104 protein-coding genes, 1 tRNA gene, 1 other RNA gene and 1 pseudogene (2 of these 107 only partly in view) are annotated in these 112710 nt (G+C 60.7%); 43 read left to right on the top strand and 64 right to left on the bottom strand.

Going from position 1 to position 112710, the window contains the following annotated elements:
- Positions 1-527 carry the 3' portion of a murein L,D-transpeptidase family protein gene (locus tag J5J09_RS18805; protein WP_208554443.1) on the top strand. The gene continues 478 nt to the left of window position 1, outside the view, so 527 of the gene's 1005 nt are visible here — the last part of the coding sequence; the start codon falls outside the window, past its left edge; the stop codon is at positions 525-527.
- A 17-nt stretch (positions 528-544) separates the two neighbouring features.
- Positions 545-1282, top strand: coding sequence for a L,D-transpeptidase (locus J5J09_RS18810; protein ID WP_208553768.1), 738 nt, complete (start codon positions 545-547; stop codon positions 1280-1282).
- 1 nt (position 1283) lies between these two features.
- Here the strand turns inward: J5J09_RS18810 and J5J09_RS18815 are convergent, their stop codons facing one another.
- The 5 genes from J5J09_RS18815 to J5J09_RS18835 all read right to left on the bottom strand — a co-directional run bounded on the left by J5J09_RS18815 (position 1284) and on the right by J5J09_RS18835 (position 6705).
- Complete coding sequence (locus J5J09_RS18815) at positions 1284-2204, bottom strand: SMP-30/gluconolactonase/LRE family protein (RefSeq protein WP_208554444.1); 921 nt, start codon at positions 2202-2204, stop codon at positions 1284-1286.
- A 41-nt stretch (positions 2205-2245) separates the two neighbouring features.
- Positions 2246-3193, bottom strand: a complete 948-nt coding sequence (locus J5J09_RS18820; RefSeq protein WP_208553769.1) for an ABC transporter permease — start codon at positions 3191-3193, stop codon at positions 2246-2248.
- Positions 3190-4134 carry an ABC transporter permease gene (locus tag J5J09_RS18825; protein ID WP_208553770.1) on the bottom strand — a complete coding sequence of 315 codons (945 nt, stop codon included), beginning with the start codon at positions 4132-4134 and terminating at the stop codon, positions 3190-3192. The genes J5J09_RS18820 and J5J09_RS18825 overlap by 4 nt, the downstream gene beginning before the upstream one ends.
- A complete protein-coding gene (locus J5J09_RS18830; protein WP_208553771.1) occupies positions 4131-5591 on the bottom strand; it encodes a sugar ABC transporter ATP-binding protein in 1461 nt (486 codons plus the stop codon). Before J5J09_RS18830 ends, J5J09_RS18825 begins: the two co-directional genes overlap by 4 nt.
- A gap of 97 nt (positions 5592-5688) precedes the next feature.
- A complete protein-coding gene (locus tag J5J09_RS18835; RefSeq protein ID WP_208553772.1) occupies positions 5689-6705 on the bottom strand; it encodes an ABC transporter substrate-binding protein in 1017 nt (338 codons plus the stop codon).
- Positions 6706-6962: 257 nt separating this feature from the next.
- On the opposite strand from J5J09_RS18835, the gene J5J09_RS18840 reads away from it, so the two are divergent.
- The 3 genes from J5J09_RS18840 (at position 6963) to J5J09_RS18850 (ending at position 9751) form a co-directional block, all read left to right on the top strand.
- Positions 6963-8186: an ATP-binding protein gene (locus J5J09_RS18840; protein ID WP_208553773.1), complete on the top strand. Its 1224-nt coding sequence runs from the start codon at positions 6963-6965 to the stop codon at positions 8184-8186.
- Positions 8183-8902, top strand: coding sequence for a response regulator transcription factor (locus J5J09_RS18845; RefSeq protein ID WP_208553774.1), 720 nt, complete (start codon positions 8183-8185; stop codon positions 8900-8902). Before J5J09_RS18840 ends, J5J09_RS18845 begins: the two co-directional genes overlap by 4 nt.
- An 81-nt stretch (positions 8903-8983) precedes the next feature.
- On the top strand, positions 8984-9751 hold the full coding sequence (locus J5J09_RS18850) for an SDR family oxidoreductase (RefSeq protein WP_208553775.1): 768 nt from the start codon (positions 8984-8986) through the stop codon (positions 9749-9751).
- 67 nt (positions 9752-9818) lie between these two features.
- Here J5J09_RS18850 and msrA read toward each other — a convergent pair whose 3' ends face one another.
- The 4 genes from msrA to denD form a co-directional block, all read right to left on the bottom strand.
- Complete coding sequence (msrA, locus tag J5J09_RS18855) at positions 9819-10328, bottom strand: peptide-methionine (S)-S-oxide reductase MsrA (protein ID WP_208553776.1); 510 nt, start codon at positions 10326-10328, stop codon at positions 9819-9821.
- Positions 10329-10442: 114 nt separating this feature from the next.
- Positions 10443-12227 (bottom strand): dihydroxy-acid dehydratase, encoded by a 1785-nt coding sequence (locus tag J5J09_RS18860; RefSeq protein ID WP_208553777.1) that lies wholly within the window; start codon positions 12225-12227, stop codon positions 10443-10445.
- A complete protein-coding gene (locus tag J5J09_RS18865; protein ID WP_246746018.1) occupies positions 12224-13132 on the bottom strand; it encodes an NAD(P)-dependent oxidoreductase in 909 nt (302 codons plus the stop codon). The genes J5J09_RS18860 and J5J09_RS18865 overlap by 4 nt, the downstream gene beginning before the upstream one ends.
- A complete protein-coding gene (denD, locus tag J5J09_RS18870) occupies positions 13132-14115 on the bottom strand; it encodes a D-erythronate dehydrogenase (RefSeq protein ID WP_208553778.1) in 984 nt (327 codons plus the stop codon). The genes J5J09_RS18865 and denD overlap by 1 nt, the downstream gene beginning before the upstream one ends.
- Positions 14116-14331: 216 nt before the next feature.
- Between denD and J5J09_RS18875 the strand changes: the two genes are divergently transcribed.
- The 6 genes from J5J09_RS18875 (at position 14332) to J5J09_RS18900 (ending at position 20705) form a co-directional block, all read left to right on the top strand.
- The gene (locus tag J5J09_RS18875; RefSeq protein WP_348646506.1) at positions 14332-15726 is read left to right on the top strand and encodes an FAD-binding oxidoreductase; all 1395 of its coding nucleotides are present in this window, start codon (positions 14332-14334) and stop codon (positions 15724-15726) included.
- Between the two features lie 33 nt (positions 15727-15759).
- Entirely contained in the window at positions 15760-16476 is a 717-nt protein-coding gene (locus tag J5J09_RS18880) for a FadR/GntR family transcriptional regulator (protein ID WP_208553780.1), read from the top strand.
- Between the two features lie 183 nt (positions 16477-16659).
- Positions 16660-17820: a fumarylacetoacetate hydrolase family protein gene (locus tag J5J09_RS18885; RefSeq protein WP_208553781.1), complete on the top strand. Its 1161-nt coding sequence runs from the start codon at positions 16660-16662 to the stop codon at positions 17818-17820.
- Positions 17821-17840: 20 nt separating this feature from the next.
- Positions 17841-18374 (top strand): TRAP transporter small permease subunit, encoded by a 534-nt coding sequence (locus J5J09_RS18890; RefSeq protein WP_208553782.1) that lies wholly within the window; start codon positions 17841-17843, stop codon positions 18372-18374.
- Positions 18374-19651, top strand: coding sequence for a TRAP transporter large permease subunit (locus J5J09_RS18895; protein ID WP_208553783.1), 1278 nt, complete (start codon positions 18374-18376; stop codon positions 19649-19651). The genes J5J09_RS18890 and J5J09_RS18895 overlap by 1 nt, the downstream gene beginning before the upstream one ends.
- A gap of 49 nt (positions 19652-19700) precedes the next feature.
- On the top strand, positions 19701-20705 hold the full coding sequence (locus J5J09_RS18900) for a TRAP transporter substrate-binding protein (protein WP_208553784.1): 1005 nt from the start codon (positions 19701-19703) through the stop codon (positions 20703-20705).
- Positions 20706-20807: 102 nt separating this feature from the next.
- On the opposite strand, the gene J5J09_RS18905 is transcribed toward J5J09_RS18900, so the two are convergent.
- From J5J09_RS18905 to cpdR1, 5 genes are all read right to left on the bottom strand, one after another.
- Positions 20808-21734 (bottom strand): DMT family transporter, encoded by a 927-nt coding sequence (locus J5J09_RS18905; RefSeq protein WP_208553785.1) that lies wholly within the window; start codon positions 21732-21734, stop codon positions 20808-20810.
- 36 nt (positions 21735-21770) lie between these two features.
- Positions 21771-22973, bottom strand: a complete 1203-nt coding sequence (locus J5J09_RS18910; RefSeq protein ID WP_208553786.1) for a mandelate racemase/muconate lactonizing enzyme family protein — start codon at positions 22971-22973, stop codon at positions 21771-21773.
- Between the two features lie 18 nt (positions 22974-22991).
- Positions 22992-23702 (bottom strand): FadR/GntR family transcriptional regulator, encoded by a 711-nt coding sequence (locus J5J09_RS18915; protein WP_208553787.1) that lies wholly within the window; start codon positions 23700-23702, stop codon positions 22992-22994.
- A 161-nt stretch (positions 23703-23863) separates the two neighbouring features.
- A tRNA-Val gene (locus J5J09_RS18920) sits at positions 23864-23938 on the bottom strand.
- 96 nt (positions 23939-24034) lie between these two features.
- The gene (gene cpdR1 / locus J5J09_RS18925) at positions 24035-24397 is read right to left on the bottom strand and encodes a response regulator CpdR1 (RefSeq protein WP_208553788.1); all 363 of its coding nucleotides are present in this window, start codon (positions 24395-24397) and stop codon (positions 24035-24037) included.
- A gap of 187 nt (positions 24398-24584) precedes the next feature.
- Between cpdR1 and J5J09_RS18930 the strand changes: the two genes are divergently transcribed.
- Together J5J09_RS18930 and hisN are read left to right on the top strand one after the other, a co-directional pair.
- Positions 24585-25469 carry an N-formylglutamate amidohydrolase gene (locus J5J09_RS18930; protein WP_208553789.1) on the top strand — a complete coding sequence of 295 codons (885 nt, stop codon included), beginning with the start codon at positions 24585-24587 and terminating at the stop codon, positions 25467-25469.
- Positions 25470-25720: 251 nt separating this feature from the next.
- On the top strand, positions 25721-26497 hold the full coding sequence (hisN, locus tag J5J09_RS18935) for a histidinol-phosphatase (protein ID WP_208553790.1): 777 nt from the start codon (positions 25721-25723) through the stop codon (positions 26495-26497).
- Here the strand turns inward: hisN and J5J09_RS18940 are convergent.
- Positions 26486-27478 (bottom strand): alpha/beta hydrolase, encoded by a 993-nt coding sequence (locus tag J5J09_RS18940; protein WP_208553791.1) that lies wholly within the window; start codon positions 27476-27478, stop codon positions 26486-26488. The two genes, hisN and J5J09_RS18940, sit on opposite strands and share 12 nt — an antisense overlap.
- A 234-nt stretch (positions 27479-27712) precedes the next feature.
- Between J5J09_RS18940 and J5J09_RS18945 the strand changes: the two genes are divergently transcribed.
- The gene (locus tag J5J09_RS18945) at positions 27713-28183 is read left to right on the top strand and encodes an Hsp20 family protein (RefSeq protein ID WP_208553792.1); all 471 of its coding nucleotides are present in this window, start codon (positions 27713-27715) and stop codon (positions 28181-28183) included.
- 78 nt (positions 28184-28261) lie between these two features.
- Here the strand turns inward: J5J09_RS18945 and J5J09_RS18950 are convergent, their stop codons facing one another.
- Positions 28262-29314, bottom strand: coding sequence for a low specificity L-threonine aldolase (locus J5J09_RS18950; protein WP_208553793.1), 1053 nt, complete (start codon positions 29312-29314; stop codon positions 28262-28264).
- 374 nt (positions 29315-29688) lie between these two features.
- Here J5J09_RS18950 and gltB point away from each other — a divergent pair, with 374 nt between their 5' ends.
- A complete protein-coding gene (gene gltB, locus J5J09_RS18955; protein WP_208553794.1) occupies positions 29689-34404 on the top strand; it encodes a glutamate synthase large subunit in 4716 nt (1571 codons plus the stop codon).
- A gap of 175 nt (positions 34405-34579) precedes the next feature.
- A complete protein-coding gene (locus J5J09_RS18960) occupies positions 34580-36034 on the top strand; it encodes a glutamate synthase subunit beta (RefSeq protein WP_208553795.1) in 1455 nt (484 codons plus the stop codon).
- A gap of 6 nt (positions 36035-36040) precedes the next feature.
- On the opposite strand, the gene J5J09_RS18965 is transcribed toward J5J09_RS18960, so the two are convergent.
- Together J5J09_RS18965 and J5J09_RS18970 are read right to left on the bottom strand one after the other, a co-directional pair.
- Entirely contained in the window at positions 36041-37246 is a 1206-nt protein-coding gene (locus J5J09_RS18965; RefSeq protein WP_246746019.1) for a DUF459 domain-containing protein, read from the bottom strand.
- 72 nt (positions 37247-37318) lie between these two features.
- Positions 37319-38530, bottom strand: coding sequence for a lytic murein transglycosylase (locus J5J09_RS18970; protein WP_208553796.1), 1212 nt, complete (start codon positions 38528-38530; stop codon positions 37319-37321).
- Positions 38531-38728: 198 nt separating this feature from the next.
- Between J5J09_RS18970 and galU the strand changes: the two genes are divergently transcribed.
- The gene (gene galU, locus J5J09_RS18975) at positions 38729-39616 is read left to right on the top strand and encodes a UTP--glucose-1-phosphate uridylyltransferase GalU (RefSeq protein WP_208553797.1); all 888 of its coding nucleotides are present in this window, start codon (positions 38729-38731) and stop codon (positions 39614-39616) included.
- A 27-nt stretch (positions 39617-39643) separates the two neighbouring features.
- Here galU and J5J09_RS18980 read toward each other — a convergent pair whose 3' ends face one another.
- Positions 39644-41035: an outer membrane beta-barrel protein gene (locus tag J5J09_RS18980; protein ID WP_208553798.1), complete on the bottom strand. Its 1392-nt coding sequence runs from the start codon at positions 41033-41035 to the stop codon at positions 39644-39646.
- A gap of 237 nt (positions 41036-41272) precedes the next feature.
- Between J5J09_RS18980 and J5J09_RS18985 the strand changes: the two genes are divergently transcribed.
- Positions 41273-42268 (top strand): KpsF/GutQ family sugar-phosphate isomerase, encoded by a 996-nt coding sequence (locus J5J09_RS18985; RefSeq protein ID WP_208553799.1) that lies wholly within the window; start codon positions 41273-41275, stop codon positions 42266-42268.
- Here the strand turns inward: J5J09_RS18985 and J5J09_RS18990 are convergent.
- The 4 genes from J5J09_RS18990 to J5J09_RS19005 all read right to left on the bottom strand — a co-directional run bounded on the left by J5J09_RS18990 (position 42265) and on the right by J5J09_RS19005 (position 46834).
- Positions 42265-42729, bottom strand: coding sequence for an NfeD family protein (locus J5J09_RS18990; RefSeq protein WP_208553800.1), 465 nt, complete (start codon positions 42727-42729; stop codon positions 42265-42267). The genes J5J09_RS18985 and J5J09_RS18990 overlap by 4 nt on opposite strands.
- Before the next feature lie 3 nt (positions 42730-42732).
- Positions 42733-43746 (bottom strand): SPFH domain-containing protein, encoded by a 1014-nt coding sequence (locus J5J09_RS18995; protein ID WP_208553801.1) that lies wholly within the window; start codon positions 43744-43746, stop codon positions 42733-42735.
- An 83-nt stretch (positions 43747-43829) separates the two neighbouring features.
- Complete coding sequence (hemH, locus tag J5J09_RS19000; protein WP_208553802.1) at positions 43830-44864, bottom strand: ferrochelatase; 1035 nt, start codon at positions 44862-44864, stop codon at positions 43830-43832.
- Positions 44865-44995: 131 nt separating this feature from the next.
- Complete coding sequence (locus tag J5J09_RS19005) at positions 44996-46834, bottom strand: 5'-nucleotidase C-terminal domain-containing protein (RefSeq protein ID WP_208553803.1); 1839 nt, start codon at positions 46832-46834, stop codon at positions 44996-44998.
- Positions 46835-47197: 363 nt separating this feature from the next.
- Here J5J09_RS19005 and J5J09_RS19010 point away from each other — a divergent pair, with 363 nt between their 5' ends.
- Positions 47198-49120 carry a methyl-accepting chemotaxis protein gene (locus J5J09_RS19010; protein WP_348646493.1) on the top strand — a complete coding sequence of 641 codons (1923 nt, stop codon included), beginning with the start codon at positions 47198-47200 and terminating at the stop codon, positions 49118-49120.
- 60 nt (positions 49121-49180) lie between these two features.
- Here the strand turns inward: J5J09_RS19010 and omp10 are convergent, their stop codons facing one another.
- The 7 genes from omp10 to J5J09_RS19045 all read right to left on the bottom strand — a co-directional run bounded on the left by omp10 (position 49181) and on the right by J5J09_RS19045 (position 56274).
- Positions 49181-49546: an outer membrane lipoprotein Omp10 gene (omp10, locus tag J5J09_RS19015; RefSeq protein ID WP_208553804.1), complete on the bottom strand. Its 366-nt coding sequence runs from the start codon at positions 49544-49546 to the stop codon at positions 49181-49183.
- A 200-nt stretch (positions 49547-49746) separates the two neighbouring features.
- The gene (locus J5J09_RS19020; RefSeq protein ID WP_208553805.1) at positions 49747-51186 is read right to left on the bottom strand and encodes a homospermidine synthase; all 1440 of its coding nucleotides are present in this window, start codon (positions 51184-51186) and stop codon (positions 49747-49749) included.
- Between the two features lie 152 nt (positions 51187-51338).
- Positions 51339-52226: a DUF3445 domain-containing protein gene (locus tag J5J09_RS19025; protein ID WP_208553806.1), complete on the bottom strand. Its 888-nt coding sequence runs from the start codon at positions 52224-52226 to the stop codon at positions 51339-51341.
- A gap of 41 nt (positions 52227-52267) precedes the next feature.
- Complete coding sequence (locus J5J09_RS19030) at positions 52268-52552, bottom strand: YciI family protein (protein ID WP_208553807.1); 285 nt, start codon at positions 52550-52552, stop codon at positions 52268-52270.
- Positions 52552-53181, bottom strand: a complete 630-nt coding sequence (locus J5J09_RS19035; RefSeq protein ID WP_208553808.1) for an aminotransferase class IV family protein — start codon at positions 53179-53181, stop codon at positions 52552-52554. The genes J5J09_RS19030 and J5J09_RS19035 overlap by 1 nt, the downstream gene beginning before the upstream one ends.
- Positions 53166-54317 carry an aminodeoxychorismate synthase component I gene (locus J5J09_RS19040; protein WP_208553809.1) on the bottom strand — a complete coding sequence of 384 codons (1152 nt, stop codon included), beginning with the start codon at positions 54315-54317 and terminating at the stop codon, positions 53166-53168. The genes J5J09_RS19035 and J5J09_RS19040 overlap by 16 nt, the downstream gene beginning before the upstream one ends.
- Before the next feature lie 103 nt (positions 54318-54420).
- Positions 54421-56274, bottom strand: a complete 1854-nt coding sequence (locus J5J09_RS19045) for a M3 family oligoendopeptidase (RefSeq protein ID WP_208553810.1) — start codon at positions 56272-56274, stop codon at positions 54421-54423.
- A gap of 208 nt (positions 56275-56482) precedes the next feature.
- Here J5J09_RS19045 and J5J09_RS19050 point away from each other — a divergent pair, with 208 nt between their 5' ends.
- Both J5J09_RS19050 and J5J09_RS19055 read left to right on the top strand, forming a co-directional pair.
- Positions 56483-57997: a sigma 54-interacting transcriptional regulator gene (locus J5J09_RS19050; protein WP_208553811.1), complete on the top strand. Its 1515-nt coding sequence runs from the start codon at positions 56483-56485 to the stop codon at positions 57995-57997.
- 228 nt (positions 57998-58225) lie between these two features.
- Positions 58226-60046 (top strand): DUF882 domain-containing protein, encoded by a 1821-nt coding sequence (locus tag J5J09_RS19055; RefSeq protein WP_348646507.1) that lies wholly within the window; start codon positions 58226-58228, stop codon positions 60044-60046.
- A 78-nt stretch (positions 60047-60124) separates the two neighbouring features.
- On the opposite strand, the gene J5J09_RS19060 is transcribed toward J5J09_RS19055, so the two are convergent.
- The 3 genes from J5J09_RS19060 to J5J09_RS19070 all read right to left on the bottom strand — a co-directional run bounded on the left by J5J09_RS19060 (position 60125) and on the right by J5J09_RS19070 (position 61596).
- Positions 60125-60391 carry a DUF2312 domain-containing protein gene (locus J5J09_RS19060; protein ID WP_208553812.1) on the bottom strand — a complete coding sequence of 89 codons (267 nt, stop codon included), beginning with the start codon at positions 60389-60391 and terminating at the stop codon, positions 60125-60127.
- A gap of 88 nt (positions 60392-60479) precedes the next feature.
- Complete coding sequence (locus tag J5J09_RS19065) at positions 60480-60788, bottom strand: DUF1244 domain-containing protein (protein WP_208553813.1); 309 nt, start codon at positions 60786-60788, stop codon at positions 60480-60482.
- 13 nt (positions 60789-60801) lie between these two features.
- Positions 60802-61596 carry an N-formylglutamate amidohydrolase gene (locus J5J09_RS19070; RefSeq protein ID WP_208553814.1) on the bottom strand — a complete coding sequence of 265 codons (795 nt, stop codon included), beginning with the start codon at positions 61594-61596 and terminating at the stop codon, positions 60802-60804.
- A 301-nt stretch (positions 61597-61897) separates the two neighbouring features.
- Here J5J09_RS19070 and J5J09_RS19075 point away from each other — a divergent pair.
- Both J5J09_RS19075 and pyk read left to right on the top strand, forming a co-directional pair.
- Positions 61898-62272, top strand: a pseudogene (locus J5J09_RS19075) (DUF1036 domain-containing protein); the annotation flags it as partial.
- Positions 62272-63711, top strand: coding sequence for a pyruvate kinase (pyk, locus tag J5J09_RS19080; protein ID WP_208553816.1), 1440 nt, complete (start codon positions 62272-62274; stop codon positions 63709-63711). The pseudogene J5J09_RS19075 and the gene pyk, both read left to right, overlap by 1 nt.
- 37 nt (positions 63712-63748) lie before the next feature.
- Here pyk and J5J09_RS19085 read toward each other — a convergent pair whose 3' ends face one another.
- From J5J09_RS19085 to J5J09_RS19110, 6 genes are all read right to left on the bottom strand, one after another.
- Complete coding sequence (locus J5J09_RS19085) at positions 63749-64741, bottom strand: alpha/beta hydrolase (protein ID WP_208554448.1); 993 nt, start codon at positions 64739-64741, stop codon at positions 63749-63751.
- 90 nt (positions 64742-64831) lie between these two features.
- Positions 64832-65332, bottom strand: a complete 501-nt coding sequence (locus J5J09_RS19090; protein ID WP_246746049.1) for a hypothetical protein — start codon at positions 65330-65332, stop codon at positions 64832-64834.
- Positions 65333-65521: 189 nt separating this feature from the next.
- Positions 65522-65647: a type B 50S ribosomal protein L36 gene (gene ykgO / locus J5J09_RS19095; RefSeq protein ID WP_006726873.1), complete on the bottom strand. Its 126-nt coding sequence runs from the start codon at positions 65645-65647 to the stop codon at positions 65522-65524.
- A 170-nt stretch (positions 65648-65817) separates the two neighbouring features.
- On the bottom strand, positions 65818-66870 hold the full coding sequence (locus J5J09_RS19100) for a 5-(carboxyamino)imidazole ribonucleotide synthase (RefSeq protein WP_208553818.1): 1053 nt from the start codon (positions 66868-66870) through the stop codon (positions 65818-65820).
- Positions 66867-67367 carry a 5-(carboxyamino)imidazole ribonucleotide mutase gene (gene purE, locus J5J09_RS19105; protein WP_208553819.1) on the bottom strand — a complete coding sequence of 167 codons (501 nt, stop codon included), beginning with the start codon at positions 67365-67367 and terminating at the stop codon, positions 66867-66869. Before purE ends, J5J09_RS19100 begins: the two co-directional genes overlap by 4 nt.
- Positions 67368-67383: 16 nt before the next feature.
- On the bottom strand, positions 67384-67587 hold the full coding sequence (locus tag J5J09_RS19110) for a DUF465 domain-containing protein (RefSeq protein ID WP_208553820.1): 204 nt from the start codon (positions 67585-67587) through the stop codon (positions 67384-67386).
- 232 nt (positions 67588-67819) lie between these two features.
- Between J5J09_RS19110 and J5J09_RS19115 the strand changes: the two genes are divergently transcribed.
- A complete protein-coding gene (locus tag J5J09_RS19115; RefSeq protein WP_208553821.1) occupies positions 67820-67996 on the top strand; it encodes a DUF465 domain-containing protein in 177 nt (58 codons plus the stop codon).
- Between the two features lie 64 nt (positions 67997-68060).
- On the opposite strand, the gene J5J09_RS19120 is transcribed toward J5J09_RS19115, so the two are convergent.
- Positions 68061-68321, bottom strand: coding sequence for a metalloregulator ArsR/SmtB family transcription factor (locus J5J09_RS19120; RefSeq protein ID WP_208553822.1), 261 nt, complete (start codon positions 68319-68321; stop codon positions 68061-68063).
- A 68-nt stretch (positions 68322-68389) separates the two neighbouring features.
- Positions 68390-69154, bottom strand: coding sequence for a sulfite exporter TauE/SafE family protein (locus tag J5J09_RS19125; protein ID WP_208553823.1), 765 nt, complete (start codon positions 69152-69154; stop codon positions 68390-68392).
- 102 nt (positions 69155-69256) lie between these two features.
- On the opposite strand from J5J09_RS19125, the gene J5J09_RS19130 reads away from it, so the two are divergent.
- The 7 genes from J5J09_RS19130 (at position 69257) to J5J09_RS19160 (ending at position 77154) form a co-directional block, all read left to right on the top strand.
- Entirely contained in the window at positions 69257-69910 is a 654-nt protein-coding gene (locus J5J09_RS19130; RefSeq protein ID WP_208553824.1) for a thiamine phosphate synthase, read from the top strand.
- An 8-nt stretch (positions 69911-69918) separates the two neighbouring features.
- Complete coding sequence (locus tag J5J09_RS19135; protein WP_208553825.1) at positions 69919-71010, top strand: tetratricopeptide repeat protein; 1092 nt, start codon at positions 69919-69921, stop codon at positions 71008-71010.
- A 46-nt stretch (positions 71011-71056) separates the two neighbouring features.
- A complete protein-coding gene (locus J5J09_RS19140; protein ID WP_208553826.1) occupies positions 71057-72337 on the top strand; it encodes a DUF4010 domain-containing protein in 1281 nt (426 codons plus the stop codon).
- Between the two features lie 138 nt (positions 72338-72475).
- The gene (locus J5J09_RS19145; protein ID WP_208553827.1) at positions 72476-73270 is read left to right on the top strand and encodes an inositol monophosphatase family protein; all 795 of its coding nucleotides are present in this window, start codon (positions 72476-72478) and stop codon (positions 73268-73270) included.
- A 97-nt stretch (positions 73271-73367) separates the two neighbouring features.
- Positions 73368-74384 carry a flagellar motor protein MotA gene (locus J5J09_RS19150; RefSeq protein WP_208553828.1) on the top strand — a complete coding sequence of 339 codons (1017 nt, stop codon included), beginning with the start codon at positions 73368-73370 and terminating at the stop codon, positions 74382-74384.
- 2 nt (positions 74385-74386) lie between these two features.
- The gene (locus tag J5J09_RS19155) at positions 74387-75418 is read left to right on the top strand and encodes a peptidoglycan -binding protein (protein ID WP_208553829.1); all 1032 of its coding nucleotides are present in this window, start codon (positions 74387-74389) and stop codon (positions 75416-75418) included.
- Positions 75419-75501: 83 nt separating this feature from the next.
- Positions 75502-77154 carry an FAD-binding dehydrogenase gene (locus J5J09_RS19160; protein WP_208553830.1) on the top strand — a complete coding sequence of 551 codons (1653 nt, stop codon included), beginning with the start codon at positions 75502-75504 and terminating at the stop codon, positions 77152-77154.
- A gap of 12 nt (positions 77155-77166) precedes the next feature.
- Here the strand turns inward: J5J09_RS19160 and J5J09_RS19165 are convergent, their stop codons facing one another.
- Positions 77167-78975 (bottom strand): ABC transporter transmembrane domain-containing protein, encoded by a 1809-nt coding sequence (locus J5J09_RS19165; RefSeq protein WP_246746021.1) that lies wholly within the window; start codon positions 78973-78975, stop codon positions 77167-77169.
- Between the two features lie 184 nt (positions 78976-79159).
- Between J5J09_RS19165 and rpmE the strand changes: the two genes are divergently transcribed.
- A complete protein-coding gene (gene rpmE, locus J5J09_RS19170) occupies positions 79160-79381 on the top strand; it encodes a 50S ribosomal protein L31 (protein WP_208553832.1) in 222 nt (73 codons plus the stop codon).
- A 68-nt stretch (positions 79382-79449) separates the two neighbouring features.
- Here rpmE and J5J09_RS19175 read toward each other — a convergent pair whose 3' ends face one another.
- From J5J09_RS19175 to J5J09_RS19190, 4 genes are all read right to left on the bottom strand, one after another.
- Complete coding sequence (locus tag J5J09_RS19175) at positions 79450-80517, bottom strand: patatin-like phospholipase family protein (protein ID WP_208553833.1); 1068 nt, start codon at positions 80515-80517, stop codon at positions 79450-79452.
- Between the two features lie 135 nt (positions 80518-80652).
- On the bottom strand, positions 80653-81168 hold the full coding sequence (locus J5J09_RS19180) for a DUF1465 family protein (protein WP_208553834.1): 516 nt from the start codon (positions 81166-81168) through the stop codon (positions 80653-80655).
- 363 nt (positions 81169-81531) lie between these two features.
- On the bottom strand, positions 81532-81720 hold the full coding sequence (locus J5J09_RS19185) for a DUF1192 domain-containing protein (RefSeq protein WP_208553835.1): 189 nt from the start codon (positions 81718-81720) through the stop codon (positions 81532-81534).
- On the bottom strand, positions 81707-82999 hold the full coding sequence (locus J5J09_RS19190; protein ID WP_208553836.1) for an MFS transporter: 1293 nt from the start codon (positions 82997-82999) through the stop codon (positions 81707-81709). The genes J5J09_RS19185 and J5J09_RS19190 overlap by 14 nt, the downstream gene beginning before the upstream one ends.
- A 172-nt stretch (positions 83000-83171) precedes the next feature.
- Between J5J09_RS19190 and J5J09_RS19195 the strand changes: the two genes are divergently transcribed.
- On the top strand, positions 83172-83327 hold the full coding sequence (locus tag J5J09_RS19195) for a hypothetical protein (RefSeq protein ID WP_208553837.1): 156 nt from the start codon (positions 83172-83174) through the stop codon (positions 83325-83327).
- Position 83328: 1 nt separating this feature from the next.
- On the opposite strand, the gene J5J09_RS19200 is transcribed toward J5J09_RS19195, so the two are convergent.
- The 6 genes from J5J09_RS19200 to tkt all read right to left on the bottom strand — a co-directional run bounded on the left by J5J09_RS19200 (position 83329) and on the right by tkt (position 91863).
- Positions 83329-84240, bottom strand: coding sequence for a PhzF family phenazine biosynthesis protein (locus tag J5J09_RS19200; RefSeq protein WP_208553838.1), 912 nt, complete (start codon positions 84238-84240; stop codon positions 83329-83331).
- A gap of 116 nt (positions 84241-84356) precedes the next feature.
- On the bottom strand, positions 84357-85253 hold the full coding sequence (locus tag J5J09_RS19205) for a fructose bisphosphate aldolase (protein ID WP_208553839.1): 897 nt from the start codon (positions 85251-85253) through the stop codon (positions 84357-84359).
- Between the two features lie 225 nt (positions 85254-85478).
- A complete protein-coding gene (locus J5J09_RS19210) occupies positions 85479-86681 on the bottom strand; it encodes a phosphoglycerate kinase (RefSeq protein ID WP_208553840.1) in 1203 nt (400 codons plus the stop codon).
- Positions 86682-86755: 74 nt separating this feature from the next.
- Positions 86756-88600 (bottom strand): potassium/proton antiporter, encoded by a 1845-nt coding sequence (locus J5J09_RS19215; RefSeq protein WP_208553841.1) that lies wholly within the window; start codon positions 88598-88600, stop codon positions 86756-86758.
- Between the two features lie 190 nt (positions 88601-88790).
- Positions 88791-89801 (bottom strand): type I glyceraldehyde-3-phosphate dehydrogenase, encoded by a 1011-nt coding sequence (gap, locus tag J5J09_RS19220; protein WP_208553842.1) that lies wholly within the window; start codon positions 89799-89801, stop codon positions 88791-88793.
- A 79-nt stretch (positions 89802-89880) separates the two neighbouring features.
- A complete protein-coding gene (gene tkt / locus J5J09_RS19225; protein WP_208553843.1) occupies positions 89881-91863 on the bottom strand; it encodes a transketolase in 1983 nt (660 codons plus the stop codon).
- Positions 91864-92196: 333 nt separating this feature from the next.
- Between tkt and J5J09_RS19230 the strand changes: the two genes are divergently transcribed.
- The 3 genes from J5J09_RS19230 to ssrS all read left to right on the top strand — a co-directional run bounded on the left by J5J09_RS19230 (position 92197) and on the right by ssrS (position 93119).
- Positions 92197-92469 (top strand): DUF4164 domain-containing protein, encoded by a 273-nt coding sequence (locus J5J09_RS19230; protein WP_208553844.1) that lies wholly within the window; start codon positions 92197-92199, stop codon positions 92467-92469.
- A gap of 33 nt (positions 92470-92502) precedes the next feature.
- The gene (locus J5J09_RS19235; protein WP_208553845.1) at positions 92503-92892 is read left to right on the top strand and encodes a cell division protein ZapA; all 390 of its coding nucleotides are present in this window, start codon (positions 92503-92505) and stop codon (positions 92890-92892) included.
- 68 nt (positions 92893-92960) lie between these two features.
- A non-coding RNA gene (gene ssrS, locus J5J09_RS19240) (6S RNA) lies at positions 92961-93119 on the top strand.
- A gap of 92 nt (positions 93120-93211) precedes the next feature.
- Here the strand turns inward: ssrS and J5J09_RS19245 are convergent.
- Positions 93212-95188, bottom strand: a complete 1977-nt coding sequence (locus J5J09_RS19245) for a methyl-accepting chemotaxis protein (protein WP_208553846.1) — start codon at positions 95186-95188, stop codon at positions 93212-93214.
- 168 nt (positions 95189-95356) lie between these two features.
- On the opposite strand from J5J09_RS19245, the gene J5J09_RS19250 reads away from it, so the two are divergent.
- The 3 genes from J5J09_RS19250 (at position 95357) to J5J09_RS19260 (ending at position 97698) form a co-directional block, all read left to right on the top strand.
- Entirely contained in the window at positions 95357-95947 is a 591-nt protein-coding gene (locus J5J09_RS19250) for a 5-formyltetrahydrofolate cyclo-ligase (protein WP_208553847.1), read from the top strand.
- Positions 95944-96768 (top strand): TIGR00282 family metallophosphoesterase, encoded by an 825-nt coding sequence (locus tag J5J09_RS19255; RefSeq protein WP_208553848.1) that lies wholly within the window; start codon positions 95944-95946, stop codon positions 96766-96768. The genes J5J09_RS19250 and J5J09_RS19255 overlap by 4 nt, the downstream gene beginning before the upstream one ends.
- A 96-nt stretch (positions 96769-96864) precedes the next feature.
- A complete protein-coding gene (locus J5J09_RS19260; RefSeq protein WP_208553849.1) occupies positions 96865-97698 on the top strand; it encodes an MBL fold metallo-hydrolase in 834 nt (277 codons plus the stop codon).
- Positions 97699-97707: 9 nt separating this feature from the next.
- Here J5J09_RS19260 and J5J09_RS19265 read toward each other — a convergent pair whose 3' ends face one another.
- Complete coding sequence (locus J5J09_RS19265; RefSeq protein WP_208553850.1) at positions 97708-98211, bottom strand: pyridoxamine 5'-phosphate oxidase family protein; 504 nt, start codon at positions 98209-98211, stop codon at positions 97708-97710.
- A gap of 153 nt (positions 98212-98364) precedes the next feature.
- Here J5J09_RS19265 and J5J09_RS19270 point away from each other — a divergent pair, with 153 nt between their 5' ends.
- On the top strand, positions 98365-99111 hold the full coding sequence (locus tag J5J09_RS19270) for a YebC/PmpR family DNA-binding transcriptional regulator (RefSeq protein WP_208553851.1): 747 nt from the start codon (positions 98365-98367) through the stop codon (positions 99109-99111).
- A gap of 70 nt (positions 99112-99181) precedes the next feature.
- Here the strand turns inward: J5J09_RS19270 and glmM are convergent, their stop codons facing one another.
- From glmM to ybgC, 10 genes are all read right to left on the bottom strand, one after another.
- Positions 99182-100537, bottom strand: coding sequence for a phosphoglucosamine mutase (glmM, locus tag J5J09_RS19275; protein WP_208553852.1), 1356 nt, complete (start codon positions 100535-100537; stop codon positions 99182-99184).
- Positions 100538-100755: 218 nt separating this feature from the next.
- The gene (ftsH, locus tag J5J09_RS19280; protein WP_208553853.1) at positions 100756-102690 is read right to left on the bottom strand and encodes an ATP-dependent zinc metalloprotease FtsH; all 1935 of its coding nucleotides are present in this window, start codon (positions 102688-102690) and stop codon (positions 100756-100758) included.
- Positions 102691-102810: 120 nt separating this feature from the next.
- Positions 102811-104139, bottom strand: coding sequence for a tRNA lysidine(34) synthetase TilS (gene tilS / locus J5J09_RS19285; RefSeq protein WP_348646495.1), 1329 nt, complete (start codon positions 104137-104139; stop codon positions 102811-102813).
- Positions 104140-104148: 9 nt separating this feature from the next.
- A complete protein-coding gene (gene ybgF / locus J5J09_RS19290; protein ID WP_208553855.1) occupies positions 104149-105183 on the bottom strand; it encodes a tol-pal system protein YbgF in 1035 nt (344 codons plus the stop codon).
- A 158-nt stretch (positions 105184-105341) separates the two neighbouring features.
- A complete protein-coding gene (gene pal / locus J5J09_RS19295) occupies positions 105342-105872 on the bottom strand; it encodes a peptidoglycan-associated lipoprotein Pal (RefSeq protein ID WP_208553856.1) in 531 nt (176 codons plus the stop codon).
- Between the two features lie 164 nt (positions 105873-106036).
- Entirely contained in the window at positions 106037-107344 is a 1308-nt protein-coding gene (gene tolB, locus J5J09_RS19300) for a Tol-Pal system beta propeller repeat protein TolB (RefSeq protein WP_208553857.1), read from the bottom strand.
- A 23-nt stretch (positions 107345-107367) separates the two neighbouring features.
- Positions 107368-108489, bottom strand: coding sequence for a hypothetical protein (locus tag J5J09_RS19305; protein WP_208553858.1), 1122 nt, complete (start codon positions 108487-108489; stop codon positions 107368-107370).
- 10 nt (positions 108490-108499) lie between these two features.
- Entirely contained in the window at positions 108500-108958 is a 459-nt protein-coding gene (tolR, locus tag J5J09_RS19310; protein ID WP_208553859.1) for a protein TolR, read from the bottom strand.
- A gap of 27 nt (positions 108959-108985) precedes the next feature.
- Positions 108986-109705 carry a protein TolQ gene (gene tolQ, locus J5J09_RS19315; RefSeq protein ID WP_208553860.1) on the bottom strand — a complete coding sequence of 240 codons (720 nt, stop codon included), beginning with the start codon at positions 109703-109705 and terminating at the stop codon, positions 108986-108988.
- Between the two features lie 206 nt (positions 109706-109911).
- The gene (gene ybgC, locus J5J09_RS19320; protein WP_208553861.1) at positions 109912-110373 is read right to left on the bottom strand and encodes a tol-pal system-associated acyl-CoA thioesterase; all 462 of its coding nucleotides are present in this window, start codon (positions 110371-110373) and stop codon (positions 109912-109914) included.
- Positions 110374-110495: 122 nt separating this feature from the next.
- Here ybgC and J5J09_RS19325 point away from each other — a divergent pair, with 122 nt between their 5' ends.
- The 3 genes in view from J5J09_RS19325 to J5J09_RS19335 are tightly spaced (each overlapping or abutting the next) and all read left to right on the top strand, a layout consistent with a single transcriptional unit that may run on beyond the window.
- The gene (locus tag J5J09_RS19325) at positions 110496-111716 is read left to right on the top strand and encodes an NAD-dependent epimerase/dehydratase family protein (RefSeq protein WP_208553862.1); all 1221 of its coding nucleotides are present in this window, start codon (positions 110496-110498) and stop codon (positions 111714-111716) included.
- The gene (locus J5J09_RS19330; RefSeq protein WP_208553863.1) at positions 111713-112585 is read left to right on the top strand and encodes a glycosyltransferase; all 873 of its coding nucleotides are present in this window, start codon (positions 111713-111715) and stop codon (positions 112583-112585) included. The genes J5J09_RS19325 and J5J09_RS19330 overlap by 4 nt, the downstream gene beginning before the upstream one ends.
- A protein-coding gene (locus J5J09_RS19335; protein WP_208553864.1) for an NAD(P)-dependent oxidoreductase crosses the window boundary here: on the top strand, positions 112582-112710 show its 5' end (the start). It continues 750 nt past the right edge of the window; the window shows 129 of its 879 coding nt (coding positions 1-129); it begins with the start codon at positions 112582-112584; the stop codon falls past the right edge of the window. The genes J5J09_RS19330 and J5J09_RS19335 overlap by 4 nt, the downstream gene beginning before the upstream one ends.

Here is a 112710-nt window from a genome sequence, read left to right on the forward strand (position 1 = left end):
AGCAGGTCGGGGAGATCTATGCAATCGTGCAGAAGGCGCTGGCGGGCGGCCAACGGAGTTTCCAGGTCCAGGCCTATCCTTTCCGGATGACAGCCGAAAACATGGCGAAGTATCGCGACGATCCCAACATGCCTTTCTGGCGGACGCTGAAGGAGGGGTATGATTCCTTCGCATTCACACGGCGGCAGCCGAAGGTATCGGTGTGCGGCGGGCGTTACGTCTTCAACACCGAATTTTCAGGCGGTGAACCCAGAGATCCACTGGCCGCCTGCCCGCCGGCCATGTCGACGCCCGATGCCGCGCTGATGGCGAAGCTTGAAGCCGAACGGCAGAAAATCGAGGTCGCGTCCTCGAACATTTCCCCCGTCTCGACGTTGGCATATGTCGACGGAGGCATGCATCCCAGTTTCCGGGCGATCCTGTTGAAGCAGGGTCCCAAGACGATGGCGGCGAAAATCTCAGCCACCAAATACCCGATAAGCCGGCCGGAAGCGGCGCTTGCCGATCCCTATTCCGGCGCACAGTAAGACAGCGAGGACATGCATTGATATCGAATAGTCTGAACCGTCGTTCCTTCCTAATCGGAGGCGCCGGAGTGGCGACCACGTTGCTTGCGGGTTGTACGACGACATCGCCCCAGCGGGCCGAGGCTCAACCCGAGCCGGTCGACAACTCCATGTACGCGCTGATGTATGCCGCGATGCCGCAGGAGCAGTTTCCGCTGCCGGCGATCCCGTACGAGAAGATCGATCCACGGTTCTATCGGCAGATGGTGCCGAACGTGACAGGCGAACGTCCCGGCGTCATTGTCGTCGATACCACGAACCACTTCCTGTACCTGACCTATGAAGGCGGCCAAGCCATGCGCTACGGTGTCGGGCTTGGCCGGGCCGGTTTCGAGTGGTCCGGTCGCGGCGTGATCCAGTACAAGCGCGAGTGGCCACGCTGGACGCCGCCCAACGAAATGGTCGCGCGACAGCCGGAACTCGAACCCTATTCGATCGCCAATGGCGGAATGGATCCTGGGCTCAACAATCCGCTTGGCGCCCGTGCGCTCTACATCTTCAAGAACGGCGAAGACACGCTTTATCGAATCCATGGTTCGCCAGAATGGTGGACGATCGGCAAATCGGTGTCATCCGGTTGCGTGCGTATGCTCAACCAGGATGTGATCGATCTTTACAACCGCGTGCCCGGTGGAACGCCTATCCTCGTGAAGGGCGTCGGAATGGGTGAGGTGCCGGTCGCAGGTTCTGTTCCAGGTTTGCCCGATCAGGTCTAGCTCACGGATACTGCACGCCGTTTGTCGTCGTATATATCGCATAGAGTGAGTTCGTCGCGGTGATGAAGAGGCGGTTCCGGCGGGGGCCGCCAAATGTGAGATTGGCGACCGTCTGCGGCACGAGAACCTTGCCGAGCAGGGTTCCGTCCGGCGCAAAGCAATGGACACCATCGCCGGCGCTGGTCCAGAGATTGCCTGCTGTGTCGATGCGGAAACCATCGGGCAGGCCTTGGTCCACCTCGCAAAAGACGCGACCGTTTGACAGCCTCCGCCCATCGAGAACATCGAAGACGCGAATGTGGCGTGGCAGGGTGTCATCGTGGCTGGCGCCGGAATCGGCGACATACAGCAGGCTTTCATCGGGCGAGAAGGCGAGGCCATTGGGCTGGTTGAAGTCGTCCGCAACGATTTCCAGTTCGCCGCTCACCGGATCGAGGCGGAAGACGTTTCGGGTCGGCAGGTCGGGTTCGGTGCGGTAGCCTTCGTAGTCGGAGAGAATGCCGTAGCTCGGATCGGTGAACCAGATGCTTCCGTCAGACTTCGCCACGACGTCATTGGGAGAGTTCAGACGGCGTCCCCGGTAGCTTTCGGCGAGCACGGTGATCGAACCGTCGATCTCGGTGCGGATGAGGCGCCGACCGCCGTGTTCACATGATATCAGCCGGCCCTGCCGATCTCGCGTGTTGCCGTTGATGAAGTTGGTGTGGTCCCGGTAGACGCTCACGCCGTGGTCGGGAACGTAGCGAAGCATACGCTGGTTGGGGATATCGCTGAAAAGCAGGCAGTTCTGGTCGGCGAACCACACAGGTCCCTCCGCCCAGCGGCAGCCAGAGTAGAGTTCCTCCAGCCTGGCGCTCGAGACGATCAGGTTTTGGAATCGCGGGTCCCGGATTTCGTAGAGGGTGTCTGTGGTGTTGGCCATCGTCTTGCTGCCGGTTTTGATAGTGATGGACATCGGACGGCTCATCGCGTTCGGACGGGACGGCTGGCGACGAGGATTACGGTGATGATGATGACGCCGGTGAGGATCAGGCGGATCCCGGCTCCAAAACCATAGGTGTTGAGCATCGATACCACGAGGAAAAGAAACAGCGCCGCACCCCAGATGCCGGGTACGTTGGAGTTGCCGCCGGCCACCGCCGAGCCGCCGATGACGACGACCGCGATCGACATCAGCAGGTATTCCGCGCCCATGTTCAGCGCCGCGCCACCAGAGAAGCTCGCGAGCAGATAACCGCAAAGCCCAGCCATGATGGCGCAGAGGACGTAGGTGGCGAGACGTGTTCCGTCGACCGGGATTCCCGCCATCCGCGCCGCGAACATGCTCTGGCCGATCGCGGAAATCCAGCGGCCGTAGATGGTCCGCTCCAGAAGCCACCATCCGAGGATAGAAAGCACCAGCGCGACGATGGCAAGGTTGGGGATGCCGAGAGTTGTCGCGGTGGTGAAATTGGCCAGCATTTCGGGCGGCTTGATGCGCAGGCCGCGATTGTACCAGATCGCAGCCGACTGGATGATGAAGCTGGTGGAAAGGGTGGCGATGATCGGCGGAATGCGCAAAAGCTTGATCAGGGCGTAATTCAACATGCCTATCGCAACGCCAATAGCGATTGCGACGATCAGGCCGAGGAGGAGCATCGAATCCTGGCCGCCCATGATCTTCAGGGCGACGGTGCCGGACAGCGTAATGGTTGCCGGGACCGACAGATCGATGTTGCCGGGGCCGAGTGTGATCACCAGCATCTGGCCGATGCCGACGACGATCGAGAAGGCTGCAAAGGTGAGGGCGGCCTGGGAGAGGCCGACGAAACTCGCCCCGCCCGTGAAAAGCAGGGTGATCACCCAGGTCGCAAGCGCGGCGACGAAGGACCAGATCCAGGGTTTGGAAAACAGCGTGGTCATTCGCTTCACTCCTTGCCGGCCCGGACGTCGTGACGGTTGAAGAGAAGGCGCAGGCCCAGCACGACGATGAGGATCGCACCCTGGGCACCGATCTGCCAGTCGGGCGAGATGCGCAGGAAAGACAGGAACGAAGCCGCAAGCGTCAGCGTGAGCGCGCCGACAACGGCACCGATTGGAGAAACACGGCCGCCGACGAACTCGCCGCCGCCGAGGATGACGCCGGCTATGGAGAGCAGCGTGTAGCGCAACGCGATGTTGGCGTCGGCGGATGTGGTCAAGCCGACGAGGGCCATGCCGGATAGCACAGCGAACACGCCTGCCAGGGCATAGGCGGAGGCCTTGACGCGCAGCACCGACCAGCCGGCGCGGGCGACCGATCGCGCATTGCCGCCGACGCCGCGTATGACGACCCCGAAGGTGGTGCGCATGATTAGGAGATGAGCGACAACCGCGATAACGATGCTGGCGACGATGGCCATCGGCATGAAGGGCGGCTTGGCGGTCATGACCGCGCGCAGCCATTCCGGTGCCTGACCACCTGGGGCCGGCAGAATGATCACGGCAAGGCCGCCCCAGACGAAGCTCATGCCGAGCGTCACCACGATGGATGGGAGGTCGCGATAGGCGATCATGAAGCCGATCAGGGCGTAAACTCCAATAGCGCCGAGCAGGATCAATACCGCGAGTACGGGCTGGGTCGGCATGAAGGCGGCCGTGACGCAGGCGGCGAAGCTGACGAAGGGGCCCATCGACAGGTCGAGATCGTTGACCGCGATGATGATCATCTGCGCGATGGTGGCGAGCGCGATTGGCACCGCCAGATTGAAGAGCAGGTTGAGGCCGGTGTAGCTCATCGCACGCGGCTGCAGATAGAAGACGGCGCCGAGCAAGGCCACGAGAGAGACGGCCGGTATCAGCAGCCGCAGGGTGTTGGCCGAAGGCGCCTTCATGCGGCTTCTCCCGTGAAGGATGCCTCGAGTACGGCTTCCTCGGTGATGGCCTCGCCGACGAGTTCCGTGACGATGGCTCCATCCCGGAAGACATAGACCCGGTCGCAAAGCTGAATTTCGTCCATCTCGGTCGAGTACCAGACGAAGGTTCTGCCAGCGTCGGCCTCGCGGCGCAGGGTCGCGTAAACTTCCTGCTTGGTGCCGATGTCGACGCCGCGCATCGGGTCGTCCATCAACACGGCCTGGGCTGTGGTGGATAGGGCGCGGGCGAAGAGCACCTTCTGCTGATTGCCGCCCGACAGGGACAGGATGGGATTGGCGGTATCCGGTGTCCGGATCGCCATGCGCTGTTTCCAGTCCTCGCCGAGTGCGAGTTCCTTTCCGCGGTCTATCGCGGCGAGGTGAGACAGGGCGTTGAGATTTCCGATCGTCAGGTTGCGCAGGATGCTCCATAGGGGAAAGGTGCCGTTGAGCGAGCGATCGCCGGCGACGAAGGCGACGGGGCTTTCAGCAGTCGGCAACCAGTTGCCGCAATTCTTGCGAAAGAGTTCGAGAAGCATCGTCGTCTGGCCATGACCCGCCAGACCGGCAAGGCCGACGATCTCTCCACGGCGCGCCTCGAAGCCAATGCCGCCAAATGCAGAGGGAATAGAGAGCGTGACGGCCTGCTCGGACCGGCTGGCACGTTCCCGACCGGCTGCGCGTTCCTTGACGACGCTTCCCATCGTTTCGACAAGGCTGCGAACGGAAAATTCGGAAGCGGGTCGGTCGGCGACGATCTTCCCGTCCTTCATGACGACGATCCTGCTGGAGGTAGACAGGATTTCGCCGAGGATATGGGAGATGAAGATGACCGACCCGCCTTCCGATACGAAGCGGCGTACATAGGCCAGCAGTTGTTCGGCAAGGCCTGCGTCGAGCGAGGATGTTGGTTCGTCAAGAATGACAAGCCGTGGCCTGTCGGGCGCCGCCATGAAGTTGATCGCGATCTCGACCATCTGGCGCTCGGCGATCGAAAGATCGCCGACAGCGGAATCCGCCTGGATATGATGGCCGGGGAAAATGTCGTCGAGCGTCTTGCCGACGAGGGTGGCGGCCCGCTTCCTCCAGCCGAAGCCGGATAGCTGTGCGTGCATGACCCGCGTGTTTTCCGCCACCGTCAGGTTAGGGCAGAGCGACAGTTCCTGGAAGACGCAGCGAATGCCGTTGGCGCGCGCTCCGGAAACGCCGCTGATGGTGGCCGCCGTGCCGTATCGGATTTCACCTTCATGCGGTGTCAGCAGGCCGTTGATGACATTGACGAGTGTCGATTTGCCGGCGCCGTTGTGGCCGACCAGGCCAAGTGCTTCGCCCGAGGTTATGTCGAGATCGACACCGTCGAGAGCCTTCACGGCTCCGAAGGCGACACGCACGCCTTGCACTGAAACGACGGAATTTGATGAAGGCGTGGCTGACAAGGCGGGTATGACCTCTGGGTCTGGTAGTCCGGTATCCGGCACTCCGCCGCGCCACCAGGGAAGGGCGGGCGGAGTGCGGTGTCGGTGACGACGTGGCTTACTTCGCCGCCTCGATCACCTTCTGCGCGTCTTCAAGCGAGTACTCGACGTTGGCGACGCCGCCCTTTTCGGTGGTCTCGAGGTTCTTCTCGAGATTGTCCTGGTCGATGCGCAGGAACGGCACGACGAGATCCTTCTTCACGTCCTTGCCATCCAGGATCTGTTGCGCGACCCAGAAGGCGAGCGTGGAGACGCCGGGAGCAATAGAGACCGACATGGTCTCGTAGCCGCTTGCATCCTTCTGCTGCTTCCACCACTGCAGTTCGTCCTCGCGGTTGCCCATGACGATGATCGGCGTCGGACGGTTGGCGGCCTGGAAGGCCTGTGCGGCACCGTAGCCGTCACCGCCCTGGGTCACGACCGCGGCGATTTCCGGCAGGCTCGGCAGAACGCCAGCGACAGCGCGCTGCGCCACGTCCTGGGCCCAGTCGCCATGGACGGAACCGACGATCTTGAACTGCGGGAACTGCTTCACGCCTTCATGGATACCGGCGGAAATCTCGTCGTCGACGAAGACGCCAGCGAGGCCGCGGATTTCCAGCAGGTTGCCGCCATCGGGCAGCTTGGCGGACAGGTATTCCACCTGGCTGCGGCCCATTTCCTTGAAGTCAACGGCGATGCGCCAGGCGCAGGGTTCGGTGACGATGCCGTCGAACGATACGACGGTGATACCGGCGTCGCAGGCTTCCTTCACCGCACCGTTGAGAGCGGTCGGGGAGGCTGCGTTGACGACGATCGCGTCATAGCCCTGCAGGATCATGTTCTGGATCTGCGCGGCCTGTTCCGTCGCCTGGTTCTCGGCGGTGGTAAACGGATCGGCAGCGGCGACGACGCCCTGCGAAACGGCGTCCTTCGTCACCTTGTCCCAGCTGGTCAGCATGGCCTGGCGCCAGGAGTTGCCGGCGTAGTTGTTCGACAGCGCGATCTTCTTGGAAGACGTGTCTGCCTGGGCCGCGATCGGTGCGGCGATGCATGCCATGGCGACGGACGCCATGAGAATGGTCCTGAAATTCATGTCTCTCTCCCTCAATGCCGTCACGCGGCTGTTTCCGGGCCGCTCCTCAACGGGGTGCCGGAACCTTGTTTCTGAGGTCTTGCCCCAGTGACCGAAAGGATGAAGGAAATGTAAAAGCCTGTATAGACGGAGGCGAGCAAACCGGATGCGGGAAGCCGCAGATCGTTTGCGGGTTCCCGCAAGACAGGAAGGTGTAGTAAGGGGGTATGCTAGTCGGGAGGAGAGCCGCACCGGGGAGGGTTCGGCGGGAGGAGACGGTGCCCAAAGCGTTGTCGGCGGATTTGTTCGCACAATACCTGCGCATATCGCGACTTTTGGCCGGCCAGCTCGATTTCCAGTCGGCGATAGACGCGGTCGCCAAGGAAATCAAGGATATTGTGCCCAACGACCACATGGATGTCTGCATCATCGCGCCTGGGAGCACGTTTCACACGGCCTATGAAAGCGGGATAGAGACGGACTGGAGCCGGCGCCCGCCGGCGAGCATCGACCACAGCCCTTTGCGCAGCCTGTTGCGAGGCGAGGTAGACCGGATCGTCACGGACGATGCCAGCACCGATCCGCAGTTTCATTTCGAGGGATCGTTTTCGTTTCCGATCATCGAGCACAAGCTGAAGAGCCGGCTCCATGTGGCGCTCAAGGTGCATGGTGAAACGATCGGTGCCCTGTCTTGCTCGAGCCTGCGCACTGGCGTTTACGGTCAAGGTGATCTCGACAGGGCCTCTGCGATCGGCGATCTGATCGCGCCCTATTTCTACGCACTCTTGTCGGCGGAACGCGCCAAGAAATCTGCGATCGTCGAGGCTGAGACGCGGGTTCGCGAAGAGGCCCTGCGCCAGGGGGCGGGGCGCCTGACCGAGGCACTGGAGGCGGAGCGGCAGCGTATCGGGATGGAGTTGCACGACCAGACGCTGGCGGACATGACGCGCTTTGCCCGCCGTCTGGAGCGGCTTAGCCTGATGCCCGATCTTCCCGGCGAGATGCTGGAGCCGCTGACGCGCAGCCTGCAGCAATCCATGCGGGACCTTCGGCAGATCATCGAGCAGGCGCGCCCCTCCGTGCTGCAACTCTTCGGCCCGGCTGAGGCCATCGAGAACCATCTCGAACGGTCGATCCGCGATAGCGGCATGTCGATCGAATGGGAGCTGCTCGACGAGACCGACGGCGCGTCCGCCGAACTGCCGCAGGCGGTATCAGTGGCGATCTACCGGATCGCCCAGGAGGCGATCAACAACGCCATTCGCCATTCGCAAGGCGATCGGGTCGACGTGCGCCTGTGGAAGGACAAGGGGGTTGTGGTGCTCGATATCCGCGACAACGGGATTGGCATGACGACGCCCCCCGGTCCGCGCGGCAGCGGCATCGACAACATGCGTACCCGCGCCAGGCTGATTTCGGCGCAGTTTGCCTGCCGGAGCGACGGGAGCGGCACAACGGTTTCCGTGCGGCTGCCACGGCTGGAACAGGGAGTGAAGATATGAAAGTTCTGATCGTTGAGGACGACCCGCTGCATCGTTCCTACCTGCATGAAGCGGTCCGAACCGCCTTGCCGGAGTGTGATTTCATCCTTGAGGCCTCCGACGGAACGGCCGGCGAAAAGCTTGCCCGTGAACATCGCTTCGAACGCATCGTCATGGACCTCCAGATGAGCCCGCGCAACGGCATCGAAGCGGCGCGGACGATCTGGCGCGAGCGGCCGGATACCAGCATCCTCTTCTGGTCGAACTATGCCGACGAGGCGAACGTTCGGGGGCTTTCCCGGATCGTGCCGGACGGAGCGGCCTATGGCTATGTCCTGAAGTCGGCGTCCGACGAGCGGCTGCGGCTCGCGCTTCGGTCGATCTTTGTCGAGTCACAGTGTGTCATCGATCGCGAAATTCGCGGCCTGCAGCAGAAAAGCCAAGGGCATGCCCATGGCTTCAGCGATTCCGAGTACGAGATCCTCGTCGACATCGCGCTCGGACTAACGGATCGGGCGATTGCCCGACGTCGTCACCTGTCGCTGCGCAGCGTACAGAACAGGCTACAGAGCATCTATCAAAAACTCGGCGTGCAGAGCGCCGTTGATGAGCCCACTTCGGAAGCTTCCTTCAATCTCCGGACGCGCGCGGTGACGATGGCCTTTCTGCGCAAGCTCCTGAACCACTCGGCGCTTGAGCGTGCCGAGGCGGAGTTGGCGCAGTGGCTGAAGCGTTAGTGCGGGAAAACCTGTATGACAGGTTTCATCGCTGCGCTGCCTGGCTATAGTGGCGTCTAAGAATCCCAATGGAGTTTGCATATGACGGCGTCCCTGTTCAGCCTCGAAGGCAAGACTGCTCTCGTCACCGGGTCGTCCCGTGGCCTCGGTCTTGCCATTGCCAAGTCCTTCGCGGCAACTGGTGCCGATATCGTCATCAACGGCGTTGACGCCGCGCGACTGGATGGCACCGCCGCACAGTTGACGGACAAGGGATACCGGGTGCGGGCGGAAGCCTTCGACGTGACTGACGAGACGGCCGTTGTTCGCGCCTTCGAGCGTCTGGACGCAGACGGTGTCACGGTCGACATCCTCGTCAACAATGCCGGCATCCAGCTCAGAAAGCCGCTTGTCGAGTTCACCGCTGCCGAATGGCACAAGGTACTCGACACCAATCTCACCAGCGCGTTCCTCGTCGCTCGAGAGGCGGCAAAACGGATGATCCCGCGTGGTCAGGGCAAGATCATCAATATCGGTTCGCTGATGAGCAATTTCGCCCGCCCGACCGTGGCGCCCTATACGGCCGCGAAGGGCGGCATCCGGCTGCTTACCCAGTCCATGGCAGCCGAATGGGCGGAGCATGGTATCCAGTCGAACGCCATCGGGCCGGGTTACATGCTGACCGATATGAACCAGGCGCTGACCAGCAATCCGCAGTTCGACAGCTGGGTGAAGGGGCGGACACCATCACGGCGCTGGGGCAGGCCGGAGGAACTTTGCGGTGCCGCCATTTTCTTGGCGTCGAGCGCATCGGATTATGTCAACGGACAGATCATTTACGTCGATGGCGGCATGAGCGCCGTGCTCTGAGCATTGAAAGCCTTAAATGAAAACGCCGTCGGTGAGGACCGACGGCGCATTTCGTATTCAGGTGGACTTACGCAGCGCGGCGCGGCAGCTTCCAGTTAGGGCGCGGGAAGTGGCAGGTGTAGCCGTTCGGATAACGCTCCAGATAGTCCTGGTGCTCGGGCTCAGCTTCCCAGAAATCGCCGACCGGCTCGACTTCCGTCACGACCTTGCCAGGCCACAGACCTGATGCGTCGACGTCTGCGATCGTCTCCTCGGCGACGCGCTTCTGCTCATCGCTGGTGTAGTAGATCGCCGAGCGATAGCTCATGCCGACATCGTTACCCTGGCGGTTCTTCGTCGAGGGATCATGAATCTGGAAGAAGAACTCCAGGATATCGCGATAGCTGGTCTTCGTGGGATCAAAAACGATCTCGATGCCTTCGGCGTGAGTGCCATGATTGCGATAGGTGGCATTGGGCACGTCGCCGCCGGTGTAGCCGACGCGCGTCGATATCACGCCCGGCATGCGGCGGATCAACTGCTGCATGCCCCAGAAACATCCGCCTGCCAGGACGGCACGTTCGGTGGTCGTCGTCATGCAATTCTCCTTTCGGGTTGGGTTCCGCCTATAAGTGGGGCTTCCCCGCGCGCAAATCAAATCCGAAACGAGGATGTGATCGCGCGAGGGGCAGCCCCGCGCGATCGTCTTTCGTCAATGGTTGTGACGCGGCGGTGTCTTCGAGAGTTGCCGGAACTTGTCGGCTTCCCGGATCGTCGCGCCGTCCGCGAGTTGCGTTACCGTCTGGCGGTAGATCATCTGCCAGGGCGTGGCATCGGCAGGCACCTTCGGGATGCCGTCCGCCTTCCGACGTGCGATCTCGGCATCGTCGACCAGCATGTTGCAGAGGCCCTCGTTGAAGTCGATGCGGATGATGTCGCCAGTGCGAACCCAGGCGAGACCGCCGCCGGCCGCGCTTTCTGGCGAAGCGTTGAGGATCGACGGGCTGTCGGCAGTCCCGGACTGGCGACCGTCGCCGATCGTCGGGAGGCTCAGGATGCCCTTCTTGAGCAGGTGATCCGGCGGCTGCATGTTGACGACCTCAGCCGAACCCGGCCAGCCCATGGGACCGGCGCCGCGGATGACGAGGATTGTATTCTCGTCGATATCGAGCGAGGGGTCGTTGATGCGGGCGTGATAGTCTTCCGAACCGTCGAAGACGACAGCCTTGCCCTCGAACACGCCTTCGCGGCCGGGTTCCTGCAGATAGCGCTGGCGGAAGCCTTCGGACACGACGCTCATCTTCATGATCGCGAAGTCGAACAGGTTGCCCTTGAGCACGAGGAAGCCGGCGCGTTCGCGCATCGGATCGGCAAAAGGCTTGATGACCTCGCGATCTTCGGATTCGCGTCCATCGAGGTTCTCCGCCATTGTCTTGCCGGTGACCGTCGGACAGCTACCGTCGAGCTTTCCGGCCTGCAGCAATTCCCACATGATCGCCGGCACGCCGCCGGCGCGGTGGAAGCGTTCGCCGAGATAGGCGCCCGCCGGCTGGACGTTGGCAAGAAGCGGGATATCGTAGCCGTGGACCTGCCAATCCTCCGGCAGAAGCTCCACGCCGGCGTGCTTTGCCATGGCCATCAGGTGCGGTTGGGCATTGGTCGATCCGCCGATGGCGGAGTTGACCTTGATCGCGTTCAGGAACGCTTCGCGCGTCAGGATATCCGACGGACGGATGTTATCGAGGACGAGTTCAACAGCGCGGCGGCCGGTGCGATAGGCCATCTGGCCACGCTCGCGATAGGCGGCGGGAATGGCGGCACAGCCGGTGAGCGACATGCCGAGCGCTTCCGCCATGGCATTCATCGTCGAGGCCGTGCCCATGGTGTTGCAGTGGCCGACCGAGGGTGCGGAATCGAGTGCGGCTTCGAGGAATTCCTCGCGGGTGATTTCGCCGGCGGCGTATTTGCGGCGCGAACGCCAGATTACGGTGCCTGAGCCAACGAGATCCCCGTCGTGCCAGCCGTCGAGCATCGGGCCGCCGGAGAATACGATGGCCGGAATGTCGACGGTGGAGGCCGCCATCAGTGCCGATGGCGTGGTCTTGTCGCAGCCGGTCGTGAGGATCACACCGTCGAGCGGATAGCCATAGAGGATTTCCACGAGTCCCAGATAGGCAAGATTGCGGTCGAGCGCGGCGGTCGGGCGCTTGCAGTTCTCGAACAGCGGGTGGGTCGGGAACTCGATCGCGATGCCCCCGGCGTCACGGATACCGTCACGGAGCCGCCTTGCAAGTTCGAGGTGATGGCGATTGCACGGATTGAGGTCGCTGCCCGATTGCGCGATGCCGATGATCGGCTTGCCCGAACGCAGTTCCTCCGGCGTTATGCCGTAGTTCATGAAGCGTTCGAGATAGAGCGCGGTCAGGTCCAGGTGATCGGGGTTGTCGAACCAGTCCTGCGAGCGAAGCCTGCGGATTTGTTTCTTGTCCTCGCTCACCGGTTTTCCTCCGTCTGACGGTTGTTGATTTTTTCCAGATGCAGCAGCAGGCCGCTGTGGTCAACGTCCCCGCCACCGTCGGCGACAAAATCCCGGAACTCGTTGCGGATCATTCCGGTCAGCGGGAGGGCGAGGTCGAAGAGTTCCGCCATGGCGGCCACCGCGTCGAGGTCCTTCAACTGCAGGCGCGACGGGCCGCCCGGCTGGAAGGCCCGGTCCACCATGCGCTTGCCATGGAGTTCGAGGATGCGGCTTTCGGCGAAACCGCCGCGGATCGCATCGCGGAATTTCTCGCGGCTGGCACCGCCCGCCTCAACGAGGATCATGGCCTCAGCGACAGCGCCGATCGTGATGGCGACGATCTGCTGGTTGGCAAGCTTGCAGATCTGGCCTGCACCGGAAGGGCCTACATGGGTGACGCGGCCGAGGGGTGCTAACACGTCCGCGAGGCTTTCGACGATTTTTCCGTCGCCTCCGGCCATGATCGCGAGCGTGCCGGCAGTGGCGCCGACTGTGCCGCCCGAGACCGGGGCGTCAAGATGGTGGACGCCGCGTTTCGCCAGCGTTTCGGAATGCTCGCGGGCGATGGGTGGAGCGATGGACGAGGTGTCTATGACGATCGCGCCCGTCTTCAAGGCCTCGGCCGCGCCCTGGCTGAACAGCACGTCCGTCACGGCCTTGCCGTCGCTCAGCATCGTGAAAACGATATCGGCGCCGTCAACGGCTTTTGCCGCCGACTCAGCGACGACGGCGCCATCGACCTTCAGCGCATCGGCTTTTGTTATGTCGCGGTTCCAGACCGTGACCTCGAAACCTGCGCCCAGCAGTCGCCGCGCCATCGGCGCGCCCATCAGGCCTGTTCCGAGGAAGGCTATGTTTCGGGATTTCGTCGCGGTGTCCGTCATCAGAGCTTTCCTCCCAGCTCGTCCTCGATGTGCGTCCTGATGATCTCGTCGAAGGATTTTTCGGCGGTGAAGCTCAGGGCTGTCGCCCGTTTGGCCTCGAAGCCGGGAGCCCAGCCGGCGCACATGCGCATGATCATTTCGTCAGGCTCACGACGGATCAGCTTGACCGCCTTTTCGCCGGCGACGCGGCGGAGCGCCTCGATCTGCTCACCCACGGTGGCGCTCAAGCCCGGCATTGAGAGGTTGCGGCGCGGACCGACCTTTTCCAAGTCGATGGTTGCGCCATGGATGAGAAAGCCGACAGCCGAGCGCGGCGAGGCGTGCCAGTGGCGGACGTCGTCGGAGACCGGCAGAACGGCTTCCTGGCCAACGAGCGGTTCGCGTAGAATGTTGGAGAAGAAACCGGATGCCGCCTTGTTGGGCTTTCCCGGGCGGATGCAGATCGTGGGAAGGCGGATGCCGATGCCGTCGAAGAAACCGCGACGCGAGTAGTCCGACAGCAGGAGCTCGCAGATCGCCTTCTGCGTGCCGTAACTGGTGAGCGGCGTCGTGTGGAACTCGTCCGGGATCGGATAGGGCAGGGGCGCGCCGAAGACGGCGATCGAGGAGGTGAAGACGACGCGCGGCTTGTAGCCATCCTGGCCGTGGGCAATGCGGATGGCGTCGAAGAGATAGCGGGTTCCATCGAGATTGATGCGGTAGCCCTTGTCGAAGTCCAGTTCGGCCTCGCCGGAGACGATGGCGGCGAGGTGGAAGATGACATCGGGACGGCTGGAGATCAGGCGCTCCGCCTCACCGGGAGCCGACAGATCGATGGTCTCAAGGACGCTTTCGCCCTTAAATTCGGCTGGAGCGGCGGGTGTGACGACATCCACCAGCGTCATCTTCTCGACGGCCTTGCCGTCGAGCTGTCCGTCCTTGGCCAGACGTTCGGCCAGCTTGCGACCGACCATGCCGGCGGCTCCGATGATCAGGATATGCATGAGATTCCTCCTCTAGACGAAGGCGGCAATCGTGACTTCAGGGCCGCCTCAACAAAACATTTGTAAGGTTGTCTGATAACCTTATATGATGGCGTTGAAAACAGAATAGTTCGGACCGTCACCGGTCCGATGGGGATAGGTAGGAGACGACAGGTGGACGGGCAGGTCAGCAGGACTGGAAACGCGGCTGATGTCGAGGACAAGGTTGAGCACCTCGTGACGGCGCTCGGTAGCGATCTCGTTCTCGCTGGCGAGGACGTGTTGCGCTACTGCCGCGACTGGCATGGCGACGTGACGACCGGTGCGGTGGCCGTTTTGCGGCCGCGGTCGACGGAGGACGTCGCAGCAGCGGTCAAGGCGTGTGTCGATCTCGGTCTCTCCATCGTGCCGCAAGGCGGAAACACCGGACTGGTGCTTGGCGCCACCCCGGACCAGCCCGAGAGCCAGGTGGTCATCAGCCTGGAGCGTATGACGCGCGTTCGTCGGATCGACCCGGACGATTTTTCCGCAGTCGTCGAGGCCGGCTGCATTCTCTCGGAATTCAAGGATGCGGTCGCGAAAGAAGGCATGTTCTTTCCGCTCGCGCTCGGAGCGCAGGGCTCCTGTCGGATCGGCGGCAATGTCTCGACAAATGCCGGCGGCGTCAACGTGTTGCGATACGGGATGACGCGTGAACTGGTCCTCGGCCTTGAGGTCGTGCTCCCTGATGGATCAATCTTCAACGGGTTGTCGACGCTTCGCAAGGACAATCGCGGTATCGATCTCAAGCAGCTGTTCATTGGGGCAGAGGGAACGCTGGGTATAATCACGGCGGTTTCTGTGAAGCTGATGCCGGAGCCCGAGCAGGTTGCAACGGCTTTGCTGGGCCTCAATTCGCTGGATGACGCCATTGCACTTTATCGCAGGGCGCGTCGGGATTGCTGCGACCTGATGTCGGCATTCGAATTCATGCCGCCGCTCGCCTTCGTTCTGGCGCGCGAGGCGATGCCTGATCTCATGATGCCGATCGAGGCCGATTACCCTGCCTATGTGCTGATGGAGATGTCCGGTTCGGGTCTGGTCGATATCGACGATCTGATGGAGCGTTTTCTCGAGACGGTCATGGAAGAAGGCGTCGTCGCCGACGGCGTCATCGCCACATCGTCCAACCAGTCGCGCAGCCTCTGGCTTTTCCGCGAGGGGATGAATGAGGGACAGGCCAAGCGCGGTCCGCATCTGCGCACGGATATCTCGGTGCCGCTTTCCCGGCTTGCGGATTTCGTTCGCGATGCCGAGGCTGCGGTGTTGGAGGTCGTGCCTGATTGCGTCAACGTATCCTACGGGCATGTTGGCGACGGCAATGTTCACCTCAATGTGTTGCCGCCGTCCGACCTTTCCCCCGAAGAGAGTGCGGAGCGGATCTACAAGGCAAAGAAAGCGATCAATGGGGTTCTCGACCGCTACGAGGGCTCGATCAGCGCCGAGCACGGGATCGGCCGGCTCAAGCGAAGCGATTATGAAGAGCGGCTTCCGGATGTGCGTCGCAAGTTGCTGACGTCGCTGAAGGCCGCGATCGACCCCGCCTTCATCATGAACCCCGGATGCCAATTGAATTTCGGGGGCAATTCGTAGAAAACCGACGAGGGTGCAGGGAGGTGCAAACTCATGTCGATGGATTTCGCGCAGATCAGGCGCACGGAACATCTGCCGTCGCGGATCGCGGGGCAGATAGGGCGCGACATAGCGGAGGGCAAACTTTCGCCGGGCGCCAAGCTGCCGACCGAGCATGTGCTGGCCAAGGGTTTCGGCGTGAGCCGATCGGTGGTCCGCGAGGCGATCGCGCAACTGCGCAATGAAGGGCTGGTGGAGACGAGGCAGGGGGTTGGTGCGTTTGTCACCGAGCTCGCGGCACGGTCTTCCCTCAGGATCGAGCAGGATGCCCTGCACGATCGATCGAGCTTCCGCGATCTTTTCGAGCTGCGCGTGCCGCTGGAGATAGAGGCGGCCGGCCTGGCCGCGCTTCACCATGATGCCGCCGACCTCGCCAAGCTCGACCAGACGCTGGCTCAGATGACGGGTGCCGACAAATGGACGGAGCAGGGGATCGTGGCCGATCTCGCCTTTCATCGCGCCATCGGTGTCGCCACCAAGAACGAATACTTCTCTCTTTTCATCGGTTTCATTGCGGAGCGGATCAGTCTCGCGATCAACGCCGCAAGGGCCACGGCTGTGTTGGAGGAGATCGTCGAGGTGACGATTGCGGAGCATGTGGCTGTCCGGGATGCTGTGAAGACACGCGATCCGGTGAAGGCCCGCGATGCGATGAGGGCGCATCTGCAGGGAGCGGCCGGGCGGCTCGGGCTGGTCTTGCAGACCTATTGAGGCTGCGCCACGTCGAAAATCGCCGTGTTTCGATGTCGTTAACGGCATTTGGGACGGTGGCAATTTCCCGGCTGGACACCAATGAAAAGTACGACTAAAAACACCCTGAAACGTTGTCAGACATCCTGACAATACGGCAGGTTGGCTGGAGGGTCGACCTGGAACAGCACGAGGAGGTTGGTCTTGCAATCCAGACATGCGCTTCATACTGCAACGATACTGCCGGACGATTCCGGCCAAGCGTTGCTGGTCGGACGTGTTTGGTCCAAGGTCGCCAATGGGCCCTGTCCGGTGCTGGTCCGCGACGGTCACGTCTTCGATCTGTCGTCGATCGCCGCGACAGTCTCCTTCCTCTTCGAGCAGGATAACCTCGTCGCGCGCCTTCGGTCCGCAGCTGACCTACGGGATCTCGGCGCGCTCGATGGCTTCCTTTCGGGCGAACTCGGCGAACTCCTGGCGCCTGTCGATCTGCAGGCAATCAAGGCCGCCGGCGTCACCTTCGCCGACAGCATGCTGGAGCGTGTGATCGAGGAGCAGGCCAAGGGCGACTCGTCACGTGCGCTTGCGATCCGTGGACAACTCGCGCCCGTCCTTGGCGACAGCCTCCGCGGTGTTGTCGCCGGCTCGGAACAGGCGGCCAAGGTCAAAGCCCTGCTTCAGGACATGGGCCTCTGGTCGCAGTATCTTGAGGTCGGCATCGGCCCGGACGCGGAAATCTTCACGAAGTCCCAGCCCATGTCGTCCGTCGGATGTGGCGCGACGGTCGGTATACACCCGATCTCGCAGTGGAATAACCCGGAGCCGGAGGTCGTTCTTGCGATCCGCTCCGACGGGACCATTCTCGGCGCCACGCTCGGTAACGACGTCAACCTTCGCGACGTTGAGGGACGCTCGGCCCTCCTGCTTGGCAAGGCGAAGGACAACAATGCATCCTGCTCGATCGGGCCGTTCATTCGTTTGTTCGATGAAAACTTCACCATCGACGACCTGCGCAAAGTGAAGGTTTCACTGCTGGTCAAGGGTGAGGACGGGTTCGAAATGACGGGCGAAAGCCCGATGGAAGCGATCAGCCGTTCGCCGGAAAACCTGGCAGCGCAGCTGCGTAACCGAAATCACCAATATCCGGACGGAGCCGTTCTGTTCCTCGGAACCATGTTCGCACCGGTCAAGGATCGGCGTGGAGCTGGGCAAGGGTTCACCCATGAAATCGGTGATCGCGTTGAAATCGCCACGCCAAAACTGGGGCGCCTGGTCAATTGGGTCGATCGCAGCGATGCCTGCCCGGAGTGGACCTTCGGCACCGGCGCGCTCATGAAGAACCTCGCCCAGCGCGGACTTCTGTAGAAAGATAGGGGGAGGATACGGTGCAAAAGCTCATTGATCTCTTTTATCGAATTCTCGACGTCCTCCTGATCTTCCTGCTTTCGGGCATGGCGGTGATGGTGTTCGTCAACGTCGTGCTGCGCTACGCCTTCAATTCGGGCCTGACGGTCTCGGACGAGCTCGCCCGGTACTTCTTCGTCTGGGTTACGTTTATCGGCGCCGTCGTGGCGTTCCGCGAGCACGGGCACATGGGTGTCGAGACGCTCGTCGCGATGTTTGGCCGGAAGGGCCGTGTCATCTGCATGGCGCTCAGCAACATCCTGATCATCGGTGTCTCTGCGATTTTCTTCTGGGGTACCTGGAAGCAGTTCCCGATCAACTGGAGCATGAGCGCGCCGGTTACCGGCCTGTCGATGGGTTTCGTTTACGGCATCGGTTTCTTCACGGGCGCGGGTTGCGTGATCATTGCCCTTGAACGCCTGCTTCGCGTGGTAACGGGGCGGATCACCGATGAAGAGCTTGCCGCATTCGCCGGCGAAAACATGACTCTCGAGCATCTGTCGGAGCGTTCCTGATGACTCTTCTGGTATTCGTCGGTTCCCTCCTCAGTGCCATGGCGATCGGCGTGCCGGTCGCGTTTGCCCTGATGTTCTGCGGCGTCATCCTCATGTGGTTCATGGGGATGTTCAACAGCCAGATCATCGCGCAGAACATGATCATCGGCGCGGATACATTCACACTGCTTGCAATTCCCTTCTTCGTCCTGGCCGGTGAGTTGATGAACGCCGGCGGTCTGTCGAAGCGGATCATCGAGTTCGCGATCGCATGCGTCGGACACATCCGCGGTGGTCTCGGCATCGTTGCCATCATGGCGGCGGTGATCATGGCCAGTATCTCCGGTTCGGCTGCGGCCGACACGGCGGCGCTCGCCGCGATTCTCATTCCGATGATGGCGAAGGCCGGTTACAACGTCCCCCGATCGGCGGGCCTCATTGCCTCGGGCGGCATCATCGCTCCGGTCATTCCGCCCTCGATGGCGTTCATCGTCTTCGGCGTGTCGGCGAACGTGTCGATCACCCAGCTCTTCATGGCCGGTATCGTGCCGGGTCTGCTGATGGGTCTGTCTTTGATCCTGACCTGGCAGGTCGTGGTTCGGAAAGACAACATTCAGCCGCTACCGAAGGCGCCGATGTCGGCCCGTGTGCAGGCTACGGGGCGCGCAGCCTGGGCGCTGGGCATGCCGGTCATTATCCTCGGCGGCATCAAGGCCGGCGTCGTGACGCCGACGGAAGCGGCGGTCATCGCGGCCTTCTATGCGCTGTTTGTTGGCGTGTTCATCTATCGCGAGCTGAAGCCCAAGGACCTGCCGAAAGTCATCCTGCAGGCGGCCAAGACGACTGCGGTCATCATGTTCCTTGTCTGTGCGGCCCTGGTGTCCGCCTGGTTGATCACCGCCGCCAACATTCCGGGCGAGATCACGCGCTACATTGCGCCGCTGATCGATCAGCCGAAATTGCTGATGCTGGCCATCATGGTGCTGATCCTGATCGTCGGAACGGCACTCGACCTGACGCCAACGATCCTGATCCTGACGCCGGTGCTGATGCCGATCATCAAGCAGGCCGGCATCGATCCGATATACTTCGGCGTCATGTTCATCATGAACTGCTGCATCGGCCTGATCACGCCGCCAGTCGGCGTGGTGCTCAACGTCGTCAGCGGCGTCGGACGCGTGCCGCTCGGCAAGGTCGTCACCGGCATCCTGCCCTTCCTGCTCGCGCAGGTGGCCCTGCTGATGCTGTTTGTCCTGTTCCCCGAAATCATCACCGTGCCGGCGCAATGGCTGCGGTGATGGGACTTTAACCCAGACCTTTTCCACCAAGATCCAAAGGGAGGATATTATGAGAAAGCTTCTTCTGACCACCACCGCTCTGGCTTTCGCCTGCTCGGCCGCGGCCCCGGCGTTTGCGGAGTTCAACGACCGCACGATCCGTGTATCCAATGGCATCAACGCCGACCACCCGGTCGGTAACGGCATCGAGGCCATGCAGAAGTGCCTGGACGACAAGTCCGGCGGCAAGCTGAAGCTGCAGGCTTTCTGGGGCGGCGCGCTCGGCGGTGACCTTCAGGCCACCCAGGCACTGCGTTCCGGCATCCAGGAAGCCGTCGTAACGTCGTCTTCGCCGCTCGTCGGTATCGAGCCGGCGCTCGGCGTGTTCGATCTGCCGTTCCTGTTCGCCAATGCCGAGGAAGCCTACAAGGTTCTCGACGGCAAGTTCGGCGACATGATGAACGAGAAGATGGCCGCTGTCGGTCTCGTGAACCTCGCCTACTGGGAAAACGGCTTCCGTAACCTGTCGAACTCGGTTCGTCCTGTTACGAAGTGGGAAGACTTCGAGGGGATGAAGGTTCGCGTCATGCAGAACAACGTGTTCCTCGATACCTTCCAGAACCTCGGCGCCAACGCCACCCCGATGGCTTTCGGCGAAGTCTTCTCGGCTCTTGAAACCAAGACCATCGACGCGCAGGAAAACCCCTACGTGACGATCGATACCTCGAAGTTCTTCGAAGTGCAGAAGTACGTTACCGAGACGAACCACGCCTACACGCCGTTCCTCTTCCTCTTCTCCAAGGCAATTTTCGACACCTACACGCCGGAAGAGCAGGCTGCACTGCGGGAATGCGCTGTCGTCGGTCGTGACGTCGAGCGTCAGGTCATTGGCGACCTGAACAAGAAGTCGCTTGAGAAGATCAAGGCTGCCGGTCTGGAAGTGAACGTGCTTTCGCCGGAAGAGCAGGCTCGTATCCGCGAGAAGTCCATGGTCGTTTACGAGAAGCACAAGGCTGAAATCGGCGCAGACGTTGTCGATGGCATTCTTGCCGAGCTTGCCGAGATCCGCAAGTAACCTCCCAGGATCCGGCATTAGCCGGGCCGAAAAAAGCCCGCAACGGAGACCGTTGCGGGCTTTTTTGTGAGGTATTTCAGCGAAGGGCGAGAAGCCGTCGGCTTATTCGGGAACCGACGGAAGGACGGCGTCGCGCTTCTTCAACTGCTGTTCCCGGAAGAAGATGAACATGCCGGAACCGACGATCAGGGCCGCGCCGAGCAGCATGGTCGCTCTTGGCACGTCGCCGAAGAACAGCCAGCCGAAGATGATTGCCCAGAGAAGCAGCGTATACTGAAGTGGGGCGACGGTTGCGGCGTCGGAGATCTTCAGGGCGCGGTTCACCAGGATGTGGGCGCCCATGGCGACAACGCCGAGCAGGCAGAGGAGCCCGAAATCGCCCGCCGAAGTGACCGGTGACCAGTCGAAAGGTGCAAACACCAGTCCGGCGAGGCCGGCGCCCAGAAGCTGGAAGAATACAAGCGTCTTGTCCGGCGTTCCACGGAGGCTACGCCCCGACAGCAGCATAAAGGCGAAGGCGAGGGTGCCGACGATCGAGATCACCGCAGGCAAGGTGAACATGGCGCCCGATGGCTCCAGCGTGATGATCACGCCGACGAAGCCGATCGCAATCGCGGTCCAGCGCCGCCAGCCGACTTTTTCGCCGAGCAACAACGGAGAGGCGGCGGCAACATAGATCGGCGCGGCAAGCCAGTAGGTCATGACGTCGGCGAGCGGCAGATACATGACCGCGTAGTAGAAGCAGAAGACCTCCAGGGTGGAAAACATGACGCGCGCGGCCTGCATCATTGGACGCTCGGCTTCGATGATGGGCTTCAATCCGGCGCGCCAAAGGAAAGGAGCCAGAATAAGAAGCGCGGCGATGCTGCGGATCAGGATCACCTGTCCGAGGCCATAGCTTGCGACGAGCCACTTTCCCATCGCATCGTTCAGCGAGAACATGAACATGCCGAGCAGCATGATCGCTGGTCCCGCCAGGGCGCTGTAACTTCGATGCGCGTCAACCGCGCCGGTCGTAGAATTGGACATCTTTCCTCCCGATAGTCTTTGATGCTTACTGATAGGTCATGTTGTGGTTGTGTCCGACACCCGGCGGCTGACGGTGAAGGCGCGGTCGAGATCGGGATTGAGTTCCATGCCGAGACCCGGACCGGGTGGCACGGTGATCATGCCGTTTTTCACCTCCGGCAGCGCCGTTACGAGATCGCGGTACCAGGTCTTGTAAAAAGCCCGCACGCTCTCCTGAACGAGCGCGTTCGGCGCGTTGAGCGACAAATGTGTCGAGGCACAGAGCACGACCGGACCGGTGCAGTCGTGCGGGGCGACGGGCAGGTGCCAGGCTTCGGCCATCGAGGCGATCTTGCGGGCTTCCGAGAGACCACCGCACCAGGAGATGTCCAGCATGACGATACCCGCTGCGCCGGTTTCCAGATAGTCCCTGAAGCCCCACCTGGTGGCGAGCGTCTCCGACGCGGAGATCGGAGCCGGTGACGCCTCGGCATAGCGCTTGAGGCTCGACAGGCTGTCCATCTTGATCGGATCCTCGTGCCAGAAGGTCTGGTAGGGTGTTAGCGCCCTGGCGATCTGGATGGCGGGCAGAAGCTGCCACATCGAGTGGAACTCGACCATGATGTCTATCTTGTCGCCGACTGCCTTGCGGATTTTCTCGAAAGGCTCGAGGCACTGCTTCAGGTCCGGCATGGAGATGTATTGGCCACGGTTTTTTTCGGCGGCCGCATCGAAGGGCCAGATCTTCATCGCGGTGATGCCATCTTCCAACAGAGAATGCGCGAGTTCGTCGGAGCGGTGCAGGAAGCCGTTGAGGTCGTCATAGTCCTTGCCGGTGGCGAGGCCGTAGTTGGCGGTGGTCTGGCCCGTCGTCTTCTTGATGTATTCGGTGCCGGCGCAGGTGTTGTAGGTCCTGATCTCGCGGCGCGTGAAGCCGCCGAGCAGTTGCGCGATCGGCTGGCCGGTCACCTTCCCGAACAGATCCCACAGCGCAATGTCGAAGGCCGAGTTGCCACGCACCTCTGCGCCTGACGAACGGAAGCCCACATACCCCACAAGGTCTGCGGCCAGCCGGTCGATCTCCAGCGGATCGCGACCGATCACACGCGGTGCAACGTATTCGTGGATATAGGCTTCAACCGTCTCGGCGCCGAAGAAGGTTTCACCGAGGCCCGTCACCCCCTCGTCGGTATGGACCAGAAGCCACAGGAGGTTGGCGCGTTCGGCGACGCGGACAGTTTCGAGCCGGGTGATTTTCATGGTTACTCCGTTGGTCACTCACAGAAGGCCGGCGACGGCGAGCGCCTTGAGGCTCTCATCGAAGTGGCGGTTCATCAATTGCGATGCGGCTTGCGGGTCGCAGTCGGCGACTGCCTGGGCGATATCGAGATGCAGGCGGTTCATCGCTTCGCGCTCCTGGTCGTTGGCGCGGCTCTTCCAGCCGATCGGCCAGGTTTCTACGATCACGCCTTCGATCGCGCCGATGATCAGCGCAAGGACCGGGTTACGCGAGGCCCGGGCGATCTCCAGATGGAGGGCGAGGTCGTGCTCCATGATCAGCGACGGACGGTCAAGCGCACCCTGCATTGCCTTCGCATGATCGAGTATCTGTTGGGCTTCCCTGTCGGTGCGCCGAACGGCGGCAAGCGCCGAAGTTCTCGCCTCGATCGTGCGCCGCGCGTCGAGAAGCTGCTGAATGTCGATCTGCTCCGTGAACAGACCATGTCGGAAGGTCATGGCGATTGACGAATCGTCGAGTGTCGCCACGGTCGGACGTTTGCCGGCGCCGAGATCGATCAGGCGCAATGCCGCGAGAGAGCGGAGCGCCTCGCGCACAACTGTGCGAGACACCTTCAACTCACTGCTCAGCGCTGCTTCGGAGGGAAGCCGGTCTCCGGGCTTCAGCTCGCTGCGGCGAATAAGGCTAGAAATGTGCGCGACCGCGCTGGTCACGAGGTCGCCGCCCGTTGCGAGGATCTCTTCTTTCATGTGCCTGTCCTATGGCTTTGGACAACCTGTACTATAGGTTTTTCGAGATGCCAAGAGACAGGAACTTGTGGCGTCAGGGCGAATGTGGATGGAAGATCGGAGGTCGCCAGAAACGGAAAAACCCGCCGAAGCGGGTTTCTCAACGTAGTCTCTGATAAGGATGGTGGGCGTGACAGGGATTGAACCTGTGACCCCTACGATGTCAACGTAGTGCTCTCCCGCTGAGCTACACGCCCATCCGATGGCGGCGGATAGACCACAAAACCGGCTGATGCGTCAATAGGCTTTTTCCGGTTTTGCGACGAGTTTTTTACGACCCCCTGGAAACAGGCCTAAGCGGCCAGCAACTTGTTGACTTCGTTGACGAGGTCACGGAGGTGGAACGGCTTCGACAGGACCTTCGCGTCCTTCGGAGCCTTCGAATCGGGGTTGAGCGCGACAGCGGCAAACCCGGTGATGAACATCACCTTCAGATCGGGATCGAGTTCGGTGGCGCGGCGCGCCAGTTCGATGCCGTCCATCTCGGGCATGACGATATCCGTCAGCAGGAGGGAGAAGGGCTCTTCGCGCAAACGGTCATAAGCGCTGGCGCCGTTGTCGAAGGACGAGACGTTGTAGCCTGCCTTTTCCAGGGCCTTGACCAGGAAACGGCGCATATCGTTGTCGTCTTCGGCAAGGAGAATTTTCTGATTCATGTCAAAAAGACCGTTACTCACAGTGGCAGGAATGCTTCAATCCGCGACGTTAACCTTTGTCGAGTAAACATCCGGTGAAGAAGCGCCGGCGGCATGGGCCGCAGCGTCACGCAGTATGGACTTCCCTTGGACGCGCTGGCAACATGAGTGGCTAAACAAGTTGGTGATTTGGTAAAGAATGAGGGCGATGGACGGCACGACGAGCGAAGCCGAACTGTTTGAAGTCAGGGAGCCGGACGAGCAGCGCATTCCTTTCGTCTACAATTCTCCCCATTCCGGCCGTCGCTACAACCCAGCCTTTCTGGAGGCCTCCCGTCTCGACGATCGCGCCATCAGGCGTTCGGAAGATCACTATGTCGAGGAATTGTTCGGCGCCGCGCCATCCTTGGGCGCTCCGCTGCTTTTGGCACACTTCCCTCGCGCGTACGTCGATGTGAATCGCGAGCCATATGAACTCGATCCGCGCATGTTTGACGGTCCTTTGCCGCCCTTTGCCAATACGCATTCCATGCGCGTGGCCGGTGGGCTCGGCACCATACCGCGGATCGTTGCAGAAAACATGGAAATCTACGGCCGTCGCCTCGACGTTGCCGAAGCGCTGCAGCGGATCGAGACCACCTACAAGCCGTACCATGCGCGCCTGCGTAAGCTTATCGCCCATACACACACGCGCTTCGGCTTTGGTGTTTTGATCGACTGCCATTCCATGCCGGGCAATGTCAGGCTGGCAGGGAATGCCTTGCGCCCGGATTTCATCATCGGCGACCGCTACGGCACGAGCGCGTCTGCCGAACTGTCAAGGGCCGCGATCGAATTCCTGGAAGATCTGGGCTTCACCGCCGTGCGCAACAAACCCTATGCCGGCGGTTTCATAACGGAACATTATGGGCGGCCTGCGAGGGGTCTGCACGCGTTGCAAGTCGAGGTCAGCCGGTCGCTCTACATTGATGAGGCGACGCTTCAGAAGAAGCGGGACTTCGCGGCGCTTGCGACCGCGCTTACCCATTTCATGCGGCAGATGGCTGACTTTGCCGAAAGCTTCACCGGTTCCGCTTCGCTCGCTGCCGAGTAACTTACCCAAAAAAAGAACCGCGCCACTGGCGCGGTTAAGTCTAGGGAGGAAACACCCAAGGAGGGTATTTACAGTCAGAAGACTGTATCCCTACGCTAATGGTGCGCCGCACAAGAGTCAACGGCATTTTGATCCTTTTTTATGCATGCTCATTTTTTATGCGGTTGCATTGAACGTTGCCCCGCTGATTTGCAAAGCGGACAAACTTGTTTAAGACCAAACGGCATTCACGACCTATCCGGGACCGCTCCATGTTGCCTGATCGCGCTTTCTTCCATCGTCTTGCCGATGCTGCCAAGGCGGAAACCTTGCCGCGGTTCCGCACCGGCCTCGACGTCGTCAACAAGGAGAAGACCGGCTTCGATCCGGTGACCGAAGGCGATCGCGCGGCGGAACTCGCCATCCGCAAACTGATCATGGCGGAGTTTCCGGATCACGGCATTCTCGGCGAGGAACATGATGATGTCGGCACGGATCGTGACCACGTTTGGGTGGTTGATCCGATCGATGGAACCCGGGCATTCATTTCCGGAGTGCCTGTTTGGGGAACCCTGATCGGCTTTCGCGAGCACGGACGCTCGATCATGGGATTGATGGACCAGCCTTTTACAGGTGAGCGCTACTTCGCCGACGGCAAGGCGTCCTGGTACTCGGGACCCGATGGCGAACGCCAGATCCGCACACGCGATTGCGGGTCGCTCGACAACGCCATTCTCTTCACCACCTCTCCCCATCTCTTCCAAGGTGGGGAGATCGATGTCTATCGCGCGATCGAGCAGCGCGTCCGGTTGTTTCGCTACGGCATCGATTGCTACGCTTATGCGCTGCTCGCGGCCGGGCATGTCGATCTCGTGATCGAAACGGTGCTGAAGCCCTATGACGTCGGTGCTCTTATCCCGCTGATCGAGCAGGCCGGAGGGGTCATCACCACGTGGGACGGCGGTCGTCCGGAGGCGGGCGGATCGATCATCGCCGCGGGCAGTGCCGCCGTGCATGCCGAGGCCATGCGGATGCTCTCAGGCGCCTGAGAGTTCCGCGCCTCCATCGACGAAGGCGTTCTCGAGATCGCTGCCGGGAATGAAAGCCTTGATGGCCTCTATGGCCTGAGCCCTGTAGCGATCCCGCTCCTGCAGGATTTCGTGTCGTGCGCCTGGCACAGGAATGTATTGTGCAGCCCGGAAATATTGGGCCATCGCTTCCTGTGCGGAATAGGAGACGACACTGTCGCGGACGGGGGAAATAAGCACCGTCGGGACCGTGATCGTGTAGAGGTGCGTCGGCCTGGTGACCTTGCGTATTTCCTTCAGGCACTCGTAGATCCAGCGCGCCGTCGGTGGACCAAGCGCCATCTCAGGATGCTGGTCGAAGATCGCCAGGTTGCGGCGGAAGCGTCTGATGTCCGATGTCAGCGGATTGTCTTCGAAGGCTCGCGAGCTTCGCTCGCCTGTCATGTAACGGCCGCCGAACCCTGTCCAGCACATCAATCGAGCCAGCCAGAACACTTTCGCCGGAGATATCGGCTGTGGCCCGAGGCCGACAAAGGGCGCGGTTAGGACCATGCGGTCGATGCGGTTCGCCAGCCGGGGTGCTGCCGATAATGCCACGAGGCCGCCGGTGGAATGCGCCAGTAGGTAGAAAGGAAGCCGCGTGTCGGGCAAGACGATATGGTCGAGAAACAATTCAAGGTCTCGCACATAGTGGGAAAAGCTACGGACATAGCCCTTGCGTCGATCCTTCAGCGTACGGTCGGACCCCGCCTGACCGCGCATGTCGTATGTGGCGACCCAAAGGCCGTGCGCGTTTAGGTCGCGGATCGTCTCGTAGTATTTCTCGATGCTCTCGTTGCGCCCGTGGAGGAGTACAACCGTACCCCTTGCTTGAGGTCTGTCGGTTCGAAAGACGGCATAGCGGAGATTGATGCCCTTATATCCCTTGAAGGTCCCCGACGTGCAGTTATCAGGGACGGGATTGTCCGGCGTCGAATACAGAATGTCGGTTGCGTTGCTCATGGCCGAATCTCGTGCCCGCAAAGGAATTGGTCTGTCTCTCGGATACGGTGAAGCGGCTGCAGCGTCAAAGGGAAAGGCACGTTCTCTGGTGGTATGGTCGTCCTCTTGAACTGCGAGGGGGCGCTTCCCATCTAGAAAATCGGAGGCCGGAAAGGCTCCACATCCGGTGATCGGCATCGCCTGAAGGGGTGCTGAAAACCTCAATCGCAATCGTCGCTTCTCAAGGAGGACACCATGCGCCACGTCGATTTTTCGCCGCTCTATCGCTCCACCGTCGGCTTCGACCGGCTCTTTACCATGCTCGACAGCCTCGGCCAGCCTGAGCAGGCACAGGCCTATCCGCCCTACAATATCGAGCGTACAGGTGAGAACACCTATCGGATCACAATGGCCGTCGCCGGCTTTGATGAAACCGAACTCAGCATTGAGGCTCATGCCCACGTTCTGACCATCAAGGGTGAGAAGGCTGAGGAAGATCAGGCCGAGCAGACCGAGTTCCTTTACCGCGGTATCGCCAAGCGCGCGTTCGAGCGCCGTTTCCAGCTTGCCGACCACGTCGAAGTGAAGAGCGCCTCGCTGAAGAATGGCCTTCTTCATATCGATCTGCTTCGCAACATTCCGGAAGCCATGAAGCCGCGCCGCATTGCGATCGCATCCGATGTCGCAAGCCAGCAGCCGAAGGCCATCGAGGCTCACGTCGCCTGAGACGCAGGTTTCTTTTAGGCTGTCTCCCAAGGCCCTCCCGACCGGAGGGCCTTGTTGCTCTTACACCAGGATTCTTGGTCAGGCGGAAGCGCATATCTTGAGGAACTGGTCGACGTCTTCTTCCGTCGTTGCGAAGCTTGTAACCATCCTCACCAGCATTTCGTCTTCCGCAAGCTTTTCAGGCATGTCGCGCGGCTGCAGCCATTCGTAGAAGCGTGCGCCCTGTTCCTCGGCCTGTTTTGCCGACGTGCGTGGCAGGATGGCGAACACCTCATTGGCGTTTGTAGGCCAGGCGAGGCGGGCCGTGTTGAGCGCGTTGAAGCCCGACCGTAACCGGTCCGCCATTGCGTTGGCGTGGCTCGCGAGGTCCAGCCAGAGGTCGTCCTTCAGATAGGCTTCGAACTGGGCCGCGATGAAGCGCGACTTGGAGAAAAGTTGTGCGGTGCGCTTGCGCAGGAAGGCGAAATCCCGTGCCAGTGCCGGGTCGAAGAAGACGATGGCCTCGGCGCACCAGCAGCCGTTCTTCGTGCCGCCGAAAGAGAGTACGTCCACTCCACGTTTCCACGTCATTTCGGCAGGTGAGGCTCCGAGGGCCTGCAGCGCGTTTGCAAAGCGCGCGCCATCCATGTGAAGGGGCAGCCCGTTGGCCTTGGCGATGGCGGCGATCTCGTCGATTTCGTCTAAGGTGTAGACTGTGCCAGCCTCGGTTGCCTGGGTCATGGTGATGGCGGCGGCGCGCCCGTGATGGATGGCGTCCTGCGGATAGCGGGAAATGCGTTCCTTCAGGTTTTCCGGTCGCATCTTGCCGGCGGGTCCATCAACTGGGACCATGCGCATGCCACTGAAGAAGTCAGGCGCGCCGCACTCGTCCTCGATGACGTGAGCTTCGGTATGGCAGAAGGTGAGGCCGCCCGCCCTTGCCATGCTGGCAAGCGACAGGGAGTTCGCAGCCGTGCCGGTGGCGACGAAGAAGACGGCCACGTCACGCTCGAAGACCTCGTTGAATTTCCGTTCGATCGCCTTGTCGAGATCGCTGGTGCCATAGGCAGCGGCGAAGCGGGTCGATTCCCTGGAAAGGCGGTCATTGATTGCGGGATGGGCGCCGGCCCAATTGTCGGAGGCGAAGAACATGGAATAATCCTGACGTTATTTTCGGCGGGTCTTCTGACTTGCCAACTTAACCGGCTGAAAAATGGTCGCAATCCATAACGGCGTCGAAAAATGCCGCAGATCCTCATGTCGCAATAAATGGCACGGTGGATCGATCAACGAGAAACAAAATGACATCGTCGGCGCGCTTGTCGCAATCTTTCTGCGCTTCACATTCGCGATGATCGTAGAAACCCTTGCGATGGTGCTGTGTTTCTGGCATAGAGGCTCTCGAAAATGGGTCAGTTAAGCTGACCTATTTCGAAGAGATTGGATGACGGGCGACTTCGTTTGCGTTAAAGTCGTATTAACCTAAGGCGGCCGCAGGGGCGCTTGCCAAGGTCTGGAGGGAAGTCATGAGCGATATGGTGCGGTCTGAATTGGTCAGCCATGATGCCGAGAGTGCGTCGCGTTCGGCGATCCGAAACACTGGCGGTCTTCCCGGCAGGCAGGGGCTTTATGATCCGCGCAACGAGCACGATGCCTGCGGCGTCGGCTTCATTGCCCATATGAAGGGGCAGAAGTCGCACCAGATCGTCAAGGACGGGCTGTTCATCCTGGAGAACCTCACCCACCGCGGTGCTGTCGGTGCTGACCCGCTGATGGGCGACGGTGCCGGCATTCTCGTGCAGATTCCGGACAGGTTCTTCCGCGAGGAGATGGCGAAGCAGGGCATCACGCTGCCGAAGGCTGGCGAGTATGCCGTCGGGCACTTTTTCTTCCCGCAGGACGAGCGGCAGATCGAGCACTTCAAGAAGGTGATCGCGGAGGTCTGTCTTGCCGAAGGCCAAAACCTGATCGGCTACCGCGATGTGCCAGTCGACAACTCCTCGCTGTCCAAGGCGCCCGAAATCGCGGCAACCGAGCCGCGTCAGATCCAGGTCTTCATCGGTGCCGGGCGTGACGCGGCAACTCAGGAGCAGTTCGAGCGTCGCCTGTTCCTGTTGCGCAAGGTCATTTCCAACCGCATCTACGACCAGTATGGCGGCCAGGAGACGGGCTTTTATCCGGTGTCGCTATCGTCCTCGACGATCGTCTACAAGGGCATGTTCCTCGCCTATCAGGTCGGTGCTTATTACAAGGACCTCGCCGATCCGCGCTTCGAGTCGGCTGTCGCCCTCGTTCACCAGCGGTTCTCGACCAACACCTTCCCGTCGTGGAAGCTCGCGCACCCGTACCGCATGGTCGCCCACAACGGCGAAATCAACACGCTGCGAGGCAACGTCAACTGGATGGCGGCCCGCCAGGCCTCCGTGTCCTCGCCGCTCTTCGGCGACGATATCTCCAAGCTCTGGCCGATCTCCTATGAAGGTCAGTCGGATACAGCCTGCTTCGACAACGCCCTCGAGTTCCTGCAGCGCGGTGGCTATTCTCTAGCGCATGCCGTGATGATGCTGATCCCCGAGGCATGGGCGGGCAACACGCTCATGAGCGCCGAGCGCAAGGCCTTTTACGAATACCATGCCGCGATGATGGAGCCGTGGGACGGCCCGGCGGCGGTCTGCTTCACCGATGGCAAGCAGATCGGGGCGACGCTCGACCGCAACGGCCTGCGTCCGGCGCGTTATCTCGTGACCGACGACGACCGCGTGATCCTCGCCTCCGAAGCCGGCACACTGCCGGTGCCGGAAGAGAAGATCATCAAGAAGTGGCGCCTGCAGCCGGGCAAGATGTTGCTGATCGACATGCAGGAAGGTCGCATCATCTCTGATGAGGAGGTGAAGTCCTCGCTCGCCCAAAGCCATCCTTATCGCGAATGGCTGGATCGCACCCAGTTGATCCTTGAAGATCTGAAGCCGGTGGAGCCGCGTGCGCTGCGCCGCGACGTGTCGCTGCTCGATCGCCAGCAGGCCTTCGGCTACACCACCGAAGACACCAAGATCCTGATGTCGCCGATGGCGACGACCGGTCAGGAAGCGATCGGCTCGATGGGTACGGACACGCCGATTTCGGCGATGTCGACCAAGTCGAAGCTGCTCTACACCTATTTCAAGCAGAACTTCGCGCAGGTGACAAACCCGCCGATCGACCCGATCCGCGAAGAGCTGGTCATGAGCCTCGTGTCCTTCATCGGTCCGCGTCCGAACATTCTCGACCATGAAGGCATGGCCAAGGCCAAGCGCATGGAAGTGCGCCAGCCGATCCTCACGAACGGCGACCTGGAAAAGATCCGCTCGATCGGTCACGTCGAAGACCATTTCGACACCAAGACGCTCGACTTCACCTATGATGTCGAGCGTGGTGCCGAAGGCATGCCCGAGATGCTCGACCGTCTCTGCGAGCGCGCGGAAGCGGCCGTTCGTGGTGGCTATAACATCATCGTGCTGTCAGACCGTCAGATCGGCCCGGATCGTATTGCGATCCCGGCGCTCTTGGCGACCGCTGCCGTACACCATCACCTGATCCGCAAGGGCCTGCGCACGTCCGTTGGTCTGGTCGTCGAATCCGGCGAACCGCGTGAGGTGCATCACTTCTGCTGTCTCGCGGGCTTCGGCGCCGAGGCGATCAATCCCTATCTCGCCTTCGACACGCTGCTCGACATGCACAAGCATGGCGAATTCCCGCAGGAAGTGTCGGAAGATGAAGTCGTCTACCGCTACATCAAGGCTGTCGGGAAGGGCATCCTGAAGGTCATGTCCAAGATGGGCATCTCGACCTATCAGTCCTATTGCGGCGCGCAGATCTTTGACGCGGTCGGCCTCTCGTCCGAACTGGTCGACAAATATTTCTTCGGCACGGCGACGACGATCGAGGGCATCGGCCTCGCCGAAATCGCCGAGGAAACCGTGGCTCGTCACCTGGCGGCCTTCGGCAAGGATCCGGTTCTTGCCAGCACGCTCGATGTCGGCGGCGAATATGCCTACCGCATGCGTGGTGAAAACCATGCCTGGAGTCCCGACTCGATCGCCTCGCTACAGCATGCCGTGCGCGGCAACAGCCAGGATCGCTACCGCGAATTCGCCGAGATGGTGAATGACAGCAATCTGCGGATGAACACCATCCGCGGCCTGTTCAAGATCAAGAAGGCCGAAGATCTGGGCCGCAAGCCCATCTCGGTCGATGAGGTCGAACCGGCCGTCGATATCGTCAAGCGCTTCTCGACCGGCGCCATGTCCTTCGGCTCGATCAGCCGCGAGGCGCATACGACGCTTGCGATTGCCATGAACAAGATCGGCGGCAAGTCGAACACGGGTGAGGGTGGCGAAGAGAGCGACCGCTACAACCCGCTGCCGGATGGCTCTGCCAACCCCGAGCGTTCGGCGATCAAGCAGATCGCATCCGGCCGCTTCGGCGTCACGACCGAATATCTTGTTAATGCCGACGTGCTGCAGATCAAGGTCGCCCAGGGTGCAAAGCCCGGCGAAGGCGGTCAGCTGCCCGGCCACAAGGTCGATGCGACGGTCGCCAAGACCCGTCACTCGACGCCGGGTGTGGGGCTGATCTCGCCGCCGCCGCATCACGACATCTATTCGATCGAAGATCTGGCGCAGCTGATCTACGACCTGAAGAACGTGAACCCTGAGGCCGATGTCTCGGTCAAGCTCGTCTCGGAAGTCGGCGTCGGCACGGTTGCCGCCGGTGTCGCCAAGGCGCGCGCCGACCATATCACCGTGTCCGGCTTCGACGGCGGCACCGGTGCCTCTCCGCTCACCTCGCTGAAGCATGCAGGTAGCCCTTGGGAAATCGGTCTGGCCGAGACCCAGCAGACGCTGGTGCTGAACGGGCTTCGTTCGCGCATCGCGCTGCAGGTCGACGGTGGTCTAAAGACCGGCCGTGACGTGATCATCGGTGCGCTGCTCGGTGCCGACGAATTCGGCTTTGCCACGGCTCCGCTGATCGCGGCCGGCTGCATCATGATGCGCAAGTGCCACCTCAATACCTGCCCGGTTGGCGTTGCCACCCAGGATCCGGTGCTGCGCAAGCGCTTCAAGGGCACGCCCGAGCACGTGATCAACTACTTCTTCTTCGTCGCCGAAGAAGTGCGTGAAATCCTCGCCTCGCTCGGCGTTCGCAAGCTCGATGAGATCATCGGTGCTTCCGAACTGCTCGAAAAGGACGAGATGCTCGCTCACTGGAAGGCCAAGGGCCTCGACTTCTCGAAGATCTTCCACAAGGTGGAAGCGCCGAAGGAAGCGACCTACTGGACCGAACGCCAGAAGCACCCGATCGACGACATTCTCGACCGCAAGCTGATCGAGAAGGCGATGCCGTCGCTCGAAAGCAAGCAGCCCGTCGTCTTCGACGTCGACATCAAGAACGTCGACCGTTCGGCCGGTGCGATGTTGTCGGGTGAAGTCGCCAAGCGCTACGGCCACAAGGGTCTGAAGGACGATACGATCCATGTCACACTGAATGGCACCGCCGGCCAGTCCTTCGGCGCCTTCCTCGCGCGTGGCATCACCTTCGACCTCGTGGGCGATGGCAATGACTATGTCGGCAAGGGCCTTTCGGGTGGCCGCATCATCGTGCGTCCGCCGGAAAATGCCCGCATCGTTGCGGAGAACTCAATCATCGTCGGCAACACCGTGCTTTACGGCGCGATATCAGGCGAGTGCTATTTCCGGGGCGTGGCCGGCGAACGTTTTGCCGTACGCAACTCGGGTGCGATCGCCGTCGTCGAAGGCGTGGGTGACCACGGCTGCGAGTACATGACCGGTGGCGTGGTTGTCGTGCTCGGCGAGACGGGCCGCAACTTCGCGGCCGGCATGTCGGGCGGTGTCGCTTACGTGCTCGACGAGAGCGGTGATTTCGCCAAGCGCTGCAACATGGCCATGGTCGAACTCGAGCCGGTTCCGGAAGAGGACGACATGCTGGAGAAGCTGCACCATCACGGCGGCGACCTCATGCACAAGGGTCTTGTCGACGTATCGGGCGACATGACCCGCCACGACGAGGAGCGCCTCTATCAGCTGATCTCGAACCATCTGCATTACACGGGCTCGAACCGTGCCAAGCAGATCCTCGACAGCTGGGCCGAGTATCGTCCGAAGTTCCGCAAGGTCATGCCGGTCGAATACCGCCGTGCGCTTGAGGAAATGGAACGCATGCGGATGGGCGTCGCTGCGGAATAACCAGGGTCCGCCCCTCACCCCGCCTCCGCTCCGCTCGGCGACCCTCTCCCCGTAAACGGGGCGAGGGGGACCGCCAACGGCGCGGGCTGCCTCTTCTCCCCGCTCGCGGGGAGAAGGTGCCGGCAGGCGGATGAGGGGCATTTTCGACACAGAAGTGAGTTAGAGGAAAACAGACATGGGCAAGGTTACAGGTTTCATGGAAATCGACCGGCAGGTGGCGAAGTATCAGCCGGCCTCCGACCGCATCCGCCATTTCCGCGAATTCACCATCCCCATGTCGGATGCCGAGGTGACCAAGCAGGCGGCGCGCTGCATGGATTGCGGCATTCCCTATTGCCATGGTCCAACCGGCTGTCCGGTGCATAACCAGATCCCCGACTGGAACGACCTCGTCTATAACAACAAGTGGGAGGAGGCGATCCGCAACCTCCACTCGACCAACAACTTCCCGGAATTCACCGGTCGCGTCTGCCCGGCACCGTGCGAGGAAGCTTGCACGCTGAACCTCGAAGACATGCCCGTCGCGATCAAGACGGTTGAGCAGGCGATTGCTGACAAGGCCTATGAGCTTGGCTTCATCGTGCCGCAGCCGGCGACTGTTCATACCGGCAAGAAGGTTGCGATCATTGGTTCTGGTCCGGCCGGGATGGCGGCCGCCCAGCAGCTTGGCCGCGCCGGTCACGAGGTGCATGTCTACGAACGCGAATCCAAGCCCGGCGGCCTGCTGCGCTACGGGATTCCGGATTTCAAGATGGAGAAGAACTTCATCGATCGCCGTGTGGAGCAGATGAAGGGCGAAAACGTCACGTTCCACTGCGGTGTCAATGTCGGGGTCGACGTCACCGTCGAGAAGCTGCTGGCGGACTACGATGCCGTCCTTTATTGCGGCGGATCGGAAACGCCCCGCGAAGCAGGCATTCCCGGCGTGGACTTTCATGGCGTACATGACGCTATGCCCTATCTCGTGCAGCAGAACCGCCGCGTTGGACGCGAAAACATCGACAGCACCGGCTGGCCGTCCGATCCCATCCTCGCGGGCGGCAAGCACGTGGTTGTCGTTGGCGGCGGTGACACGGCCTCGGACTGCGTCGGTACCGCCTTCCGGCAGGGAGCAGTCAAGGTTACCCAGCTCGACATTCGCCCCCGTCCCCCCGAGAAGGAGGAGAAGCTTGAGGTTTGGCCCTTCTGGGCGACCAAGATGCGCACCTCATCCTCGCAGGCCGAAGGCGCGGTTCGGGAATTCCAGGTCGGAACGCTCGAATTCGTCGGTGAAGATGGCGTTCTGACGGGCGTGAAGTGCTGCCAGGTGGACGAACGTCGGCGTCCGATCGCCGGAACCGAGTTCATCATCAAGGCCGATCTCGTCTTCATCGCCATCGGCTTCCGCGGCCCGTTTGCCGACAGCGTGCTGAAGGAAATGGATGGCAAGCTGGCCTTGAACACAGACAAGCGTGGCTCGACGAACGTGATTGCGAACGACAAGGACTACCGGACGTCGGTGGACAGGCTCTGGGCTGCCGGAGACGTACGGCGCGGTCAGTCGCTGGTGGTCTGGGCGATCCGCGAGGGCAGACAGGCGGCTCGGGCCATCGACGAGGCTCTGACCGGTTCGACGGTTCTGCCGCGGTGAAGCGGACTAGGGTTGCGCGGCCGGGGGCGTCGTCCCTGTGCGCAGCACCGTGAAATCATCGATGCGGCCCGATGGTGCGGGCGGCATCGTTCCGTTTTCGACCAGCATGTCCCGCGGCGTCGGGATCGGAGATTTGACAAGCTGATTTCTGTCCAGAAGCTCCAGCCCTCCATCGAGATTGGGGTCGGAGAGGTCGATCGGGGCTGTCCTGACGACATTCTGAATTTCTGACGGCGGCAGGCTTACCAACTCCGGAAGGTTGCTGCCGTCGAGGCGCAGTAGGTCCGGGCTCGTCATGTCTCCCAACAGGCGTCGGGCCGACTTTTCGACATAAAATGCCATTTTTCTCTTGCCGGCCTGTGTCATGCCGATGCCATCACTGCCGCGCAATCTCACCTGCTGGCCATTGATGTCGGAGCCCGTCACCACGAAGCGTCCTTCGACGTCCACGAACCCCTCCCAGATGTCGATGAATTCACCACCTGCGGCCGTTACCGTCGAGCGATAGAGGCTGTTCAGCGTTATGGCATCAGCCGTAAACTTCGATGAGCGAAACGCGGGCAGTCCAACCCACAGCAGGGGTATGTTGCGATCACTTGCGAGCTTTGCGATCTCGCCGATCCGGCGTTCGTACTCCAGCGACCATTGCGGCGACTTGAAATCATAACTGCCTTGTGGCGTGACGATCTGCTGACGGTCGTTCGCGCCCAGCTGTACCATGAGGATTTCCGGCTTTTCCGAGTCCAGGAGCGTCGGCAGTTCGGCCGCCCAGTCGTAATAGTCGTCGCGGACAAGTCCGGAAGAGCCCTTGCTGCGCTCCGACACGACAACGCCTGGCGATGTGACGAAGGCTTCCTCCAGTCCGTCGGCCAGCGCGTCGGCGAAGAAATCGCCCACGACGAGAATCTTCCTGGCGTCTTCAAGCTTTGCCGGCGGTGCTTCCTTGGGAGGCGCTGCCATGATGTTGGTGACGCTGCCGCTCGTGGTCTTCTTCTGCGGGCGCGGCACCTTCGTGCGCTGCTTGCGTGGCTGCGGCGGGGGAGCGGGCTGATAGATCACACGCGGCCCGAAAAGCATCTCAAGTAGGTTCCGTCGACGTTCCTGAGCCTCCGCCATGGACGAAGCGAAGGCGACAAAAGCGAACATCGCCAGACAAGCGACGGTGAAAGCCGCCCTGAAGGGGTGTTTTCCCGAGATTTTCCTACGCGCCATGGCCTCTATACTCATCGGCCAATTCGAACATGTGCATTGGCGAATGCATTACCCGCTGTCTGCGGGGTTTTGTCAATTGCGTAAGGCATCCAAAAGGTGACGAGACGGTTCCCCGTCGATCGTCATCCCAAGACGGGACTGTATCGCCGTAATCGCAGCCTTCGATCCGGAACCGAAATTGCCGTCGATGTTGCCGTTGTAGTAACCCAGTTCCTTCATGCGGCTTTGCAGTTCGAATTTTTCCTTAATGTCGAGACTGCCGTGCGGACGGGGCCAGGACTGCGCCATGCCGCCATAGCCGGCGATTTCATCGGCGAGTAGGCCAACGCCGAGGGCGTAGCTGTCCGCTGCGTTGTACTTCTTGAGCACGAAGAAATTTCGGGTCATCAGAAAGCCGGGTCCGTTGGGGCCGCCCAGCATCTTCAGTTCGGCGCGATCATTCGGGAAACGGAAACCCTTGCCGCTCGGACGCTTGAAACCGAGCTTTTCCCACTGGGCAAGAGTCATCGTCTTGCCTTCGTGCTTGGCGCCGCCCTTCGGTACGATGGTCTCGTAGCCCCAGGTCTTTCCGGTCTGCCAGCCGTTTTTTGCAAGGAGATTGGCGGCGGTGGCAAGGGCGTCCGGAACCGAATTCCAGATGTCACGGTGGCCGTTGCCATCCGCGTCAATCGCATAGAGCAGATAGCTGGTCGGAATGAACTGTGTATGGCCCATCGCACCGGCCCACGAACCGACCAGGCCGCTGGCTGACACGTCGCCGCTCTGCAGGATCTTGAGCGCGGCGATCAATTGCGTGCGGGCGAATTTCGCACGGCGACTATCCGCATAGGCGAGCGTTGCAAGAGCACGGGGGATGTTGTGCAGCCTGTCTGTTTTCTCCAGCGCCGCACCGTAATTGGTCTCCATCGACCAGATGGCAAGAAGCACGGTCCGATCGATGCCGAAATGCCGTTCGAGTGCGGCGAGCGTACGGCCGTGTTTAGCCGCCATCTCCTGCCCCACCGATACGGTGTACGGATTAACGCGAGAGTCCAGGTAATCCCAGATGGCGGACTTGAACTCCGGCTGGTAGCGCGCCTTTTCGAGGACTGCCGGATCCGGCTCGGTCACGCCCGCGAACGCCGCTTTGTAGGTCTTCGTCGAAATACCGTTCTTGGAAGCCGTCGCAGAAAATTCGTTGATCCAGCGAACGAAACCCGCATCAGCACGGGCTTCGAGGGGGAGCACGCTGGACACGAGTGCGAATACGACAGCCGGAACCAGTCCTTTGCGGGAGAGTTTCATGGCGTGATCCTTATGCTCGCATTCCAGTAAGCACCGCCTTGGCGGTGCCATCTTCACCCAGTTTAGAGCGAGTAGGTCAACAAATTCTTTACCATCCGACCTTCGCCCGCGATTGTCTTTTGCATAAACGCAATGATTATACGCTACAGCCGCGGTGCGGTGCACAAAACTTCTATACTGTCCCTCCAGGAGGTAATTTTGGCAGAGAAAAAGAAAATTCGCAAAGCGGTATTTCCTGTTGCCGGCCTCGGCACCCGTTTCCTGCCGGCCACCAAAGCCGTGCCGAAGGAGATGCTGACCGTCGTCGACAAGCCCGTTATCCAATACGTGGTGGATGAGGCTGTGGAAGCCGGCATCGAGCATTTCGTGTTCATCACCGGACGTGGAAAGGCGGTGATCGAGGACTATTTCGACATCCAGTTCGAGCTTGAGCAGACGCTGAAGTCGCGCAACAAAAACGCCGAACTGACTTTGCTGAACGACCTGCTGCCAAAGGCCGGAACGGCGAGCTTCACACGTCAGCAGGAGCCTCTCGGACTTGGACACGCGGTTTGGTGTGCAAGGGATATCGTCGGCCACGAGCCGTTTGCCCTCCTTCTGCCTGACATGATCATGTACTCCGAGAAGGGTTGCCTGCGGGGCATGGTCGAACTCTACGAGAAAGCCGGCGGCAACGTCATTGCGGTCGAAGAGTGCGCACCTGAGCTTGCGCATAAATACGGGATTGTCGGTGTGGGCGAGGAGCTGGAGGGCGGTTTCCGGATCACCGAAATGGTCGAAAAGCCTGCGAAGGGAACGGCTCCGTCCAACTATTTCATCAATGGCCGATATATTCTGCAGCCAGAAATCTTTTCCATCCTGGAAACGCAGGAGCGTGGTGCCGGAAACGAGATCCAGTTAACGGACGGCATGTTGAAACTCGCAAAGCAGCAGGCATTTGCGGGTTACCGCTTCGAAGGGCGGACCTTCGACTGCGGCGCCAAGGATGGGTTCATTCTGGCGAACGCATTTTTCGCGGTGCAGCGCGACGATATCAGGCCTCTGGTCGCCGATCCTCTCAAGGAGCTGCTATCCGCTTTGAGGTAAGTTTCTGCTTAAAGAACATGATCTGCGTTATCGCTTCGCGGTGACGCCGATCGTCGCCCGAATGGTTTCGTCGTCGAGGGCATTGTCTCGCTGCGTGTATTCGTAGCCGACGCCAGCGCTCACGGCGAGATAACGGTTTATCTCGTAGCTCAGCGAAGCATCGGCGCCATAGGTCGTCGAGTCTGCATTGTCGAGGTCTGGATAGCGTGTCCAGTCGGTAGAACCGGTCAGGCTTGCGACCAGTCGTTCGCGAAGCTGCTGCGTCACGTTTACCCGACCTCCGTAGACGACGGAGCCGCTGGTGCCTGCGGAACTCGAGGGGTCGAACGAGGTCGAGAGGTCAAGATTGACGTCGGTTCCGTAGCGCGGCGACCAGGCAAGGTTGCCGGACAGGGCCAGTGCCTTCAGGTCGTCGAGACGATTGTCGTCAAAATTCTCCATCGCGTAACCGACCCCGATTTCGCCTCGAAGCTTGTCCTCGAAGTCGGCCGCGATACCCACTTTTCCGGTATATATGTCGGATGATCGCCGGTATCCCGACGGGTCCACCTTCTCATCGTATTGCAGACGTCCAGCGGAGGCCTCGATGAAGGGGATGAGGGCGGGCGAAACTTCATAGCCCAGGCGTGCCGTCACCGTTCCAAGATTGCGATCCCGGAAGGATTGCGACAGCGAGCCGCCGCCGGCGAGCTCGGCATCTGTATGAATCCACCGACTGCCACCGATGCCGACACGTCCCCTCAGCCGCCCGAAATCCCGTTCAATGGATGCACCTGCGTCCAGGCGGTGGATTCCGTATTGGGTCGTTGCGCCGGCGATCGCCTCGTCCGCATCCGGATCTTCGCGACTGAAGTCGTAGCCGGCAGTCAAGCGGGCGGTGGTTTGTTCGGACAAATCGAGCCGCAACTCTCCGTCGATGGCGCTGCCGGAGCCCTCGTCTCCATCACCCGAAAGAACGTTTTCCCAGGTCCCTTGCGTGTTTACCGTCAATTGATGCCGGGACCAGTCCGATGTCAGCGTGCCTTTGAGCTGGGTGTCCGAATAGAGCGTTGACTCCGATTTGTTGCCCGACTTGATGGTCTCGTGACGAAGACTTTGTGTTAGCGACGGCCGCAAGATCATTGTGCCGAGCCGCACGCCGCTTGAATCCGTAGCTGCGTTGCGCGTGCTGCCTTCCCGGTCAACGGGCGCTTGCGGAAGGTTTTCGCGGCCATCGACCTGGGTCTCGTCCAGGCGAAGGTCGGTGTCGGAGGGTATCGCCGCCGTCGGCATGGCCGATGTGGTGGCGTCCGCAGGCGGTGCGCCATAGGGGTCGACGGGTGCCGTTGTGCCTTGTTCTGGAACTTGCGGCCAGACGGAGGTCTCCTGGGCCGCGGCATCGCAGATGAATGCGGTCGATACCATGAGTGTGACGGCCACGGCGTTATGCCGCGGGCGTAACCGGGGAGTGACCCATCCACTGCGGACACACGGCATCATAATCAGCTTGCTCTGCGAAAGTCGAAATTGCTTACCCAAACGTAAAGCCTCGTGGTTAACGTTTGGTTGCCGGCTGCTGCCGTTTGTGATCGCGCGAAGGATGCGCCCTGACATCTTACGTTGTACAAAGGTCGGGGGTGCGTGGACAAGGTTCCGCAAACGAGTTATGGAAGCCGCATGATTAAGAGAGCTGTACAACTTGTTGAAACGAGCGCGGTTGAATCTGCGCTTAGAACAATATCAACCGAGCGTGCGGGGCTTGGCGCCCTCGAGGCGGCTCTTGCAGGACCGCTGACGAGCGCTTTCTGCAACGCGGTGAAGATAATCGGCAGTATTTCCGGTCGTGTGATCGTGACCGGGGTCGGCAAGAGCGGGCATATCGGAGCCAAGATCGCTGCGACGTTCGCTTCAACCGGAACGCCGGCTTTCTTCGTTCATCCGGCCGAAGCCAATCACGGCGATCTTGGAATGATCGCGCGGGATGACGTCATCCTTGCGATGTCCTGGAGTGGTGAAAGTGCAGAACTGCACGGCATCATCTCGTTCTCTCGGCGGTTCTCGATCCCCTTGATCGCTATGACCTCGGGTGAGACGTCGACACTCGGGCGCGAGGCGGATATCGTTCTGACACTTCCGAAGGAGCAGGAGGCTTGCCCGCATGGGCTTGCTCCGACCACCTCGACGATGCTTCAACTGGCTATGGGTGACGCGCTCGCGGTGGCTTTGCTCGAAGCTCGTGGCTTTACGGCGCTCGATTTCCGCACATTCCATCCGGGTGGCAAGCTTGGTGCGATGCTCGCGCATGTGGGCGATCTGATGCACACCGGGGACGCCGTGCCGCTGGTTCCCACCGGCACCCTTTTGCCCGAGGCGATCATGATGCTGGCCCAAAAGCGCTTCGGCTGCGTCGGCGTCGTCGATGAGGAAGGCAGGCTGTGCGGTATCGTCACCGATGGCGATATCGCGCGAGGGCTGTCACGCAATCTTGCCGACATGAGTGTCGAGCAGTTCATGATTGCGGCTCCCAAGACGGTAAAGCCGGATACGCTGGCAACGAGCGCCATGGCGCTTCTAAACCAGCACAACATTTCCGCGCTCTTTGTCGTGGATGAGAATCGCGTACCTGCCGGTATCGTCCACTTCCACGATCTTTTGCGGATCGGCGTCGCCTAATCCGGCTGTCGCTCGACCCGCAATTCGCGTCCGCGACTTTCGATGATCCTGACGCGCGACCCGGCCGGCATGTCGGGTCCCATGACCGACCAATAGGTGTCGTCAAGCCGGACACGTCCTCGACCGTCTGTGATCGGTTCGTGCAGGGTAGCGGTGCGTCCGACCAGACTTGCCGTGCGCTGGTTCAGCAAGGGTTCGTCCGAAGCCTGCTCGCTTCGGGAGAAGTAACGACGCCCGACGAGGGCTGCCGTTAACGCCAGCAGCGCGAAGACCACCAATTGCAGTTGCCAGACCCAGCCTGCGGACTCCCAGAGGATGAGCGAGAGTATGCCGGTCAACAGCGCTGCGATCCCGATCCAGACGAGAAATACGCCTGGAAGAGCGAGCTCAGCGCCCAAGAGTATCAACGCCAGAATCCACCAGCTCCATGGCCCCAGCTCGCCAATCAGGCGGTCGAGCATGGCTCAGCCCTCCTCTTTGGGAGCGAAGGGATTGACCGGCGGTGTGGTTCGCGTTGTGCCTGCCACGTTCGTTCTCGGGGGAGGATTTCGGCTGTCGTCCTTCCCGAACACCTCGCGTGCAATTGCGCCGATCCCGCCCAGCGAGCCAATGAGGCTGGACGCTTCCATCGGCATCAAGACAATCTTGGCATTGTTGGCCGTACCGATTTGCGCCAGAGCCTCGGTGTATTTCTGTGCCACGAAATAATTGATGGCGTTGACGTCTCCGGCGGCGATCGCTTCGGAGACGTACTGCGTGGCTTTGGCTTCCGCCTCCGCCAAACGCTCCCGGGCTTCGGCTTCACGATAGGCAGCCTCGCGCTGGCCCTCGGCTTCGAGGATAGCGGACTGCTTGGCACCCTCGGCCCTGAGGATCTGCGCGTTGCGGAAGCCTTCCGCCTCCAGGACCTGAGCCCGCTTTTCTCGCTCGGCCTTCATCTGTCGCGCCATGGCGTCGACGAGGTCCTTCGGTGGCTGGATGTCCTTGATCTCGACGCGGGTCACCTTGATGCCCCATGGGCCGACAGCCTCATCAACGACACGAAGAAGCCGGTCGTTTATCGCTTCGCGGTTTGACAAAAGTTCGTCGAGATCCATGGACCCCATCACCGAGCGAATATTGGTCATCGTCAGGTTGAGGATGGCATTTTCCAGATTGGCGACCTGATAGGCGGCCTGGGCGGCATTCAGGATTTGATAGAAGGCAACGGCGTCAGCCGAGACGCTGGCATTGTCTTTCGTGATGACCTCCTGCGTCGGTACGTCCAGTACCTGCTCCATCACGTTGAGCTTGGAGCCGATGCGTTCGATGAAGGGTACGATGAGGTTGAGGCCCGGCTCGAGCGTTCGCGTGTAGCGGCCGAAGCGTTCCACAGTGTAGCGGTAGCCCTGCGGGACGGTCTTGATCCCGGCGAACAGGACCAGGATCACGAGCAGCACGAGGCCGATCACGACGATGTCGAAGCCTGCAATATCCATCGGATGTCTCTCCCTCTGCCCCGTAGCCTTCCCCATCGGATGTCACGGATGTGGCGATCGCCTGCCCAGCTGGCAAGCGTGTATTAAACCCAGCCCTGCAGTTCCCGTCGAACCACGTGTTCCAGCACCCGCATCCCCTCATCGCTATCGTTGAGGCAGGGAATATGCGTGAACTTCTCGCCACCGTTATGGAGGAAGTCCTCACCGGCTTCGCCCGCGATCTCCTCCAGCGTCTCGAGGCAGTCGGAGACGAAGCCTGGATTGATGATGGCAATCCGTTTGACGCCTTCCTGGGCGAGTTTTTCGACGGTCTTGTCTGTGTAGGGCTGAAGCCATTCCTCGGGACCGAAGCGGGACTGGAAGGTCACCATCAAGCGGTCCTTCTCCCACCCCAGCGCGTCGCGAAGAAGCCGCGTCGTCTTGTAGCACTGGCAGTGATAGGGATCGCCCTTCATGAAATAGGATTTCGGGATGCCGTGATAGGAGGTCAGAACCAGTTCCGGCTCCCAGTCGAGAGTAGCGAGATGATTGCGGATCGAATTCGCCAGCGCCTCGATGTAGACGGGATCGTCGCTGTATTGCGGAACGGTGCGTAGTGCCGGCTGCCAGCGCATCTTGAGGAGGGCCTTGAACGCCTCGTCGTTGACGGTGGCCGTCGTCGCGGCGGCATAATGGGGGTAGAGGGGGAAGACGAGGATTTTCTCGCACCCGTCCTTCTGCAACTCGTCCATCTTCGAGCGGATCGACGGCTGACCATACCGCATCGCCCAATCCACCCTTACATTGGGCAGATCGGTGAAGGAGGCCGCCATCTTCTCTGCCTGGTTGCGGGTGTAGGTCCGCAGGTAGCTTTCGTCGAGCTCCTTGTTCCAGATTTCCTCGTAGGCTTTGCCGACCTTCTGAGGTCGCTTGTTCAGTACGATGCCGTAGAGGATCGGATACCAGTAGAGCGGCGACCATTCGATCACACGACGGTCGGTCAGGAACTCTTCCAGGTAGCGCCGCATCGAGCGGTAGTCGGTTCCGTCCGGGGTGCCGAGGTTGACGAGCAGCACGCCGACCTTGCCGAAGCGTACGGGAGGATGGTCGGCGGGCAGGTGGGATCTGTCTGGTGACATATGTGATTTCCAAAAAATGGGTTGGGGGCGGTCGTTCCGTTACGCCCACACGTCGAAAAGAGATCACTCTATGTAACGCAAAATCCGGCCCGGGAAAGCCCGAGCCGGATTTGCACGTGCGGCAAACGGTCTTATTTCGCGGGAAGCGAAAGTTCCTTGCCAATGCTGATGACGTCGGGGTTCCGTAGCGCGTTCGCCTCGGAAATCTTCGACCACATCATGCCATCGCCGTAGACGTCCCTGGCGATGTTCCAGAGGTTGTCGCCCCTTACCACGGTGTGGGTTTGCGGCTGGGTCGCTGTCGTCGCTGTATCTGCGGTCTCGGTGGCTGCTGCAGGCGCAGCGGCTTCGTCAGGCGCTGATGAGGCCACCTCGCTTACGCGGCCGTCGGTGTACGGCTTGTATGGAGAGTTGGCAGCGATGTAGTCGGCAACAACGATTTCGAGGCCTGGGCCGAAGTCATAGGCATTGGTGCCTCCGGTGGCGAAGACCTTGTAGCCGTCGCCGCCGCCGCGCATGTAGTTGTTGGTTGCCACTCCATAGACCTTGTCGGGGTCGATCGCGACGAATCCATCCCCGTCCTTGACCTCGACCGAGACGACGCGGCTGCCGGCCGGCTTAGACTTGTCGAAGGTATATTTCAAACCGGAGACCTGCGGGAAGCGGCCGGCGCCCTCCTCGATCTGGCTCAGGCCGTTTTCCAGCGCCGCGACGACGTCCGAGCCCTTGAGCTGGAAGGTCGCGAGCGTGTTCTGGAACGGCAGGACGGTCAGAACCTCGCCCATCGTCACCGTGCCAGCATCGATCGAAGCGCGCAGGCCGCCGCCGTTCTGGATGGCAATCGTGACGCCCTGATCCTTGACGCGATCAACCATGGCGTCGGCAACGAGATTGCCCATCGTGCACTCGGCCGCACGGCAGACGTCGCGCGAGCCGTCGATCACGTCCGCGGTCTCGCCGATTTCCTTCTTCTTCAAATCCTCGATCGGCCCGCCGAGTTCGGCGACCTTCGCGGCAAAGGCCTCATCCGGAGCCACCGAGGCATCGAGTAGTTTCGGCTCTCCGGTTGCGGTCTTCACGTTTCCGTCGTCATCGAAAACCACCGTCAGGTCGCCAAGATATTTCGAGTAGGCATAGGCGGTGACGATCGGTACGTCCTGGCCGGCCGGGTTCTTCACCATGGTGGGGTAGGGGCCCGCAGCCTTCTCGTCCGTGTTCGACAAGAGCGTGTGGCTATGGCCGCCGACGATCACGTCGATCCCGTCGACGGCTGCTGCGATCTCCTGGTCGCGCGGATAGCCGACATGCGACAGCAGTACGATCTTGTCGACACCCTGCTGTTCGATCTCCTTCACGGCATCTTTGAGATAGCTGATCTCGTCGGCGAACAGGACGTCGTCACCCGGAGACGAGGTTTCGTCCGTGTCCGTTGCCAGTACCGAGACCACCGCCACCTTCTCGGGGCCGAATTCCTTGATGATGTAGGGCTTGAACTTGTCGGCGATCGGGGTGTTGAGGCCGGCGAGCGTGTTGCCTGAGATCATCGGGAACTGCAGCGCGGCGATGAATTTCGCGAGTTCCTCGGGACCATCATCGAACTCGTGGTTGCCGATCGCCATGGCATCAAAGCCGATGCCGTTCATGAATTCCGCGATCGGGCCGCTCTTGTAGGTCGTGTAGAACAGGGAACCCTGGAACTGGTCGCCGGCGTCGAGCGTCAAGACGTTCTTGCCCGTGAGTTCACTGCGGCGAGCCTCTATCGCCGTCTTCATCCGGGCGATGCCGCCGAAGCACTCGTTCTTGCCGGCTTCCTCTTCCGAGCAAGTGGAGTCGAACTTGTTGATCGCTTCGATGCGGGAGTGGAAATCGTTGATGTGGAGGATATTGAGCTCGAAATCGGCGAACGCGGCGCCGGCCGAAAGGGCTAGCACTGAGGCGCTGAGCAGGCCAAATCTGAGGGTCTTCAACATCGCTTTGTCTCCTTTGCTGGATGGCGGATAACAGCTGTCTGAACGCGGCTGCAGCATCCTGATCAGCGACATGTTTCCATCCGCTTGGAGCAACTGCAAGAGAATATTGCGGGTGCGATCCCAAAGCACCTCGTAGTGCAACGACGATTTGTGAAGTGGAGCACGCGAGACAAGATATTCGTTAGCAAATGCTTAAGTGCCGATGGCTAAATCTTGGACCAAGCGAATCTGTAATCCGCCCATGCCGAATGGCGATGTTGCGGCCAAAGACATGACGTCCCGTGAACAGAGCTTCGCATCTGCGAGACCGCAAGATCAGCGGTCTTGCCGAAGACGCAAAACCTGAATTGCCGGAGAGCAACCGTGACAGTCATTGCCAATATGAAAACACTGACCAAGCTGATGTCAGCGTTTCTCGTCATTATCGTCGTCAGCATCGTCGTAAACGTCACGAGCCTGATATCTTCCGGCACGCAGAGAGATGCTGCCTTCTGGACCGATCACACCCACAAGGTGCTTGCGACCGTCGAATCGATGATCATGGGAATGGTCAATCAGGAAACCGGGGTTCGCGGCTATCTCCTGGCGGGAGACAAGGGCTTCCTCGAGCCGGTTGCTTCCGGCGAGCAACAGTTCAAAAAGGCGTTCGATGAGGGCCGCGCCCTGACCTCCGACAATGCCGTCCAGCAGAAGCGCTTTGCCGATCTTGGGGCGCTCGTAGCAAAATGGGAACAGGATGTCAGGAACGAAGAACTGCGTCTGATGGAAGACCCGGCGACGGTAGACCAGGCCCGCGCGATGGAGATCAGCGGTGCGGGCAAGACGTATATGGATGCGATTCGCAAGCTCGCGGGTGAAATCAGCGCCGAGGAAGCCGGTCTGCTTTCGGTCCGTGACAAAATGGCGAGCGATGCCGCTGATCTGACACGCTGGACGATCATCATTGGCCTTGTCGCGATGCTGGCGATTACGTGTATATCGCTCGTCTTGCTCAACCAGTCCCTTATTCGACCGATCCGCGCGATCACCGAGTCCATGGGTCGTCTCGCCGGCGGCGATACCCAGTCGGAAATCCCCTATGCCGGTCGCAAGGACGAGGTTGGCGACATGGCTGGTGCCATCGAGGTGTTCCGCCAGAATGCGCTCACCACCAAGCGGCTCGAAGATGAGGCCAATGCCAACCGCACCCAGTCCGAGAAGGCGCGCGCGGCCGAGGAAGAGCGCGCTGCCCGGGAAGCTCAAAACCTGCGTTTCGCGACGACGACTCTTGGTGAAAACCTCAAGCGTCTCGCGGATGGCGACCTGACCTGTACCATTCAAACCAACTTTGCCAGCGAATACGAATCACTGCGTACTGACTTCAACACCACCGTCAGCCGACTGAGCGAGATCATGGGTGCCGTTATGTCGGCGGTGCATAACATGGACAGCGGGACACGCGAGATCTCGGAAGGAGCTTCCGACCTGTCGCGCCGTACCGAACAGCAGGCTGCATCGCTGGAGGAAACGGCGGCCGCGGTCGATGAGATCACGACCAACGTTACCAATTCCAGCAAGATCACAGAGGAAGCGCGCGGGGTCGCACAGGCTGCGACGCGCAGTGCCGATCAGTCGGTCGAGGTTGTCTCGTCCGCCGAGCAGGCCATGCGAAAGATTGAGGAAAGCTCGCAGCAGATTTCCAATATCATTGGCGTGATCGATGAGATCGCCTTCCAGACGAACCTCCTGGCTCTCAACGCCGGTGTCGAGGCAGCCCGCGCCGGCGAGGCCGGAAAGGGGTTCGCTGTCGTCGCTCAGGAAGTTCGCGAACTGGCCCAGCGGTCCGCTCAGGCTGCAAAGGAGATCAAGGCGCTGATCCAGAACTCCAATGCCGATGTCGACAGCGGGGTAAAACTGGTCAGGGACACTGGCGAAGCTCTGAAGACGATCGGCGACTACATTACAAAGATCAACAGCTTCATGGAGTCGATCGCAACGTCGTCGCGTGAACAGTCTGTCGGATTGTCTGAGGTGAATGTTGCCGTCAACCAGATGGACCAGACCACACAGCAGAACGCCGCCATGGTCGAGCAATCGACCGCAGCTGCTGCTTCACTGGCACAGGAAGCTGGCCGTCTCGGAATGCTGGTTTCCAAGTTCAAGGTGGATGGATTGGGAGCCGCTGCGCCCGCCGTATCGGCGCGTCAGTCAACCGCGTCTGCTCGTCCGTCGCCTGCGAGGGGCGTGAGCCGTCCAGCAAGCTCTGGCAATCTCGCGCTTAAGACAGAGGAATGGAGCGAGTTCTGACCGGCTGTACTTCTGCGTGATACGAGAAGGGCGCCTCACGGGCGCCCTTTTTGTTTTCATTCAAATTTGACGCGCCAACGAGAATTGCGCGCCGCTGTCGGAGGTGCAGTTCAGCTGGTTTGGCGTGACCAGCGCGCAGTTGACCTTCGACTGAGTGTTTCTCACCAGAGAAGTCATGTTGATCTCGACCAGCTTGTCGGACAGCGAGACATAGGTTCCGGATGCGAGAAGCTGATTGGTATCCGTCGTGCGAGTGGAGAACTGGCCGCCCTGGAAGCTGGAGACGATACCGTTCGGATCCACCCAGGCGCCATCGACAGTCGGCGTCTGCTGGATTGGCGGAAGAGGGCGGCGCGGACCTGACGAGGTGCAACCGGCCAAAACGAGCGCAACGGCACAGGCAGCAAGAGCAGTCTTTTTATTCATCGAATTGGCCTCCAGCACGAGCTGTCGCGGCTCCGCCGCGCGGTAGTGCCTGAAACATGGCGTGAAGAGGTGGTGAAAGCAAGGCGCGAGCCCGCAGTAAAAAGAGTTATCCCACGTTAGCCGGTCGATTGTCGGCTACGGGCACGCCGCGGTGTGTCAATGGCCCGCCAAGCCGCGGGCCATCGTTTGATTGTTGCGACTCAGCGGACGAGGATGTTCCGGAACTGCCAGGGATCCTTCTCATCCAGGTCTTCCGGGAAGAGGCCCGGGCGGCCGTCGAGCGGGGTCCAGTCGGTGTAGTGGCCTTCCACCGGACCGAGATAGGGCGACTGCACTTCGAGGCAGCGCTTGTAGTCCATCTCGTCGGCTTCAACGATGCCGGCCTTCGGATTTTCCAATGCCCAGACCATACCGGCGAGAACGGCGGAGGTTACCTGCAGGCCGGTCGCGTTCTGGTAGGGGGCAATGCGGCGGGTTTCCTCAAGCGACAGACGCGAGCCGTACCAGTAGGCGTTCTTGTCGTGGCCGTAGAGCAGGACGCCGAGTTCGTCGATGCCGTCGACCAGTTCGTCCTCGTTCAGGACGTGGAGAACAGGCTGCTGGTTGCCACCGTTGCCGAACATTTCGTGCAGGGAGAGAACAGCGTCATTGGCCGGATGATAGGCGTAGTGGCAGGTCGGGCGATAGACGACTTCGCCATCCTTCTCGACGGTGAAGTAGTCTGCGATCGAGATCGACTCGTTATGGGTGACGAGGAAGCCATACTGCGGACCCGGCGTCGGGCACCAGGTGCGGACGCGGGTGTTGGCGCCGGGCTGCTCAAGATAGATTGCTGCCTTGCAGCCCTTCTTGTGCTTCTTGGCGTTCTTCGGCATCCAGTTTTCGTGCGTGCCCCAGCCGAGTTCGGCCGGCTGCAGACCTTCCGAAATGAAGCCTTCGACCGACCAGGTGTTCCAGAAGACGTTGAGCGGCTTCGGGTTCTTGGTGCGCTGGGTGTCGCGCTCGGCAATGTGCACGCCCTTGACGCCGACCTTCTTCATCAGCTTGGCCCAGCCTTCGCGATCGTTCTGGTCAGGCTCTTCGAACTTGATGCCAATCTCGTTTGCGAGATTGACGAGGCCCTGCTTGACGAACCACGACACCATGCCCGGATTGGCGCCGCAGGTGGAGACCGCGGTGGTGCCGCCGGGGTTCTTCGCCTTTTCCTGGCGCACTGTTTCGCGGAGCGCGTAGTTGGTGCGCTCAGAGTTCTTCATGCTCTTGTCGAAGTAGAAGCCGAGCCACGGCTCGACGACAGTGTCGATATAGAGCACATCGAGCTTGCGGCAGAGCTTCATCAGGTCGAGCGATCCGGTGTCGACAGAGAGGTTGACGCAGAAGCCCTGGCCTTCGCCTTCCGTCAGCAGCGGCTTCAGGAGCTTCTTGTAGTTGTCCTTGGTGACATGCGCCTGGATGTGCTTGATGCCGTGCTTGGCGAGCAGCTCGGCCTCGTCGTTGCGCGGGTCGATGACGACCATGCGGCTCTTGTCGAACTTGAAGTGGCGCTCGATCAGGGGAAGGGTGCCGCGGCCGATCGAACCGAAGCCGATCATCACGATCGGGCCGGTGATCTCACCATATACCGGGTAGCTAGTGCTCATTTCAGTCTCCTTGGAGATGCCGCGGTAGCGTTCGGCGCCAAACATTGCCCCTTTTTGGCCGATGCGGATCGACCTTCCGGCTCGGCTCTAATCACAGTTTTCTGACATAATAAAGAGAGCAGCATTTTATGGTGGCAACCGGTTGATGCTTTTTAGCTCGAAAACGACCTCAACGCCGTCACAAGATCGGCCCGGCGCTCGGCCAGCCCCTTGTACGCAACCTGTTCGGCGGTCAACCCTTCGAGCTGATCGGCAAGCGCATGTCCAAGCGCCTGGCCGTTCTCCGATGTCGCGAAGGCCTTTACCGGGTCGAGGTAGATGCGGATCGTGAAGACGATATCGCCGGTCGCCGGCAGTCTGCGGAGAGTCTGTCGTTCGACCCGCACGAAGGCGCCGGAGACGTCGATACCCGTGGCCGCCGGATCGGCGGCGGGTCGAACACTGACCGGGTGATAGAGCGCGTAACGCCAGTTGATCGACCAGTTGAAACGCTCCGCCGGCAGGTCCGGCTGGAGATTGTCGAAGACGCGGTTGACGATCGTTGCATTGCGCGTCCCGGCCTGAAAGCCGGGGACGTGGGCGTGCACTTTGTCCATCGGCTGCATGAATTTTTCAGCCAGCGACCACGACGAGGGAAAGGCGAGGTGGGCGGCGACGATGGTCCAGCCGTCCGGCTTGCGGCGAAGGAGCACGAGGTCGTCCTGGATCAGCGAACCGGCGCGAAACAGCGGTGGTCTTGCCTCGTCCTCTATATCGACGACGTGTCCGGCCACCGAGAAACGGCCGCCCGATCGCGAATAGAGACCGGAGTGTTTTTGCAGCAGGTGGTCCAAGAGGAGATCAAGGCATTCCTGTTGCGAGTCGATGCTTTCCCCGGCCGCGCGAAAGATGTCGTCGTACCGCTCATCGGCAAGGCGTTGTTTTTCGCCCAGATAGCGCGCCAGATCGTCGTCCGGTTCGATCCAGCGATCGGGATTGAGCGTGGATAATCCAATGGAGAAGGGCTTGGACGAACCGTCATAGGGGGTATAGGCGGACATGCGATTTCCGGTGCGCCGATTGTGGTGCCGACACTCTTCCGTCAGTCCTTCAGCATTTCAAGCCCCTCGACCACTGTCGTCAGCGCGATTTCGGTGATTGTGTATTCCGCGATACCGTGTTCGACGAAGGGATCGCTGGCGACGACGGCTTCGATCGCTGCCCGGTCGCCCTTCGCGAGGATCACGCCACCGGTCCTCGGCACTTTGCGGCCCGACGCCAGAAACATGTCGAGGTCGTAACCGCGTTTCACCCAGTCCATATGCGGCGCCATGACGGCATCGGCGGCCTCGAGCGGCTTCACATAGGTCAGCGACAGGATGAACATCAGGCATTTTCCTCGATCAGTTCGGCGCGGATCAGGCCGCGCAAAGAGTTGCCGACGAACAAGGGACGCCCGATGAGGTCGGCTGGCTTCAAAGTCTCGCTTTTTGCCTTGCGCTCGCGGATCAGGTCGGCCCTGAGCACGCCCGGCAAGAGGCCGCTCGCGAGCGGGGGCGTGAGAAGGACGCCGTCGAAACCTTCCACGAAGACATTGGTGATCGTGCCTTCGCAGACTTCACCGCGCTCATTGAGCATCAGCACCTCGTCGGCCTCCTCGGTCGAAAACTCGGCGCGTGCCGCCTCATAGGGTTCGCGACGGGATGTTTTGTGGCGGAACAGGGAGTCCTCGGAGTTCAGCCGCGTCTTCGCGATGCGGACACGCCAGACCGTTTCTTCCGGCTGGGGTTCGAACGCCGTGCAGGTGACTTCCACCTTGCCGCGGAAGCTGGAGACGAGACGGACACGAAGGGGTTTTTCGCCCGTCGCCTTTTCCTTGAGTTTTCCCTCCACGTCCTGTGGCTGCCGGAAACCGAGTGCATCCGCCGAGCGGGACAGGCGGCGAAGGTGCTGATCCAGTCGCATGAAGCCCGTCCCCGGCTCCCATCGCATGGTTTCGATCAGCGAGAAATCCATTGGTCCCCTACCGCGAAGCGCGCCTTCAAGAGGCATTCCTCGTATTCGGCCTCCGCCTTCGAATCGAAGACGATGCCGCCGCCGACATTGAAGACCGCGCGGCCGTCTTTGAAAAGTGCGAGAGTTCGTATGGCCACCGAAAAACGCATCGGTCCCGCCGGATCGCAATAGCCAATCGCGCCGCAGTAGATGTCCCGGGGGCCGGTCTCCAGAGCATGAAGGATCGTCATCGCGCTCAACTTTGGAGCGCCGGTGATCGAGCCGCATGGGAAAAGGGCTTCGAAAATTTCCGGCAGGCCTGCTTCCGGCAACAGCCTGGCCCGCACGTGGCTGACCATCTGGTGCACCGTGGGATAGGTCTCAATGTCGAAGAGCTTCGGCACGTCCAGCGTCCCGACCTCGCTGATGCGCGAGATGTCGTTGCGGAGCAGGTCGACGATCATCCTGTTTTCGGCCTGCGATTTCTCGTCCGCCTTCATCGCAGCGATAATGGCCGCGTCGTCAGCGGGTGACGCTCCGCGCGGGGCGGTTCCCTTCATCGGGTGGGTCTCGATCCATCGATTTCCGTCCACCTTGAAGAACAGTTCCGGCGAACGGGAGACGATGGCCGGGCCGCCCATCTCGACGAGCGTGCCGTATCGCACAGGCTGGCGCTCGATCAACGACCAGAAGACATCGGCCGGGGTGCCCTCCCAGCGAGCGTCTACGGGCATGGTGAGATTTGCCTGGTAGCAGTCTCCCTCCCTTATGTGGCGATGCAGCCGGTCAAAGCGTGTGCGGTAATCGTCCTGCGACCATTTCGCGACCGGCTCGCTGATCGTGGGCGCGTTGCGTCCCGTCTGCGTCGGCACGACGGTCGCGGTACCCGGCGCTGAGAATACGCCGAACAGCAGGAGAGGAGTCTCGCGTCCCGACGGTGCCAGTGGTGCGAGCTTCGGCTCGAAAGCGAAACCCGCCTCATAGGACGCATAACCCGCGAGCCAGCGACCGGTTTGGCGCAATTCCTCCAGCCGTTGCAGGGCCGGACGAACCTCCTCAACGGTCCTTGCTACGACAATTTCGGAGGGCTCCGAGAACAGCAGGGACTGGTTCTCGGGATCGTTGCTGAACAGTATGTAGGGTGGTTCTCGGGTCATTGGCCGTCTGCAATCAACAACGGCCGCGAGGTCGCGGCCGTTCGATAATCATTCGTTACACAGGTGTAGCGTTTTCCGTACGCCGAGAAACGACGCGTGTGTGTCAGGCCCTGTCCAATGCCTCAAGCTCGTCGATCAGCCCTTCGATCATCGACAGGCCCTTCGCCCAGAAGGAGGGATCGGTGGCATCGAGGCCGAAAGGCGCCAGCAGTTCGGAATGGTGCTTGGTGCCGCCAGCCTTCAGCAACTCGAAATACTTATCCTGGAAGCCCGTCTCGGCTTTTTGGTAAACCGCATAGAGGGAGTTCACCAGGCAGTCTCCGAAGGCGTAGGCATAGACATAGAAGGGAGAGTGGATGAAGTGGGGAATGTAGGTCCACCACGTTTCGTATCCCTCCGAGATCTTGATCGCAGGCCCGAGACTTTCTGCCTGAACCGAAAGCCAGAGTTCGCCGATCTGTTCGGCCGTCAGTTCCCCGTCCTTGCGGGCGGTATGGACCTTGCGCTCGAATTGGTAGAAGGCGATCTGACGCACGACCGTGTTGATCATGTCCTCTACCTTCTGGGCCAGCATGGCCTTGCGCTCGCGCGTGTCCGAAGCCTTGTCCAGCAATGCGCGGAAGGTGAGCATCTCACCGAACACGGACGCCGTCTCGGCGAGCGTTAGGGGCGTCTGGCACATCAGGGCACCTTGTCCACCGGCCAGCACCTGATGAACGCCGTGACCGAGTTCATGGGCGAGCGTCATGACGTCGCGCGGCTTGCCGAGGTAATTGACCAGCACGTAGGGATGTGCGGACGGCACCGTCGGATGTGCGAAGGCGCCCGGCGCCTTTCCAGGACGGGCAGGGGCATCAATCCATTTCTCGTCGAAGAAGCGTCCCGCGATCGCAGCCATTTCGGGGGCAAATCCGCCGTAGGCCGACAGCACGGTCTCGCGCGCCTCGCTCCAGGGGATGATCCGGTCGGCGGCTTCGGGAAGCGGTGCGTTGCGGTCCCAGTAGTTGAGTTGCTCGACGCCAAGCCATTTCGCCTTCATCGCGTAGTAGCGATGCGACAGGCGCGGGTAGGCGTCCTTGACGGCTGCCGCCAGAGCATCCACGACGTCCCGCTCGACGCGGTTCGCCAAATGCCGGCTGTCGGCGATGTCGCCAAAACCGCGCCAGCGGTCCGAGATTTCCTTGTCCTTGGCGAGCGTGTTGGTGACCAGGGTGAAGACCCTGAGATTTTTCGCAAAGACTTGCGAGAGTGCGGCGGCACCCTTGCGCCGCATTTCCGGATCAGCTTCCTGCAGGAGGTTAAGGGTCGCCTCGAGTGCCAGTTCCTCGCCGTCCACGGTAAACCGCAGGCTCGCCAGCGTTTCGTCGAAGAGGCGGTTGAACGCGGCCGCGCCCGTCATCGATTTTTCAAGGAAGAGCTGCTCGATCCGGTCTTCCAACTGGTGCGGCTTGTCCTTGCGCAGGTCGATGATCCAGGGACGATAATGGGCCGCGAGCGAGTCGCGCTCCATGGCCGCATCGACAACCGCGTCGTCCAGGCGGTTCAGCTCGAGCGAGAAAAACAGCAAATGGGCGGACATGTCGGTCAGTTTTGCCTGGACGTCGCCGAAGAACTTGCCGTTGGCGGCATCCGTCATGTCCGAGTAGTAGGTCAGCCCGGCATAGGAGCCGATCTTGCCAAGAAGATCGTCCAGCGCGTCGAGCTCCCTCAGTGCCGCCCCCAGGCCGGGCTCGCCCTGTGTTTTGGCGGCATCGCCGAGTTTGCCCTTCCACCTTTCTTCGAATTCCAGACATAGCTTTTCCGCCTCCTTCAAATCGGCGACGAAGGCGTCCGATGTCGGCGATGGGTAAAGGTCTTCCAGTTTCCAGACAGGAAGTTCGCCCAGTGCGGCATCCGTCTTTGCCGCTTGTGACGCCGGCGCTTTCAACGGGTGATCGAGCCACGAGATCGAACGCATCCTGATTATCCTTCCTGCTATTCCATGTTGGTAGCAACGTAGTGAACCGGGCGACCGCCGACAAGCTTGCTGCGTCGCAATGTGCCATTCTTGCCGATTGGTTAAAATCCGAGCGTTTCTTAAAACCCCTTGTTCAAACCTCGATGGCAGGGTCGCGGAACAGCCGAATGACACGGCTGGTGCTCAGAGTGAAATTCGGGAGTTACCGGTGACCGCGCACATTCTCGTCGTGAACGACGATCCGGCCCAGCGTCGTCAGATCAAAACCGCCATCGAATCAAAAGGTCATGTTGCACTGTGCGCCGATCGGGTGCCAGTTGCGCTCGAAATGCTTCGAACCCGCGCGGATGCCATCAAGTGCGTGTTGCTGGACCTGTCGCTTGACGGTCTCGACTATCGAAGCTTTCTTGCAGCGATGAACCAGATGGCTGTCGATGCGCCCGTGATCGTGAAGACGGGGCAGGGCGACGTTGAACGCGCCGTGGAGGCCATGCGGTCAGGCGCATTCGATTTCATTGTCGAGCCTGTCAGTCCCGAGCGGATCGTGGGCGCTGTCGAAGGGGCCCTGATGTTCAACGGCCGGGATGCCGGAGCCAGGGTGTCGCGACGGTCGCGCTCCGGCCATGTGAGCTTCTCCGATATCGTTTCGTCGAGTGGTGCCATGGCAAGGGTCGTGGAGCTTGCACGCCGCGCCGTCGGTACAGTCATTCCGGTCATCCTGGAGGGCGAGAGCGGCGTTGGAAAGGAACTCGTTGCGCGTGCCATCCACTTTTCCTCCGACCGGAGCGGGAGACCGTTCGTATCCGTCAGTTGCAGCGCTGTCGCGCCCGAGGCCATCGAGGCCGTGCTCTTCGGTGCCGATGATACGGATGATCCCGAAAGCGCGGGCAAATTTGTCGCTGCGGACGGGGGAACCGTGTTTCTCGACGAGATCAGCGCGCTGCCGCTTGCGGTGCAGTCCCGCCTGCTGCGCCTTGTGCAAAACGGAGAGATCGACCGTCAGAACGGCCGGCGCCAACGGAAAATCGATGTCCGGCTCATTTCGTCGACGCGAAAAGACCTTATCGAAGAGGTCAAGGCCGGCCGTTTCCGCGAAGATCTCTACTATCGCCTCAACGTCTATCCCATCACAATTCCGGCCTTGCGCCGCCGACGGGAGGACATCCCTTTTCTCGCACGGGCCTTCGTCGAACGCTTCTCCGGCGAACAGCGGCTGGTGCGTCCGCTCGGCATGTCACCCGGAGCCCTTGCGCTACTCACCGCGTATGACTGGCCGGGCAATGTCCGGCAGTTTGAAAACGCCCTCTATCGCGCCGTGATCCTCGCCAGCGGGCCGGAGCTGACCGAAGCGGACTTTCCCCAGATCGCCGCGGAAGTGCCGAGCGATGCGCTCGGCCGCTCCGAGCGAGCCGAACGCCCGGCCGAACCTTCGCCGAGCAGCGGGCTCGTCGGTCGGCTGTCCGATCACGATACAGCACGACTGACGGCCGCGGCGTCCAATCCGTCGGTGCTTTCGGAGAACGTCATCGTCAGTACCGATAACAGCGGGAATGTGAGGAAGCTGGCGGATATCGAGGAAGAGCTCATCCGCTTTGCCTTGAAATACTATCGCGGCCAGATGAGTCAGGTGGCCCGCAAACTTGGAATCGGCCGCTCGACGCTGTATCGGAAGCTCAAGGATTACGGAATCGATCCCGATGATCCCCAAAAACATGCCGCCTGAATGACATCGATCAATGCGGCAGTGTTAACCCTCGCGCAAAGTTCTTCTGGTAGCACGACATAAATGATCTGTTAGTGTTTCATTCACCAGCAGAAAGACAGTTGTGCGACTGTGGCGGATTTGCCATGGTGTTACCGCATTTGGCATTAGATTGGGGTGGCGTGGGACGTCATCTTGAGTACGGGGATCGATTTGCTGAAACGGCCAGCGATAAATGCGCCTCTTTGTGTGGTTGGGCGCAACCGATGGGCTGCACGTAGGCCGGCTGCCGCCAAGGTCATTTTGTCCGCCTTTTTGATCGTATTGAGCTGCCTGCTGATAGTTGGCGCTTCCGCCGGAAGTGCGGCGGCGGAAACGCGTTCCCTGAAAATCCACTTCGTTCATACCGGAGAAAAGGCCGAGGTCGTTTTCAAAAGAAACGGCAAGTACGATGCCAAGGGACTGCGTCAACTCAGCTACCTTGTTCGCGACTGGCGTCGTAACGAGCCGACCAAGATGGATCCGCGGCTTTTCGATCTCGTGTGGGAAGTTTATCGCCGCGCCGGTGCCAAAGGCTACATTACCGTCGTCTCCGGATATCGTTCTCCCGCGACCAACGCCATGCTGCGATCGCGCTCCAAGGGTGTCGCAAAGGAAAGCCAGCACATGAAGGGCACCGCCATGGATTTCTATATCCCTGGCGTGCCGCTGAAGACACTGCGTGAGATCGGGATCAAGCTGCAGGCCGGCGGGGTCGGTTATTATCCGAAGTCCGGTTCTCCGTTCGTGCACATGGACGTCGCCGGGGTTCGTGCCTGGCCCCGCATGTCCCGCCAGGATCTGGCGCGGCTTTTCCCGGACGGAAAAACCGTACACATCCCGGCTGACGGAAAGCCGCTGCCGGGATATCAGCAGGCTCTTGCGGAGTACAAGAAGCGGCTGAGTTCGAAGCAGCAGATCCTCATCGCCGATGCGGACGAATCGCCCAAGAAGCGCAAGAACCTGTTTGCGATCCTGTTTGGTGGCGGAGACGAGGACGAAGAGGAGGACATCTCGGTCCCTGCGGAACGTCCGACGCTTGTCGCTGCCGCACCCGCGCCCGAACCACCGCCGCAGCAGCCGGTGGTGGAGGCTGCGCCGCAGCCTGAGGTGGCGATTGCGTCCTTGAATGCGCCTGTCCCGCTGTCGCGTCCTTCGGTCGCTGCGCAGGATGGCAGCCTTGCAACAGCGCTTTATTCGCCAAACCGCAGCCCGGCCCAGGACGCATTGACACAGGTGACGGCGGAAGCGCCTGCAAACGAAGAGAATTTCGCCGACCTGCAAAGCTACAAGATTCCGGTGCCTACGCTTCTCGGCGCGCGCAACCTGCCAGGACAGGCGGAAGCTGGCGTGATGACGGCCTCGGTGTCTCCAGACGCAGTCGGCGCCATGTCGCCGGAAATGGCTGCCGTGCCGGTACCACTCGGACGGCCGGCTATTGCCGAGGCGCTTCTGGCGTCAGCTGATGGCATGGGCGAGGCGGACGTCGATGAAGTCGAGCAGGCGATCCTCTCGCCTGAAGCGGCTGCCGCGATCGAACAGGCCAATACGATCCAGCAGACGGCCGCCGCTGAGCCGGCACCGATAGCGCCCATGACAGTACCGGTCCCTGCCTATGCCGAGGCTGAGGCGGCGATGACAGGCAATGAAACCGGCCCGCAATATATTCGCGTCGCGTCGCTGCAGCCGAAGGCGGACGATGTGGATTTCGGAGACGTGTTCGACGCTCCCAAACCTGTCGACCCGAGCCTCGCAGCGGGACTTCCGACCAAGGGTGGCCGGCCGACCGAAGCTGAAGCGCAGACGGCGAGGATCGCCATGCAGGGCGGCACGAAGCTCACGAAGGATATGATCGCGAGCTGGGCGCTCAACAGCGACCGCTTCGAGGCATCGAAGGCCACGAAGGCGCCGCGGGTGGTGAGCCGAACCCTGACGACCCAGCCGAGCGAGGTTTACTCCGTTGGCTTCAAGAGCAGCAATGTCGTGGTGGATCCGGCACGCTTCGGTATCGTCGCTCCGGCAACGCAGTGAAACGGCCCAATCGCCAGATGATAAGCCACAAAAAAAGCCCCGCGAGGGGCTTTTTTCACGTCGCTATAGCCGAACGCGTCATTCCGCTTCGGGCGGATTTTCGATCATGCCGAGGGCGTGCAGGTAGGTGTCGAGGATCAGATCCTCTTCCATGCGTTCCTGCTCGTCCTTCTTGCGGAGTGCGATGACCTTCTTCAGGATCTTGGTATCGAAGCCCATAGCCTTGGCTTCACCGTAGACGTCCTTGATGTCGTCGGCGATCGTCTTCTTTTCTTCTTCCAGGCGTTCAATGCGCTCGACAAAGGCGCGGAGTTGGTCGCGGGCGACGCCGTGGGCATCAGACATCGGTATCTCCTGTATGTAGGCAAAAATTTCGTCGGCGTGACCTGCCGCGAAGCAGGTTCCGCGTCAAGGGAAAAGCGAAGAATGATGGCTATTCTTCGCGCGGCCTGTTGATTTCAAAGGCAGCTTTCTGCGCGTCGGTGGCGTCGGGCTGATTGAGGCGCTTCCACTCTTCATAAGGCATGCCGTAGACATGCTCTCGCGACTCGTCCTTCGTCATCTCCACGCCCGCCGCCTTGGCTGCGTCGAGATACCAGTTTGAGAGACAGTTGCGGCAGAAGCCGGCAAGATTCATCAGGTCGATGTTCTGGACATCATTGCGGTCACGCATGTGCCGGATGAGCCTGCGAAATGCCGCGGCTTCAAATTCGGTCTGCTGCTGCGGGGTGATCTCCGCCATGTCGGCCTCCCTGTCAATCGCTGTAAGGACCCGTCCGAGACGGATGTATCTTGTAGTCGTGCAAGGTCGGGTCAGCATTGAGTCCGGAGAAGATCGGAGCCAGCCTGTTCGCCCAGGCCGCTACACCCTCATCGTCGCCAATCAGGTCCTGTCGGACCTCCAGAAGAGCATGTGGAATACCGCGCCGCATGCAATGATGATACATCGTGTCGCCCTTCAGCGCGCCGTCATACGGTTCGTTGTCGCCGACGATGATATCGCCGGGTTGCCGGAGTGCAGTGAGAAGGGGAGCAACGGCGCGATGATCCGTATCCCAGAGAACGGCCGCATGCCACGGGCGGGGTACGCCTTTCCATGCCGGTGTAAAGGAATGGATCGACAGCACCAGCGGCGCTCGCCCGGTCGCATCCTCGACCTGTCGTATCGTCTGGTCGACGGCGGTGTGATAGGGCCGATGGTATGTGGCGATCCGGTGGTTCCACTCATCCGAAGTGATTGGGTGATTGCCGGGGATGACCGCCCCGTCGGAGATCTTCATGATGAGAGTGGGATCGTCCTCCCCGCGGTTCGGGTCGATCAACAGTCGCGAGAAGCATCCGAACACCGCGGGCACGTTCAATCGTGCGGCAAGAGTCCTAGTGAGCTTTTCCACGCCTATGTCGAAGGCGATGTGCCTTGAAAAGGCGCTTTCGGGTAATCCGAGCGATCCGTACTCAGGTGGCAGGGTGTTTCGGGCATGATCTGCCAGCAGAACCAATCCGCTGTCATATCGTCCCTCTAGGATGTCAAAAGGCGCAAAATCAGTCATGATCTCGGAAAGATGAACGGGATGGGGAGTAGTCGCACGTGACGTGGAAGAGCACAAGCTTTGCCGCTTGCCGGTCTTGTGGCATTATGCGTAGCGATCGCCCCGAACGGAAATTTAATCGATTAGTGTTACGTTGACTTTCCAACCCCACCATCGCAAGAAGGTTGGTGTCGACAAACCGTGGAGTTCTTCGGAAACCGTGCTGAACCGACATACCTTCCCCTTGCCTCGCTGGTCCGGACGAATGAACCGAATCGTATTCTTTTGCGCCTCCTGCTTCCTCGCCGTTTTGTTTGCCGGTGCGGCTCGTGCCGAGTTCCGCGTTTGCAACGGAACGCAAAATCTCGTCGGCGTCGCGATCGGCTACCGAGCGGCGGAAGGCTGGATCACCGAAGGCTGGTGGCAGGTGCCGGCCGCGACGTGCGCGACGCTCATCGAGGGCGAATTGCAGTCGCGTTACTACTACCTCTACGCCGAAGACGCCGCTCGCGGCGGGCGTTGGGCCGGTGACATCAACATGTGCGTGGCGGAGAACGAGTTCAAGATCACCGGGGTCGAGGACTGCTTCGCGCGCGGGTATCAGCAGATGGGATTCAAAGAGTATGACACCGGCCGCCAAGGCAGCTGGATGGTCCAACTCTCCGACACTCCCGGCACGCAGGAAAGTCAAAACTGATGAAGCGTAATCGCAAGGTAAAGATACTGGCGACTTTGGGTCCGGCCTCCTCCGAGGAGGAGATGATCCGCAAGTTGCACGAGGCCGGCGCGGACCTGTTCCGCATCAACATGAGCCATGCCAGCCATGACCTCATGCGCACGCTCGTCCAGAGAATTCGCTCGGTCGAGGCGCAATGCGGACGACCGATCGGCATCCTTGCCGACCTTCAGGGACCGAAGCTGCGCGTGGGAAAGTTCAAGGACGGCAGCGTGGAACTCGTTCCCGGCCAGACCTTCACGCTCGATAACAAGGACGAACCGGGCGACAACAAGCGCGTGTTCCTGCCGCATCCGGAAATCCTTGAGGCCGTGAACGCCGGCGACAGGCTCCTGATTGACGACGGCAAGCTGCACCTGAAGGCAGAAAAGGCCGATGGCAAGAGCATCGTCTGCACCGTTGTGTCAGGCACCAAGATTTCCGATCGCAAGGGCGTCAGCCTGCCTGATACAATACTGGCCACCGGCGTGCTGACCGACAAGGACCGTACAGACCTTGATGCGGTATTGGCGACCAACGATATCGACTGGGTGGCGCTCTCCTTCATCCAGCGCCCGGAGGACCTTGCCGAGGTCCGCAAGATCGCCAAGGGCCGCGTCGGTCTGATGTCGAAGATCGAAAAACCCCAGGCCATTGACCGTATCGACGAAATCATTGCCCTCTCCGACGCTCTGATGGTCGCACGCGGCGATCTCGGCGTCGAAATGCCGCTCGAGCGCGTTCCCGGTCTCCAGAAGCAGTTGATCCGCGCATGCCGTCGTGAAGGCAAGCCGGTGGTCGTTGCGACCCAGATGCTCGAATCGATGATCACGGCCCCCGTTCCGACGCGTGCGGAAGTCTCCGACGTCGCGACAGCCGTCTTTGAAGGTGCCGATGCGATCATGCTGTCGGCCGAATCGGCCTCGGGTCAGTATCCGGTCGAGGCGGTGGCGACAATGGCGTCGATTGCGTCGACGGTCGAACGCGAGCCGCACTATCCGGGCATCATCTATGCCCAGCGTGCCCAGCCCGAAGCGACGGGCGCCGATGCCATCTCGCTTGCCGCGCGTCAGATCGCCGAGACGCTGAAGCTGCAGGCGATCGTGTGTTACACGGCGTCGGGTAACACAGGTCTTCGCGCCTCCCGCGAGCGCCCGGAAGTTCCGATCATCGCGCTGTCGCCCATCATTCAGACGGCCCGCCGCCTGTCGGTGGTCTGGGGTCTGCATTGCGTCGTCTCGAACGAGCCGACTGATCTCGACGACATGGTGAACCGCGCCTGCCGGATCGTCGCTCAGGAAGGCTTCGGCAAGCCGGGCGATCGCATCATCATCTCAGCCGGTGTGCCTCTGGGAACGCCTGGAGCCACCAATATGCTGAGAATTGCCTATATCGGTACGGATGGGCTGAGCGGCATCTGAGGCGTGTGCAGATGTTTGGAGAAAAGGGCGTCGGGTCTCAGTCCGGCGCCCTTTTGCTATTCCGTGTCGCCGCTATCCTGCCTTCCGCCTCCAGAGCCAACCGATGCAGATCGCGCTCACGGCCAGCGATCTTTTCCAGCGCGGCGATCGCAACATCGGTGACGACGTAGTCCGGTTTGTGGCCCAGTCCCTTGATCCACAGCAGTTCCGAACCGGCGATATCGCGTTCCAGGCCGCGCGAATGGATTTCTTCAAGGACAATATCGTCGCTGTCCCCGGTGATGATGACTGTCGGTGCTTCAATCTCCCGATAACGTGGAGCAAAGTTCGCGACATAGTCATGCAGGCTTGAAACGTCGATTGCGTTCCAGCGGAACCCGTCGGGGCGCAGAACCAAAGCCGCGCCTGTTTCCTCGATGTAACGATCCGGTCTTGGGTTCGGAGCAAAGACGTTAACGGTGGCCGTGTCCAGTCGCGCCATACCGGCGTGAAGCGCTATGGCATACGAAAACAACGGACCCACAACAGGTGTTGATGCGAGGTCATAGTACCAGTCCACGCCGCCGGGCCAGGGATGGGTGGCCGGCGACAAGAAAAGCAGGCCGGCCGTCTTTTCCGGATGCAGCACCGCGAAGCTTGCCGCGATCGCGCCGCCGAACGAATGACCGACGATGATCGCCCGCTTTATACCCAGCTTGTCCATCGTGCGTGCGAGCGCATGCGCCTGGCCATCCGGACGCGCGTTTTCGGCTCCACCCCGGTCGGAATAGCCGTGGCCCGGACGATCGATGAACAGCAGTTCGGCGCGGCCTTCCAGCTCGGAACGGAAGGCATAGGCCTGATCACGAAGGTTGCCGCTGGCGCCGTGGATGAAAACGATTGGCGGTAGGTCGGGCGATGGTCCCGCCTGCAGGTGAAGCACGTTCATATGCATGTCGCCGATATCGATTCGAGTTCCGATATTCGGCCAACGCCGCTCCAGCTCCTTGGCGCGCCAGGCGGCGATGCCGGACGACAGGGCGAGAGCCATTGCGAGAACGGCACCGGTTATAATGGACAATGAAGAGAATGACACGATGAGCGGCACCTGACGGCGAAAGGATACCGCCGTGAAGATAGGTCAGATGCGGTTTCCAGCAAGCTTTTCCGAAAGGTTCGTTACGGCTTCCTGCGCCTGCCGGTCCGACGGGTAGATTTCGAGGTAGCGCTCCCAAGCGCGCAAGGCCATTTCCTCGCGACCCGATTCGGCAAGGATAGCGCCCATTCCGGCCAGCGCTCCGAAGTGACGCGGTTCCAGGGTCAGAACGTGATTGATGTCGGACATGGACTTACTGAACGCGCCCATCGAAAAATGCAGCGTAGCGCGCTTGTTCCAGGCGCCGACGAAGTCGGGCTTCAACGTGATGGCCTGATCAAGGAAGTCGAGCGCCGCGGCTTTCTTTTCTTTCTTGATGGCGTCATCCGCCCACTGCATCAGCAGATTGACCGTGGCGCTATCCGAACGGCTCCAGAGCGTGGACAGTCGCGCGGCGATGCTTTGGGCGCTGTCGGGGTTTCGCTGCCGCTTGAGGTCGACCAGAAGACGCTCCACGCTATCCGCGGTCGTCATCTCGTCGGACATGACCGCCAGTGGCGAGGCGGATGCCGCCTCCTCGTCCTGAGCCGTTGCCGGCATGGCAGGAATCAGTCCCAGCATAAGAATCGGCAAACGAAAAAAGCGCATGCGAACTATGATAGTTCGCCTGCGCCGTGTTTCAAATTCAAAACTTCGCTATCAACAGACGTCGCGGATGTCCGTACGTCGTCGACCTCAGCCTTGGCGGGCCTTGAAGCGCGGGTTCTGCTTGTTGATGATGTAGATGCGACCCTTGCGGCGGACCAGACGGTTGTCGCGATGACGGGCCTTCAGTGCTTTCAGCGAATTCTTGATCTTCATTTTACCGATCCGCGAGGGTTGCCGACGAACCTGCGATTCGCCGAGAGTCTTAAACATTCAAAAGCGCGCCGCGGGGCGCGCTCTTCTTGGGTTGGTGGCAAATACTCCGAGCAAAGCCCGAATGTCAACCGCCGGGGCGACTTTTCAGCCGCATTCGGCAGAAAATCCCGTCATTTCAGCTCGGTGACGTGGCCCATCTTGCGGCCGGGACGCGCTTCGGTCTTGCCGTAAAGGTGCACCAGCGTATTCGTCCGGGAGAGCCATGCGGGAACGTCGGCGATATCGTTGCCGATCAGGTTTGTCATGACGCAGTCGGAATGTCGCTCGGTCGCTCCGAGAGGAAGGCCCGCCACAGCGCGAATGTGTTGTTCGAACTGAGATACGACACAGGCCGCTTCCGTCCAGTGACCGGAATTGTGGACGCGTGGCGCAATCTCGTTCGCGATCAGGCTGCCGTCCGGCAGGACGAAAAACTCGATGCCAATGACACCCACATAACCCAGCCCAGAAAGAAGTTTATCGGCGGCGGCACGGGCCGCTTGTTCCGTAGTGGGGGTGATCCTTGCCGGCACGGTCGATGTATGGAGTATGCCGTTGCGGTGGACGTTTTCGGCCACGTCGAAACAGACTATCGATCCGTCCGTTCCACGCGCGGCGATAACCGAGACTTCGCGCTCGAAGGGCACAAAGCTCTCAAGAATAAGCGGAACGCCACCCAATTCCGCGAAAGCTCCATCCGCTGCGTCGCCGGCACGAAAAACCTTCTGACCCTTGCCATCGTATCCCATGCGGCGTGTCTTGAGCACGCCCTGGCCGCCAAATTCCGCGAGGGCAGCAACGAGTCCGTCCTGGTCGTTCACGGCCCTGAAATCGGCCGTCGGAATGCCGACGCCGTTCAGGAACTGCTTCTCAGTCAGGCGATCCTGGGCGACCTCAAGCGCTTTTGCAGGAGGAAACACCGGGCGCTCCTCGGCAAGCTTATGTGCGGCTTCGACCGGAACGTTCTCGAATTCGTAGGTAATAATGTCGCAGGACCGCGCCAGTTCGGCGAGCGCCGAGGGATCGGTATAGCTTGCGACGATCTGGCGGTTCGCAACCTGAGCGGCTGGGCAGTCTGCCTGCGGCTCAAGGATCACTGTCCGAAAATTGAGACGGGCCGCTGCCATAGCGAGCATTCGCCCGAGCTGGCCGCCGCCGATGATGCCAATCGTGGTTTGCGTCATGGTGCCTCGTCCACCGGATATTCGGCGACGGCCGAACTTTGCCGGTCAATCCAGTCGTCCAGCCGTTCAGCGAGATCGAGGTCGGTAATGGCGAGAACCCGTGCTGCCAGCAGCGCCGCGTTGACCGCACCGGCGCGCCCGATCGCCAGCGTTCCGACCGGGATACCGGCCGGCATCTGGACTATGGAATAGAGGCTATCCATTCCGGACATGGTCTTCGACTGGACGGGAACGCCAAAGACGGGGAGGGGGCAGAGGGATGCAACCATCCCCGGCAAATGGGCTGCGCCACCGGCGCCGGCGATGATCACCTTGAAGCCCTCTTCGCGGGCCTCCTTGGCGAAGGCATACATCCGGTCCGGTGTCCGATGGGCAGAGACGATCCGGGCCTCGTAGCTGATGTCGAGCGCCTCCAGGGTGTCGGCGGCATTCTTCATCGTTTCCCAGTCAGACTGGCTGCCCATGATGATGGCAACGGGCGGACGCTCTTCGCTCATCGTTGCTGCCCTTTCTTCAGGCGATGATGTCGGGGATGATTTGATCCTCGAGCTTGCTCATCTTGTCCTTGATGCCGAGTTTCTTCTTCTTCATGCGCTGTATTCTCAGCGCTTCGCAACCGACCTGGATCATGGCATTGATCGCGGCATCGTAATCCTCGTGCTCCTGGCGCAGCCTTGCGAGAGCGAGCCTGATATCCGCCTGTTCCTGGTCGGGCATGGTTTTGTCCCCATTCGAGCATGTCACGCTGTTTTCCGGCGTGCCGAAGATTCGCGCAAGCTCCTATCACCAATTAGCGGTAACGGGAAGTTATCCGTATTCCGGAAAATGCCGTTCATAAGGTGCATTTTGGCCTTCGACAAAACACATTCTTCGTGTCACATTACTTTCGCAAAGCCTGAAACTCCCGCGGTTGATGGCGGGAGGTAGGCGACAAGGAAGGACGTGACAAATGACCATACAGGCTCATCTTGAATCGCTCGCCAAGAAGCATGGTGCTCTGGAGGAAAAGCTGAATACAGCGCTCGCTTCGCCCTCCATCGACGACCAGCAAATCGCCGAAATCAAGCGTAACAAGCTGCGTATCAAGGATGAGATGGAACGTCTGAGGGCATCAACCCGCCACTGATCATCGTTCCGACATTGTCAGTACCGTGCCCCGGGGACCATTGCGGTTCGCGGGGCTTTGTTTTTCAGGACCAGAATTGGTCCAGCCACAGGTTCATGCCGTCGAAGCCCCGGTTGTTGACGGAGTAGATCCGCCGTGTCCCCTCCGATGTGACCGTGACAAGGCCGCAATCGAGCAGCGCCTTCAGGTGTTGCGACACAGCCGGCCGGCTGATCGGGAGGCCCTTGGCCAGGTCGTTGACGGTTTTGGGCGCGCGCCGAAGTTCTTCCAGGATGTGCCGGCGATTCGGGTCGGCAGTGGCTGCGAAGACATCGGGATTGCTCATGTGGAAAAACCTAAGCGAAACTTTGGTGACCGGCAAGCGGGTTGTGCGTTGCAGCAACCTGCAATCGACTAAAGACCGATCCCGTCCCAAAGCAGTTTCAGGCCGGCGATAAGCGCCATTCCGTACATGAACGGGTAGAAAATCGCCGGCTTCATCATCTTGACCAATTGCGCGCCGGCCAAGGTCGAGACAAGCGCGACGGGCAGGAGGAAAAAGGACAGGGTCAGATTTTCCGTGTCCAGTTCGCCAAGGGCGAAATAGGGGATGACCTTGATCAGGTTTACCAGCGCGAAAAAACGCACACTGGCGCCGGTGTAGCTGCGTGGGTCGAGCTTCAGCGGCAGGACGTAGATCTGAAATGGCGGTCCTCCGGCGTGGGCGACGAAACTCGAATAACCGCACACTGTCCCCCAGAAGGTGGCGAGGACACTGTTGTGAGAGCGGGCAGCAATTTCATTGCCGCGGTGCCTGACATAGGTCTCGGCAACGAAACGCAGGACAAACGTCACCGTGATGAGGCCGAGGACAAGCCTCATGGCATTGGCGGACACGTAGCTTGATGTAGCCCAGCCCAATCCGATTCCGAGAATTGCTCCCGGCAACAGGATGAAAAGGGTGCGGCGATCGTTGTACTGCCGCCATGCCCAGAGTGCGACGGCATCCATGACCAGGAGAATCGGCAGGAAAATTGCTGCTGCCTGCATCGGCGGCACAGCGAGTGCCATCAGCGGGACGCCAACGAGAGCGAAGGCGCCACCCAGGCCGCCTTTGGAAAGCCCCACGACGGCGACGGCCGGAATGGCGACCAGAAAAAACTCGAATGATGGCAGCATGGGTTTCTGTTGATCCTTTGACCGCACCGGTCTATCGAATTTCCAACAGGGATGCGAGCCCCACGGTATGACGCTCCGGAGGCTCCGAAAGGAATGAAGAAGATGACCACAACTGACAATCGATGCCGTCTGGTACTCGTGCTGCCTGACATGGCCGATTCGGCGGAGTGTGCGCGAGTGCTGGGCGATGCCCTCAAGGGCGGCGATGTCGCGTCGGTGATCTTGCCCAAATACGATCTCGACGATCGCGTCTTTCAGGATCATGCGGAAAAGCTGGTGCCGGTCATTCAGGATGCCGGGGCTGCTGCCCTGATCGTCAACGACAGTCGCGTCGCAGGACGTGCGAGAGCTGACGGGCTTCATATCGATGGAAACCAGGAGGCACTGGCCGAGGCGATCGAGAAGCACACGCCGAAGATGATCGTTGGCGGCGGCAACGCCAAGGAACGGCACGCGGCCCTGGAAATCGGGGAACTGCAGCCCGACTACATCTTCTTCGGCAAGCTCGACGGCGATATCAAGCCGGAGCCGCATTCCAAGAATCTGGCTCTGGCGGAGTGGTGGGCCTCGATGGTCGAAATCCCCTGCATGGTCATGGGCGGCACGGATCCCGAGTCGGCGCTCGCCGTTGCGGAGACCGGTGCGGAGTTCGTGGCGCTGGGCAAGGCCATCTTCTCCGATCCCGCCCAGGCTTCCACGATCATCTCTCGTGTGAACGCCCTGCTTGACGAAAAAGCGCCACGGTTTGACGGTTGAAACGGCGCATGGCGTTTCGGGCACACCTCACTTCGGCACTCTTTGCGTCGCTGATCAGCCTTGCAACGGCGGCGCTCGCGCAGGACGGCGGCGGCGATGCCGTCAACCGTCCGCTTGAGGACGACGCGACGATACTCGACCGGACGGGGCGTCCGGGAACAGGGCAACCGGAAGAGGGGGCAGCAGGCGCGGAGATACAGGGTTTGTCCCTTTACGAGCGAATGGGCGCTCCCTTGCCGGAGCCGCCGCCTGAGAAGCCTTATGACGGCCCGCTCGATGAGGCATATGGTGCCTTCCAGCGGGGACTCTATCTCACCGCGCTGGACAAGGCCTTGCCGCGAGCGCAACTGGGCGACCCGACCGCGCAGACCCTTATTGCCGAAATGACCACAAGGGGTCTTGGCGTGAAGCGGGATCCGAAGGCCGCCGCCTTCTGGTACGGGCAGGCCGCCGCCGGCGGTGATCCAAATGCCATGTTCCAATATGCCCTGCTCTTGATGGAGGGGCGTCACGTCGAGCGTGACAAGGCGAAGGCCGACGATTTCATGCGCAAGGCGGCTGATGCCGGCAACGCGTCGGCGCAGTTCAACTGGGCGCAGACGCTTGTCAGCGACAACCCCGGACGCAAGGGTTTGCAACTCGCCCTGCCTTACTATGAAAAGTCCGCCGACCAAGGCGTTGCCGATGCCCAGTATGCCGTCGCCCAGCTTTACAATACGCTTCCGGGCGTCAGCGACGACAAGCGGGTGAAGGCGCGGGACTACATGCTTCGCGCTGCCAAAGCCGGCTTCGACACGGCGGAACTCGACATCGGGATCTGGTACGTCAACGGCATCGCGGGTGAGCGAGATTACGATCAGGGCTTCCAGTGGCTCAGCCGTGCGGCGCGGAGGGGCAATGTCGTTGCCCAGAACCGGCTGTCGCATCTGTACATCAACGCCCTCGGCACGCGCCCCGATCCGGTGGAGGCGGCCAAGTGGTACGTGCTCTCGCGTCGTGCGGGTTTGACGGATGCGGGGCTGGAGGACTTCTATCTCGGCCTTACGGAAGAGCAGCAGAAGAAGGCCATCGACGCCGCGAATCGGTTTCGGGTAAAGTAGCGGCAGCCAGCCGACCAGCAGGATCGCCGCGGCTCTCGGGGTCGACATGGACAATCTTGAACTTTTTGAGCGGCTCGGGCTGGCAATCGTCATCGGCGCGGCCGTCGGCGTGGAGCGTCACTGGCGCGAGCGGGAAGAGCGCGAGGGCGCGCGCACGGCCGGCATTCGTACCTTCACGATGTTCGGGATGCTCGGTGGTGTCGCAGGCTTGCTCGAAAACGCCTTGCAATCAACCGGCGGCCTACCGGGGATCACGATCGGCGTCTTCCTTCTCTCGCTTTCCATTGTGATGGTGGTGTTTTCCATCAGGGAGGCAATCGCCGAACAGCGTTTCAGCGTGACCTCGGTCATTGCAGCCATGCTGACTTTCGGACTGGGGGCCCTTTCCATTCTGGGGGATCTGGCGCTCGCTTCTGCGGGCGGGGTTGCGCTCGTCGCCATTCTTGCCGCCCGTGATTTCCTTCATGCCGCTATCCGCCGCCTGCATTGGCTGGAACTTCGCTCCGCCATCATCCTGCTCGCCATGACGTTCGTGCTCCTGCCGGTGGTTCCCGATCAGGCAATCGGTCCCTTTGGCGGGGTATCGCCCCGATCGATCCTCGTGCTCGCGATCCTGCTCGCGTCGATCTCCTTTGTCGGCTATGTGGCGATCCGACTGCTGGGTCCATCCGTCGGTGGTGTGGTGGCAGGTGCAATAGGTGGGCTGGCATCTTCCACCGGTACGACGATCTCCTTTGCTCGGCGCTCTGCCGAGAACCCGTCAACAAGCCAAGCCTTGGCCGCCGGCGCGATCAGTGCCGGTGCCGTCTCGCTCGCGCGGACCGGGTTGTTGGTCGCCACGCTTGCTGCACCTCTCGCAGCGCCAATGTTGCCGTCCATGATTCTCGCGGCCGCCGTCATGGCGGTCTACAGCCTCGTTCTCGCTCGGCGAACCAAAGGGGACAGCGAAACGCAGCCGCCGGCCAATCCATTCGAATTGTGGGCTGTGCTGAAGATGGCGCTCCTCCTTGTCCTGGTCGCTTTCGCCGCCCGGGCGGCAGCGCAGTTCTTCGGTGAAGAGGGGCTTGTGATAGCCTCTTTGTTTTCCGGACTGGCGGACGTCGATGCCGCTACCGTCACGATCGCCGGGATGTTGCCGGTTTTAACCGTCAAAGCCGCGACCATGGGCCTGGCGGCCGCGATCGTGGCGAACATGGTGGCGAAGGCCGTTTATGGAACCGTGTCGGGCGAGCGGTCCTTCGCCATGCATCTATGGCTGGCGACCGTCCTTTCCGGGGTTGCCGCGCTGGTCGCACTTCCTGTCACGGGTTTGCTGCAAACGGGGTGATAGGCTCCTCTCATGCGTCCCCCTTGAACTTCGGCGGTTTTTGTGGTCTTGAACCGGCCCGACGCTTTTGCGATCAGCGCTTTCGCCACGGTTCGCGTCCGCCGCCTTCATTCGCAGCATACCAGGGGAAATGGTCCGATGGCCCGTTCAGCACTTCTCAATGTCATGGTTCAAGCCGCCTTCAAGGCCGGCAAGTCGCTGGCGCGTGATTTCGGCGAGGTGCAGAACCTCCAGGTTTCCGTCAAGGGTCCGGGCGATTTCGTATCGCAGGCCGACTTCAAGGCCGAGAAGATTGTCAAGGAAGAGCTTCTGAAGGCGCGACCGACCTATGGCTTCCTTGGCGAAGAGAGCGAAGAGATCAAGGGCACCGACGGTGCGCATCGCTGGATCGTCGACCCGCTGGACGGGACGACCAACTTCCTCCACGGCATTCCGCAGTTCGCCGTGTCCATCGCGCTGGAGCGCAATGGCGAGCTTGTTGCCGGGGTCGTCTTCAACCCGGCAACGGATGAACTCTACACCGCCGAAAAGGGGGGTGGTGCCTTCGTCAACGATCGTCGTATCCGCGTGGGTGCAAGAAAGGTGCTGTCGGATTGCGTGATCGGTTGCGGTGTTCCGCATCTCGGTCGAGGCCAGCATGGAAAGTTTCTGATCGAACTGCGTCACGTGATGGGTGAGGTCGCCGGCGTGCGCCGTATGGGCGCGGCAGCGCTCGATCTTGCTTATGTGGCGGCAGGTCGTCTGGACGGGTTCTGGGAAACGGGGCTATCGCCCTGGGATATCGCGGCAGGTCTGCTGCTGATCCGCGAAGCCGGCGGGTTCGTCAGCGACATGAGCGGCGGCAACGACATGTTCACGACCGGGACTGTGGTCGCCGGCAACGAATATATCCGCAAGTCGCTCCTCGAGGTCATCAGCAGGCCGATGCCCTGACAACCGGAACGGTAGGAAACCTTTCCGCCATACCCCTTCAATTCGTCTCAATTTTAAACTAGCCTCCGCGGCGAGATTCCAGGAGGCTGAATAGATCATGGCGAAAGTGAAGCTGGCGGACCTTGAGGGCTCGGAGGTCCAAGGCGAAGGATACGGCACGAAGCTGTCCAGTCCCATGCCGTTCTTCTCCACGATGGTGATTTTCCTGATCATCGTCGGCTTCATAACGGCAATCCTCTACCGGCAGGCGCATGCCGCCTTTGTTACCAATCCCGGTCTGAATGGCCTTATTCTTGGCGTTCTCGCGGTTGGCATCGTTCTGGTTTTCAATCACGTGCTGGCGCTGAGACCCGAGGTTCGCTGGTTCAACTCGTTTCGCGCGGCCGGCAGTGCCGAAAAGGTTGGACGCGAGCCCCGGCTGTTGGCACCCATGCGGGCGCTGATCGGCAATCGTGGCACGGTCGCGATTTCGACGACAGCGCTGCGCTCGATCCTCGACTCGATCGCTACCAGGCTTGATGAGTCGCGTGATATTTCACGCTACCTCATCGGCCTTCTCGTCTTTCTGGGCCTTCTCGGCACCTTCTGGGGTCTGCTGGGCACCATCGGCTCGATCAGCTCGGTGATCCAGTCGCTCGATCCCGCATCAGGAGATGGTGCGGATATCCTGCAATCGTTGAAAAGCGGATTGACGGCGCCGTTGAGCGGCATGGGGACCGCATTCTCGTCCTCGTTGCTGGGTCTCTCCGGATCTCTGATCCTCGGCTTCCTCGACCTGCAAGCGGGGCGAGCCCAGAACCGCTTCTACACCGAGCTGGAAAACTGGCTTTCCTCCGTCACAGATGTCGGTTCTGAGGTTGGCGGCGACAATGCAGAGATGCAGAAGCTCGTCCAGCAGCTGGCGAAGATGGGCGAGGGCGGTGGGTCGGAGCGGTCGGTGGCTGCCATCGCCAACCTGGCCGAAGGAATCCAGGGCCTTGTTAAGAACATGCGCAACGAGCAGCAGATGCTGCGCGACTGGATCGAGGCGCAGCAGGAAGATACCCGCGCGATGCGCAAGACGCTCGACCGGCTGAATGACAAGCTGGGTGAAAAGATCAGCGAGGACAAGTAGTCATGGCTCTTGCTCGCAATCGGCGTCGCGACAGGGGTGTCGACTACTGGCCGGGTTTTGTCGACGCGCTGTCCACCCTGCTGCTGGCGATCATGTTCCTGCTGACCGTCTTCGTGGTGGCGCAGTTCATCCTCAGCCGCGAAATCACCGGCAAGGACGAGGTGCTCAACCGGCTGAACAATCAGATCGCCGAGCTCACCGAACTTCTGGCTTTGGAAAAGGGTAACAAGCAGGATCTCGAGGATTCGCTGGCCGCCCTGCAGTCCTCTCTCGCGGCGTCGGAGGGAGAGCGTTCGCGGCTTCAGGAACTTCTCTCCAGCGGCGCGGGTGCCGCAGACGCGGCCAATGCGCAGGTCGGCGCCCTCACTGATCAGCTAGACGAGGAACGCCAGGTGAGCGCGCGCGCGCTCAACCAGATCGAACTCCTAAACCAGCAGATCGCCGCCTTGAGGGCGCAGATCGCCGCCGTCGAATCCGCTTTGCAGGCATCTGAAGCCAAGGATGCTGCCTCTCAGGCCAAGATTTCCGATCTCGGGCGCCGGTTGAATGTGGCACTTGCCCAGCGTGTGCAGGAGCTCAATCGCTATCGTTCCGATTTCTTCGGGCGGCTTCGGGAAATCCTCTCCGATCGCGAGAACATCCGTATCGTCGGTGACCGCTTCGTCTTCCAGTCAGAGGTGCTGTTTCCGTCCGGCGGCGATACGCTCAATCCGGCCGGGCAGGCGGAGATGACGAAACTTGCCGGCGCTCTTCTCGATCTCGCCAAGGAAATACCGGCGGAAATCAACTGGGTGCTACGTGTCGATGGTCATACAGACAATGTGCCCCTATCCGGTACCGGGCGTTTTGCCGATAACTGGCAGCTATCGGCGGCCCGTGCGATTTCCGTCGTGAAGTTTCTCGTCTCCCAGGGCGTACCCGCCGATCGGCTCGTCGCCGCAGGGTTCGGCGAGTTCCAGCCGATTGCCGAGGGCGATACACCGGAGGCCCGCGACCAGAACCGACGGATCGAGCTCAAGCTGACCGAACGATAACGGTTGATCGGCATGCTCCCGGGCTTGTGGTTACTCTTACGTATTCGTAAGAATAGCCATGGGCTGTGGAGGAGGACGCGCCTATGCCGGCAAGTCAGTTCGATGTGGCGGTGATCGGTGGCGGTCTCGCGGGTCTCGTTGCCGCGACCGAAGCAGCCGAACGCGGTCTCAAGGTCTGCGTTCTTGACCAGGAAGGCGAACAGAATCTTGGCGGCCAGGCCTTCTGGTCGCTGGGCGGACTTTTCTTCATCGACAGCCCCGAACAGCGGCGGTTGGGCATTCGCGACAGCCAGGCCCTGGCGCGCCAGGACTGGCTTGGCTCGGCTGCGTTCGATCGGGCCGAGGATTACTGGCCAAGACTGTGGGCGGATGCCTATCTGGAATTCGCAGCCGGCGAGAAGCGGCGCTGGCTACATGACCTCGGAATGCGCTGGTTTCCCGTCGTCGGCTGGGCCGAGCGCGGCGGTTCGCTCGCCAACGGTCACGGTAACTCGGTTCCGCGCTTCCACATTGCCTGGGGCACGGGGCCAGGTGTGCTCGAACCCTTTGTCCGGAAAGCGCGGGCGATGGCTGAGGATGGGCGGCTTTCTTTCCTCTTTCGGCATCGGGTCGATAGTCTGACTGTCACTAATGGCGTCGTTACCGGTGCGCGAGGCGCCGTCCTTAAGCCGGATGCAGCGGTTCGCGGTGCCGCGACCAACCGGGAGGTTGAGCAAGAGTTCGAAGTCGAGGCGGGCGCCGTGGTGGTCGCGTCCGGCGGTATCGGCGGCAATCACGATCTCGTCCGACGAAGCTGGCCGGTTGAGCGGCTGGGTCCGCCACCTCGTACAATGGTCAGCGGCGTTCCGCAGCATGTCGACGGAAGAATGCTGGAGATTACGCGTTCTGCAGGTGGCGATGTCATCAACGGCGACCGGATGTGGCATTACACGGAAGGTGTCAAGAACTGGGACCCGATCTGGCCGCAGCACGGGATTCGCATATTGCCGGGGCCGTCGTCCTTCTGGTGCGACGCCGATGGAAACCGGCTGGCACCTCCGGCCATGCCGGGCTTTGACACCATGGCAACGTTGAAGGCCATCCGGGCGACAGGCCATGACTACAGCTGGTTTATTCTCAACAAGGCAATCATCAAACGTGAATTCGCTCTTTCAGGCTCTGAACAGAATCCTGACCTCACCGATAAGAACATCCGATTGCTGCTGAAGCGCCTTGGCAAGGAACCGCCAGGACCTGTGCAGGCCTTCATGGACAAGGGTGAGGATTTCGCTGTCCGTGACACGCTCGAGGACCTGGTTGTCGCTATGAACGATATCAGCGGTGAGGGCCGGCTCGGTATCCATCACCTGCGCGAGCAGATCGAGGCCCGAGACCGAGACGCGGAGAACAAGTTTGGCAAGGATGTCCAGATGACGGCGATCCGGGGAGCGCGGAACTATGTCGGCGACCGGCTGATGCGTACCGTAAAGCCGCATCGCCTGCTGGATCCCGCGATGGGCCCGCTGATCGGGGTGCGGCTGCATATCCTGACGCGCAAGACGCTAGGCGGCATTCACACCGATCTTTCAGGCCGCGTGCTCGACTGGCGCGGTGAGCCGCTGCCAGGGCTCTATGCCGCCGGAGAGGCGGCTGGTTTCGGCGGCGGGGGCATGCACGGCTACAACGCGCTTGAGGGCACATTCCTCGGTGGATGCCTGTTCTCGGGCCGCATCGCGGGACGCGCGGTTGGCTCCTGAGCTTGGTCTTGGTTACTTCGCGGCGACTGAGAAATGCTGTGCACCATTTTCGAACTGCAATCGCGCGAGCTTGGCGTAGAGGCCGCCATGCTGAATCAGGGACTGGTGCGTTCCCTGTTCGACGATCCGGCCGTCGTCGACGACCAGGATGCGATCCGCTTTCAGTACGGTTGCCAGGCGGTGGGCGATGACAATCGTCGTGCGGTTCCGCATCAGGCCGTCTAGAGCCTTCTGAACCAACGTCTCGCTTTCTGCGTCGAGCGCCGAGGTGGCTTCGTCGAGAAGAAGAACCGGCGCATCCTTAAGAATAGCCCTGGCAATGGCGAGGCGCTGGCGCTGGCCGCCTGAAAGCGTGATGCCGCGCTCGCCGGCCTTGGTGTCGTAACCGTCGTCAAGACGCTCGATGAACTCGGCGGCCTGCGCCGCAGCCGCTGCAGCCCGCACCTCCTCGCGAGTGGCTCCGGGTTTGCCGAAGGCGATGTTGTCTTGCAGGGATGCGGCGAAGATCGTCACATCCTGGGGTACGATCGCGATCCGGCTGCGGAGTGCCTGCAGGTCGACAGTGCGGATGTCGGTGCCATCAAGGTTGATCGTTCCGCTGACAGGGTCGTAGTAACGCAGCAGCAAGGAAAAGACTGTGCTCTTGCCGGCACCGGAAGGGCCGACAATGGCGACCGTCTCTCCCGGGCTGACGCTAAAGCTCAAGCCCTTGAGGGACGAGCGCGTTGGGTTCGACGGATAGGCGAAGTGGACGTCGTGCAGGTCGATCCGCCCCTGAGGTGGCTCGGGCAGCGCCGTCGGCTCTTCCGGCGAGCGAATGGCCGGCACTTCTCGCAGGAGTTCGATAAGACGTTCCGCGGCTCCTCCCGCCTGGGACAGTTCGCCCCACACTTCCGAAAGCGAACCCAGCGCGCCTGCCGCAATGACCGAATAAAGGAGGAACTGGCCAAGAGTACCCGCGCTCATGGTGCCGTTGAGGACGCTCTGGGCGCCCACCCAAAGGACCGCGACGACGCTGCCGAAGACGAGCATGATGGCAACGCCGGTCAGCACCGCGCGAGCCTTCGTTGCTCCGCGGGCGGCGTGATAAGCGCGTTCGACGGCGTCGCCGAAGCGCGCGGCAGCGGCGGCTTCGCCATTGTAGGACTGGACCGTTCGAGTTGCGCCGATCGTTTCGCTTGCGAAGGCAGACGCGTCGGCGAGCGTGTCTTGCGCGAACCGCGACCGTTTCCGGACCGAGCGGCCGAACGCGACCAGCGGAAAGACAATGATCGGGATCGCGGCGATCACGAGAATCGACAAACCGGGGCTCGTGTAGATCATCATGCCGATCGCGCCGAGACAGAGAATGGCATTGCGCAGAGCCTGGGACGCGGTCGCGCCGAAAGCGGATTTTATCTGGGCAGTATCCGCGGTGAGTCGCGAAACGATCTCGCCGGACTGGTTTACGTCGAAGAAGGCAGGAGACAGTCGCGTCACCTGGGCGAAAACTTCACGACGAAGATCGGATACGATCCGCTCGCCGATATTGATGACGTAGTAATAGCGAAGGGAACTCGCCAGCGCGAGAACGACCGCGATGACGATCAGCATGCCGAAGTAATCGTTGATGAAACCACGATCGGCGTCATTGAATCCGTGATCGATCATCCTCCTGACGGCAAGCGGGAGCGCGAGCGTCGTCGCGGCAGCAAGAGCGAGGAAGAAAAGCGCGGCGGCGACCATGCCGCGGTACCGGAGAAGATAAGGCGCCAGCTGCGCGAGCGGCCTCGCGAACTGCCGTGTTTTCGCCGCCCCATTGCTTCCTGTCTTGTCCGTCATGCCGTCTCCTGCCCTCAGGCGCCAAACTCTCGCCTTGGCTCTTGTTATCGTTGCGCCCTTCATGTATAGGCACCGCATCGAATTGGGAAGCCGTAGCCTGATCGGACTACGGCTTCATTTATTGAATACGGTTCCCTGACGCAATTGCGGCAATTGGACCCTCCGGCACATCAGGAAGAGCGCTATGAAGGCTGATATCCATCCCGACTATCACAAGATCAAGGTGGTCATGACCGATGGCACCGAATACGAAACCTACTCCACGTGGGGTTCGGAAGGCGCTGTCATGAACCTTGAAATCGACCCCAAGTCGCATCCGGCCTGGACCGGCGGCAACCAGCAGCTGCTGGACCGCGGCGGCCGCGTTTCGAAGTTCAACAAGCGTTTCGGCGGCCTCGGCCTCTAAGCCATTTGACCTTGGCGCATATTGAAACCCGGCTCTTGAGCCGGGTTTTTGCTTTATGGGAAAAGCGCTTACAGAGCCTCGAGCCTGTCGGCGATCTCTTCCAGCGCCAGATCGTGTTTCTGCGCCAGCGTCAGGCCGAAGCGCTCAAGGTCGGAGATGTTCTTCGGTGTGGCGTCGTCTAGCGCGTCGTTGACGCCGACCAGCGGCGCGTCGAGCCTGAAGTAGTCCAGCTTCTCGCGATTGTCCGTCGTCACGACCGTTGCTCCGTCCGCAAAGGACGGTGGTTCGACGTTGAGCAATTTGTTCAGCTGGTAGGAGGCGGTGCTGGACTGGCCTTGCATGAGCACGGAGATAAGCGGTGTATCATTGGCGGGATTGATCCATCCGCCAGCGCCCCAGCTTTTCGCCTGCTGGTAGGGGATCTTGCGATTGGCCGAACCGGTGCCAAGCGAGAGGATGACGATTTTCTCGCCGTCGTCGCGCCATCCCAGCTTGCAGCCCTCGACATAGGCCGCCATTGCAGGATCGTTGGCAAAAACTCCACCATCGATCAGCGGCAGCGCCGGAATTTCGCCGTGCTTGACCCTGGCGAGATCCTCCACCAGCGCCGGCTCGAAATAGGTAGGAGCGGCTGACGACCCGCGGACCGCCTGCCAGAAGTAGAACCGTTCGTGATCGCGATCAGCATTGGTCATGAAAACGGCACGGCGTGCGTGAATGTCGTAACCGGTGATGAGCACCTTGGTGAGGGCATCCTTGATTTCCGTCTTCTTGCCGAGCATCTCCGTCAATATCTTCTCAAGAGCACCAGCATCGTAGCGCTCCTCGAAAAGACCACCGAAATTGGCAATCTTTCGAAAGAGGCCGATGTCGAAGATTTTCGCGCCCTTGCTCTTGTAGAGGTCCAGCAAGGTGGTGGCGTCTGCAGCGGGTTCGGATGGTTGTCCGGGTTTCGGACATGTCAGTCCTGCTGCGATGATCGCGCCCGTCGAGGTTCCAGCGATCATGTGAAAATAACGGTGTAGCGGCAGCTTCTTGCTGCGCTTCGACAGCTTTTTCTCGAGAACAGTCAGGATAGCCGCAGGGATCGTACCCCTAATGCCGCCGCCATCGATGGACAGAATGAACTTGGCCAAGGCTCCCTCCCTCGCAGAGGAGGAGTTTGCCATATAATCACACGTTGTAAATTGCTAAAACGCAATCTTCCGATGAGGCGCAAAAAAAGCCCGACCTGCGTGGAGCAGGACGGGCTTCTGTTTCACGGGTGCCGATCAGCCTGCGTTGAAAGCCGTGCGCAGAAGATCAAGCTGGGCCTGTACGCTGTTCTCATTGTCCGGAACAACGGAAGCGTCGGACGGCCGGTAGATCTCGCGGTCGAGAAGGGAAATCCGGTTCTGCAGGCGAAGCGAACGCTCAACGAGGTCACGGAAGGCTTCGGGAAGGTCGTTCCAGCCCGGAGCGCTGCGATCGACGTTGAAGCCGTCGAGGCGGACCTTGCTCTTTTCCGACAGAACCTGATCGCGGCTCATCTCGCCGTTGTTCACGGCGCGCTGCAAAAGAAGCCAGGATGCCATCTGCATCAGTCGGGTGGTGAGGCGCATGGATTCGGCGGCGTAAAGTACGGATGCCATACGCGGCAGTACTTTGGCGGCAGAGCGGCCAGGACCGTCCAGATAGGCGGCGGTCTCCTCCACCAGGCCCATCCCCTCGGCATAGATCGCCTTGAACGGCGCCGATGCCGCGGCGCGGCCGGCGAAGCTGATCGTGTTCAAGCCCTGATCGCTCATCGATGTCTTCCCTGTTTAACGCATCACTTGTTCAGGCTGAGGTGCCCTCGTAGCACCGTCCATCTCATGGCTGACAAGATGGTACCAATACCTGAAACGCGCAAGTCGTTTATTAAAGAAGGGTTAATTCCCACAATTTCGTGGAAGGATTAAGGCGACAAAAAAAGAGCCGCAAAAGCGGCTCTCAAGGTAAAACAGGGAGAAAAATCAGACCTATTCGCCAGTCGGTGAAACTGCCTGAATCCAGAAGCTCTGGACGCTCACATCATCTCCCGAAATAGTTAACCGTGCGTTAACGAGAAGCGAAAAATGCGATTCTTCGAGCGGGTTTCCAGTTTTGCCAAGTATTGTTTCGCGACAATCTCAGGTCTTGAACAAATTCTCCGCCGCCAGCCGTCCGGCCTGCTTGCGTATGCATTCCGCCTCCAACCGTTCGATTTCGGCTTTGAGCAGTTCAATGCGCGACCGCAGTTCGTCCGCAGCCAGCAGGGAGAGGTCACATCCTATCTCATGTGTCGTTTTGCGTGCGGGCCTGTCGTCATCGGCGATCATGGCTCAACTCCTCATCCGGTGATTCGCTTTGCTCCCCAAGAGGCTGTGCACGAGGATCAAGTGCGAGGCTTTCAGGCGTACTCATTGGGTGCGTTGCCATCGGCGCCGAGGAGAATGTCTCGCGGCTGTCGATGGGAATGGCGGCGCGCAGCCTGCTGCGGAATATAGCATAGGTGGCCAGCGCGATATGCGCGATCGCGGTGACGGCAAAGAGGGTATATGGGCCGAACTGCGTCATCACCGGACCACCCAGCGTGGGGCCGATAATCGTGCCGATGCCGAAGAGCAGCAGCAGCCCGCCCGATACCTTGACGAAATTTTCCGACGAGGCGAAGTCGTTCGCATGGGCCACAGCAATTGGATAAAGGGCATTGGCAGCTGCGCCATAGATGGCGACGAGGATGATCATGAAAACCGCGTCCTGCGGCTGTATCAGGACAAGCAGGACCGCAGCGATGGCAGCTACTGCGGAGAGCGCGGCAAGCACATAACGCCGGTCAGTCATGTCGGAGGCCTTGCCGGCAGGAAACTGGGCAATTGCCCCAGCGAAGATGGTGATTGACAGCATTGCCGCAATCATCGTCGGCGAAAGTCCTGCTCTCGAGCCGAACACCGCCCCGAGAGTTCCGTAGGCGCCGTTGGCGATGCCGATCAGCAGGATGCCGACAAACGAAACCGGCGAGTTGCGATAAAGGCTCCTGAGATCAAGGCTGACGGATTTCAGTGGTTGGGGCGAGGCGGCGGTGGAAAACGTCGTCGGAAGCATGGCCAGGCAATAGAAGATGCCGCAAGCCATGAACAGGATGGTCGTGGCCGGATCGCCGAGGCCGACCAGCATCTGCCCCCCCACAACACCGATGAGCGTGATCGAGATGTAGAAGGAGAAGATCGCGCCGCGGCTCTCGTTGGTTGCGCGTTCGTTCAACCAGCTTTCGATGATCATCGAGGTTCCGGCCGTGCAGAAGCCGGTGAGGGCGCGAAGTGCGACCCATGCATATTCATCCACCACCATGCCGGTGATCAAGGCAATGATGGCTATGATGGAGATGAACCCGGAAAAGGCACGGACATGTCCTATCCGCATCACCAGCTTCGGAGCGTAGAAGCAGCCGAGGACGAAGCCTGTCGCCCACGACGTGCCGAGCAGGCCGAGGATTTCGTTGGAGTAGCCCTCCGCCGATCCGCGGACCGGCAAAAGAAGGCCGTGAAGACCGTTTCCGAGGAAGAGGAAGAGCGTACCCAGCAGAAGGGCGAGGACAGGTATAAGATTTCGTCTCATGATATCGGCAAGTTTCCCGGCTAACATACTGTAGAAAGGGTGCGGTGCAGCAACGTCGCAGCCGGCCGTCCGGTTGCACTATACGAGCCAAACCGCTAACGAATTGCCGAATCCCTTGTCGGGCAAAAAGATGTCTCGCGTTTGACCGGGGCAGATACGCACCGGAGAATGCATGACCAAGATAATCGGCCTTCTGCTGATCCTCGCCATGGTCGTGCAGATCATCAAGCCCCTCGGCCTGCCGGGTCTCCGGCGTCGCCGCGACTTCTGGAAGATTGCGATCATCGCCTTCGTCATCTGGTCTGTGACGTTGCTGATCAGACCTTGAGCTAGCCCGAAACGAGGCTTCCCCGCGTAACCTCGACGCAGTCACCGCTCACGGATACGGACTGCAGCACACCTTGATCGCTCGTCACGTCGACGGTGATGCGGCTCGGGCGGCCCATCTCTATGCCCTGCTCGACGAAGAGACGTCGGGAACCGGTGAAGCCGTCCAGGAAGGCGAGGAAAGCGCCAAGGGCTGCCGAGGCGCTTCCCGTCGCGGGATCTTCCGCGACATTGTCGAACGGTGCGAACATACGCGCCCGCACGTGCCCGTCGCCGCAGCGAACGTAGAGAAACAGAGCGCAATCGCAATCATCGTGGGAGAAGGTCTCCCGAAGCGCGGCGAGTGAGGATATGTCGACCGCGGCGCGGCCGAGAGCGTCCAGGTCAGTGAGTTCAACAACGATGAACGTGAGGCCTACCGACATAAAGACCGGTTCATGTGCCGAGATCTTCACCTCATCGCGGGCCAGTCCGATGCATTGTGCGAGCCTTCCGGCCTCGATCAAAGACCCGATCGTGAGCGGTCCGGGCGCACGGATCGACGCTCCCGTGACTCGGGCACCGTCTCGCATCAGCTTTACCTCCACGAGGCCGGCCTTCTCCTCGAACCTCAGGACATCATCGACACTGCGCCCGAAGAGGGAACCGAGATTGCCAATGACGAAGGCGGTCCCGACATTCGGATGCCCGGCAAAGGGAACCTCGGTGACTGGCGTAAAGATGCGTACCGCCGCAGTGTTGGCCGTATCTTCAGGGGGAAGAACGAATGTCGTTTCCGAATAGCCGAACTCGGCGGCGATCTTTTGCATATCGCTGTCGGCCAGGCCCGCAGCATCGAAGACGACGGCAAGCGGATTTCCGGAAAACCGTTTCGTGGTGAAGACGTCGACCGTCTGGAAATGGCGTTCCGGCATTACTCGCCTCCGTGTTGCGATGACGAGGCTATAACGGAAAAGCCCGGTCGAAACCGGGCTTTTGTGTCTCGGTGACAATAATCATCGTGCGAAGAAACGCGCCAGATGCAGCGGCGTCAGGCCTTGTTCACGCTCGCTGCGTAGATTTCATCGATCGTTTCGGCGAGACTTGCGTCGAATTCCGCATCGCTCATTTGCACGCGCAGGTTCTCCGTCAGCGCGCGTGAGAAGCTTGCGATCATGCCGTGGTTTTTCCGCAATTTCTCGCAGGCATCCGCGCGGCTGTAGCCGCCGGACAGCGCGACGACCCGGATCACGGATTTATGGGCGCCCAAGGGCTCATAGAAACCGTCGACCGTCGGGATCGTCAGCTTGAGCATGACCTGTTCGCCGGCCGGCAGCTTGTCGAGTTGCGCCGCAATCTCGTCTCGAAGAATGGCTTCAGCCGCTTCTTTCGTCGGGCTCTTGATGGAGACCTCGGGTTCGACGATCGGGACCAAACCCTGGCCGATGATCTGGCGCGCCACTTCGAACTGTTGCTTGACGACCGCGGCAATGCCGGTCTTGTCGGCGTGAGCAATAACGGAGCGCATCTTGGTGCCGAAGATGCTCTTGTCGCGCCCCCGGATAAGGAGAGGATCAAGGTCCGGCATCGGCTTCATCAGTTGAACGCCGTTGTCCTCGTCCAGCAGGCCCTTGTCGACCTTCAGGAACGGCACGACGCCGCGCTTTTCCCACAGGTAGGACGGAACTGCCTGTCCATCGACATCGCCGTCCATGGTGCGCTCGAACAAGATGGCGCCGATAACCTTGTCTCCGGAAAAGGCCGGAGCCTTCATGATCCGGACGCGCATGGCATGCATCAGGCGGAACATTTCTTCGTCGCCGTTGTAGTCGGTCTCCGCAATGCCGTAGAGCAGCAACGCCTTGGGTGTTGAACCACCGCTCTGATCGAGCGCCGCAATGAAACCGGGCGCCGAGCCGATTTTGTTCAACATCTTCGCGTCCACCATGCTTCACTCCTATCCCAAAAAAATAGCGCGCCGGGCGCTCAAAACGACTTGCAGACCTAGTGACCCAGTGGCCGATACCAGAAGTTTTTTGGAGGGGGAATATGCCGGTAAGCTATTGAAACGATTGAAATCATTTCAATCGTTTAAAATATTGAACTATTTTAAAGAGGTAAGTTAACAGGGATGCGCGGCGTCAATCCGCGCATCCGATGACGGCGAGACCGCTCAGCCTGCTGTCGACAGAACCGAAACACCCGGCAGTTCCTTGCCTTCCATCCACTCCAGGAATGCCCCGCCGGCTGTCGACACATAAGTGAAGTCATCGGCGACACCGGCATGGTTGAGAGCGGAGACCGTGTCGCCGCCGCCGGCGACGGAAACCAGTTTGCCCGCACGGGTTCTTTCCGCCGCGTACTTTGCCGCGGCCACCGTCGCGGCATCGAACGGCGTTATCTCGAATGCTCCCATCGGGCCGTTCCAGACGAGGGTCGCTGCGCGGCCGATCCACTCGTTGACCTTTTCGATCGACTTCGGTCCTACGTCGAGCACCATTGCGTCGGACGGAATGGCGTTGATATCAACAACCTCGTTGGCGGCACCCGCCTTGAACTCGCGGGCAACCACGCCGTCGACGGGCAGAACAATGGCGCAGCCCGCGGTCGCAGCCTCGATCATGATCTGTTTCGCGGTTTCGGCCAGATCATGTTCGCAAAGGGATTTGCCAACGTTCACGCCCTGTGCCGCAAGGAAGGTGTTGGCCATGCCGCCACCGATCACCAGGGCGTCGACCTTCTTTACGAGGTTCTGCAGCAGGTCGATCTTGGTGGAGACCTTCGCGCCGCCGACAATCGCCACCACGGGGCGGGTCGGCTTGCCCAAGCCCTTTTCCAGGGCCTCCAGCTCCGCCTGCATCGTGCGTCCGGCATAGGCGGGCATGTGATGGGCGAGGCCTTCGGTGGACGCATGCGCGCGATGTGCGGCCGAAAACGCGTCGTTGACGAAAATGTCGCCGTTCTTTGCGAGCTCTGCAGTGAACTCAGGTGTGTTCTTTTCCTCGCCTTTATGGAACCGCGTATTCTCCAGCAGCAGGATGTCGCCATTGTTCATCGCATCGATCGCTTTTGAGGCTTCCGGGCCGATGCAGTCGCCGGCGAATTCGACGCTCTGATCGAGGATTTCCTCCACCGCGGCGGCGATCGGCTTCAGCGACATATCAGCCACGGGCTCACCCTTCGGGCGGCCAAAATGGGCGAGAAGGATGACCTTGGCACCCTTGCGAGACAGTTCCTGGATCGTTGGCGCCACACGTTCGATGCGGGTCGAGTCGCTGACCTTGCCGTCCGCCATCGGCACGTTGAGGTCGACGCGCACCAGTACGCGCTTGCCCTTTATGTCGGTGAGATCGTCCAAAGTCTTGAAAGCCGGCATGTCGTTATCCGTCGTTGTGATTTGAAAGGGTGATGGCGCAGACCTTACTCCGGCTCAATGACAGATCAAACAGATCACATCCTGTTTTCCTTCTCGGACAGGCTTCTTTTGCGAGCGCGATAACGTCGCAGTGCGTCACGGACCGTATGGGCGGTCTCCCGCATATTGAGGAAGATTGGTAGCGTGGTGGCGGGAACGACAGCTTCCAGTGAAATGCCGACAGAGGATATGCGGCCATTGTCGTCAGTACCGCGGACGATCAGAATAACGTTGCTGACGCGGACCCGATCCCCGTATTCCGGATGACTGCCGATACGTGCCTCGATCAGCTCGCCGACGGTCTTGGCCTTGTCCGCTTCGCTGATGAGGCCGGGGCCATAGGCAAGGTCGAGCTCCTCGGCCGGTCGGGACGGTGAGATCGTGAAAGTCCCGAAGAATTCGGTATCGTCCTCGTCCAGCTTGGCCTTTTCCGCGAAGAGGCGGTCGAGCAGCCGCGAATAGCCCGGCGCGATGAAGAGGTAGACCTGATCGTTCTCGCGAAGCCGTCCGGCATACTGGTAGCGCATCGACTTGCCGTCGCGGATGACCAGTGAAGGCATAGCCCAGCGCGGGATGCGTTCGCCGCTGATGATCGGGCTTCCGGCAACGACGCGATACGAGACGAGTTCGTGATTGGCCGCGCCGGGCAGGTCGAGTTCGTACTTTTCGATCGCGCCGAGGCGTGGCGGGACGATGAGGCCGAGTGCTCTCGCCATGGGCTTGATGGTCCAGCCCTGCATCGCGAGAGAAAGCATGACGACGATGAACGTGGTGTTGAAGTAGATCGCTCCGTTCTCGATACCACCCAGCACCGGCAGGATGGCAAGCAGAATGGACACCGCCCCGCGCAGGCCGACCCAGGCGATAAAGCCGGTCTCGCGTTGCGTAAAGTCGAAGGGAAGCAGGCTGAGCCAGACTGCGATCGGTCGCGCGATGAACACCAGGAAGAGCGCGAGGATGGCGGCCGGCGCCAGGGTGTTGACGAAGTCGGAGGGTGTCGCCAAAAGGCCCAGTACGAGGAACATAATGATCTGGGCAAGCCAGGTCAGCCCCTCCTGGAATCTCGAAATTGCCGGTCCGGCCGGGATCTTCTTGTTGCCGACGAAAATGCCCGCGACATACACGGCAAGAAAACCACTGCCGCCCACGGCGCCTGTATAGGAAAAGACCACCAGCGACAGGGCCAGGACGACGATCGGAAGGAGGCCTCGTTCAATCCGGATATGACGGAGGATAAGGACGATCACGTATCCACCGATCAGCCCCAGCAAAAGGCCCATGCCCATTTGCTCGACAAACATCCGCAGCAGACCGAGACCTGCTGCCCATCCTGTTTCTTCACTGCCGTTCTGGGAGACAAGCGTGACCAGAGCCAGCGTCAGGAAGATGGCCATCGGATCGTTCGTTCCGGATTCGACTTCCAGTGTCGAACGCACCTTGTCGCGAATGTTGATACCGCCGATTCGCAAAAGGAAGAACACCGCAGCAGCGTCCGTCGAGGCGACGATCGAGCCAAGCAGCATGCCCTCCAACAGGCTGAGACCCAGGATCCAACTCGCCGCCAGACCGAAGAGCCCAGCCGTCAGCAATACGCCGGCGGTTGACAAGACGATCGCCGGGAAGGCCGCGATCTTGAACGAATGCAACGAGGTTCCGTACCCGGAATCGAAAAGGATGATGGCAAGTGCGATCGAGCCTATCGCATAGGCTGTCTCATAGCTGGAAAATTCTATGCCTAGCCCGTCCACTCCGGCGATCAGCCCGACGAGGAGAAAGAGCAAAAGCAAGGGGGCGCCGAAGCGGAAGGCAAGCAGGCTGGAGAACGCTGCAAACAGGATCAACGCCGTCAACACGAGCGTGACGAGATAAAACGTCTCCAACTCCAGTCACCCCCTTACGAAACATGAAAATGGCCTCGCGCAGCAACGCAGGCCCTTGTCTTCTGATTCCCATTCACTTGGTGAAGGAATATTGAATGGGAATGATGATCCTCTCAAGGCAATGAGACAATTAAAAAAGGCGGACCGACGATCGGTCCGCCTTTATGGCTAACAAATACTGAACGATGGTTCAGATGAGCTTTGCGAAAGCTACGGCCGTGTCGGCCATGCGGTTCGAGAAGCCCCACTCATTGTCGTACCAAGAGAGAATGCGCACGAAATTGCCTTCCAGAACCTTGGTCTGGTCGATCGCGAAGATCGAGGAGTGGCTGTCGTGGTTGAAGTCGCGCGAGACGAGCGGCTCCTCGGTGTAGCCGAGGATGCCCTTCAGGGCGCCGTTGGACGCAGCCTTGATCGCTTCGTTGATTTCTTCCTTGGAGGTGTTCTTCTTGGCGACGAACTTGAAATCGACAACCGAAACGTTCGGGGTCGGAACGCGGATCGACGTGCCGTCGAGCTTGCCCTTCAGATGCGGAAGCACGAGGCCGACTGCCTTGGCCGCGCCGGTCGAGGTCGGGATCATCGAAAGAGCCGCAGCACGGGCGCGGTAGAGATCCTTGTGCATGGTGTCGAGCGTCGGCTGATCACCGGTGTAGGAATGGATCGTGGTCATGAAGCCGTGGTCGATGCCGACGGCATCATCAAGAACCTTGACCACCGGAACCAGGCAGTTTGTGGTGCAGGACGCATTCGAGATGACAAGATGGTCCTTGGTCAGCTTGTCGTGGTTGACGCCGAAGACGACCGTCAGATCCGCGCCGTCTGCGGGCGCTGACACGATCACGCGCTTTGCACCAGCCGTCAGGTGGGCGGCTGCCTTGTCGCGTGCGGTGAAAATGCCGGTGCACTCCATGGCGATATCGACGCCGAGTTCGCCGTGGGGGAGGGTTGCCGGGTCCTTGATCGCGGTAACCTTGATCGGCTTGCCACCGCCGACGGAAATCGTGTCGCCATCGACTTTGACATCGGCCGGGAACTTGCCGTGGATCGAGTCGTAGCGGAGCAGATGGGCATTGGTCTCGACCGGGCCGAGATCGTTGATGGCCACGACCTCGATGTCGGTGCGGCCAGACTCGACGATGGCGCGCAATACGTTGCGGCCGATGCGGCCGAAGCCGTTGATGGCAACTTTTACAGTCATTACGATCACTCCCGCTATTAAGACAGGTTCAAGTTAATGGATCGGCCGCAGGGGCGAAATGCCCTTGCGGCGTTTGGCCTCAACCGAGCTTGGCGTCCGCCGCGGCGACCACGGCCTCAACCGTGATGCCGAAATATTTGTACAGATCCTTGGCCGGCGCCGAGGCGCCGAACGAATTCATGCCAATGAAATCGCCGTCGGAGCCGATAAACGCGTCCCAGCCCTGGCGGATGCCCGCTTCGATCGCGATCTTCACCGGGGCCTTGCCGATGATGGCTTCCTGGTAATCGGCCGACTGTTCGAAGAAGAGTTCGAAGCAGGGCACCGAGACGACACGGGCGGAGATGCCCTTGTCGGCGAGCTGCTTCTGCGCCTTCACGGCGATTTCCACTTCGGAGCCGGATGCGAAGATCGACACCTTGGCATCGCTCGCCGAGATGAGCTCGTAGGCGCCATATGCGCTGAGGTTCTTTTCTTCGTATTCGGTGCGGACCGGCATCAGGTTCTGGCGGGTAAGCGCCAGTCCGGACGGCCGGTTCTTATGATGGAGAGCGAGCTGCCAGCATTCCGCGGTCTCGGTTTCGTCGGCCGGACGGAACAGCAGAAGATTCGGGATGGCGCGAAGCGCTGCGACATGCTCCACAGGCTGGTGGGTGGGGCCGTCTTCACCAACACCGATCGAGTCGTGCGTCCAGACGTGCACGACGCGGATGCCCATGAGCGCGGCGAGGCGCACGGACGGGCGGCAGTAGTCGGAAAAGATCAGGAAGCCACCTGAATAGGGGATCAGGCCGCCGTGCAGCGCGATGCCATTCATGGCGGCGGCCGTCGCATGCTCGCGAATGCCGTAGTGCATGTACCGGCCGGAGAAGTCGGTCGGCGTGATCGAGGTCATCTGGCTGGTTTTGGTGTTGTTGGAGGGCGTCAGGTCGGCCGAGCCGCCAAGCGTTTCGGGCAGGAGGCCGTTGATGACTTCCAGAGCATCCTCCGAGGCCTTGCGCGTCGCCACGGTCGGGTTGTTCGCAGCAATCTTCTTCTTGAATGCGTCGATGGTCGCATCGAAGTTGCCCGGCAGATCGCCGGCGAAGCGGCGGTTGAATTCCGCGCGCTTTTCCGCATCGGCGGCGGCAAGACGCTCTTCCCACTCCTTGCGGGTCTTGGTCGACCGCAGGCCAGCGAGACGCCATGCATCGAGAACATCGGCGGGCACAGAGAATGCTTCGGCTTCCCAGTTGAGCGCCTTACGGGTAGCGGCAATTTCCTCGGCGCCGAGCGGCGAACCGTGAACCTTGTGCGTGCCGGCCTTGTTCGGTGCGCCGAAGCCGATAACCGTCTTGCAGGCGATGAAGGTCGGGCGATCCGACTTCTGTGCCTGCTCGATCGCGGCGGAAATGGCTTCCGGATCATGGCCGTCGACTTTGATTGTGTTCCAGTTGACGGACTTGAAACGCGCGATCTGGTCGGTCGAGTCCGAGAGGGATACGGCGCCGTCGATGGTGATATTGTTGTCGTCCCAGAAGACGATCAGCTTGTTGAGTTTCAGGTGGCCAGCCATGGCGATGGCTTCCTGGCTGATGCCTTCCATGAGGCAGCCGTCGCCGACCAGCACATAGGTGAAGTGGTTCTGCAGATCGGAACCGAATTCCTGCTCCAGCTTGCGCTCGGCGATTGCCATGCCGACCGCATTCGCGATGCCCTGGCCGAGAGGTCCGGTGGTCGTCTCGATGCCGGAGGCGTGGCCGTATTCGGGGTGACCCGCGGTCTTGGAGTGCAACTGGCGGAACTGCTTGATGTCCTCGATCGTCATGTCCTCATATCCGGTGAGATAGAGGAGCGCATAGAGCAGCATGGAGCCGTGCCCGGCGGACAGCACGAAACGGTCGCGATCCGGCCACAGCGGGTTCTTCGGATCGAACTTCAGATATCGGCTGAAAAGAACAGTGGCGATGTCGGCGGCGCCCATCGGCAGGCCGGGGTGACCGGAGTTGGCCTTTTCAACTGCATCCATCGCAAGGAAACGGATCGCATTGGCCATCCGGTTGTGTTTTTCAGGAGAAGTCATGGCAGTTCCGCTTGTTCCGGGGTCTGGAGGAGGGCCGCGCGGGCGGTCCCTTGAAGGCGGCTGATCCATAGCAGGTGGATCGCGCAAGTCAACAAATCCAGAGGTAGGGTGCCTTGTTCCGTGCAAAAAACCGGGAGGCTGCACAACAATGCGGCACTGCATCCGGAGAAGGCTCTAACCGGTGATGATCCGCCGTATTCCACAGCAAAGGCGTGGCGAGACACGTGCCGTTTCATTGACGCAGCCGCCCCCGCGCGGCTAGTGTCCCGCATCTAACAGGTAGGCCCGACGGGTCGATTCGGTCACCTTTTTTGGAAAAGCCGGGACAGCACAATGCCAACGCAAAGCAAGGTAGAGGCGGCTCTTGGCGCCTTGCGGCAGGCGATTGCCGGCCTTGAGAATGCCATCGACATGCGTCTTGAGGTTCAGCGCGAAAGCAGTGAGGTCGAAGGCGAGGTTAAGCGCGTTCATGCAGATCGTGCGCGGTTGGCGCAGGAACTCGACGAGTCTCAGTTTCGCGCCAATCGTCTCGAGGAGGTCAATCGGGAAGTCTCCCGACGGCTGGTGACGGCGATGGAGACCATCCGGGCGGTCCTGGACAGGTAAGTTGCAGATTTTCTACCCCGTACGGGAAAAATGATGGCGCAGGTAACGGTCACAATAGACGGTAAGGCCTACAGAATGGCCTGTGAGGAAGGGCAGGAGGATCACCTCATTGCACTGTCCTCCACCTTCGACCGCTATGTCGGTCATTTGAAGACGCAATTTGGCGAGATAGGCGATCTGCGTCTCACGGTCATGGCCGGCATCATGGTGATGGACGAGCTGTCCGAACTGAACAAGCGGGTGGCGTCCCTGGAAAGCGAATTGACGGCGCTGCGCAGTGGACGGGACGAGGTTCTCGCCGGGGCAGAGAAGCGCGAAGAACTGCTTCTGTCGTCCGTTGTCGAACTCACGGAAAAACTAACCGGAATAACGCGGAAACTGACGGGACGCGCAGATCCAGTTGCGTCAACTCCTGGAGAGTGATGGCGGAAATCGGCAGGAAGGCTGAAGAGGCCACTGGCGGACGGCACGCTTACCTCCTATATTCACCACGCGGTCTGCGCCTCACGACAGGAACCACAATCCCTGGGGCCATACTCGATCCAAAGGGAGCTGTCCCTGGCCAGGCCCGTGGGCTTGGACATATGGCGCCCACCTACGTTTGTAGGCACCCAGGATCGTAAATCTCCATCGGTTGCCGTGGATCGCGCCTCGTTGTTTCAAGGCCTGAGACGGTGCCGCCAAGACGCAAAAGGCGGCAGCTTTCGCCACCGCCTCATGCTTTTAGGTTAGGCAGTCCGCCTTAGAATTCTTCCCAGTCCGCATTGCTTGCCGCCGCGGTCCCGCTGCCTGTGGAAAAGGCTTTCGACAATGCCGCAGTCATTCGTCGGGCCGGCGAGGGAGCTGGAGAGCTCTCCGGGCGAGCGACGGCGATCTGACGCGTTGCCGGGGCAGCCGACGTTGCGCTCGTCCGGAACTGTCCGACGAGGCCGGCAAGTGTCGTGGCGCTTTCAGCCAATCTATGCGTGACGGCTGTGGTCTCTTCGACCATGGCGGCGTTCTTTTGGGTGAACTGATCCATCTGGCTGACGGAGGAATTGATCTCGTTCAAGCCGGTGGACTGTTCGCGGGCGGCCGTTGCGATCGACGCTATATGACCGTTGATCTTTTCCACCTGCTCCGAAATCTTATGAAGCGCGTCCCCGGTGGCGCGAACAAGCGTCACGCCGCCCGAGACTTCTTCGCCGGATTTCGTAATCAATGCCTTGATGTCCTTCGCGGCATTTGCTGAACGCTGGGCCAGTTCGCGCACTTCCTGGGCGACGACCGCGAAGCCCTTGCCAGCTTCACCTGCACGTGCAGCCTCAACCCCGGCGTTGAGCGCCAGCAGGTTGGTCTGGAAGGCGATCTCGTCGATGACATTGATGATCTTCGAGATTTCGGACGAAGCGTTTTCGATGCGACCCATGGCTTCGATGGCGTCCGACACGACCTTGCTTGAGCTTTCCGTGCTGCTGCGGGCGGCCTGTGCCATGGACGAGGCTTCGTCGGCGCGGGCAGACGAACTCTTGACCGTCGAAGTGATTTCGTCGAGCGCGGCCGAGGTCTCCTCAAGCGAGGCAGCCTGCTGTTCCGTGCGCTTCGACAGGTCGCCGCTTGCGGAGCGCATCTCTTCGGCACTTGCCTGAATGCCGTGGGTCTCGGTCGTCAGCTGCGACAGTGTCGAGTTCAGCTTCTCGAGCGAGTTGTTGAAGTCGACACGCAGCCGCTCAAGGCCATCGCTGAAGGGGGTTTCGATTCGACAGGTGAGATCGCCCTCGCTGAGGCGTTGCAGGCCGCCGGCCAAGGCGTCGACCGCCTTTTGGATGCGGGCGTTTTCCTCGGCCTTTGCCCGCTCGCGTGCGCCGCGCTCCTGTTCGCTCTGTTCGCGGGTCTCGTCGGCCTGCCGCTCGAGAGCGATCTTCTGCTCCGCGTTCTGACGGAATACGTCGAGCGCGCGGGCGAGAGCGCCGACCTCATTACGCAGGCTCTGGTTGGGCACTTCGGTCCCCAGGTCGCCCTTGGCAAGCCGGTTGGCGACTGCTGTCAATTGAGGAATGGGGCCCATGATACGGCGTGCAACAAAGGCCATGATGATCGCTGCAACGATCAGCGTGACAACGGCCGTAATGCCGATCGTCCAGGCCATCTGTTCGGCAATACTGTCGATGTCGGCGGCCCGGACACCGGCATAGAGTATGCCGATGACCTTGTTCTCAGGCGAGAAGATCGGCTGATATATGGTGTAGTAGGGTACTTCGAGAATGACCGCCTCGCCGCGATAGATGTTGCCCTTGGTCAGAACCGGGTAGACGGCGCCCGTCTGGCCGAGAGCAGTGCCCACTGCGCGATTTCCGTCCGGTTTGACGATGTTGGTCGTGCGGCGCCAGAAATCCTTGCTTGCTTCATCCCATCCGAAGATCGTTGCAGTCTGGCCGGTCATGCGGCCGACTGTGTCGATCATCGTGTGGCTTTCTAACGTGGCCGGGATTTCCGGTGCAACGATCTTCTCCACGTTGCCGTCCTTGCCCCAGGTCACCTGGACCCCCGGAAGGTCACGCTCGACAATGGTCGCCGCGGTGCGGAGACTTGCGTTCTGTCCTTCGATCGCCTGTTCCGCGATACGTCCGGAAATACTGTGAGAGATCGCGAACGCAACCGCAGCAAGCGAAAGAAGGAGGATGATGATCGTCGTGGCGGTAACCGTTCCGACGAGCCCGAAGCGTGAGAGAAGGCGCATAGGTTGTTTCCCCGATTGATAAGTAAACCTACAATTAAATGGCAAATGTTAAATAAGCTTTGCGACCAAAGCGCTTTGAATGCCGGAAGCAAAGGGGTTTAGGGCGATTAACAGCAGCACTGGTGCGATATGCTTGCGCTTCGCATATGTCTGCGCATAGAAACGGGCATGTTGCACAAAGACAGAAAGGCGGCCCTGCGCCGCGAACGGCTTGCGTCTCGAGATGCCATGTCCGTGGAGAGCCGAATAGAAGCGTCGCTGGCCATAGCCGATGCCGGGACTGCTGCTATCGAGGTTTTACCGGGCACCATCGTATCGGGGTTCTTTCCGATCCGATCGGAGGTTGATATCCGCCCTTTGCTCGCAAAACTGAAGGAGCGTGGCGCTCGACTGGCGTTGCCGATCATCCATGATCGAGAGACCATCGTGTTTCGCGAACTGCTTCCCGGCGCTGAACTCGTCGACACGGGTTTCGGTACCCGCGGGCCCGGTCCTGAGGCTCCCGTGGTCGATCCGGGCCTCATGCTCGTGCCGCTCGCCGCATTCGATGCACGCGGGCACCGCATCGGTTACGGCGCCGGATATTATGACCGCGCGATCGCGCGCCTGCGAGCCAGTGGCAAGGAGCCGAGGCTGATTGGCATCGCCTTCGACTGTCAGGAGGTGCCGGAAGTGCCGGCGGAGGATCACGATGTCGAGCTGGAAGCATTGCTGACGGAAAGCGGCTTTCGCGTCTTTGGAAAGCAGGTATCGGCATGAGACTTCTATTTTTGGGCGACATGGTCGGCAAGACGGGTCGCACCGCGGTGTGGGACAGGTTGCCGGGCCTGATCTCCGACCTGAAGCTCGACTTTGTCGTTGTGAACGGGGAGAACGCCGCGGGCGGTTTCGGTATCACAGAGGATATCTACCTCGAGACGATCAATGCCGGAGCGGACGTGGTCACGACGGGCAATCACGTGTGGGACCAGAAGGAGGCGGTCAGCTTTTGCGAGCGGCATGACCAGTTCCTGCGTCCGGCGAATTACCCGGCGGGAACGCCCGGCAGGGGCTCTGGGTTATTCTACGCTCGCAATGGTGCGCGTGTGCTCGTCGCCAACATCATGGGACGCGTGTTCATGCATCCCGAACTTGATGATCCCTTCCAGGCTGCCGAGGCTATCCTCGCTGCCTGCCCCATGGGCGAACAGGCCGATGCGGTGATCTTCGATTTCCACGCCGAGGCGACCAGCGAGAAGCAGTGCTTCGGGCATTTCGTCGACGGACGGGCAAGCCTCGTCGTGGGCACGCACACCCATGTGCCGACCGCCGATCATCAGATCTTGAACGGTGGCACGGCTTACATGTCTGATGCCGGCATGTGCGGAGACTACGACTCGTCCCTCGGGATGGATAAGGAAGAGCCGATCAACCGGTTCATTTCCAAGATGCCGAAGGGTCGTTTCGAGGCGGCATCGGGCCCCTCGACGATCTGCGGAGTCGGCGTCGAGATTTCGGACCGCACGGGACTGGCGGAGAAAATCGCACCCCTCAGACTGGGGCCGAGGCTCACCGAGACGGTGCCGGAGTTCTGGCGCTGATAACGCCATTGTGAGTCGGGAGACGTCCTCACCAGCTTTACCTGTCTGCCAGCCTGCATCATGCTCGCCCGTGGTCGATCCGACAGGGAGTTCATGATGCAGCTCAGGTTCGCGGTGATCTCTACATTGGCGCTGCTGGCGACAATCTCGCCGACAGCGGCGCAGGATCGGGGAATGGTCAGCCAATGCCAGTTGGTGGCGGACCGGCTTCCAAGCGCTCTATACGCCACCTATAGTCCGCAGATTGATGGCACCTTCGCCCCGCTGAAGGCCGCGGCGAGGGACGAGGTCGTCATTACGTATGTCGGCCATTCGACGTTCGAGATAACGGCTCCAGACGGGGTGACCATCGCGACGGATTACAGCGGTTCGCTCAGAACAGCGCGTCTTCCGGACGTGGTGACGATGAACAAGGCACACAGCAGCCACTATACGCTGTTTCCTGATCCGGCGATCGAACACGTCCTCCACGGCTGGCACGAGACGCCGGGCGAAAAGGCCGAGCACAGGCTCGTTGTCGGAGAAAGCTATATTCGCAATGTCAGCACCGACATACGCGGATTTGGCGGGTTCGAGGAAAACGGGAATTCGATCTTCATCTTTGAGATCGCGGGGCTCTGCATCGGCCATCTCGGGCATCTGCATCATGAGCTCACCGACAGCCACTATGCCGAAATCGGGCGGCTTGATGTCGTGATGGTCCCTGTGGATGGCGGACTTACCATGGGCGCCCAGAGCATGAGCAGGGTGATCAGTCGGTTGCGCTCGGCGCTAATTCTGCCGATGCACCGCCGCGGACCCATTGTCGACAGCTTCATGGCCATGTTCGACGACCGGTTTGACAAGTCATTTTCCGAACACCAGAGCGTAACGGTCTCGATGCGCACACTGCCGAAGAAGCCCCTGATCCTGGTGCTCAGGGGCTTCTGATCAGGTGGTTCAGGCGAAGCTGACGTGGCGATGCACGCCGACATCAGGCGTTTTTTCGTCGTTCATGTTCGCCTTTGCGATTTCCCAGCCGAACTTCAGCGGGTTGCCGGTGGAGGCCCAGATTTCACCGTCGTCGAGATGAAGGGCGACAAGCGTCAGCTTGGGATCCGATTTGCCGCCCTCGTACCAGGCCTCGACGATCGAATTCCAGTATTCGTCGATCTTTGCCGCGTCTTTCCGCTCCGCCAGGGAGCCGGCGAGGCAAGCATGATAGTCGTGGTCCTTGCCGACGACGCAAAAGTGAGCACGGGAACCGGGACGCAGTTTCTGCACCAGTTCCGAATCCGTCTTCGTGAAGAACCAGATCGTGTTCGTCTTCGGGTCGGCGAAGGGTGCCATAGGCTGCATATGCATGGCTTCGCCCTGCAGGCCCAGCATGCCCGCATGGATATCGTCGATCTCTTCCCACAGCTGGTTGACGGGGGTTTCGCGCGCTTCTGAGAAACTGGCCACTTTTCGATCTCCTTCGTTGTGACTTTCGGAGCCTGAACGAGTGTGCCGCGTCCTTGTTCCAAGCCGACATGGGAGAGGTGCTCCCCTTGAACGGTGCCGCCATCGCGCTTATAAGGCGGCCATTCCAACGAAATAGACCGGATCAGGGGTGCCATGGCTGGCCATTCACAGTTCAAAAACATCATGCACCGCAAGGGGAAGCAGGACGGTATCCGTTCGAAGATGTTCTCCAAGCTCGCGCGCGAAATCACCGTTGCGGCAAAGACCGGTCTTCCCGACCCGGCGATGAACGCCGCTCTGCGCCTCGCCGTACAGAACGCCAAGGCGCAGTCGATGCCGAAGGACAATATTGAGCGCGCCATCAAGAAGGCCTCCGGCGCGGATGCCGAAAGCTATGACGCGATCCGCTACGAAGGTTACGGGCCGGGCGGTGTTGCTGTCATCGTCGAGGCTTTGACCGACAACCGCAACCGCACGGCATCGTCCGTTCGTTCGATCTTCTCCAAGGCCGGTGGCGCACTGGGTGAGACGGGATCGGTGTCCTTCTCGTTCGATCATGTCGGTGAGATCACCTACAAGGCCTCCGTGGGCGATGCGGACAAGGTGATGGAGGCAGCGATCGAGGCCGGTGCCGAGGATGTCGTTTCCGACGAGCACGGTCATACGATCTATTGTGGTTTCGAGGACATCGGCGATGTGTCGAAAGCCCTGGAAGCAAGCCTCGGCGAGGCCGAGACCGTGAAGGCCATCTGGAAGCCGCAGAACACCATCGAGGTGGACGAGGAAAAGGCGACGTCGCTGATGAAGCTCATCGACACGCTGGAAGACGACGACGACGTTCAGACCGTCTACTCGAACTTCGAGGTTTCCGATGAAGTGATGGCCAAGCTGTCAGCCTGAGCTTTGAAGAATTAAAAACAAGGCCCGGCTGGTCTCCCAGTCGGGCTTTTTGCTTTACGGGCGGCGAAGCTTATGCCGCTTCGCCCCTGACATTGCCGATGACGCCGACGAGGTCGTTGACGATCTTCTCGATCAGGCCGCGATCGTCGCCTTCCGCCATGACGCGGATCAGCGGTTCGGTGCCGGATGGGCGGATGACAAGGCGGCCGGATTTCGAAAGCTTGTCTTCGGCGTCGGCTATCGCCTGTTTGACGTTCTTGTCTTCGAGCGGCTTGCCGCCGGAATAGCGAACGTTGCGCAACAATTGCGGCACCGGATCGAAGCGGTGGCAAATTTCGCTCACAGTCCTGCCGGTGCGCTTCACGCAGGCGAGGATCTGCAGCGCGGCGACCAATCCGTCGCCGGTCGTGCCGAAGTCGGAGAGCACGATGTGACCTGACTGCTCGCCGCCGACATTGAAGTTGTTCTGCCGCATGTGTTCGACGACATAGCGATCGCCCACCTTGGTGCGGGCGAGCGACAGGCCCTTGCCGGTCAGAAAGCGTTCAAGACCGAGATTGGACATGATCGTCGCGACGATGCCATCACCCTTGAGCATCTGATCGTTGGCCCAGGTTTCGGCGATAACGGCCATCAACTGGTCGCCATCGACGATGGCGCCGTGCTCGTCAACGATGATGACACGGTCGGCGTCGCCATCGAGCGCTATGCCAATGTCGGCGCGCACTTCGTGAACCTTCTTCTGCAGCGCTGACGGATGGGTCGAGCCGCAGTCGAGGTTGATATTCGTGCCGTTCGGCTCGTTGCCGATCGTCACGACTTCGGCGCCGAGTTCCCAGAGCGCAAGCGGTGCGACCTTATAGGCGGCCCCGTTGGCACAGTCGATAGCGACCCTCAGACCGTGCAGCGTCACGTCACGGGGCAGGGTGCGCTTCACGAATTCGATGTAGCGATAGATATCGCCTTCGACCCGCTTTGCGCGGCCGATTTCGCGTGCGGGAGCGAGCTGCTTGTAGAGATCCTTTTCGAGCAGGTCTTCGATCTGCGCCTCGATCTCATCCGACAGCTTGTAGCCATCAGGGCCGAAAAGCTTGATGCCGTTGTCGGCGAAAGGGTTGTGAGAGGCGGAGATCATGACGCCGATATCGGCGCGCAGCGATCGGGTCAGCATGGCGACGGCGGGTGTCGGGATCGGGCCGAGCAGGAACACGTCGAGACCGGCGGCAGTAAATCCGGCAACCAGGGCATTTTCCAGCATATAGCCGGAGAGACGCGTGTCCTTGCCGATCACCACGCGGTGGCGATGCTCGCCCCGCCGGAAGATCGTCCCCACGGCGATGCCGACCCGCATGGCGATATCGGGGGTCATCGGAAAGGTGTTGGACTGTCCGCGAATACCGTCGGTTCCGAAATAACGACGCGACATGGGTTCTCCTGCAAATAGTTCGGGCCGGGCAGTCACGAGTCCTACGCATCTCACCATCCGGGAAACGCTGCTCTACCCGAGCCTCTTCGGCCTGCTCTTGCCACAAAATGCCGCGGCCGGCACGTAAATTCCGGCAAAGGCCGCTCATATAGCGTTACTAAAACAAAAGGCCGCCCGCCGGTAGCGGCGGACGGCCTCGATCTTCAGTTAACCTTACCTCAGTGCGGCTGTGGTTCCATCCCGCCTTCGGGTTCGCCACCCTTCGGCGCATCTTTCTTGGCGCCGGCAGATGGAACGGCCGAACCGCGGGTCGGAGGCGTGTCGTCGCCGAGATCGCGTGCCGGCTTTTCACCACGCAGCAGCGCCTTGATCTCTTCGCCCGAAAGCGTCTCGTATTCCAGCAGGCCTTCGGCGAGAGCGACGAACTCGTCGTGCTTCTCGGTCAAAATGCGCTTTGCCTCGGCATAGGCCTCATCGATCAGACGACGAACCTCGTTGTCGATCTTCTGCGCCGTCGACTCCGAAACATTCTTGGACTGAGCAACGGAATGACCCAGGAACACTTCCTGCTGGTTCTCGCCATAGGCAACCTGGCCGAGGATGTCGGAGAAGCCCCACTGCGTCACCATCGCGCGGGCGAGCTTCGTCGCCTGCTCAATGTCGGAGGAGGCACCAGACGTGATGTTCTCCTTGCCGAAGGTCAGTTCCTCGGCGACGCGGCCACCCATCATGATCACCAGGCGCGAGATCATCCACTTGTAGCTCATGGAGTAGCGGTCGCCTTCCGGCAACTGCATGACCATGCCGAGGGCGCGACCACGCGGAATGATCGTCGCCTTATGCAGCGGATCGGCCACTGGCACGTTCAACGCGGTGATCGCGTGACCCGCCTCGTGATAAGCTGTGAGCTTCTTCTCGGCCTCGGTCATGGCGGAGTTGCGGCGCTCCGCGCCCATCATGATCTTGTCCTTGGCGTCCTCGAATTCCTGCATGGTGACGACGCGCTTGTTGCGGCGTGCAGCGGTCAGGGCAGCCTCGTTCACGAGGTTCATGAGGTCGGCGCCGGAGAAGCCGGGTGTGCCGCGTGCGAGAACCTTGAGGTCGACATTCGGCGCCAGCGGCACATTGCGGACGTGTACCTTCAGAATGCGTTCACGGCCGATGATATCCGGGTTCGGCACGACCACCTGGCGGTCGAACCGACCGGGCCGCAGCAGAGCCGGGTCGAGTACGTCCGGACGGTTTGTCGCGGCGATCAGGATGATACCTTCGTTGGCTTCGAAGCCGTCCATCTCGACGAGGAGCTGGTTCAGGGTCTGTTCGCGTTCGTCGTTGCCGCCACCGAGACCGGCGCCACGATGGCGGCCGACGGCATCGATTTCGTCGATGAAAATGATGCAGGGCGCGTTCTTCTTGGCCTGCTCGAACATGTCACGGACACGGCTGGCGCCCACACCGACGAACATTTCCACGAAGTCCGAACCCGAGATCGTGAAGAACGGCACGTTTGCTTCACCCGCGACGGAGCGGGCGAGCAAGGTTTTACCGGTACCTGGCGGACCGACCAGCAGAACACCGCGGGGGATACGACCACCCAGGCGCTGGAACTTCTGCGGGTCGCGCAGGAACTCGACGATTTCCTCAAGATCCTGCTTGGCCTCGTCGACCCCGGCGACATCCTCGAACGTCACGCGGCCGTGTGCCTCGGTCAGGAGCTTGGCCTTGGATTTGCCGAAGCCCATCGCTCCGCGCGAACCGCCCTGCATCTGGCGCATGAAGAAGAGCCAGACACCAAGGATCAGCAGCATCGGGAGAAGGGTGCCGATATAGCTCAAGAAACCGGATGAACCGTCCGTTTCCGGACGTGCGACGATCATCACGTTCTTGTCCTGAAGCTTGGTCAGCAGACTATCGTCGATCACCGGAGAGTAGGTCTGAAACGCCGTCCCGTTCTCGGAATAGGTGCCGAGGACACGGTTGCCGACGACCGTTACGTCACGGACGCGACCCGCATCGACCTCGCGGAGAAACTGGGAATAAGGAATTTCGCGCGAACTGCTCTGTGACGGTGACGTCTGGAACATGCTGAACAGCGCGATCAGCAGAAGCGCGATGATCGCCCACAGCGCGAAATTTCGAAAATTTGGGTTCATTGAACTCCCCGGAATGTTCGCCAGCTCACAAGGGCTGCCCGATAATCGAGTAACATAGGATCGCTTCGCGTCGTTGCCAAGGCAAAGCGACTGCTTCCGTGTCTTTTCCGTCAATAACCACTAAACGGGCGGCGTTAAATACCGTGGCCTTCCGAGAAGGACTGCAATCGCATCCGCCAGGGGGCGGTCAGCATCCGGAAGAAAACGGTCGTAGCCCCCAAGCACGATTTCGCAGTCCACCCTGACTTGTTCTCCGGATTTGTTTGCGTTTTCCGTGTCGTCCGAGCCGATAACCTCGGGTAAAATGCCAGAAATATGTTTGATGATCGTTTTGGGGAGCGATGACGCTACCGGCTCGGTCACGCCTTGCTGGTTTGCCCTGACCGTCACATCTTTGGAGGATCTGTTCCGAATGATGAACCGGCCGTCCCACACCACCGCTTGCCTCGCGGGGACAAGCAGCGGCAAAATATCGCGCTTTTCCCTCGTGATATAGAGGCCTTCGGGGCGCCAGACCAAAAGGCAGCGTCCGATCGTCGTGCGTCCGGACCGACCGCTATGCAAAAAGTCCATGACGCGGTCGAGGCGCTCGCGAGCAGGAGGGTAGGTCTGCCCGCCCAGAACCATCAGCAAGCCGCCGATCGCGCGGCGGAGGCTGTCGTCAGGTTCCCTCAACGCCCGAGCGGAGAAAAACACGGAGGGACCGGCGTGGACGGTTGCATGTGCGCTTATCAGGGCCGCCGCACTCTGTGCGCTTTCCGACCGTCGTTCATCAAGGCGATCCGCACCCTCCTCTGTTGTCGCCGCCATCAGGCTGCTTCGAACGCGGACCCGCTCATAGCGACCATCCTGATTGCTCGGGTCCTCGATCCAACCGACATGAGCCTGCCGGAGTTGCTCGCGGATGTCGGACCGGAGAGAGCCGAGCAGCGGACGGGCTATCCAGAGGTGCCGTTCGTAGAGGGTCATGCCGGACATGCCGGCAAGGCCGATACTGTCTGGAAGGGCGCTTCGCGCCTTTCGCATGGCCACCGTTTCTCGTTGGTCGTCGAGGGTATGGCCAGTTACCAGTACGTCGACGCCTTCCGCCTTTGCCATCTCGGACAGTAGCCGGTACCGGGCTTCGCGGGCGGCGGCGGGCAGGCCCCTGGCAGGCTTGGCGCCGTCCCAGCTGAGAATTTGGTGGGCGATCGAAAGTCCGGCACAAAACCGCCCCACCGATTCCGCTTCCGCCCTGGCTTCAGGACGAAGCTGATGGTCGACAGTGGCGGCGAGGAGCGTGATACCCGGAAACGTTCCGGAGGCGACAAGGTCATGAAGGAGAAAGAGCAGGCCGGTGGAATCACTGCCGCCTGAAATGGCAACCAGAAGGCGGCGGGGCTTGCGAAGGGCAGTCAGGAAATCCGAAAGAGCCTGGCGCGGGGGGAGGGCAGCCGGCACGGCGCTCACACCGGCAACTCAGCAGCTCAGGCGCTTCTGCTCGGAGGCGACCTTGTTGATCACCGCGCGGGACGCCTTGGGGTAACGGGTGCCGACCTCGCGGAGCACGGCGCAGGCCGTCGCGTTGTCATCGAGCGCGGCCATGGACATGCCAAGCTTCAACAGCATTTCCGGCGCTTTCGGCGATGTTCCGTAGGCTTGGTGGGCATTCAGGAAGGTCTTTGCGGCTTCGTTGAAATTGCCCTGCGAGTAAAGCGCCTCGCCCAGCCAGAAATTGGCATCCGCAATGCGCGCGCTGTTGGGAAATTTGGAAATGAACTCGCGGAATTCGCCTTCGGCGACAGCATAATCGCCAGACAATACATGCCCGTAGGCGGCCTGGTAGACATCGTTTTCGCTTCCGAGCGACGCAACCTGGGAGCCGGAGTCCGGCGAGGCTGGAGCGCCTGCGGCATTGCCTGGAGTTGCGGGAGGAAGTTCAACACCCGGCAGCGCCGATGAATTCGAGGCGGAGTCATTGAATGTGGCGCCAACCGGCATGCCGCTCGAATCCAGCTCGATGGAACCAAGCGTCTGTTCCGGTGCAGCGAGCCCGCCCGAAGCCTGGTTGCTGGCGAGGTCACCGACGCTGTCCAGGCCAATGTCACCGCCGGACGTGTCCGGCGGTGTCGTTATGATCTGTGCGACGGAATCGCTCTGCGAGCCCGCGGTCGACGGGCCTGCGTCGCTCTTTCTGACGCCAGATTTCTCGAGTTCCTGGAAGCGGAATTCGTTGTCTTCCTGGAACTTGCGGATCTGTTCCTGCATCTGCAGCAACTGGAAGCTCATTTCCTCGATCCGACCGTTGAGCGAGCGGATTTCCTCCTCAAGCTGCAGGATACGCGTCGCGGCGTCGCCTGCCTGAGCGAGTTGTACCGGCGCCTTGCCGACTGTCGCGCCCGTGCGGCTTTCCGAAACGGGTGCTGGAGGTGTCAGCTGAAATGCGCCTGCCGCCCCCGATAGTCCTGCCAGAGTGGCCGACGCCAGAAGCGCGGCCATGACAAGTCGATTCATGTCTTTGTCCTGTTCTCTTGATTCACGCGCCTTTTGAGAGCGCACAGGAGATTTTTCCAATTGCCGGTAAAAAGCAACCGAAGTTCGGCCAAAGTGTGGAGAAAAGGAAAAGGCGGCCCTTCCGGACCGCCTTTGAACTATCAGCCTATCGGCCAAAGTTACATGCCAGCGCCACCGAGAACGGTGACTGCACGACGGTTCTGCGACCAGCAGGAGATGTCGTCGCAGACGGCGACCGGACGTTCCTTGCCGTAGGAGATCGTCTTCATGCGCTGGGCCGGAACGCCGCGCGAGGCGAGGTAGTCGCGAGTTGCCGCAGCACGTCGGGCGCCAAGGGCAAGGTTGTACTCGCGGGTGCCGCGCTCGTCGGCGTGGCCTTCGACGGTGATCGCGTAGTTGGGATACCGCATCAGCCATTGTGCCTGACGATCGAGAGTCTGCTGGGCGTCAGCACGGATCGACGACGAGTCGGTATCGAAGAAGATGCGGTCGCCGACATTGACCGTGAAGTCCTGGGCCGAGCCCGGTGTCGCGGCTCCGGCGCCGAGGCCGAGATCGGAGGCGCTGTTGGGCAGGTTCTTCTTGTTGGCGCAGCCGGCCAGTGCCAGGGTGAGCGCCAGCGCGACAATCGCGGGGTTGCTGGCAAGTTGCTGCATTCGGCTCTTGGCCGGGGCGTTCATGCGGCTCATCGCCGGTCTCCTTGCATTCACTGAGGTTTGTCTAACAGGGTTTCCGGAGGGTAACCGCTTTCGGTTAACCTGGGGAGAAGGAACATGGTTACCAGGACGTAAACTTCCGCTCCGGACCTCCCCATTTTCAGCACTTTGCGGCCAGAAAGAGGCGATTTCACGCCCTATTCAAGAAGCGGTGACCATGCCGGGTCGGACGCGAAGCTCGGGGTGGGAATCTGCTGTTCGTTATACCCTGTCAGATCGATCGAATAGAGCTGCGGACCGCCGGCGCCTGCGTTCTGGCGGAAGAACATCAGCACGCGCCCGTTCGGCGCCCAGGTTGGTCCCTCGTTATGGAAGCCCGACGTGAGGATGCGTTCACCCGAACCGTCCGGCTTCATCACGCCGATCGAGAACTTGCCGCCCGACTGCTTGGTGAAGGCGATCAGATCGCCGCGCGGTGACCAGACTGGCGTGGAGTACGCGCCGTCGCCGAAAGAAATGCGCGTCTGTCCGGAGCCATCGGCATTCATGACATAGAGCTGCTGGCGTCCGCCGCGGTCGCTTTCAAAGACGATGCGGTTGCCGTCGGGTGAATAGGACGGGGACGTGTCGATCGCGGCGGTATTGGTCAGTCGCGTTGTCGTGCGAGAGCGCAGGTCCATCGTGTAGATGTTGGAGTTGGCATCCTGCTGGAGGCTCATGATCACACGCTGGCCATCGGGCGAAAAGCGTGGCGAGAAGGTCATGCCGGGGAAGTTGCCGACGACCTCGCGCTGTCCGGTCTCCAGTTGCAGCAGATAGACGCGCGGCTGGTCGTTTTCGAACGACATGTAGGTGATTTCCTGCCGGCTTGGCGAGAAACGCGGCGTCAGGACGATGCTGCGGCTATCGGTCAGCATCCGGATGTTTTCGCCGTCCTGATCCATGATCGCGAGCTGACGCTTGCGGTCGGTCTTCGGACCGCTTTCGGAGACAAACACGACGCGCGTATCGAAATACCCCTTTTCTCCGGTGATGCGCTCGTAGATGGCATCAGCGATGATATGAGCGACGCGACGCCAATTCTCCGGCTGGGTGAAGAACTGCTGGCCGGTCATCTGCTGGCCGGCAAAGGTGTCCCACAGACGGAACTCGGCCCGCAGGCGGCCATCACCCTCGCGGCTGACGCGCCCGACGACCAGTGCCTGTGCGTTGATGACCTTCCAGTCTTCAAGTCGCGGAGCCTGGTCCGGGTTCGAAATCTTCTCGATGAAGGCGGTGTGGTTGATCGGCGCGAACAGGCCGGAGCGCTTCAGGTCGGCCTCGATCACCGCGGTGATGCGCGCGCCGATGTCGTCGCCGGACACGAAGTCGGTGATCGCGATCGGCAGCGGCTCGACATTGCCCTTGTTGATGTTGATCTCAACCAGTGCGTTGGCGGGCTGCACGAAGGCGCCCGCGAGGGCCGCGGCGACGACCAGCAGTCGCAGGAGTGTAGACTTCATCATGATATTCAAGCCTTTCAGCATATTCAGAGGGCCAGGTCGCTGGGGTCAAAATTGACCACGACTTCGGACCAGGCGTCGTACTTGTCGCGGGGAAGACTGGAGAAGGGGGCCGATCTGAGAACGGCGCGCCGCGCGCCACTCATCAGTACCTGTTGGGTCTGGGGGGAACCGCCCGTGGCACTGACTTCCGGTTCGCCGACGAGTTCCCCGGATTCATTGAGCTGGAACTTTACACGAATACGAACATCGGCGGCATCGGCGAGGCCAGGGATGACCGACCAGTTGCTGGCGATCTGGCCGCGCAGCGCGTCCATTTCGCTCATGCTGAGTTTGCTGCCATTGGTCGTCTTTTTGCCACCAAGAGCGGCTGTCTGGGTCGATGCCTTGGCGCCACCCGCGGTCGGATCGGTCTTGTTGAGGAGCGCGGCGATCTCGTCCGCGTTGAAGTTGCTTTCCTTCGCCGACTTCGATTTCGCCGTCTCCTGCGTTTTGGTATCTTTCTTCTTGTTTTCGTCCTTGGCGGTCTGCGCTTCGGCCGGCTTTTTCTCCTCCGCCTTCGCTTCCGCGGGCTTCGGTGCCGGGGGCTTGGGACGGGCAGCGGGGATGGGAACGTTATCCGGAAGGGCGGCCTCCTCCGGCTGCGCCTCTGCCGGCTCGGCGTCTTCGGGTGGCTGTGGCACGGGGTCCGGCGTCACCTCCGGCTTCACCGGTTCGGCCTTGGCAACCTCGACCGGCTTTGCCGGTTCGGCGACAGTCTCTTCCTTGATGATATCCTTGATGTCGTTCGTCTCGTTGTCCTGCGTCGGCTGGACTTTCTCGACCTTCTCCGGAGCGGCTGCGGCTTCCGTGTTTGACGGGCGTGCGTTCGGTGTCGGCACCGCGTCCAGATCGACGTTGTTTTCGCCCACGTTCTGCGCGTCGGGAACACTGTCCGGCCGTTTGGTCGGCGTCGGGGCTGCCGTCTCCGCGAGCGGGGCCTTCTTGTCGCCCTGCTGGATTTGCGTCAGCTCCTCGATCGGCACGATGTCAACCGGCAGCGCCTCGACGTCAGCCACCTCGAAGGAGGCCGGGGAGCCGAGCGACAGCATCGCCCAGGCAAGGACGACACTGTGTAGAACGGTCGATGTGACGAGGCTTGTCTTCATCGCGTTGAAATCAGGTTTCCGGTTCCTGCAGCGTTACGAGACCGATGTTCTTGAAGCCGGCGGCGGAAATCCGTGCCATGACCTTCATGACTGTTCCGTAGGCTGCCGTGGTGTCGCCCCGAACATAGATGCGTTCGTTGTAGCCGGTGGTGGCGATCGCCTCGAGCTTGGGGACTACCTCATCGATGGCGATTGCCGTTTCCTGCAGATAGATTTCGCCGGCCGGATTGACCGAGATGGTGATCGGCTGAGTATCGGCATTCATCGCGCGGGCCTGGGTTTCCGGCAGATCGATCGGAACGCCAACCGTCATCATCGGTGCGGCGACCATGAAGATGATCAGCAGCACGAGCATGACGTCGACGAGCGGCGTGACGTTGATTTCGCTGACCGGACCGCGCTTTGCACGCCGGCCACGACCACGTCGGCCACCACCGCTCCCGCCCGTTGCTCCCGCTGACATACCCATGGTCGTTCTCCAGTCTTGTCCGGTGCCTTACTGCGCGGCCTGGCGTGGCTGCAGCTTCTCGTCGATCTGGCGCGAGAGGATGGCGGAGAATTCGTCGGCGAAGCCCTCCATGCGCGCGGTCAGCTTGCCGGCTTCGCCCGAGAACTTGTTGTAGGCAATGACGGCCGGGATGGCGGCCACGAGGCCGATCGCGGTTGCCAGAAGTGCTTCCGCGATACCGGGAGCAACAACCGCGAGGTTGGTCGACTTCGAACCGGCGATGGCCTGGAACGAGGTCATGATGCCGACGACCGTTCCAAAGAGACCGATGAACGGCGCGGCGGAGCCGATCGTCGCAAGCGAGCTCAGCCGACCTTCCAGCAGTTCGCTCTCGCGAGCCAGCGTCACGTCCATGGCGCGGTCGATACGCATCTGGAGCCCGATCGGCGAGCGCGCTCCGCGTTCGAAGCTCTTCTTCCATTCGCGCATGGCGGCGACAAACATGGCAGCGAGACCGGAATTGTTACGCTCGGCGAGCGTCCGGTAGAGTTCTTCGAGCGACTGACCCGACCAGAACACCTGTTCGAACTGGTCGAACTGGCGGCGGGCACGGGCGTAGCTCAGATATTTGTCGATGACGATCGCCCAGGTCCACACCGAGGCGGCGACCAGGCCGAGCATCACCAGCTTCACAATCAAGCCGGCTTGCATGAACAGAGCCCAGAGGCTCACGTCCGTGTGTGCTGCGGCCAATCCTACTTGTTCCATCGGTTCATCGCCCCCGAAATCCAAACGCCCGGCACTGGACCGGGCGATCAACAGCATTGCGTCGTTTTATCCTGGGCGCCATCGCTGAACGTCCATTTCGCCTATGCTTCCACTCCGCCTTTTTGCCCTGAAATTCGGCCAAAGGAAGGCGTGCGGCGCACAAATGCCCGCAAATAGAGTAAGACTATATTATGGTTAAGCGTTCGTTATGATCCGGAGACCGATTTGCCGCCGAGAAAGGCCGATGCCAATTGGTCGGGCAGTCTCGTCGGGCGTCCGTCGCGATTGACAATGGCAATCACAACACGGGCCGATGCGAGAATGGCCTCCTCCCGTTCGATGAACTGGTGAAGAATCATCTTGGCCCCGCCAGCCTTTTCCGTGCGCGTGCGGATCGTCAAAAGGTCATCCATTCGGGCGGGGGAGCGAAAGTCGATTTCCATCCGGTGCACGACGAAGGCGAGCCCTTCTTCCTCCTCGTCGAACAGGCTCGATTGCTCCACACCCAGACACCGGAGATAGTCCGTGCGGGCCCTTTCCATGAAGTGCAGATAGCGTGCATGGTAGACGGCGCCGGAAAAATCGGTGTCTTCATAGTAGACGCGCTGCACGAGCCTGTGCCCGTCAGCCGAAAGTTCGCCTGAAATCAAAAAAACATTATCCGACATAAGGTTGACCTGTCCTGGGAAATTCTCTGCCGGCGGTGGAACTCCATGCACCGGCGTCGATTGTAGTTCTGTCACAAATGGGCATTATCAGGACTCGACCCCGGTCCGCAAAGGAGACGAACATGAAAATTGCTGTCATGGGTGGAGATGGATTTGTCGGTTGGCCGACATCACTGCATCTCTCGGACACGGGACACGAAGTTCATATCCTTGACAATCTGTCCCGTCGGTGGATCGACACCGAGCTTGGCGTCCAGTCGCTGACTCCCATGGATTCGATCCAGGAACGGACGCGCATATGGCATGCGGAAACCGGTCGGCGGATCCACTTTCACCTAATCGATCTCGCGAAGGATTATGAGCTCCTGAAGGCATGGCTTGCAGAAGAGCGTCCCGATGCAATCATCCATTTCGCCGAGCAGCGTGCGGCGCCCTATTCGATGAAGAGCGACCGGCACAAGAACTACACGGTGAATAACAATGTCAGCGCGACACACAACCTTCTGAACGCAATGGTCGACATCGGCCTTGACGCCCATCTGGTGCACCTCGGCACGATGGGCGTCTATGGCTACTCCACCGTGGGGGCCGCCATTCCGGAGGGCTATCTGCCTGTCGGGATCGATACCATGGGCGGCGAGACCGTAAAGCAGGATATTCTCTATCCTGCCAATCCGGGCTCGATCTACCATATGACCAAGTGCCTCGATCAATTGCTCTTCCAGTTTTATGCGAAGAACGATGGCCTGCGTATCACGGACCTGCACCAGGGCATCGTGTGGGGGACGCATACGGAGCAGACGCGCCTGCATCCGCAACTGGTCAACCGCTTCGATTATGATGGCGACTACGGCACGGTTCTGAACAGGTTCCTCATACAGGCGGCCATCGGCTATCCGCTCACCGTTCACGGCACCGGCGGACAGACCCGTGCCTTTATCCACATTCAGGACTCGGTTCGCTGCATCGAAATCGCGCTTCGCAATCCACCGTCGAGAGGGTCTCGGGTCGAGATATTCAACCAGATGACGGAGACGCATCGGGTTCGGGATCTGGCGGAGATGGTCGCTGGTCTGACCGGCGCCGAGATTGCCTGGTTGCCCAACCCGCGCAAGGAGGCGGCTGAAAACGATCTCGTCGTCAAGAACGAGAAGTTCCTCGGCCTCGGCCTAGAGCCGACGACGCTGAAGGATGGACTGCTAGGCGAGATCGTCGATGTCGCAAAGAAGTTCGCATACCGGGTCGATCGATCGCGGGTGCCCTGCGTTTCAGCCTGGACGAAGGATATTGCCCGGACCATCAATCGCGATCCGGAAGGCAAGAAACTGAAATCCGTATCATGATGCTCGGAACGGAAGGCCTGACGGGATTGCGTGTCACGACGACGGCTCGATCGCGGCAGGCCTTCGTCACATTGGTGACGAACGACGATTACGTTATGGGCGCAATGGCGCTGGTCCATTCCCTGTTGCGTACCAACACCCGGGCCGACATCGTCGTGTTGCATACCGGGGGCGTTCGCGAGGATACACTCGCGCCGCTCGTCGCCTTGGGTTGCAGGCTCATGGAAGTGGAACTGCTGCCGCTGTCCGACGGCTTCAACGAACGGCATGCGCGCGGCAGGCTTCATGCGGCCGCTCCGTTCTCCAAAGGACGGAAGCCCGCATTTCATTCGCCTCTCGACAATTTCTGCAAAATGCGGCTCTGGCAGCTTGTCGACTACGAAACTTGCGTCTTCATCGACGCCGATGCGATCGTTCTCAGGAACGTCGACAAACTCTTCGATTATCCCGAATTCTCGGCCGCGCCGAACGTCTATGAATCGCTTGCCGATTTTCACCGGCTGAACTCCGGCGTGTTTGTCGCCCGTCCGTCGCTGTCGACGTTTTCCGCCATGCTCGCCATGCTCGACCAGCCGGAGGCTTTCTGGAGGCGGACCGATCAGACGTTCCTCGAGACATTCTTTCCGGACTGGCATGGGCTGCCAGTCACCATGAATATGCTGCAATACGCCTGGTTCAACCTGCCGGAATTGTGGAGCTGGAAAAGCGTCTGCATCCTTCACTACCAGTATGAGAAGCCCTGGGAGGTCAACCATCCGAAGGCGCAGCGACTGCGGCCGCTCATCGATCTGTGGCAGGCTTTCTATCGAGACGAGGGCATCCCCGACATCGAAAACCTCGAGAACCCGTCTCGGGTCGCGGCCGCATGAAGGTCCTCGTCACAGGCGGCACCGGTCTTGTTGGCCGTTACGTCGTGAAAGGGCTTCTCGATGCTGGGTACCAGGTCGTTGTGGCTGGTAGACACGCTCCGGGGGAAGGATGCTTCTCCCGCCCG

This window comes from Ciceribacter sp. L1K22, from assembly GCF_017599385.1.
GTDB lineage: Bacteria > Pseudomonadota > Alphaproteobacteria > Rhizobiales > Rhizobiaceae > Allorhizobium.

What these genes read in the sequence shown, in the direction of transcription:
- ykgO (WP_006726873.1), bottom strand. Translation starts at nt 65,647, where the DNA reads ATGAAGATCAAGAATTCGCTGAAAGCACTGAAGGCCCGTCATCGCGAC.
- tolQ (WP_208553860.1), bottom strand. Translation starts at nt 109,705, where the DNA reads ATGGAACAAGTAGGATTGGCCGCAGCACACACGGACGTGAGCCTCTGG.
- J5J09_RS19065 (WP_208553813.1), bottom strand. Translation starts at nt 60,788, where the DNA reads ATGGCGGAGATCACCCCGCAGCAGCAGACCGAATTTGAAGCCGCGGCA.
- J5J09_RS18950 (WP_208553793.1), bottom strand. Translation starts at nt 29,314, where the DNA reads ATGTTCTTCGCCTCCGACAATTGGGCCGGCGCCCATCCCGCAATCAAT.
- J5J09_RS19020 (WP_208553805.1), bottom strand. Translation starts at nt 51,186, where the DNA reads ATGAGCACTAGCTACCCGGTATATGGTGAGATCACCGGCCCGATCGTG.
- J5J09_RS18990 (WP_208553800.1), bottom strand. Translation starts at nt 42,729, where the DNA reads ATGCTCGACCGCCTGATTGGCGAGCTGGGGCCATGGAGCTGGTGGATT.
- pyk (WP_208553816.1), top strand. Translation starts at nt 62,272, where the DNA reads ATGAAGCGTAATCGCAAGGTAAAGATACTGGCGACTTTGGGTCCGGCC.
- glmM (WP_208553852.1), bottom strand. Translation starts at nt 100,537, where the DNA reads ATGTCGCGTCGTTATTTCGGAACCGACGGTATTCGCGGACAGTCCAAC.
- J5J09_RS19180 (WP_208553834.1), bottom strand. Translation starts at nt 81,168, where the DNA reads ATGAGCGATCAGGGCTTGAACACGATCAGCTTCGCCGGCCGCGCCGCG.
- gltB (WP_208553794.1), top strand. Translation starts at nt 29,689, where the DNA reads ATGAGCGATATGGTGCGGTCTGAATTGGTCAGCCATGATGCCGAGAGT.
- J5J09_RS19325 (WP_208553862.1), top strand. Translation starts at nt 110,496, where the DNA reads ATGAAAATTGCTGTCATGGGTGGAGATGGATTTGTCGGTTGGCCGACA.
- J5J09_RS18940 (WP_208553791.1), bottom strand. Translation starts at nt 27,478, where the DNA reads ATGAGCAACGCAACCGACATTCTGTATTCGACGCCGGACAATCCCGTC.
- J5J09_RS19270 (WP_208553851.1), top strand. Translation starts at nt 98,365, where the DNA reads ATGGCTGGCCATTCACAGTTCAAAAACATCATGCACCGCAAGGGGAAG.
- J5J09_RS19035 (WP_208553808.1), bottom strand. Translation starts at nt 53,181, where the DNA reads ATGGATTTCTCGCTGATCGAAACCATGCGATGGGAGCCGGGGACGGGC.
- omp10 (WP_208553804.1), bottom strand. Translation starts at nt 49,546, where the DNA reads ATGAATAAAAAGACTGCTCTTGCTGCCTGTGCCGTTGCGCTCGTTTTG.
- J5J09_RS19260 (WP_208553849.1), top strand. Translation starts at nt 96,865, where the DNA reads ATGCAGCTCAGGTTCGCGGTGATCTCTACATTGGCGCTGCTGGCGACA.
- J5J09_RS19305 (WP_208553858.1), bottom strand. Translation starts at nt 108,489, where the DNA reads ATGAAGACAAGCCTCGTCACATCGACCGTTCTACACAGTGTCGTCCTT.
- J5J09_RS18815 (WP_208554444.1), bottom strand. Translation starts at nt 2,204, where the DNA reads ATGGCCAACACCACAGACACCCTCTACGAAATCCGGGACCCGCGATTC.
- J5J09_RS19085 (WP_208554448.1), bottom strand. Translation starts at nt 64,741, where the DNA reads ATGGCTCTCGCCCTGTCGTCCGGCATCGCCGCCTGGCGCGCCAAGGAG.
- tkt (WP_208553843.1), bottom strand. Translation starts at nt 91,863, where the DNA reads ATGACTTCTCCTGAAAAACACAACCGGATGGCCAATGCGATCCGTTTC.
- J5J09_RS19190 (WP_208553836.1), bottom strand. Translation starts at nt 82,999, where the DNA reads ATGAGACGAAATCTTATACCTGTCCTCGCCCTTCTGCTGGGTACGCTC.
- rpmE (WP_208553832.1), top strand. Translation starts at nt 79,160, where the DNA reads ATGAAGGCTGATATCCATCCCGACTATCACAAGATCAAGGTGGTCATG.
- cpdR1 (WP_208553788.1), bottom strand. Translation starts at nt 24,397, where the DNA reads ATGAATCAGAAAATTCTCCTTGCCGAAGACGACAACGATATGCGCCGT.
- J5J09_RS19185 (WP_208553835.1), bottom strand. Translation starts at nt 81,720, where the DNA reads ATGATCGCCGATGACGACAGGCCCGCACGCAAAACGACACATGAGATA.
- msrA (WP_208553776.1), bottom strand. Translation starts at nt 10,328, where the DNA reads ATGACGACGACCACCGAACGTGCCGTCCTGGCAGGCGGATGTTTCTGG.
- J5J09_RS19025 (WP_208553806.1), bottom strand. Translation starts at nt 52,226, where the DNA reads ATGTCCGCCTATACCCCCTATGACGGTTCGTCCAAGCCCTTCTCCATT.
- J5J09_RS19110 (WP_208553820.1), bottom strand. Translation starts at nt 67,587, where the DNA reads ATGCCCGACCAGGAACAGGCGGATATCAGGCTCGCTCTCGCAAGGCTG.
- J5J09_RS18915 (WP_208553787.1), bottom strand. Translation starts at nt 23,702, where the DNA reads ATGAAAGAAGAGATCCTCGCAACGGGCGGCGACCTCGTGACCAGCGCG.
- tolB (WP_208553857.1), bottom strand. Translation starts at nt 107,344, where the DNA reads ATGATGAAGTCTACACTCCTGCGACTGCTGGTCGTCGCCGCGGCCCTC.
- ybgF (WP_208553855.1), bottom strand. Translation starts at nt 105,183, where the DNA reads ATGAATCGACTTGTCATGGCCGCGCTTCTGGCGTCGGCCACTCTGGCA.
- ybgC (WP_208553861.1), bottom strand. Translation starts at nt 110,373, where the DNA reads ATGTCGGATAATGTTTTTTTGATTTCAGGCGAACTTTCGGCTGACGGG.
- J5J09_RS19125 (WP_208553823.1), bottom strand. Translation starts at nt 69,154, where the DNA reads ATGCTGCCATCATTCGAGTTTTTTCTGGTCGCCATTCCGGCCGTCGCC.
- J5J09_RS19155 (WP_208553829.1), top strand. Translation starts at nt 74,387, where the DNA reads ATGGCTCTTGCTCGCAATCGGCGTCGCGACAGGGGTGTCGACTACTGG.
- J5J09_RS18995 (WP_208553801.1), bottom strand. Translation starts at nt 43,746, where the DNA reads ATGGATATTGCAGGCTTCGACATCGTCGTGATCGGCCTCGTGCTGCTC.
- J5J09_RS18960 (WP_208553795.1), top strand. Translation starts at nt 34,580, where the DNA reads ATGGGCAAGGTTACAGGTTTCATGGAAATCGACCGGCAGGTGGCGAAG.
- J5J09_RS18835 (WP_208553772.1), bottom strand. Translation starts at nt 6,705, where the DNA reads ATGAATTTCAGGACCATTCTCATGGCGTCCGTCGCCATGGCATGCATC.
- J5J09_RS19135 (WP_208553825.1), top strand. Translation starts at nt 69,919, where the DNA reads ATGGCGTTTCGGGCACACCTCACTTCGGCACTCTTTGCGTCGCTGATC.
- J5J09_RS18970 (WP_208553796.1), bottom strand. Translation starts at nt 38,530, where the DNA reads ATGAAACTCTCCCGCAAAGGACTGGTTCCGGCTGTCGTATTCGCACTC.
- J5J09_RS19045 (WP_208553810.1), bottom strand. Translation starts at nt 56,274, where the DNA reads ATGCGTTCGATCTCGTGGCTCGATCACCCGTTGAAAGCGCCGGCGTCA.
- J5J09_RS19205 (WP_208553839.1), bottom strand. Translation starts at nt 85,253, where the DNA reads ATGGTGGACGCGAAGATGTTGAACAAAATCGGCTCGGCGCCCGGTTTC.
- J5J09_RS19070 (WP_208553814.1), bottom strand. Translation starts at nt 61,596, where the DNA reads ATGACTGATTTTGCGCCTTTTGACATCCTAGAGGGACGATATGACAGC.
- J5J09_RS18880 (WP_208553780.1), top strand. Translation starts at nt 15,760, where the DNA reads ATGTCGATGGATTTCGCGCAGATCAGGCGCACGGAACATCTGCCGTCG.
- J5J09_RS19200 (WP_208553838.1), bottom strand. Translation starts at nt 84,240, where the DNA reads ATGCCGGAACGCCATTTCCAGACGGTCGACGTCTTCACCACGAAACGG.
- ftsH (WP_208553853.1), bottom strand. Translation starts at nt 102,690, where the DNA reads ATGAACCCAAATTTTCGAAATTTCGCGCTGTGGGCGATCATCGCGCTT.
- tolR (WP_208553859.1), bottom strand. Translation starts at nt 108,958, where the DNA reads ATGGGTATGTCAGCGGGAGCAACGGGCGGGAGCGGTGGTGGCCGACGT.
- J5J09_RS18910 (WP_208553786.1), bottom strand. Translation starts at nt 22,973, where the DNA reads ATGAAAATCACCCGGCTCGAAACTGTCCGCGTCGCCGAACGCGCCAAC.
- J5J09_RS19090 (WP_246746049.1), bottom strand. Translation starts at nt 65,332, where the DNA reads ATGTCCGACGAGATGACGACCGCGGATAGCGTGGAGCGTCTTCTGGTC.
- J5J09_RS19030 (WP_208553807.1), bottom strand. Translation starts at nt 52,552, where the DNA reads ATGTTCATCCTGTCGCTGACCTATGTGAAGCCGCTCGAGGCCGCCGAT.
- J5J09_RS19040 (WP_208553809.1), bottom strand. Translation starts at nt 54,317, where the DNA reads ATGACCCGAGAACCACCCTACATACTGTTCAGCAACGATCCCGAGAAC.
- J5J09_RS18895 (WP_208553783.1), top strand. Translation starts at nt 18,374, where the DNA reads ATGACTCTTCTGGTATTCGTCGGTTCCCTCCTCAGTGCCATGGCGATC.
- J5J09_RS18850 (WP_208553775.1), top strand. Translation starts at nt 8,984, where the DNA reads ATGACGGCGTCCCTGTTCAGCCTCGAAGGCAAGACTGCTCTCGTCACC.
- J5J09_RS18845 (WP_208553774.1), top strand. Translation starts at nt 8,183, where the DNA reads ATGAAAGTTCTGATCGTTGAGGACGACCCGCTGCATCGTTCCTACCTG.
- J5J09_RS19100 (WP_208553818.1), bottom strand. Translation starts at nt 66,870, where the DNA reads ATGACGCAAACCACGATTGGCATCATCGGCGGCGGCCAGCTCGGGCGA.
- J5J09_RS19255 (WP_208553848.1), top strand. Translation starts at nt 95,944, where the DNA reads ATGAGACTTCTATTTTTGGGCGACATGGTCGGCAAGACGGGTCGCACC.
- J5J09_RS18930 (WP_208553789.1), top strand. Translation starts at nt 24,585, where the DNA reads ATGGACGGCACGACGAGCGAAGCCGAACTGTTTGAAGTCAGGGAGCCG.
- J5J09_RS19145 (WP_208553827.1), top strand. Translation starts at nt 72,476, where the DNA reads ATGGCCCGTTCAGCACTTCTCAATGTCATGGTTCAAGCCGCCTTCAAG.
- J5J09_RS19160 (WP_208553830.1), top strand. Translation starts at nt 75,502, where the DNA reads ATGCCGGCAAGTCAGTTCGATGTGGCGGTGATCGGTGGCGGTCTCGCG.
- J5J09_RS19120 (WP_208553822.1), bottom strand. Translation starts at nt 68,321, where the DNA reads ATGAGCAATCCCGATGTCTTCGCAGCCACTGCCGACCCGAATCGCCGG.
- gap (WP_208553842.1), bottom strand. Translation starts at nt 89,801, where the DNA reads ATGACTGTAAAAGTTGCCATCAACGGCTTCGGCCGCATCGGCCGCAAC.
- J5J09_RS19235 (WP_208553845.1), top strand. Translation starts at nt 92,503, where the DNA reads ATGGCGCAGGTAACGGTCACAATAGACGGTAAGGCCTACAGAATGGCC.
- J5J09_RS19230 (WP_208553844.1), top strand. Translation starts at nt 92,197, where the DNA reads ATGCCAACGCAAAGCAAGGTAGAGGCGGCTCTTGGCGCCTTGCGGCAG.
- purE (WP_208553819.1), bottom strand. Translation starts at nt 67,367, where the DNA reads ATGAGCGAAGAGCGTCCGCCCGTTGCCATCATCATGGGCAGCCAGTCT.
- hemH (WP_208553802.1), bottom strand. Translation starts at nt 44,864, where the DNA reads ATGTCACCAGACAGATCCCACCTGCCCGCCGACCATCCTCCCGTACGC.
- J5J09_RS19250 (WP_208553847.1), top strand. Translation starts at nt 95,357, where the DNA reads ATGTTGCACAAAGACAGAAAGGCGGCCCTGCGCCGCGAACGGCTTGCG.
- J5J09_RS19115 (WP_208553821.1), top strand. Translation starts at nt 67,820, where the DNA reads ATGACCATACAGGCTCATCTTGAATCGCTCGCCAAGAAGCATGGTGCT.
- denD (WP_208553778.1), bottom strand. Translation starts at nt 14,115, where the DNA reads ATGCATATCCTGATCATCGGAGCCGCCGGCATGGTCGGTCGCAAGCTG.
- J5J09_RS19060 (WP_208553812.1), bottom strand. Translation starts at nt 60,391, where the DNA reads ATGTCTGATGCCCACGGCGTCGCCCGCGACCAACTCCGCGCCTTTGTC.
- hisN (WP_208553790.1), top strand. Translation starts at nt 25,721, where the DNA reads ATGTTGCCTGATCGCGCTTTCTTCCATCGTCTTGCCGATGCTGCCAAG.
- J5J09_RS18945 (WP_208553792.1), top strand. Translation starts at nt 27,713, where the DNA reads ATGCGCCACGTCGATTTTTCGCCGCTCTATCGCTCCACCGTCGGCTTC.
- J5J09_RS18825 (WP_208553770.1), bottom strand. Translation starts at nt 4,134, where the DNA reads ATGAAGGCGCCTTCGGCCAACACCCTGCGGCTGCTGATACCGGCCGTC.
- J5J09_RS19165 (WP_246746021.1), bottom strand. Translation starts at nt 78,975, where the DNA reads ATGACGGACAAGACAGGAAGCAATGGGGCGGCGAAAACACGGCAGTTC.
- J5J09_RS18905 (WP_208553785.1), bottom strand. Translation starts at nt 21,734, where the DNA reads ATGTCCAATTCTACGACCGGCGCGGTTGACGCGCATCGAAGTTACAGC.
- J5J09_RS19195 (WP_208553837.1), top strand. Translation starts at nt 83,172, where the DNA reads ATGACCAAGATAATCGGCCTTCTGCTGATCCTCGCCATGGTCGTGCAG.
- J5J09_RS19005 (WP_208553803.1), bottom strand. Translation starts at nt 46,834, where the DNA reads ATGTTGAAGACCCTCAGATTTGGCCTGCTCAGCGCCTCAGTGCTAGCC.
- J5J09_RS19330 (WP_208553863.1), top strand. Translation starts at nt 111,713, where the DNA reads ATGATGCTCGGAACGGAAGGCCTGACGGGATTGCGTGTCACGACGACG.
- J5J09_RS19245 (WP_208553846.1), bottom strand. Translation starts at nt 95,188, where the DNA reads ATGCGCCTTCTCTCACGCTTCGGGCTCGTCGGAACGGTTACCGCCACG.
- J5J09_RS19140 (WP_208553826.1), top strand. Translation starts at nt 71,057, where the DNA reads ATGGACAATCTTGAACTTTTTGAGCGGCTCGGGCTGGCAATCGTCATC.
- J5J09_RS19150 (WP_208553828.1), top strand. Translation starts at nt 73,368, where the DNA reads ATGGCGAAAGTGAAGCTGGCGGACCTTGAGGGCTCGGAGGTCCAAGGC.
- J5J09_RS19210 (WP_208553840.1), bottom strand. Translation starts at nt 86,681, where the DNA reads ATGCCGGCTTTCAAGACTTTGGACGATCTCACCGACATAAAGGGCAAG.
- J5J09_RS18865 (WP_246746018.1), bottom strand. Translation starts at nt 13,132, where the DNA reads ATGACGGACACCGCGACGAAATCCCGAAACATAGCCTTCCTCGGAACA.
- J5J09_RS18985 (WP_208553799.1), top strand. Translation starts at nt 41,273, where the DNA reads ATGATTAAGAGAGCTGTACAACTTGTTGAAACGAGCGCGGTTGAATCT.
- J5J09_RS18900 (WP_208553784.1), top strand. Translation starts at nt 19,701, where the DNA reads ATGAGAAAGCTTCTTCTGACCACCACCGCTCTGGCTTTCGCCTGCTCG.
- J5J09_RS18965 (WP_246746019.1), bottom strand. Translation starts at nt 37,246, where the DNA reads ATGGCGCGTAGGAAAATCTCGGGAAAACACCCCTTCAGGGCGGCTTTC.
- J5J09_RS19130 (WP_208553824.1), top strand. Translation starts at nt 69,257, where the DNA reads ATGACCACAACTGACAATCGATGCCGTCTGGTACTCGTGCTGCCTGAC.
- pal (WP_208553856.1), bottom strand. Translation starts at nt 105,872, where the DNA reads ATGAGCCGCATGAACGCCCCGGCCAAGAGCCGAATGCAGCAACTTGCC.